The organism is Pseudomonas sp. CCOS 191, assembly GCF_001007005.1.
GTDB lineage: Bacteria > Pseudomonadota > Gammaproteobacteria > Pseudomonadales > Pseudomonadaceae > Aquipseudomonas > Aquipseudomonas soli.
In genome coordinates, this window is record NZ_LN847264.1 from 1,254,317 (window position 1) to 1,367,439 (window position 113,123).

At 64.0% G+C, this 113,123-nt stretch carries 99 protein-coding genes (2 of these 99 running past the window's edge); 54 read left to right on the plus strand and 45 right to left on the minus strand.

Annotated elements, in window-relative coordinates:
• The 8 genes from dnaE to ispD form a co-directional block, all read left to right on the plus strand.
• On the plus strand, positions 1–3,231 hold the 3' portion of the coding sequence (dnaE, locus tag CCOS191_RS05725; protein ID WP_046854402.1) for a DNA polymerase III subunit alpha. It extends 294 nt beyond the left edge of the window; only the last 3,231 of its 3,525 coding nucleotides appear in the window; the start codon falls outside the window, past its left edge; the stop codon is at positions 3,229–3,231.
• A 105-nt stretch (positions 3,232–3,336) separates the two neighbouring features.
• Positions 3,337–4,284 (plus strand): acetyl-CoA carboxylase carboxyltransferase subunit alpha, encoded by a 948-nt coding sequence (locus CCOS191_RS05730; protein WP_023628729.1) that lies wholly within the window; start codon positions 3,337–3,339, stop codon positions 4,282–4,284.
• 138 nt (positions 4,285–4,422) lie between these two features.
• Positions 4,423–5,718, plus strand: coding sequence for a tRNA lysidine(34) synthetase TilS (gene tilS, locus CCOS191_RS05735; protein ID WP_046854403.1), 1,296 nt, complete (start codon positions 4,423–4,425; stop codon positions 5,716–5,718).
• Positions 5,719–5,988: 270 nt separating this feature from the next.
• Positions 5,989–7,617 carry a CTP synthase gene (locus CCOS191_RS05740; protein ID WP_046854404.1) on the plus strand — a complete coding sequence of 543 codons (1,629 nt, stop codon included), beginning with the start codon at positions 5,989–5,991 and terminating at the stop codon, positions 7,615–7,617.
• Positions 7,618–7,620: 3 nt separating this feature from the next.
• Positions 7,621–8,466, plus strand: coding sequence for a 3-deoxy-8-phosphooctulonate synthase (gene kdsA, locus CCOS191_RS05745; protein WP_046854405.1), 846 nt, complete (start codon positions 7,621–7,623; stop codon positions 8,464–8,466).
• A 153-nt stretch (positions 8,467–8,619) separates the two neighbouring features.
• Positions 8,620–9,909: a phosphopyruvate hydratase gene (gene eno / locus CCOS191_RS05750; RefSeq protein WP_008099635.1), complete on the plus strand. Its 1,290-nt coding sequence runs from the start codon at positions 8,620–8,622 to the stop codon at positions 9,907–9,909.
• 157 nt (positions 9,910–10,066) lie between these two features.
• Entirely contained in the window at positions 10,067–10,348 is a 282-nt protein-coding gene (gene ftsB / locus CCOS191_RS05755) for a cell division protein FtsB (RefSeq protein ID WP_011535259.1), read from the plus strand.
• A complete protein-coding gene (gene ispD / locus CCOS191_RS05760) occupies positions 10,345–11,052 on the plus strand; it encodes a 2-C-methyl-D-erythritol 4-phosphate cytidylyltransferase (RefSeq protein ID WP_046854406.1) in 708 nt (235 codons plus the stop codon). Before ftsB ends, ispD begins: the two co-directional genes overlap by 4 nt.
• Before the next feature lie 87 nt (positions 11,053–11,139).
• On the opposite strand, the gene CCOS191_RS05765 is transcribed toward ispD, so the two are convergent.
• Complete coding sequence (locus CCOS191_RS05765) at positions 11,140–12,054, minus strand: LysR substrate-binding domain-containing protein (RefSeq protein WP_046854407.1); 915 nt, start codon at positions 12,052–12,054, stop codon at positions 11,140–11,142.
• Positions 12,055–12,162: 108 nt separating this feature from the next.
• On the opposite strand from CCOS191_RS05765, the gene CCOS191_RS05770 reads away from it, so the two are divergent.
• From CCOS191_RS05770 to rpoS, 8 genes are all read left to right on the plus strand, one after another.
• Positions 12,163–13,275 carry an S-(hydroxymethyl)glutathione dehydrogenase/class III alcohol dehydrogenase gene (locus CCOS191_RS05770; protein WP_031315222.1) on the plus strand — a complete coding sequence of 371 codons (1,113 nt, stop codon included), beginning with the start codon at positions 12,163–12,165 and terminating at the stop codon, positions 13,273–13,275.
• 10 nt (positions 13,276–13,285) lie between these two features.
• Positions 13,286–14,134, plus strand: coding sequence for an S-formylglutathione hydrolase (gene fghA / locus CCOS191_RS05775; RefSeq protein ID WP_046854408.1), 849 nt, complete (start codon positions 13,286–13,288; stop codon positions 14,132–14,134).
• 77 nt (positions 14,135–14,211) lie between these two features.
• A complete protein-coding gene (gene ispF / locus CCOS191_RS05780) occupies positions 14,212–14,685 on the plus strand; it encodes a 2-C-methyl-D-erythritol 2,4-cyclodiphosphate synthase (protein ID WP_028690655.1) in 474 nt (157 codons plus the stop codon).
• Positions 14,682–15,740, plus strand: coding sequence for a tRNA pseudouridine(13) synthase TruD (gene truD, locus CCOS191_RS05785; RefSeq protein WP_046854409.1), 1,059 nt, complete (start codon positions 14,682–14,684; stop codon positions 15,738–15,740). Before ispF ends, truD begins: the two co-directional genes overlap by 4 nt.
• The gene (gene surE / locus CCOS191_RS05790) at positions 15,728–16,477 is read left to right on the plus strand and encodes a 5'/3'-nucleotidase SurE (protein WP_046854410.1); all 750 of its coding nucleotides are present in this window, start codon (positions 15,728–15,730) and stop codon (positions 16,475–16,477) included. The genes truD and surE overlap by 13 nt, the downstream gene beginning before the upstream one ends.
• 38 nt (positions 16,478–16,515) lie before the next feature.
• A complete protein-coding gene (locus CCOS191_RS05795) occupies positions 16,516–17,154 on the plus strand; it encodes a protein-L-isoaspartate(D-aspartate) O-methyltransferase (RefSeq protein WP_162175259.1) in 639 nt (212 codons plus the stop codon).
• A gap of 183 nt (positions 17,155–17,337) precedes the next feature.
• Positions 17,338–18,192: a peptidoglycan DD-metalloendopeptidase family protein gene (locus CCOS191_RS05800; RefSeq protein ID WP_046854411.1), complete on the plus strand. Its 855-nt coding sequence runs from the start codon at positions 17,338–17,340 to the stop codon at positions 18,190–18,192.
• 105 nt (positions 18,193–18,297) lie between these two features.
• Positions 18,298–19,305 carry an RNA polymerase sigma factor RpoS gene (gene rpoS, locus CCOS191_RS05805; RefSeq protein ID WP_011535249.1) on the plus strand — a complete coding sequence of 336 codons (1,008 nt, stop codon included), beginning with the start codon at positions 18,298–18,300 and terminating at the stop codon, positions 19,303–19,305.
• A 132-nt stretch (positions 19,306–19,437) separates the two neighbouring features.
• Here the strand turns inward: rpoS and CCOS191_RS05810 are convergent, their stop codons facing one another.
• The 3 genes from CCOS191_RS05810 to CCOS191_RS05820 all read right to left on the minus strand — a co-directional run bounded on the left by CCOS191_RS05810 (position 19,438) and on the right by CCOS191_RS05820 (position 21,289).
• Positions 19,438–20,226: an OmpA family protein gene (locus CCOS191_RS05810; protein ID WP_046854412.1), complete on the minus strand. Its 789-nt coding sequence runs from the start codon at positions 20,224–20,226 to the stop codon at positions 19,438–19,440.
• Between the two features lie 49 nt (positions 20,227–20,275).
• A complete protein-coding gene (locus CCOS191_RS05815) occupies positions 20,276–20,689 on the minus strand; it encodes a DUF4398 domain-containing protein (protein ID WP_046854413.1) in 414 nt (137 codons plus the stop codon).
• Positions 20,690–20,944: 255 nt separating this feature from the next.
• Positions 20,945–21,289, minus strand: a complete 345-nt coding sequence (locus CCOS191_RS05820; RefSeq protein WP_046854414.1) for a hypothetical protein — start codon at positions 21,287–21,289, stop codon at positions 20,945–20,947.
• Between the two features lie 143 nt (positions 21,290–21,432).
• On the opposite strand from CCOS191_RS05820, the gene ppc reads away from it, so the two are divergent.
• The 7 genes from ppc to CCOS191_RS05855 all read left to right on the plus strand — a co-directional run bounded on the left by ppc (position 21,433) and on the right by CCOS191_RS05855 (position 28,578).
• Positions 21,433–24,060, plus strand: a complete 2,628-nt coding sequence (ppc, locus tag CCOS191_RS05825) for a phosphoenolpyruvate carboxylase (RefSeq protein ID WP_046854415.1) — start codon at positions 21,433–21,435, stop codon at positions 24,058–24,060.
• A gap of 258 nt (positions 24,061–24,318) precedes the next feature.
• Entirely contained in the window at positions 24,319–24,969 is a 651-nt protein-coding gene (adk, locus tag CCOS191_RS05830) for an adenylate kinase (protein WP_023632584.1), read from the plus strand.
• Between the two features lie 88 nt (positions 24,970–25,057).
• The gene (gene tsaB, locus CCOS191_RS05835) at positions 25,058–25,732 is read left to right on the plus strand and encodes a tRNA (adenosine(37)-N6)-threonylcarbamoyltransferase complex dimerization subunit type 1 TsaB (protein ID WP_046854416.1); all 675 of its coding nucleotides are present in this window, start codon (positions 25,058–25,060) and stop codon (positions 25,730–25,732) included.
• 132 nt (positions 25,733–25,864) lie between these two features.
• Complete coding sequence (locus tag CCOS191_RS05840) at positions 25,865–26,155, plus strand: hypothetical protein (RefSeq protein ID WP_046857698.1); 291 nt, start codon at positions 25,865–25,867, stop codon at positions 26,153–26,155.
• A gap of 3 nt (positions 26,156–26,158) precedes the next feature.
• Positions 26,159–27,028 (plus strand): DUF72 domain-containing protein, encoded by an 870-nt coding sequence (locus CCOS191_RS05845; protein WP_046854417.1) that lies wholly within the window; start codon positions 26,159–26,161, stop codon positions 27,026–27,028.
• Positions 27,029–27,051: 23 nt separating this feature from the next.
• Positions 27,052–27,882 (plus strand): isocitrate lyase/PEP mutase family protein, encoded by an 831-nt coding sequence (locus tag CCOS191_RS05850; protein WP_046854418.1) that lies wholly within the window; start codon positions 27,052–27,054, stop codon positions 27,880–27,882.
• 6 nt (positions 27,883–27,888) lie between these two features.
• Complete coding sequence (locus CCOS191_RS05855; protein WP_046854419.1) at positions 27,889–28,578, plus strand: extensin-like domain-containing protein; 690 nt, start codon at positions 27,889–27,891, stop codon at positions 28,576–28,578.
• 3 nt (positions 28,579–28,581) lie between these two features.
• Here the strand turns inward: CCOS191_RS05855 and CCOS191_RS05860 are convergent, their stop codons facing one another.
• Positions 28,582–29,202 carry a hypothetical protein gene (locus tag CCOS191_RS05860; protein ID WP_046854420.1) on the minus strand — a complete coding sequence of 207 codons (621 nt, stop codon included), beginning with the start codon at positions 29,200–29,202 and terminating at the stop codon, positions 28,582–28,584.
• A 96-nt stretch (positions 29,203–29,298) separates the two neighbouring features.
• Between CCOS191_RS05860 and CCOS191_RS05865 the strand changes: the two genes are divergently transcribed.
• The 8 genes from CCOS191_RS05865 (at position 29,299) to CCOS191_RS05900 (ending at position 37,011) form a co-directional block, all read left to right on the plus strand.
• The gene (locus CCOS191_RS05865) at positions 29,299–30,081 is read left to right on the plus strand and encodes a class I SAM-dependent methyltransferase (RefSeq protein ID WP_046854421.1); all 783 of its coding nucleotides are present in this window, start codon (positions 29,299–29,301) and stop codon (positions 30,079–30,081) included.
• 137 nt (positions 30,082–30,218) lie between these two features.
• A protein-coding gene (prfB, locus tag CCOS191_RS27825) for a peptide chain release factor 2 (protein WP_156177510.1) occupies positions 30,219–31,314 on the plus strand; the annotation gives its coding sequence in 2 pieces (ribosomal slippage) (positions 30,219–30,290 and positions 30,292–31,314; 1,095 coding nt in all).
• A 92-nt stretch (positions 31,315–31,406) separates the two neighbouring features.
• Positions 31,407–32,909: a lysine--tRNA ligase gene (lysS, locus tag CCOS191_RS05875; RefSeq protein WP_023630948.1), complete on the plus strand. Its 1,503-nt coding sequence runs from the start codon at positions 31,407–31,409 to the stop codon at positions 32,907–32,909.
• A gap of 175 nt (positions 32,910–33,084) precedes the next feature.
• Positions 33,085–33,789, plus strand: a complete 705-nt coding sequence (locus CCOS191_RS05880; RefSeq protein WP_046854423.1) for a TetR/AcrR family transcriptional regulator — start codon at positions 33,085–33,087, stop codon at positions 33,787–33,789.
• 29 nt (positions 33,790–33,818) lie between these two features.
• A complete protein-coding gene (locus CCOS191_RS05885) occupies positions 33,819–34,367 on the plus strand; it encodes a lipoprotein (RefSeq protein ID WP_046854424.1) in 549 nt (182 codons plus the stop codon).
• 145 nt (positions 34,368–34,512) lie between these two features.
• Positions 34,513–35,790 carry a flavohemoglobin expression-modulating QEGLA motif protein gene (locus tag CCOS191_RS05890; protein WP_046854425.1) on the plus strand — a complete coding sequence of 426 codons (1,278 nt, stop codon included), beginning with the start codon at positions 34,513–34,515 and terminating at the stop codon, positions 35,788–35,790.
• Positions 35,762–36,685 carry an alpha/beta hydrolase gene (locus CCOS191_RS05895; RefSeq protein ID WP_046854426.1) on the plus strand — a complete coding sequence of 308 codons (924 nt, stop codon included), beginning with the start codon at positions 35,762–35,764 and terminating at the stop codon, positions 36,683–36,685. Before CCOS191_RS05890 ends, CCOS191_RS05895 begins: the two co-directional genes overlap by 29 nt.
• A complete protein-coding gene (locus CCOS191_RS05900) occupies positions 36,682–37,011 on the plus strand; it encodes a hypothetical protein (protein WP_023632434.1) in 330 nt (109 codons plus the stop codon). Before CCOS191_RS05895 ends, CCOS191_RS05900 begins: the two co-directional genes overlap by 4 nt.
• Positions 37,012–37,059: 48 nt before the next feature.
• Here the strand turns inward: CCOS191_RS05900 and CCOS191_RS05905 are convergent, their stop codons facing one another.
• From CCOS191_RS05905 to CCOS191_RS05915, 3 genes are all read right to left on the minus strand, one after another.
• On the minus strand, positions 37,060–37,821 hold the full coding sequence (locus CCOS191_RS05905; RefSeq protein WP_046854427.1) for a siderophore-interacting protein: 762 nt from the start codon (positions 37,819–37,821) through the stop codon (positions 37,060–37,062).
• Positions 37,818–38,351: a PadR family transcriptional regulator gene (locus tag CCOS191_RS05910; protein WP_046854428.1), complete on the minus strand. Its 534-nt coding sequence runs from the start codon at positions 38,349–38,351 to the stop codon at positions 37,818–37,820. The genes CCOS191_RS05905 and CCOS191_RS05910 overlap by 4 nt, the downstream gene beginning before the upstream one ends.
• A 103-nt stretch (positions 38,352–38,454) precedes the next feature.
• Positions 38,455–41,574 carry a biosynthetic peptidoglycan transglycosylase gene (locus CCOS191_RS05915; protein WP_046854429.1) on the minus strand — a complete coding sequence of 1,040 codons (3,120 nt, stop codon included), beginning with the start codon at positions 41,572–41,574 and terminating at the stop codon, positions 38,455–38,457.
• A 425-nt stretch (positions 41,575–41,999) separates the two neighbouring features.
• On the opposite strand from CCOS191_RS05915, the gene CCOS191_RS05920 reads away from it, so the two are divergent.
• Entirely contained in the window at positions 42,000–43,418 is a 1,419-nt protein-coding gene (locus CCOS191_RS05920; protein WP_046854430.1) for an amino acid permease, read from the plus strand.
• Positions 43,419–43,512: 94 nt separating this feature from the next.
• On the opposite strand, the gene CCOS191_RS05925 is transcribed toward CCOS191_RS05920, so the two are convergent.
• Positions 43,513–45,132, minus strand: a complete 1,620-nt coding sequence (locus CCOS191_RS05925; RefSeq protein ID WP_046854431.1) for an FMN-binding glutamate synthase family protein — start codon at positions 45,130–45,132, stop codon at positions 43,513–43,515.
• Between the two features lie 181 nt (positions 45,133–45,313).
• Between CCOS191_RS05925 and CCOS191_RS05930 the strand changes: the two genes are divergently transcribed.
• A complete protein-coding gene (locus CCOS191_RS05930; RefSeq protein ID WP_046854432.1) occupies positions 45,314–45,571 on the plus strand; it encodes a type B 50S ribosomal protein L31 in 258 nt (85 codons plus the stop codon).
• A gap of 31 nt (positions 45,572–45,602) precedes the next feature.
• On the opposite strand, the gene CCOS191_RS05935 is transcribed toward CCOS191_RS05930, so the two are convergent.
• A complete protein-coding gene (locus CCOS191_RS05935) occupies positions 45,603–49,886 on the minus strand; it encodes a DEAD/DEAH box helicase (protein ID WP_046854433.1) in 4,284 nt (1,427 codons plus the stop codon).
• A gap of 163 nt (positions 49,887–50,049) precedes the next feature.
• On the opposite strand from CCOS191_RS05935, the gene CCOS191_RS05940 reads away from it, so the two are divergent.
• Entirely contained in the window at positions 50,050–50,463 is a 414-nt protein-coding gene (locus CCOS191_RS05940) for an NUDIX hydrolase (RefSeq protein ID WP_046854434.1), read from the plus strand.
• Here the strand turns inward: CCOS191_RS05940 and metR are convergent.
• Positions 50,447–51,364 carry a transcriptional regulator MetR gene (gene metR / locus CCOS191_RS05945; protein ID WP_046854435.1) on the minus strand — a complete coding sequence of 306 codons (918 nt, stop codon included), beginning with the start codon at positions 51,362–51,364 and terminating at the stop codon, positions 50,447–50,449. The two genes, CCOS191_RS05940 and metR, sit on opposite strands and share 17 nt — an antisense overlap.
• Before the next feature lie 117 nt (positions 51,365–51,481).
• Entirely contained in the window at positions 51,482–56,872 is a 5,391-nt protein-coding gene (locus tag CCOS191_RS05950; RefSeq protein ID WP_156177511.1) for a hypothetical protein, read from the minus strand.
• 197 nt (positions 56,873–57,069) lie between these two features.
• Here CCOS191_RS05950 and CCOS191_RS05960 point away from each other — a divergent pair, with 197 nt between their 5' ends.
• Positions 57,070–58,065, plus strand: coding sequence for an alpha/beta fold hydrolase (locus tag CCOS191_RS05960; protein ID WP_046854438.1), 996 nt, complete (start codon positions 57,070–57,072; stop codon positions 58,063–58,065).
• A 19-nt stretch (positions 58,066–58,084) separates the two neighbouring features.
• Here the strand turns inward: CCOS191_RS05960 and CCOS191_RS05965 are convergent, their stop codons facing one another.
• From CCOS191_RS05965 to CCOS191_RS05995, 7 genes are all read right to left on the minus strand, one after another.
• Positions 58,085–58,420, minus strand: coding sequence for a GlpM family protein (locus CCOS191_RS05965; protein ID WP_046854439.1), 336 nt, complete (start codon positions 58,418–58,420; stop codon positions 58,085–58,087).
• A 27-nt stretch (positions 58,421–58,447) separates the two neighbouring features.
• Positions 58,448–59,776, minus strand: a complete 1,329-nt coding sequence (locus CCOS191_RS05970; protein ID WP_046854440.1) for a sigma-54-dependent transcriptional regulator — start codon at positions 59,774–59,776, stop codon at positions 58,448–58,450.
• Complete coding sequence (locus tag CCOS191_RS05975; protein ID WP_046854441.1) at positions 59,773–61,677, minus strand: sensor histidine kinase; 1,905 nt, start codon at positions 61,675–61,677, stop codon at positions 59,773–59,775. Before CCOS191_RS05975 ends, CCOS191_RS05970 begins: the two co-directional genes overlap by 4 nt.
• A gap of 68 nt (positions 61,678–61,745) precedes the next feature.
• A complete protein-coding gene (locus CCOS191_RS05980) occupies positions 61,746–62,480 on the minus strand; it encodes an amino acid ABC transporter ATP-binding protein (protein ID WP_038706667.1) in 735 nt (244 codons plus the stop codon).
• Complete coding sequence (locus CCOS191_RS05985; protein ID WP_023629013.1) at positions 62,477–63,148, minus strand: amino acid ABC transporter permease; 672 nt, start codon at positions 63,146–63,148, stop codon at positions 62,477–62,479. The genes CCOS191_RS05980 and CCOS191_RS05985 overlap by 4 nt, the downstream gene beginning before the upstream one ends.
• Complete coding sequence (locus CCOS191_RS05990) at positions 63,149–63,895, minus strand: amino acid ABC transporter permease (protein WP_023629014.1); 747 nt, start codon at positions 63,893–63,895, stop codon at positions 63,149–63,151. It lies immediately after the preceding gene.
• A 147-nt stretch (positions 63,896–64,042) separates the two neighbouring features.
• Positions 64,043–64,960: a glutamate/aspartate ABC transporter substrate-binding protein gene (locus CCOS191_RS05995; RefSeq protein ID WP_046854442.1), complete on the minus strand. Its 918-nt coding sequence runs from the start codon at positions 64,958–64,960 to the stop codon at positions 64,043–64,045.
• A gap of 352 nt (positions 64,961–65,312) precedes the next feature.
• On the opposite strand from CCOS191_RS05995, the gene CCOS191_RS06000 reads away from it, so the two are divergent.
• Positions 65,313–69,620, plus strand: a complete 4,308-nt coding sequence (locus CCOS191_RS06000; protein ID WP_046854443.1) for an NEL-type E3 ubiquitin ligase domain-containing protein — start codon at positions 65,313–65,315, stop codon at positions 69,618–69,620.
• Positions 69,621–69,671: 51 nt separating this feature from the next.
• Here CCOS191_RS06000 and glpD read toward each other — a convergent pair whose 3' ends face one another.
• From glpD to CCOS191_RS06020, 4 genes are all read right to left on the minus strand, one after another.
• The gene (gene glpD / locus CCOS191_RS06005) at positions 69,672–71,201 is read right to left on the minus strand and encodes a glycerol-3-phosphate dehydrogenase (protein ID WP_046854444.1); all 1,530 of its coding nucleotides are present in this window, start codon (positions 71,199–71,201) and stop codon (positions 69,672–69,674) included.
• Positions 71,202–71,435: 234 nt separating this feature from the next.
• A complete protein-coding gene (gene glpR, locus CCOS191_RS06010) occupies positions 71,436–72,191 on the minus strand; it encodes a DNA-binding transcriptional repressor GlpR (protein WP_023629017.1) in 756 nt (251 codons plus the stop codon).
• Positions 72,192–72,323: 132 nt separating this feature from the next.
• Entirely contained in the window at positions 72,324–73,823 is a 1,500-nt protein-coding gene (gene glpK / locus CCOS191_RS06015; protein WP_046854445.1) for a glycerol kinase GlpK, read from the minus strand.
• A gap of 77 nt (positions 73,824–73,900) precedes the next feature.
• Complete coding sequence (locus CCOS191_RS06020; protein WP_046854446.1) at positions 73,901–74,752, minus strand: MIP/aquaporin family protein; 852 nt, start codon at positions 74,750–74,752, stop codon at positions 73,901–73,903.
• A 305-nt stretch (positions 74,753–75,057) separates the two neighbouring features.
• On the opposite strand from CCOS191_RS06020, the gene ybaK reads away from it, so the two are divergent.
• Positions 75,058–75,528: a Cys-tRNA(Pro) deacylase gene (ybaK, locus tag CCOS191_RS06025; RefSeq protein ID WP_023629020.1), complete on the plus strand. Its 471-nt coding sequence runs from the start codon at positions 75,058–75,060 to the stop codon at positions 75,526–75,528.
• 99 nt (positions 75,529–75,627) lie between these two features.
• Positions 75,628–76,407, plus strand: a complete 780-nt coding sequence (locus CCOS191_RS06030; protein WP_046854447.1) for a PhzF family phenazine biosynthesis protein — start codon at positions 75,628–75,630, stop codon at positions 76,405–76,407.
• A gap of 79 nt (positions 76,408–76,486) precedes the next feature.
• On the opposite strand, the gene CCOS191_RS06035 is transcribed toward CCOS191_RS06030, so the two are convergent.
• Both CCOS191_RS06035 and argF read right to left on the minus strand, forming a co-directional pair.
• Positions 76,487–77,596: an ABC transporter ATP-binding protein gene (locus tag CCOS191_RS06035; protein WP_046854448.1), complete on the minus strand. Its 1,110-nt coding sequence runs from the start codon at positions 77,594–77,596 to the stop codon at positions 76,487–76,489.
• Positions 77,593–78,513, minus strand: coding sequence for an ornithine carbamoyltransferase (gene argF / locus CCOS191_RS06040; protein ID WP_046854449.1), 921 nt, complete (start codon positions 78,511–78,513; stop codon positions 77,593–77,595). Before argF ends, CCOS191_RS06035 begins: the two co-directional genes overlap by 4 nt.
• A gap of 364 nt (positions 78,514–78,877) precedes the next feature.
• Here argF and CCOS191_RS06045 point away from each other — a divergent pair, with 364 nt between their 5' ends.
• The gene (locus CCOS191_RS06045) at positions 78,878–80,986 is read left to right on the plus strand and encodes a molybdopterin oxidoreductase family protein (RefSeq protein ID WP_046854450.1); all 2,109 of its coding nucleotides are present in this window, start codon (positions 78,878–78,880) and stop codon (positions 80,984–80,986) included.
• 91 nt (positions 80,987–81,077) lie between these two features.
• Positions 81,078–81,413: a Grx4 family monothiol glutaredoxin gene (grxD, locus tag CCOS191_RS06050; RefSeq protein ID WP_031314504.1), complete on the plus strand. Its 336-nt coding sequence runs from the start codon at positions 81,078–81,080 to the stop codon at positions 81,411–81,413.
• A gap of 126 nt (positions 81,414–81,539) precedes the next feature.
• Here the strand turns inward: grxD and bfr are convergent, their stop codons facing one another.
• Together bfr and CCOS191_RS06060 are read right to left on the minus strand one after the other, a co-directional pair.
• Complete coding sequence (gene bfr, locus CCOS191_RS06055) at positions 81,540–82,013, minus strand: bacterioferritin (RefSeq protein ID WP_046854451.1); 474 nt, start codon at positions 82,011–82,013, stop codon at positions 81,540–81,542.
• Positions 82,014–82,214: 201 nt separating this feature from the next.
• Entirely contained in the window at positions 82,215–82,436 is a 222-nt protein-coding gene (locus CCOS191_RS06060) for a bacterioferritin-associated ferredoxin (protein WP_046854452.1), read from the minus strand.
• 213 nt (positions 82,437–82,649) lie between these two features.
• Here CCOS191_RS06060 and CCOS191_RS06065 point away from each other — a divergent pair, with 213 nt between their 5' ends.
• Positions 82,650–83,252, plus strand: coding sequence for a peroxiredoxin (locus CCOS191_RS06065; RefSeq protein WP_023629028.1), 603 nt, complete (start codon positions 82,650–82,652; stop codon positions 83,250–83,252).
• A gap of 131 nt (positions 83,253–83,383) precedes the next feature.
• Here CCOS191_RS06065 and rnt read toward each other — a convergent pair whose 3' ends face one another.
• Together rnt and pyrC are read right to left on the minus strand one after the other, a co-directional pair.
• The gene (gene rnt, locus CCOS191_RS06070) at positions 83,384–83,995 is read right to left on the minus strand and encodes a ribonuclease T (protein ID WP_236661015.1); all 612 of its coding nucleotides are present in this window, start codon (positions 83,993–83,995) and stop codon (positions 83,384–83,386) included.
• Positions 83,996–84,054: 59 nt separating this feature from the next.
• A complete protein-coding gene (gene pyrC, locus CCOS191_RS06075) occupies positions 84,055–85,101 on the minus strand; it encodes a dihydroorotase (RefSeq protein ID WP_046854454.1) in 1,047 nt (348 codons plus the stop codon).
• A gap of 130 nt (positions 85,102–85,231) precedes the next feature.
• Here pyrC and CCOS191_RS06080 point away from each other — a divergent pair, with 130 nt between their 5' ends.
• The gene (locus CCOS191_RS06080) at positions 85,232–86,212 is read left to right on the plus strand and encodes a flagellar protein MotY (RefSeq protein WP_046854455.1); all 981 of its coding nucleotides are present in this window, start codon (positions 85,232–85,234) and stop codon (positions 86,210–86,212) included.
• A gap of 128 nt (positions 86,213–86,340) precedes the next feature.
• Positions 86,341–87,558, plus strand: coding sequence for an argininosuccinate synthase (locus tag CCOS191_RS06085; RefSeq protein WP_046854456.1), 1,218 nt, complete (start codon positions 86,341–86,343; stop codon positions 87,556–87,558).
• 44 nt (positions 87,559–87,602) lie between these two features.
• Here the strand turns inward: CCOS191_RS06085 and CCOS191_RS06090 are convergent, their stop codons facing one another.
• Positions 87,603–88,064 carry a hypothetical protein gene (locus CCOS191_RS06090; protein WP_046854457.1) on the minus strand — a complete coding sequence of 154 codons (462 nt, stop codon included), beginning with the start codon at positions 88,062–88,064 and terminating at the stop codon, positions 87,603–87,605.
• A gap of 372 nt (positions 88,065–88,436) precedes the next feature.
• Here CCOS191_RS06090 and CCOS191_RS06095 point away from each other — a divergent pair, with 372 nt between their 5' ends.
• A complete protein-coding gene (locus CCOS191_RS06095; RefSeq protein ID WP_046854458.1) occupies positions 88,437–89,063 on the plus strand; it encodes a response regulator transcription factor in 627 nt (208 codons plus the stop codon).
• A 46-nt stretch (positions 89,064–89,109) separates the two neighbouring features.
• On the opposite strand, the gene CCOS191_RS28100 is transcribed toward CCOS191_RS06095, so the two are convergent.
• The 7 genes from CCOS191_RS28100 to metG form a co-directional block, all read right to left on the minus strand.
• Entirely contained in the window at positions 89,110–89,286 is a 177-nt protein-coding gene (locus tag CCOS191_RS28100) for a PA3496 family putative envelope integrity protein (RefSeq protein ID WP_046854459.1), read from the minus strand.
• A 104-nt stretch (positions 89,287–89,390) separates the two neighbouring features.
• A complete protein-coding gene (gene nth, locus CCOS191_RS06105; protein ID WP_046854460.1) occupies positions 89,391–90,029 on the minus strand; it encodes an endonuclease III in 639 nt (212 codons plus the stop codon).
• 4 nt (positions 90,030–90,033) lie between these two features.
• Positions 90,034–90,558, minus strand: coding sequence for an Rnf-Nqr domain containing protein (locus CCOS191_RS06110; protein ID WP_046854461.1), 525 nt, complete (start codon positions 90,556–90,558; stop codon positions 90,034–90,036).
• The gene (locus CCOS191_RS06115; RefSeq protein WP_046854462.1) at positions 90,555–91,166 is read right to left on the minus strand and encodes an RnfABCDGE type electron transport complex subunit G; all 612 of its coding nucleotides are present in this window, start codon (positions 91,164–91,166) and stop codon (positions 90,555–90,557) included. Before CCOS191_RS06115 ends, CCOS191_RS06110 begins: the two co-directional genes overlap by 4 nt.
• On the minus strand, positions 91,163–92,134 hold the full coding sequence (locus CCOS191_RS06120) for an RnfABCDGE type electron transport complex subunit D (RefSeq protein WP_046854463.1): 972 nt from the start codon (positions 92,132–92,134) through the stop codon (positions 91,163–91,165). The genes CCOS191_RS06115 and CCOS191_RS06120 overlap by 4 nt, the downstream gene beginning before the upstream one ends.
• A 78-nt stretch (positions 92,135–92,212) precedes the next feature.
• The gene (locus CCOS191_RS06125) at positions 92,213–92,761 is read right to left on the minus strand and encodes an Rnf-Nqr domain containing protein (protein WP_046854464.1); all 549 of its coding nucleotides are present in this window, start codon (positions 92,759–92,761) and stop codon (positions 92,213–92,215) included.
• A gap of 101 nt (positions 92,762–92,862) precedes the next feature.
• On the minus strand, positions 92,863–94,905 hold the full coding sequence (gene metG, locus CCOS191_RS06130; RefSeq protein WP_046854465.1) for a methionine--tRNA ligase: 2,043 nt from the start codon (positions 94,903–94,905) through the stop codon (positions 92,863–92,865).
• Between the two features lie 158 nt (positions 94,906–95,063).
• Between metG and apbC the strand changes: the two genes are divergently transcribed.
• A complete protein-coding gene (apbC, locus tag CCOS191_RS06135) occupies positions 95,064–96,158 on the plus strand; it encodes an iron-sulfur cluster carrier protein ApbC (RefSeq protein ID WP_023630763.1) in 1,095 nt (364 codons plus the stop codon).
• Positions 96,159–96,280: 122 nt separating this feature from the next.
• Here apbC and CCOS191_RS06140 read toward each other — a convergent pair whose 3' ends face one another.
• Complete coding sequence (locus CCOS191_RS06140; RefSeq protein WP_012273869.1) at positions 96,281–96,490, minus strand: cold-shock protein; 210 nt, start codon at positions 96,488–96,490, stop codon at positions 96,281–96,283.
• A 327-nt stretch (positions 96,491–96,817) separates the two neighbouring features.
• Here CCOS191_RS06140 and dcd point away from each other — a divergent pair, with 327 nt between their 5' ends.
• Together dcd and CCOS191_RS06150 are read left to right on the plus strand one after the other, a co-directional pair.
• Positions 96,818–97,384, plus strand: coding sequence for a dCTP deaminase (dcd, locus tag CCOS191_RS06145; RefSeq protein WP_023630764.1), 567 nt, complete (start codon positions 96,818–96,820; stop codon positions 97,382–97,384).
• A 97-nt stretch (positions 97,385–97,481) separates the two neighbouring features.
• Positions 97,482–97,724: a hypothetical protein gene (locus tag CCOS191_RS06150; protein WP_046854466.1), complete on the plus strand. Its 243-nt coding sequence runs from the start codon at positions 97,482–97,484 to the stop codon at positions 97,722–97,724.
• 6 nt (positions 97,725–97,730) lie between these two features.
• Here the strand turns inward: CCOS191_RS06150 and CCOS191_RS06155 are convergent, their stop codons facing one another.
• The 6 genes from CCOS191_RS06155 to CCOS191_RS06180 form a co-directional block, all read right to left on the minus strand.
• Complete coding sequence (locus tag CCOS191_RS06155) at positions 97,731–98,846, minus strand: succinylglutamate desuccinylase/aspartoacylase family protein (protein ID WP_046854467.1); 1,116 nt, start codon at positions 98,844–98,846, stop codon at positions 97,731–97,733.
• Positions 98,847–99,016: 170 nt separating this feature from the next.
• Positions 99,017–101,452 carry a penicillin acylase family protein gene (locus CCOS191_RS06160; RefSeq protein WP_046854468.1) on the minus strand — a complete coding sequence of 812 codons (2,436 nt, stop codon included), beginning with the start codon at positions 101,450–101,452 and terminating at the stop codon, positions 99,017–99,019.
• Positions 101,453–101,644: 192 nt separating this feature from the next.
• Complete coding sequence (locus CCOS191_RS06165; protein ID WP_023632501.1) at positions 101,645–101,848, minus strand: SEC-C metal-binding domain-containing protein; 204 nt, start codon at positions 101,846–101,848, stop codon at positions 101,645–101,647.
• A gap of 7 nt (positions 101,849–101,855) precedes the next feature.
• The gene (locus tag CCOS191_RS06170; protein WP_046854469.1) at positions 101,856–102,332 is read right to left on the minus strand and encodes an LEA type 2 family protein; all 477 of its coding nucleotides are present in this window, start codon (positions 102,330–102,332) and stop codon (positions 101,856–101,858) included.
• Between the two features lie 2 nt (positions 102,333–102,334).
• Positions 102,335–102,811 (minus strand): YchJ family protein, encoded by a 477-nt coding sequence (locus tag CCOS191_RS06175; protein ID WP_046854470.1) that lies wholly within the window; start codon positions 102,809–102,811, stop codon positions 102,335–102,337.
• A gap of 4 nt (positions 102,812–102,815) precedes the next feature.
• Positions 102,816–103,310: a DUF6231 family protein gene (locus CCOS191_RS06180; RefSeq protein WP_046854471.1), complete on the minus strand. Its 495-nt coding sequence runs from the start codon at positions 103,308–103,310 to the stop codon at positions 102,816–102,818.
• Positions 103,311–103,470: 160 nt separating this feature from the next.
• Here CCOS191_RS06180 and CCOS191_RS06185 point away from each other — a divergent pair, with 160 nt between their 5' ends.
• The 4 genes from CCOS191_RS06185 (at position 103,471) to CCOS191_RS06200 (ending at position 106,096) form a co-directional block, all read left to right on the plus strand.
• Positions 103,471–104,163, plus strand: a complete 693-nt coding sequence (locus CCOS191_RS06185; protein WP_046854472.1) for an OmpA family protein — start codon at positions 103,471–103,473, stop codon at positions 104,161–104,163.
• 89 nt (positions 104,164–104,252) lie between these two features.
• The gene (locus CCOS191_RS06190) at positions 104,253–104,972 is read left to right on the plus strand and encodes an OmpA family protein (protein WP_046854473.1); all 720 of its coding nucleotides are present in this window, start codon (positions 104,253–104,255) and stop codon (positions 104,970–104,972) included.
• 97 nt (positions 104,973–105,069) lie between these two features.
• Positions 105,070–105,345 carry a DUF1145 domain-containing protein gene (locus CCOS191_RS06195; protein ID WP_046854474.1) on the plus strand — a complete coding sequence of 92 codons (276 nt, stop codon included), beginning with the start codon at positions 105,070–105,072 and terminating at the stop codon, positions 105,343–105,345.
• Positions 105,338–106,096: a hypothetical protein gene (locus CCOS191_RS06200; RefSeq protein ID WP_046854475.1), complete on the plus strand. Its 759-nt coding sequence runs from the start codon at positions 105,338–105,340 to the stop codon at positions 106,094–106,096. The genes CCOS191_RS06195 and CCOS191_RS06200 overlap by 8 nt, the downstream gene beginning before the upstream one ends.
• 881 nt (positions 106,097–106,977) lie before the next feature.
• Here the strand turns inward: CCOS191_RS06200 and CCOS191_RS06205 are convergent.
• On the minus strand, positions 106,978–107,442 hold the full coding sequence (locus CCOS191_RS06205) for a CopD family protein (protein ID WP_046854476.1): 465 nt from the start codon (positions 107,440–107,442) through the stop codon (positions 106,978–106,980).
• Positions 107,443–107,540: 98 nt separating this feature from the next.
• Between CCOS191_RS06205 and dinG the strand changes: the two genes are divergently transcribed.
• The 3 genes from dinG to CCOS191_RS06220 all read left to right on the plus strand — a co-directional run.
• A complete protein-coding gene (gene dinG, locus CCOS191_RS06210; RefSeq protein ID WP_046854477.1) occupies positions 107,541–109,685 on the plus strand; it encodes an ATP-dependent DNA helicase DinG in 2,145 nt (714 codons plus the stop codon).
• Between the two features lie 81 nt (positions 109,686–109,766).
• Entirely contained in the window at positions 109,767–111,983 is a 2,217-nt protein-coding gene (locus CCOS191_RS06215) for a beta-galactosidase (RefSeq protein ID WP_046854478.1), read from the plus strand.
• A gap of 97 nt (positions 111,984–112,080) precedes the next feature.
• Positions 112,081–113,123, plus strand: the 5' portion of a protein-coding gene (locus tag CCOS191_RS06220) for a serine hydrolase domain-containing protein (protein ID WP_046854479.1). It continues 103 nt past the right edge of the window; the window shows 1,043 of its 1,146 coding nt (coding positions 1–1,043); the start codon lies at positions 112,081–112,083; the stop codon falls past the right edge of the window.

Here is a 113,123-nt window from a genome sequence, read left to right on the forward strand (position 1 = left end):
CTGATCTCGCGTGGTTGGACCGATGGCCAGCGCAATGGCCTGGTGATCATCCAGCGCGACTGGATCGCCCCGGCCAGCGAAGGGCTGATTGCCCTCTCCGCCGGCAAGGAAGGCGACATCGGCATGGCGTTGATGGCCAATCGTCAGGACGAAGCCCAGGTCCTGCTCGCCGACTGGATGAGCATGTTCCCCGAGCGCTTCTATGTCGAGGTACAGCGTACCAACCGCGCCGGTGACGAGGAGTACGTGCACGCTGCCGTGGCCTTGGCCGACAAGCTCGGTGCGCCGCTGGTGGCAACCAACGACGTGCGTTTCGTCAAGCAGTCGGACTTCGATGCCCACGAGACCCGCGTGTGCATCGGCGAGGGCTGGACCCTGGACGACCCGCGCCGCCCGCGTGGCTACAGCGACCAGCAGTACCTCAAGTCCGCCGAAGAGATGGCCGAGCTGTTCAGCGACTTGCCGGACGCCATTGCCAACACCGTGGAGATCGCCAAGCGCTGCAATATCACCGTGCAGTTGGGCAAGTACTTCCTCCCCGACTTCCCGACGCCCAACGGCATGGGCATCGACGACTACCTGCGGCATGTCTCCCACGAAGGCCTGGAGGAGCGCCTGGCGGTGCTGTGGCCGAAGGAGACCACGCCCAATTACGAAGAGAAGCGCCAGGTCTACCTGGACCGCCTGAAGTTCGAGCTGGACATCATCATCCAGATGGGCTTCCCCGGTTACTTCCTGATCGTTATGGACTTCATCAAGTGGGCGAAGAACAACGACGTGCCGGTCGGCCCGGGCCGGGGTTCGGGTGCCGGTTCGTTGGTGGCCTACGTGCTGAAGATCACCGACCTCGACCCGTTGGCCTACGACCTGCTGTTCGAGCGCTTCCTCAACCCTGAACGTATTTCCATGCCCGACTTCGACGTCGACTTCTGCATGGATGGCCGCGACCGGGTGATCGACTACGTGGCCGAGGCCTACGGGCGCAACGCGGTGAGCCAGATCATCACCTTCGGCACCATGGCCGCCAAGGCGGTGGTGCGTGACGTGGCGCGGGTGCAGGGCAAGTCCTATGGCCTGGCCGACCGCCTGTCGAAGATGATCCCGTTCGAAGTGGGCATGACCCTGGAGAAGGCCTACGAGCAGGAAGAGATCCTGCGCGACTTCCTCAAGAGCGACGAGGATGGCCGCGAGATCTGGGACATGGCCCTCAAGCTCGAAGGTGTGACCCGCGGTACCGGCAAGCACGCCGGTGGCGTGGTGATCGCGCCGACCAAGCTCACCGACTTCTCGCCAATCGCCTGTGATGAAGAAGGCGGCGGCCTGGTGACCCAGTTCGACAAGGACGACGTCGAGGCCGCGGGCCTGGTGAAGTTCGACTTCCTCGGCCTGCGTACCCTGACCATCATCAAGTGGGCGATGGAGATCATCAACCGCGAGCAGGCCAAGAAGAACCTGCCCGACGTCAACATCGACTTCATCCCGCTGGACGACCGCAAGACCTACGAGCTGCTGCAAAAAGCCGAGACCACGGCGGTGTTCCAGCTCGAATCCCGTGGCATGAAGGAGCTGATCAAGAAGCTCAAGCCCGACTGCCTGGAAGACCTGATCGCACTGGTGGCGCTGTTCCGCCCCGGCCCGCTGCAGTCGGGCATGGTGGACGACTTCATCAACCGCAAGCACGGCCGCGCCGAGTTGGCCTACCCGCATGCGGACTACCAGTACGAAGGCCTCAAGCCCGTGCTTGCACCGACCTACGGCATCATCCTGTACCAGGAACAGGTGATGCAGATCGCCCAGGTGATGGCCGGCTATACCCTCGGCGGCGCGGACATGCTGCGCCGGGCCATGGGTAAGAAAAAGCCCGAGGAAATGGCCAAGCAGCGTGGCGGTTTCATCGAAGGCTGCGTGGCCAACAACATCGATGCGGACCTGGCCGGTAACATCTTCGACCTGGTAGAGAAATTCGCCGGCTACGGCTTCAACAAATCCCACTCCGCCGCCTACGGCCTGGTGTCTTACCAGACCGCCTGGCTGAAGACCCACTACCCGGCGCCGTTCATGGCCGCGGTGCTGTCGGCGGATATGCACAACACCGACAAGGTGGTGGTGCTGGTCGAGGAAGTACGCAGCATGAAGCTGCGCCTCGACGCGCCGGACGTGAACTTCTCCGACTTCAAGTTCACCGTCAACAACGATGGCCGCATCGTCTATGGCCTGGGGGCGATCAAGGGCGTGGGCGAAGGCCCGGTGGAGGCGATCGTCGAGGCGCGCGCGCAGGGTGGTCCGTTCAAGGACCTGTTCGACTTCTGTGAGCGCATCGACCTCAAGCGTGTCAACAAGCGTACCCTCGATGCGTTGATCCGCAGTGGCGCGCTGGATCGTCTCGGCCCGCACTTCCATGACGAGATCAAGGCCTACCAGGCCAACATCGACATCAACCGCGCGACCCTGCTGTCGGCGCTGGGTGAGGCCGTCAAGGCTGCCGAGCAGGCGGCCCATACCGCCGACAGTGGCCATGTCGACCTGTTCGGCGGCATGTTCGACGAGGCAGATGTCGACGTCTATGCCAATCATCGCAAGGTGCGCGAACTGACGCTCAAGGAGCGGCTGAAAGGCGAAAAGGACACCCTCGGCCTGTACCTCACCGGGCATCCGATCGATGAGTACGAGACCGAGATCCGCCGTTTCGCCCGCCAGCGCATTGTCGACCTGAAGCCCGCGCGGGATACCCAGACCATCGCCGGGATGATCATTGCCCTGCGCGTGATGAAGAACAAGAAGGGTGACAAGATGGGCTTCGTCACCCTCGACGACCGTTCCGGGCGCATCGAGGCCTCGTTGTTCGCCGATGCCTTCATGGGCGCCCAGGCCCTGCTGCAGACCGACGCCATGGTGGTGGTGGAAGGGGAGGTCAGCAACGACGACTTCTCCGGTGGCCTGCGCCTGCGGGTCAAGACGGTGATGACCATGGAGGATGCCCGTACCAAGCTGGCCGAAAGCCTGCGCCTGAAGGTCGCCCACGACGCGCTCAAGGGTGACCGCCTGAACTGGCTGGGCGAGCTGATCACCCGTCACCGTGGTGGCTGCCCGATCACCCTGGAGTACACCGGCAGCGACGCCAAGGCCATGCTGCAATTCGGCGACCAGTGGTCCATCGACCCGGCTGACGGCCTGATTCAGGCACTGCGTGACCAGTTCGGACGTGAGAACGTCTTCCTGCAATACCGTTGAAACGACGAATTTTAATCTCGACCTATATGCGCCTGATCCCTTAAGGTAGGGCGCCAAACGGATCAACCGGCCGGCCGCCTGGCCGTAGACCCAAGACGGAAGCCTATGAACCCGAATTTCCTCGATTTCGAACAGCCGATTGCCGACCTGCAAGCCAAGATCGAAGAGCTGCGCCTGGTGGGTAACGACAACTCGCTGAACATCAGCGATGAAATTGCCCGTCTGCAGGACAAGAGCAGCACCCTGACCGAGAGCATCTTCGGCAACCTGACCAGCTGGCAGATCGCCCGCCTGGCCCGTCACCCGCGCCGCCCGTACACCCTCGACTACATCGATCACCTCTTCACCGAGTTCGAAGAGCTGCACGGCGACCGTCACTTCTCCGACGACGCCGCCATCGTCGGTGGCACCGCGCGCCTGGACGACAAGCCGGTGATGGTCATCGGCCACCAGAAGGGCCGTGAAGTGCGCGAGAAGGTGCGCCGCAACTTCGGCATGCCGCGCCCTGAAGGCTACCGCAAGGCCTGCCGCCTGATGGAAATGGCCGAGCGCTTCAAGATGCCGATCCTGACCTTCATCGACACCCCGGGCGCCTATCCGGGCATCGACGCCGAAGAGCGCAACCAGAGCGAGGCCATTGCCTGGAACCTGCGCGTGATGGCGCGCCTGAAGACGCCGATCATCGCCACCGTGATCGGTGAGGGTGGTTCCGGCGGCGCACTGGCCATTGGCGTGTGCGACCAGCTGAACATGCTGCAGTACTCCACCTACTCGGTGATCTCGCCGGAAGGCTGCGCCTCGATCCTGTGGAAGACCGCCGACAAGGCCGCCGACGCCGCCGAGGCCATGGGCATCACTGCCGAGCGCCTGAAGAGCCTGAACATCGTCGACAAGGTCATCCAGGAGCCGCTGGGCGGCGCCCACCGTGATCCGGCCAAGATGTCCGCGAGCATCCGCGCCGACCTGATCGAACAGCTGGACATGCTCGGCAAGCTCGACAACGACGCGCTGCTCAAGCGCCGTTACGATCGCCTGATGAGCTACGGTCTCTGATGGATTCCAGGGGCCGCTTTGCGGCCCTTTCGCCGGCAAGCCGGCTCCCACAGGGGAATGCATACTTCTGTGGGAGCCGGCTTGCCGGCGAAAGGGGCGTAAAACGCCCCCCGCGATCGCCATCACGGTGAGGCTCAGATGATCAACCTCACCCGCCAGTTTGCCCTTTGGCTCGATGCCCCCGCCTGGTACGTCGCCTTCTCCGGCGGCCTCGACTCTACCGTCCTCCTGCACCTGCTGGCCGATTACGCCCGCAATCACCCCGCGCCCCCCTTGCGTGCCGTCCATGTGCATCATGGTCTGCAAGCCGCCGCTGATGCATGGCCCGCTCACTGCAAGACTGTCTGTGATGCCCTGGGCATCGAACTCGACGTTGTTCACGTTCAGGTAGCCCCGGGTGCCAGTCTTGAGCAGGCTGCCCGCGATGCCCGTTACACCGCGTTCGAAAAGCAGCTTGCCCCAGGCGCTGTGCTGTTCACCGGCCAACACCGTGACGATCAGGCCGAAACCTTGCTGTTCCGTCTGCTGCGCGGCGCCGGCTTGCGTGGTCTGTCGGCCATGCCCGAGGTGCGCTCGTTGGGGCAGGGCAGGCTCGTGCGCCCGCTGCTGAAGGTTTCTCGCGAGCGTTTGCACGCCTATGCCCAGAGCAGGGGGCTGGTGTGGGTTGACGATCCCTCCAATACCGACACCACCTTCGCCCGCAACTTCCTGCGTTCAGAGGTCTTCCCATTGTTGCGCGGTCGTTGGCCCCAGGCCGAAGCCAACCTGGCGCGTAGTGCCGAACACCTGGGCGAGGCCCTGGGCCTGCTTGACGAGTTGGCCGTCACCGACCTGGCCCCGGCCTGCGACAATGCGCCGCTGCCCTGGCTCGGCCTTGCCTCCCTCGACCTCGCCGTACTCCAGGCGCTGTCACCGGCGCGCCAGCGCAATGCCCTGCAATACTGGCTCGGCCGCCGCACGCGCCTGCCGGACAGTCGCCACTGGGCCGGCTGGGACGACTTGCGTGACGCGGCAGGCGATGCCTGCCCGATCTGGCGCCTGACCGACGGTCAGTTGCAGCGTAGCCACGGGCGCATCTGGTGGCTGGACGGGCAATGGCTCCAGGCTCCGGCGGGGGAATGGGCGTGGCCGAACCCGTCCAGGCCTTTGGCGCTGCCGGGCAACGGCCAGGTGTGGCTGGAGGGCTGCGTGGACGACGCAGGCCTGCGCATCGCCTACCGTCAAGGCGGCGAAGTGCTGGAGGTCAGCGGCCGTGGCCGGCGCGACCTCAAGCGTCTGCTCAACGAGCTGCAGGTCCCGCACTTCGTGCGTCCGCGCCTGCCGTTGCTGTACCGCGGCGAGCAATTGCTGGCGGTGGCCAATCTGCCTGGACTCGCTCAGGCCGAAGGCCAACTGCACTGGCAACCGCCGACGAACGTGCAAGGTTTGAGCTGAAGGGTACATTCCGGTAGACTACCCTCCCTTCTTGATACAACTTCTGTGGGTTCCGCGAAAACACAGAGGTTGCCGATTACCAAGCAGTTTTTTGCTGGGCTGATTTCTTAAAATGACGAGCGAGCTCCATGCCGGGGACACCCCTGGTCTGTACAGACGCGGCAGTTTTTCGAGATGCACTGTGATTGACGCAGGTGATCGGGGGCTTCGGCCTTCCTTCGCTTTCTCCGGCGGCGCTGGCCGCCTTAACGCAGACTTCTAGGGTTTTTCATGACGCGCTACATATTCGTCACGGGCGGTGTTGTTTCTTCATTGGGGAAAGGCATTGCCTCGGCTTCCCTGGCGGCCATCCTGGAAGCGCGGGGGCTTAAAGTCACCATGCTCAAGCTGGACCCGTACATCAACGTCGACCCGGGCACCATGAGCCCGTTCCAGCACGGTGAAGTGTTCGTCACCCACGACGGCGCCGAGACCGACCTCGACCTGGGCCACTACGAGCGGTTCATCCGCACCACGATGACCCAGAACAACAACTTCACCACCGGCCGTATCTACGAGCACGTGCTGCGCAAGGAGCGCCGTGGTGATTATCTGGGCGCGACCATCCAGGTCATCCCGCACATCACCGACGAAATCAAGCGCCGCATCATTAAGGGCGCCGGCGATGCCGACGTCGCGCTGGTCGAGATCGGCGGCACCGTGGGCGACATCGAGTCGCAGCCATTCCTCGAGGCCATCCGCCAGCTGCGCGTCGAAGTGGGCTCCAAGCGCGCCATGCTGATGCACCTGACCCTGGTTCCGTACATCGCCACCGCCGGCGAGACCAAGACCAAGCCGACCCAGCACTCGGTCAAGGAACTGCGCTCCATCGGCCTGCAGCCAGACGTGCTGATCTGCCGTTCCGACCACCCGGTCGACGCCTCGTCGCGCCGCAAGATCGCGCTGTTCACCAACGTCGAAGAGCGTGCGGTGATTTCGCTGGAAGACGTCGACACCATCTACAAGATCCCAGGCGTTCTGCATGCCCAGGGCCTGGACGACTTCGTCGTCGAGCGCTTCGGCCTGCAGTGCAACAGCGCCGACCTGTCCGAGTGGGACAAGGTCGTCGATGCCAAGCTCAACCCTGAGCAGGAAGTGACCATCGCCATGGTCGGCAAGTACATGGAGCTGCTGGACGCGTACAAGTCGCTGATCGAAGCGATGAGCCACGCCGGCATCACCAACCGCACCAAGGTCAACCTGCGCTACATCGACTCCGAAGACATCGAGAACCAGGGCACCAGCCTGCTCGAAGGCGCCGATGCCATCCTGGTCCCGGGCGGTTTCGGCCTGCGCGGCGTCGAAGGCAAGATCACCGCGGTGCAGTACGCCCGTGAGAACAAGGTCCCGTACCTGGGCATCTGCCTCGGCATGCAGGTGGCCGTGATCGAATTCGCCCGTAACGTGATGGGCTGGAAAGACGCCAACTCCACCGAGTTCGATCGCAACAGCGGCCACCCGGTCGTTGGTCTGATCACCGAGTGGGCCGATGCCACCGGCGCGGTCGAAACCCGTACCGAAGCCTCCGACCTGGGCGGCACCATGCGCCTGGGCGCTCAGGACTGCCAGCTGGCAGCCGGCTCCAAGGTGCACGACTGCTACGGCAAGGACATCATCACCGAGCGTCACCGCCACCGCTACGAAGTCAACAACAACCTGCTGCCGCAGCTGGTCGAAGCTGGCCTGCAGGTGTCCGGTCGCTCCGAAGACGGCGCGCTGGTTGAAGTGGTCGAGTCCAAGGACCACCCATGGTTCGTCGCCTGCCAGTTCCACCCGGAGTTCACCTCGACGCCACGTGACGGTCACCCGCTGTTCAGCGGTTTCGTCAAGGCTGCCCTGGCACAGAAGAACAAGGCCTGATCCATGACTCAGAAGATCATTCGCGTCGGTAACATCGAGATCGCCAACGACAAGCCGTTCGTCCTGTTCGGCGGCATGAACGTCCTGGAGTCCCGTGACCTGGCCCTGAAGGTCTGCGAGGAGTACGTGCGGGTTACCGAGAAGCTCGGTATCCCTTACGTGTTCAAGGCCAGCTTCGACAAGGCCAACCGTTCGTCGGTCAGCTCGTACCGCGGCCCGGGCATGGAAGAGGGCCTGAAGATCTTCGAGGAGATCAAGCAGACCTTCAACGTGCCGGTGATCACCGACGTGCACGAACCCTACCAGTGCGAACCGGTGGCCAAGGTGTGCGACATCATCCAGCTGCCGGCCTTCCTGTCGCGCCAGACCGACCTGGTCGTGGCGATGGCCAAGACGGGCGCTGTGATCAACATCAAGAAGGCGCAGTTCCTGGCGCCCCACGAGATGAAGCACATCCTCGCCAAGTGCGTCGAGGCCGGCAACGACCAACTGATCCTCTGCGAGCGCGGTTCGAGCTTCGGCTACAACAACCTCGTCGTGGACATGCTTGGCTTCGGCATCATGAAGGAGTTCGAGTACCCGGTGTTCTTCGACGTGACCCACTCGTTGCAGACCCCGGGCGGTCGCGCCGACTCCGCCGGTGGCCGCCGCGCCCAGGTCACCGACCTGGCCAAGGCCGGCATGAGCCAGGGCCTGGCCGGCCTGTTCCTCGAGGCACATCCGGACCCGGACAACGCCAAGTGCGATGGCCCGTGCGCCCTGCGCCTGGACAAGCTGGAACCGTTCCTCAGCCAGCTCAAGCAGCTGGACGACCTGGTGAAAAGTTTTCCGACGGTAGAAACCGCGTAAAGCTCATTTCTCGGGTAAAGTACCGCCCGTTCCACCCCTGACCTTTCGGTCAGGGGCTCCCTTCGCCAGGCCTGCCCGTGCCATGTCGCCTGGTGAACGGCAAGAATTCCCAAAAGCTGCGTTGTTTTCGTCAATTCTGGAGTGCTTACAACAATGGCAAAGATCGTCGACATCAAAGGTCGTGAAGTTCTCGATTCCCGTGGCAACCCCACCGTGGAAGCCGATGTACTGCTCGACAACGGCATCATCGGCAGCGCCTGCGCGCCGTCGGGTGCTTCCACTGGCTCGCGCGAAGCGCTGGAGCTGCGTGATGGCGACAAGAGCCGTTACCTGGGCAAGGGCGTGCTGAAGGCCGTCGCCAACATCAACGGCCCGATCCGCGACCTGCTGCTGGGCAAGGACCCATCGGACCAGAAAGCCCTGGACCGCGCGATGATCGAGCTGGACGGCACCGAGAACAAGGCCAAGCTGGGCGCCAACGCCATCCTCGCCGTGTCCCTGGCTGCCGCCAAGGCCGCCGCCCAGGACCAGGACCTGCCGCTGTACGCGCACATCGCCAACCTCAACGGCACCCCGGGCCAGTACTCCATGCCGGTGCCGATGATGAACATCATCAACGGCGGCGAGCACGCCGACAACAACGTCGACATCCAGGAGTTCATGGTCCAGCCGGTTGGCGCCAAGACCTTCTCCGACGGCCTGCGCATGGGCACCGAGATCTTCCACCACCTCAAGGCCGTACTGAAGGCCCGTGGCCTGAACACCGCCGTCGGTGACGAAGGTGGCTTCGCGCCGAACCTGGCTTCCAACGAAGACGCCCTGGCCGCCATCGCCGAAGCTGTCGAGAAAGCCGGCTACAAGCTGGGCACCGACGTGACCCTGGCCCTGGACTGCGCCGCTTCCGAGTTCTATGAAGACGGCAAGTACAACCTGTCCGGCGAAGGCAAGTCGTTCGACGCCGAAGGTTTCGCCGAGTACCTGAAGGGCCTGACCGAGCGTTTCCCGATCATCTCGATCGAAGACGGCCTGGACGAGTCCGACTGGGCTGGCTGGAAGATCCTCACCGACAAGATCGGCGAGAAAGTCCAGCTGGTCGGCGACGACCTGTTCGTCACCAACACCAAGATCCTCAAGGAAGGCATCGAGAAGGGCATCGGCAACTCGATCCTGATCAAGTTCAACCAGATCGGCTCGCTGACCGAAACCCTCGAAGCCATCCAGATGGCCAAGGCCGCTGGCTACACCGCGGTGATTTCGCACCGTTCCGGTGAAACCGAGGACTCGACCATTGCCGACCTGGCCGTGGGTACTGCCGCTGGCCAGATCAAGACCGGCTCGCTGTGCCGCTCCGACCGCGTCAGCAAGTACAACCAACTGCTGCGCATCGAAGAGCAACTGGGCGCCAAAGCCGTGTATCGCGGTCGTGCCGAGTTTCGCGGCTGAGCAAGAGATGGTAAAAAGGCAGCAGCCGGGGCCCGCTGAACGTTCGTACTGATCGTTTGGCTGTCTCCACGGGTTTCTGTCGACGAAGCCTGGCCTCGGCCAGGCTTCGTGCTATCGGAAGCTCGCTGCGGCGGCCTTTTTTACCCTGGATATCTTCATGCGCAGTCCCTATTGGTTGTTCCTCGTCCTGCTCCTGCTGCTCGGCGGCCTGCAATATCGCCTTTGGGTAGGTAATGGCAGCCTTGCGCAAGTGACCGAACTCAAGCAGCAGATCGCCGACCAGCATGCGGAAAACGAGCGCCTGCTAGAGCGCAATCGTGTGCTCGATGCCGAGGTCCTGGAGTTGAAGAAAGGTATGGAGACCGTGGAAGAACGGGCTCGTCATGAACTGGGGATGGTCAAGGAGGGCGAAACCCTCTACCAGCTGCCACAGAAATGACAAACGAACTGCCGGCCTTCTGGGCCGTGATTCCCGCCGCGGGCATTGGTGCCCGCATGGCTGCCGACCGGCCCAAGCAGTACCTGCAACTGGGCGGGCAGACCATTCTCGAGCATAGCCTCGACTGTTTCCTCGACCATCCCATGCTCAAGGGCGTGGTGGTCAGCATTGCCGAGCACGACCCTTACTGGCCCGGCCTGCGCTGCGCCAGCGATCCGCGTATCCAGCGTGCCCCGGGTGGTGACGAGCGCGCTGACTCGGTGCTCAATGCGCTATTGCTGCTGCACGCCCAGGGCGCGTCGGATGACGACTGGGTGCTGGTGCACGACGCCGCGCGGCCGAATCTGGCGCGTGGCGATCTGGACAAGTTGCTGTCAGCCCTGGCTGAAGATCCCGTCGGTGGATTGCTCGCCGTACCCGCTCGGGACACGCTCAAGCGTGCCGACGGCGAGGGCAGGGTGGCGGCGACGGTCGACCGCAGCACCGTCTGGCAAGCCTACACCCCGCAGATGTTCCGCCTCGGCATGCTGCACCGGGCGCTGGCCGAGTGCCTGGTGTCCGATGTAGCAGTCACCGATGAGTCGTCCGCCATCGAGTGGGCCGGTTATGCGCCGCGCCTGGTCGAAGGGCGCAGCGACAATATCAAGGTGACCCGGCCAGAGGACTTGGAGTGGCTGCGCCAGCGGTGGGCTGGGCGTCGCTGAGCGACGGTCTGACGCCGTACCTGTAGGAGCGGCTTTAGCCGCGATCACCCGCGCAGCGGGTTCCTGATGGCGTTGCCTGCATCGCGGCTAAAGCCGCTCCTGCAAAGGCGTGGTGCGATACTCCGGCAACTGCGCCAACCCTTCCTTGAGATAGTCCACCAACCGCCGCACCTTCGGCGACAGATGCCGCTGCTGAGGATACAGCGCCCACACCGCCGTGTTCGGTGGCTGGTGTCCCTCCAGCAACGACACCAAGGCTCCACTGTGCAGGTGCTCGAGCACGTAGTAGTCCGGCAACTGGCACAAGCCCATCCCCTGCAGCGCCGCATCCAGCACCGCCTGGCCGCTGTTGCAGCGCCAGTTGCCCTGTACCCGCTGGCTGATCTCGCGACCCTCCTGTTGCAGCGCCCACAGGTCGGAGCTGCCGACCAGGCAATTGTGCCGCGCCAACTCCGACACGCTGTGCGGCCGCCCATAGCGCTCCAGGTACGCCGGTGATGCGCACAGGAACATGCGCCGCGGCGCCAGGCGCGTGGCCACCAGCCGGGAATCCTGCAGGCGGCCCAGGCGGATTGCCAGGTCCATGCCTTCGTGCAACAGGTCTAAGGTGCGGTTGCTCAGTTCCACTTCCACCCGTAGCTGCGGATACAGCGCCATGAACCGCGTCACCAGCGGCACGATGAAACGCTCGCCATAGGCCACCGCGCAGGTCATGCGTAGCAGGCCCTTGGGTTCGCTGGCCAGGTCGCCCATGGCGCGCAGCGCTTCCTCGCGGCCATCCTGCAGGCGCTGGCAGTGCTGGAGGAATGTCTGGCCGGCTTCGCTGAGGGTCACTCGCCGCGTGCTGCGGTACAACAGGCGAGTCTGTAGGCGCTCCTCCAGGCGGGCGATCTGCCGGCTGATGTGCGAAGACGACACTCCGAGGCGTTCGGCGGCGGCGGTGAACTGGCCCATTTCTGCCACCGCGACGAATTCGTCGATGCCTTCCCAGCGACTGCTCATGGATTATCCCTGCATGGCAATAATGTTTTGTGAATGCCTGGATTATTCACAAAAAGTCAGTGAATTACACTAACAGCCTGCAATCGACATCTTCTCTGGAGACCCTTGATGATCAAGTCCCGTGCCGCCGTCGCCTTCGAGGCCAAGAAACCCCTGGAAATCGTCGAAGTCGACGTAGCCATGCCCAAGGCCGGTGAAGTGCTGCTGCGCGTCGTCGCCTCCGGTGTCTGCCACACTGACGCCTACACGCTGTCCGGCGCCGACCCGGAAGGCATCTTCCCTTCGATCCTCGGCCATGAGGGCGGGGCGATCGTCGAGGCGATTGGCGAGGGCGTGACCTCGGTGGCGGTGGGCGATCATGTCATCCCGCTGTATACCCCGGAATGTGGCCAGTGCAAGTTCTGCCGCTCGGGCAAGACCAACCTGTGCCAGGCCATCCGCGCCACCCAGGGCAAGGGCCTGATGCCCGACGGCACCACCCGTTTCAGCTACAAGGGCCAGCAGCTGTTCCACTACATGGGCACCTCGACTTTCTCCGAGTACACCGTGCTACCGGAAATTTCCGTGGCCAAGATCCAGAAAGAGGCACCGCTGGAGAAGGTCTGCCTGCTCGGCTGCGGCGTGACCACCGGTATCGGCGCGGTGCTCAATACCGCCAAGGTCAAGCCGGGTGACACCGTTGCCATCTTCGGCCTCGGCGGCATCGGTCTGTCGGCAGTGATCGGCGCGGTCAAGGCCAAGGCTTCGCGCATCATCGCCATCGATATCAACCCGGCCAAGTTCGAGATTGCCCGTCAGCTGGGCGCCACCGACTGCATCAACCCGAAAGACTACGACCGCCCGATCCAGGAAGTGATCGTCGACCTCACCGACGGTGGCGTGGACTTCTCCTTCGAGTGCATCGGCAATGTGCAATTGATGCGCGCGGCGCTGGAGTGCTGCCACAAGGGCTGGGGCGAGTCGGTGATCATCGGCGTGGCCGGTGCCGGCCAGGAAATCGCCACCCGTCCGTTCCAGCTGGTCACCGGTCGCGTCTGGCGCGGTTCGGCCTTCGGCGGTGTGCGTGGTCGCAGCGAGCTGCCGAGCTACGTGGAAATGTCCGAGAAAGGCGAGATCCCGCTGGACACCTTCATTACCCATACCATGGGCCTGGAGGACATCAACAAAGCCTTCGACCTGATGCACGAAGGCAAGAGCATCCGCAGCGTGATCCACTTCTGAGGCCCTCGCCATGACGCTGGAAAACATCTCCTGCCAGAAAAGCTTCGGCGGCTGGCACAAGCGTTACCGGCACAGCTCCAAGGTGCTTGGCTGCGACATGGTGTTCGCGGTGTACCTGCCGCCCCAGGCCGAGCAGGGCGAAAAGCTGCCGGTGCTGTACTGGCTCAGCGGCCTGACCTGCACCGACGAGAACTTCATGCAGAAGGCCGGCGCCCAGCGCCTGGCCGCGGAGCTCGGGCTGATCATCGTCGCCCCGGACACCAGCCCGCGTGGCGAGCAGGTGCCGGGCGATCCGGACGGTGCCTGGGACTTCGGCCTGGGCGCGGGGTTCTACCTCAATGCCATCCAGCAGCCCTGGGCCAAGCATTATCGGATGCACGACTACGTGGTGGAGGAGTTGCCGGCCTTGATCGAGGCGTCATTCCCGGCGTCCGACAGGCGCAGTATCAGTGGCCACTCGATGGGCGGGCATGGCGCGCTGGTCTGCGCCCTGCGCAACCCGGGGCGCTACCGCTCGGTGTCGGCGTTCTCACCGATCAGCAATCCAATGGATTGCCCGTGGGGCGAGAAGGCCTTCAGCCGCTACCTGGGCGAAGACCGGGCGCAGTGGCGCGAGTGGGATGCCAGTGTGCTGCTGGCCGAGGCGGATGAATGCCCGCCGCTGCTGGTGGACCAGGGGGATCGCGATGACTTCCTTGAAAAGCAGCTCAAGCCAGAGGCGCTGGAGCAGGCGGCGCGCAAGGGCGGCCATGGGCTGACCCTGCGCCTGCAGCCAGGCTACGACCATAGCTACTACTTCATCGCCAGCTTCATCGATGAACACCTGCGCCATCATGCGGTGGCACTGGGCAGGGTCTGAGCCGCAGGGCCGTGAAGCAGCCCCATTGCCGCAAAAGCAGGTAGAATCACGCCCTGACTCAATCAGGGCGTTCTTCTATGCGTATTGGCCACGGCTACGATGTCCATCGTTTCTGCGACGGTGATTTCATTACCTTGGGCGGGGTGCGTATCCCCCACAAGTTCGGCCTGCTGGCCCACTCCGACGGCGACGTGCTGCTGCACGCCCTGAGCGATGCCTTGCTGGGCGCCGCGGCGCTGGGCGACATCGGCAAGCATTTCCCCGACACCGACCCGCAGTTCAAGGGCGCCGACAGCCGCGTGCTGCTGCGACACGTGGTCGCTGTCGTGCGTGACAAGGGCTGGAAGGTCGGCAACGTCGACGCCACCATTGTCGCCCAGGCACCGAAGATGGCCCCGCACATCGAGACCATGCGCCAGCAGATCGCCGCAGACCTGCAGGTCGAGCTCGACCAGGTCAACGTCAAGGCCACCACTGAAGAAAAGCTGGGCTTCACCGGCCGCGAGGAGGGCATCGCCGTGCATGCGGTCGCCCTGCTGTTGCCAGCATGACCGAACTGGAACTGCTGGGCCCTCGGGCCTCGGGCGATGTCTTGGGCACCGCGGTGCTCAAGGCGGTGGCTGAAGACTTCCAGGTCGATGAAGTCCTCGATATCCCGTTGTCCGGCCAGGGCGAGCACCTGTGGCTGTGGGTCGAGAAGCGTGACCTCAACACCGAGGAGGCGGCTCGTCGCCTGGCCCGCGCCGCTGGTGTGCCGGTGCGCGCCATCAGCTATGCCGGCCTCAAGGACCGCCAGGCCCTGACCCGCCAGTGGTTCAGCCTGCACCTGCCGGGCAAGGCCGACCCAGACCTGTCCCGTGCCGAGGACGACACCCTGCGCGTGCTCAAGCAGGTGCGTCACCAGCGCAAGCTGCAGCGTGGCGCGCATTCGGCCAATGGCTTCACCTTGCGCCTGACCGCGCTGCAGGCCGACCACCAGGCCCTCGATGCCCGCCTGGAGCAACTCAAGCAGCAGGGCGTGCCCAACTACTTCGGCAGCCAGCGCTTCGGCCATGCCGGTGGCAACGTGCACGACGCCCAGGACTGGGCCGCTCGCCAGGCGCTGCCCGAGCAGCGCAACCTGCGTTCGCGGCTGCTGTCGGCCGGGCGCAGCTATCTGTTCAACCAGGTGCTGGCCGCCCGTGTCGCCGACGGCAGCTGGCAGCGCGCCCAGGTCGGCGACCTGCTGGCCTTCACCGACAAGCGCAGTTTCTTCGTGGCGGGCGAGGCCGAGTGCAGCGACCCGCGCCTGGCCATTCTCGACCTGCATCCGACCGGCCCGCTGTGGGGCGCCGGTGCGGCACCGAGCCAGGGCGCGACCCTGGACCTCGAGTCCACGGTCGCCGGACGTCATCCGGCGCTGTGCGATTGGCTGGCGCGAGCGGGCATGGATCACGAACGGCGTATCCTGCGGCTCCCTATTGGGCGGCTGACGTGGCATTATCCCGAGCCTGATATCCTGCAACTGGAATTCGTCCTTCCGGCCGGATGCTTCGCCACCGTGGTGGTGCGCGAACTCGTCGATCTGGTGCCGGCAGGGCAGACGGACAGCCCATGCGTATTCTGATTTCGAATGACGACGGTGTTACCGCACCCGGCCTCGCCGCGCTGCATGAAGCGTTGGTGGACTATGCCGAGTGCGTGGTGATTGCCCCGGATCAAGACAAGAGCGGTGCCGGCAGTTCGCTGACACTGGACCGGCCGCTGCACCCGCAGACCTTGGCCAACGGCTTCATCAGCCTCAACGGCACGCCTACCGACTGCGTGCACCTGGGGCTCAACGGCCTGCTGCCGGAAACCCCCGACATGGTGGTGTCCGGCATCAACCTGGGCGCCAACCTGGGGGATGACGTGCTCTATTCGGGCACGGTGGCTGCGGCGTTGGAGGGGCGCTTCCTCGGCGGCACCTCGCTGGCCTTCTCGCTGCTGTCGCGCCTGCCCGACAACCTGCCGACCGCCGCCTACATCGCCCGGCGCCTGGTCGAGGCGCAGTCGCGCCTGGAGTTGCCGCCGCGCACCGTGCTCAACGTCAACATCCCCAACCTGCCGCTGGAGCATATCCGTGGCATCCAGCTCACCCGCCTGGGGCACCGCGCGCGGGCCGCGGCGCCGACCAAGGTGGTCAATCCACGGGGCAAGGAAGGCTACTGGATCGCCGTGGCCGGCGATGCCGAAGACGGCGGCCCGGGCACCGACTTCCATGCCGTGATGCAGGGTTACGTGTCGATTACCCCGTTGCAGCTGGACCGCACCTTCAACGATGCCTTCGAGCGCCTCGACGGTTGGCTGGAGGGCCTGCTCTGATGCGCGAACAGGACGATCTGCAGCGCCGCGGCATCGGCATGACCTCCCAGCGTACCCGGGAGCGGCTGATCCAGCGGCTCTATGAGGAAGGCGTGTCGAACGCCAAGGTGCTCGAAGCCATTCGTCGCACCCCGCGTCACCTGTTCGTCGATGAAGCCCTGGCCCATCGTGCCTATGAAGACACGGCGCTGCCGATCGGCCACAACCAGACGATTTCCCAACCGTTCATGGTCGCGCACATGAGCGAGCTGTTGCTCGAGGCAGGCCCCTTGGACAAGGTGCTGGAAATCGGCACCGGTTCGGGCTACCAGACCGCGATCCTCGCCCAACTGGTCGAGCGGGTGTTCTCGGTGGAGCGCATCAAGGTGCTGCAGGACCGGGCCAAGGAGCGCCTGGTCGAGCTCAACCTGCGCAACGTGGTATTCCGCTGGGGCGACGGCTGCGAAGGGTGGCCGGCGCTGGCGCCTTACAACGGCATTATCGTCACCGCGGTCGCGCCTGAAGTGCCACAGGCATTGCTCGATCAGTTGGCGCCGGGCGGGCGCATGGTGATCCCGGTCGGGCCGGCGGGGGAGACCCAGCAACTGATGCTGATCGTGCGCGAAGAGCATGGCTTCTCGCGCCGGGTACTTGGGGCCGTGCGCTTCGTGCCGCTGCTCAATGGCCCACTGGCCTGAACGGCGCCACGGAATATTTGCGCCGACGACGAATTCTTGCGTCTGGGCCCTGTCTATCTGGCGTGGCGCTTTTCGTACACCGAGCAGGCCAACAGCGAGTCACCTCAAGCAGGGTGGCTCGGTTATAATTGAAACAATATTGCATTTTGTATCGTCATTTTTGACAGCATGAGGGGAGCGCGGGTGGGTCACACAGGCATGCGGCAGCGCAAGGATCGGTCGGTATTGAAGCTTCTGGTGATCGCGCTGGCCATGGGGACCCTGCTGGCTGGCTGTTCCAGCACCAGCTCGAACGGCGCCCGCGTGGTCGACCGCAACAACGCCGCGCCCAAGCGCCCGACCGTCACCTCCGGGCAGTACATCGTCAAACCGGGCGACACGCTGTTCTCCATCGCCTTCCGCTACGGTTGGGACTACAAGGAGCTGGCGGCGCGCAACAATATTCCCGCCCCCTACACCATCCGCCCGGGCCAGCCGATCCGTTTCAGCAGCGGCGCGGGGGGCAGCACAACGGTCGTCGGCAGCACTTCGTCGTCGAGCCGGACCACCGTGATCCGCCGGCCGGTCGCCACCACGGCACCGGTGACCAGCAATGGCAAAAGTGCCACAACTGCCCCTTCCACCACCTCGCAAACGGTTGCCCAGGTGCCCGCCGCAGAGCGCGCCGTCGGCGGTTGGACGTGGCCGGCGAACGGCGTGCTGATTGGAAAATTCGCTTCAAACGGTAGTTTGAATAAAGGCATTGATATCGCCGGTGATTTGGGACAGCCTGTTTTTGCTGCGTCTGATGGAGCGGTGGTCTACGCCGGCAGTGGCTTGAGGGGCTATGGCGAGCTCATCATCATCAAACACAGCGATACCTACGTCAGTGCCTACGGTCACAACCGCAGGCTTTTGGTTCGGGAGGGGCAGCAGGTCAAGGCAGGGCAGACGATCGCAGAAATGGGGTCCACGGGCACTGATCGGGTGAAGCTGCATTTCGAGATTCGCCGCCAGGGCAAACCCGTCGATCCTCTCCAGTTCCTGCCACGCCGTTGATCATTGTCCCGGCCTGTTCCTTGGATGTAGAGGGGACAGGCTCCAGCGCTGCCATGGAAGGGTGACGCTCGAGTCTGAGTTCGAACTCAGCAAAGGACTATAACAATGGCTCTCAGTAAAGAAGTGCCGGAGTTTGACATCGACGATGACCTGCTTCTGATGGAGACGGGCATCGTTTTGGAAACGGATGTGGTGTCAGACGAACCTGCTGTACCTTCGGTTCGGACCAAGTCGAAACAGGGCGCATCGCTCAAGCAGCACAAGTACATCGACTACAGTCGGGCACTTGATGCGACCCAACTGTATCTCAACGAAATCGGCTTCTCGCCCCTGCTTTCGCCAGAGGAAGAAGTGCATTTCGCGCGCCTGTCGCAAAAAGGCGACCCCGCAGGGCGCAAGCGGATGATCGAAAGCAACCTGCGCCTGGTGGTCAAGATCGCCCGCCGTTACGTCAATCGTGGCCTGTCGCTGCTCGACCTGATCGAGGAAGGCAACCTGGGCCTGATCCGTGCGGTGGAGAAGTTCGACCCCGAACGCGGTTTCCGCTTCTCGACCTACGCGACCTGGTGGATCCGCCAGACCATCGAACGGGCGATCATGAACCAGACCCGCACCATCCGCCTGCCCATTCATGTGGTCAAGGAGCTCAACGTCTACTTGCGCGCCGCACGTGAACTGACGCAGAAGCTCGACCACGAGCCGTCGCCCGAAGAGATCGCCAGCCTGCTGGAGAAACCGGTGGCCGAGGTCAAGCGCATGCTCGGCCTGAACGAGCGGGTGTCCTCTGTGGATGTCTCGCTGGGGCCGGACTCCGACAAGACGCTGCTCGACACCCTCACCGACGATCGTCCCACCGACCCATGCGAACTGCTGCAGGATGACGACCTGTCGCAGAGCATCGACCAGTGGCTGGGCGAGTTGACCGACAAGCAGCGTGAGGTGGTGGTACGGCGATTCGGCCTGCGTGGGCATGAAAGCAGTACCCTGGAGGATGTCGGGCTGGAGATCGGCCTGACCCGTGAGCGGGTGCGGCAGATTCAGGTCGAAGGGCTGAAGCGCCTGCGCGAGATCCTCGAGAAGAATGGCCTGTCCAGCGAGTCGCTGTTCCAGTAGTCAGTGACGTGCGCCAGGCAGACGCCCCGACTTTGTTCGGGGCGTTTGCGTAAGTGGCTTGGCGAACACTTTGATCGATACCAACGAAAAACCCCGCCATCAAGGCGGGGTTTTCGTTTAGCCAGCAACGGTTTACTGGATCTGGCTGACCGATCGTGGTGCAACCGGTTGGTTGTCGTTGGAGATGGTCACTTCCACACGACGGTTCTGCGCACGGCCGGAGTTGCTGCCGTTGTCCGCTACCGGATACTCCTTGCCATAGCCTTGGGCGACGATGCGCGCAGGGTCCACGCCGGCACGCACCAGTGCCATGCGCACTGCGGCGGCGCGACGTTCGGAGAGGGTCTGGTTGTAGTTGGCCGAACCGACGCTGTCGGTGTAGCCCTCGACGATCACCTTGCGCTCAGGGTTTTCCTGGAGGAACTGCGCCAGCTTGGTGACGTTCGGGTAGGCGCTGCTCTTGAGCTCGGCCTTGTTGAAGTCGAACAGCACATCGCCGAAGGTCACCAGGGTGCCACGGTCGGTCTGCTTGGCGTTGAGGCTGTCCTGCAGTTTCCTGATCTGCGCGTCGCGGGCGTCGAGCTTGGCCTGGGCGCGTTGCGCCGCGGCATTTTTCAGCTCGCCTTCGGCGGTGCGCAGGGCGATGGTCTGCTTGGCCACTTCGACGCGTTGATTGGTGAGGTAGGCGAGCTGGTCGACCTTCTTCTCATCCTCGCGATCCATGTAGGCCTTGTCGGCCTTGTTCAGCCAATCCTGGGCGTCCTTGGTCTCGAGCGCGGCCACCTTGCTCGACTGCGGATCGCTCTGCAGGGCGGAGAAGTTGGTGCGGGCCGACTCGAGGTTGGCGTTCGGGTCGTGGGAGCAGGCGGCAAGGCCGACGCTCAGGGCCAGCAGGGCGGGAATCATGACGTAGTTGCGCATAGTGTTCATCCTTTGATCTTTAAACGAAGGCTATAGAGGCAGGGCAGGCTTACTCAGCGCTGCGCAGGCCTTCCTCACGTACGTCCTGGACGCCCTGGCGGGCATCCTGCACGGCCTTCTGGGCCTTGGCAGCCTGGGCTTTGCGCTCGGCAAGGCGGGCGTCCCATTCGGCCTGCTCGGCCAGCAGCTTGGCATCGTCATACTTCTTGTCGTGCATGGCGATTTCGGCCTTCTTGAACTTGTCCTGGGCAGCCTTCATTTCCACTGCTGCGAACTCGGTGCCACCGGCGCTGACTGCCGAGTTGACCGCCGATTGGGTCACGGCGTACTGCTCGGTAGGTGGCTTGCCCGCGCAGCCGGCCAGCACCAGGCTGCTGCCCAGGGCCAGCGCGGCCAGCTTGAGCCCGCGCAGATGAGTAGAGGAAGGTTGTGCGATGCGGGTCTTCATGGTGGTCAACTCCATTGGGTCACTCCTGTTAAACGACGATGCCACGCAGTGACAATCGCTGTTCCCCTGTTGCCAGCGTCGGGCGCAAAGGCCCGTGTTTACAGGGTTTTGCCGTGATGGCTATTGGCTGTGACCGAAGCGTTTTTTGAATAGTTCAGAAAAATTTGCACGCTAAAGGTATTTTTTTCTGACTAATCAGTCAGCGGATTTCGCCTGGAACTTCCGCTGTAGATGACGGTATGCCGGGCAGTGCCCGGCACCCGAAGTGGCTCAGTGCGAGGGGTCTTTCTGTACCCGGCCAAGGGCCTGCAGGTGGCGCCGGGACAGGGCCAGAAAGCGCGGCGTAGGGCCGATGTCCTCGTACAACGGGTCGCCTTCCTCATCGGTGGCGATCACCTGTTGGCCCTTGACGTAGGGGAAGCTGGCCTCGAGTTCTTCCAGTGCCGCCGCCACCAGCTCGCCCAGGAGTTCCTCGGGGCTGCGCTTGGGGTACATGTCGATCAGCGCGGCCAGGCGCGCTTCTGCTTCCATGTCCAGGTGCAGGACATGGCCGGTCGGGCTCAGGCGGCCGGCGGCGTTCTGTTCCCAGTGCTGGGCGAGTTGGCGAATTTTCATGATGACCTCTGTCAAAGCCTGGAGTGGCATTGCTTCGGATGACCTGTGTTTACTTTAGTTGCTTTGGCGGCTTGCGGCTTGCCAGGGGCGGGCGCGAGTGGGCACTCTTGGGCGCATGCGGTTTCCTGGAGTGGAGAAGGCTGATGAGTGATATCGATCTGCGCTTGCGCGAGGATGTGCACCTTTTGGGAGAACTGCTTGGCGAGACCATCCGCCAGCAGCATGGCGAGGCGTTCCTGCAGAAGATCGAGGACATCCGCCACAGCGCCAAGGCCGACCGGCGCGGGGCGGGCGAGCAACTGAGCTCGACCCTGGGCGACCTGGCCGAGGAGGACCTGCTACCGGTGGCGCGGGCGTTCAACCAGTTCCTCAACCTGGCCAACATCGCCGAGCAGTACCAACTGATCCGCCGCCGTGACGCCGGCCAGCCCGAGCCGTTCGAGACCCAGGTGCTCCCCGAGCTGCTGGCGCGCCTGAAAGCAGCTGGCCACGGTAATGATGAACTTGCCCGGCAACTGGGCAAGTTGCACATCGAGCTGGTGCTCACCGCCCACCCCACCGAAGTGGCCAGGCGCACCCTGATCCAGAAGTACGACGCCATCGCCGCGCAGCTGGCCGCGCAGGATCACCGCGACCTGATCCCGGCCGAGCGCCAGCAGGTGCGTGAGCGCCTGCGCCGGTTGATCGCCGAGTCCTGGCACACCGAGGAAATCCGCAGGACCCGGCCGACGCCGGTGGACGAGGCGAAGTGGGGCTTCGCGGTGATCGAACACTCATTGTGGCAGGCAGTGCCCAGCCACCTGCGCAAGGTCGATACGGCACTGTTCGAGGCGACCGGGCTGCACCTGCCGCTGGAGGCGGCGCCGGTTCGCTTTGCCTCCTGGATGGGTGGTGATCGTGACGGCAACCCCAATGTTACGGCGGCGGTAACCCGCGAAGTGCTGTTGCTGGCGCGCTGGATGGCCGCCGACCTGTTCCTGCGCGATATCGACTACCTGGCCGCCGAGCTGTCCATGCAGCAGGCCAGCGCCGCGCTCAAGGAAAAGGTCGGGGACAGCGCCGAACCTTACCGGGCGCTGCTCAAGCAGTTGCGCGACCGCCTGCGTGCCACCCGCGCCTGGGCCCACGCCTCGTTGGCCGCGACGCAGCCGGCCAGCGCGGCGGTGCTGGCGGACAATCGCGACCTTATCGCGCCGCTGGAGCTGTGCTACCAGTCGCTGCATGAGTGCGGCATGGGCGTGATCGCCGACGGCCCGTTGCTCGACTGCCTGCGCCGGGCGGTGACCTTTGGCCTGTTCCTGGTGCGCCTGGACGTGCGTCAGGACGCTGCCCGTCATCGCGATGCGCTGTCGGAAATCACCGACTACCTCGGCCTTGGCCGCTACGCCGAGTGGGACGAAGAGCGACGCATCACCTTCCTCCAGACCGAACTGAAGAACCGCCGCCCCCTGCTGCCGGCGCATTTCCAGCCCCAGGCCGATACCGCCGAGGTACTCGCCACCTGCCGTGAAATCGCTGTGGCCCCGGCGGCGTCGCTGGGGTCGTACGTGATTTCCATGGCCGGCGCGGCTTCCGACGTGCTGGCGGTGCAGTTGTTGCTGAAAGAGGCTGGGCTGACCCGGCCGATGCGCGTGGTACCCCTGTTCGAGACCCTGGCCGACCTGGACAACGCAGGCCCGGTCATGGAGCGCCTGCTCGGGCTACCCGGCTATCGCGCCGGCCTGCACGGCCCGCAAGAGGTAATGATCGGCTATTCCGACTCGGCCAAGGATGCCGGTACCACGGCGGCGGCCTGGGCGCAGTACCGCGCCCAGGAAAACCTGGTACGTATCTGCCGTGAGCACCAGGTCGAGCTGCTGCTGTTCCATGGTCGCGGTGGCACCGTCGGACGTGGCGGCGGCCCTGCCCACGCGGCAATCCTGTCGCAGCCGCCGGGTTCGGTGGGCGGCCGTTTCCGCACCACCGAACAGGGCGAGATGATCCGCTTCAAGTTCGGTCTGCCGGGCATCGCCGAACAGAACCTCAATCTCTACCTGGCCGCGGTGCTGGAGGCGACCCTGTTGCCGCCACCGCCGCCAGAGCCGGCCTGGCGCGCACTGATGGACCAGCTGGCCGCCGACGGGGTCAAGGCCTACCGCGCCGTGGTGCGCGAGAATCCTGACTTCGTCGAGTACTTCCGCCAGTCCACCCCAGAGCAGGAGCTTGGCCGCCTGCCGCTGGGCAGTCGCCCGGCCAAGCGCCGCGCCGGCGGCATCGAAAGCCTGAGGGCGATCCCTTGGATCTTCGGCTGGACCCAGACACGGCTGATGCTGCCGGCCTGGCTCGGCTGGGAGACCGCGCTGAGCAATGCCCTGGCACGCGGGCAGGGGGCGCTGCTGGCGCAGATGCGCGAACAATGGCCGTTCTTCCGTACCCGCATCGACATGCTGGAAATGGTCCTGGCCAAGGCCGATGCGCAGATCGCCGAGGCCTACGACGAACGTCTGGTGCAACCCGAACTGCTGCCGTTGGGCGCGCACCTGCGCGACCTATTGTCGCAGTCGTGCCAGGTGGTACTGGGTCTGACCGGGCAGTCGGTGCTACTGGCGCACAGCCCGGAAACCCTGGAATTCATCCGCCTGCGCAACACCTACCTGGACCCGCTGCACCGCCTGCAGGCCGAGTTGCTGGCACGCTCGCGCAGTCGCGAAGCCGCTCTGGACAGCCCGTTGGAACAGGCCTTGCTGGTGACGGTGGCCGGGATCGCGGCCGGGTTGCGCAACACCGGTTGAGTTCACCCCACGGCGGTCGCGGCGCGAGGCGGAGCTGGCCGTGGCCGCGCCCTCCACGGCCGGTTGCGCCCGGCGCAACCTGTCCCCCGGCAAGCCGCAAGTGGCGCATTCCTGCCACTTTGGGACGCTTGTCGGGGGGGCGGGCGCTGTGTATCTTGAGCAGCCTTTTGACCGATTTTGCGGTCTCGACCGATTTTTCCGGAGTTGGCCTTGTGCGCCGAATCCGTTGATTTGCATAAAAAATATGAGGAGCACAAGATGCGCGTAATTCTGCTGGGAGCTCCCGGGGCCGGTAAAGGTACTCAGGCAAAGTTCATCACCGAGAAGTTCGGTATTCCCCAGATCTCCACCGGAGACATGCTGCGTGCCGCCGTCAAGGCCGGTACCCCACTGGGCCTGGAGCTGAAAAAGGTCATGGATGCCGGCCAGCTGGTCTCCGACGAGCTGATCATCAGCCTGGTCAAGGAGCGCATCGCGCAGGCTGACTGCGCCAACGGCTGCCTGTTCGACGGCTTCCCGCGCACCATCCCGCAGGCTGAAGCCATGGTCGCTGCTGGCGTCGACATCGATGCCGTGGTCGAAATCGCCGTGGACGACGAAGAAATCGTCGGCCGCATGGCTGGCCGCCGCGTGCACCTGGCATCCGGCCGCACCTACCACATCCAGTACAACCCACCGAAGGTGGAAGGCAAGGACGACGTCACCGGCGAAGACCTGATCCAGCGCGATGACGATAAGGAAGAAACCGTGCGTCACCGCCTGTCGGTCTACCACAGCCAGACCAAGCCGCTGGTGGACTTCTACCAGAAGCTGTCGGCCGCCAACGCCGGCAAGCCGAAGTACAGCCACATCGAAGGCGTTGGTTCGGTCGAATCGATCACCGCCAAGGTGCTGGCAGCCCTGAGCTGATCCATCACCGTGCGTCACGACGGCCCGCTTGCGGGCCGTTGTCGTTTATACTGCCGCTCTTTTCCCTGTTGCCTGGATACCTTGCTCGATGACCACCTTGCTGGCCCTGGATACCGCTACCGAAGCCTGTTCCGTCGCCCTGCTGCATGACGGCAAGGTGACCAGCCATTACGAGGTGATCCCGCGCATGCACGCGCAGAAGCTGCTGCCGATGATCAAGCAGTTGCTGGCCGAATCGGGCGTGGCGCTGAGCGCGCTGGATGCCATCGCCTTCGGCCGTGGCCCGGGCGCCTTCACCGGCGTGCGTATCGCCATCGGCGTGGTCCAGGGCCTGGCTTTCGCCCTCGAGCGTCCGGTGCTGCCGACCTCCAACCTGGCGGCCTTGGCCCAGGGCGCCTTGCGTGAGCGTGGCGTGCAGCAGGTGGCCGCGGCCATCGACGCGCGCATGGACGAGGTGTACTGGGGTTGCTACCGCGCCGAACAGGGCGAGATGCGCCTGATCGGCCAGGAGGCGGTACTGCCGCCGGAGCGCGTGGCCCTGCCGCAAGGCCCGGGCGAGGCATGGTTCGGCGCCGGTACCGGCTGGGGCTACGCCGAGCGTTTGGCCGTGCAGGTTTCTGCCTGCGATGCGGGCGCGTTGCCCAGCGCCCTGGATATCCTCACCCTGGCCGGCTTCGCCTGGGCGCGGGGCGAGGCGGTGGTCGCCGAACAGGCGCAACCGGTCTACTTGCGCGATAATGTGGCTACGCCCAAGGCGCGTTGAAGGCATTTCGTCGGCTATCGCCGTTCACGATAAAACCTTTTGCGCGAACTGTGGTCCAGTTATCAGTTCGGGCATTAGCGAAGGATTCCTGATGCTGCTAAATTGCCATCATTGATCCTGAGTGCCTTTGTCATGCGTATCGACGGCTTCTCCTCACAGAGCTACCCCATCAAGCGTGCGCCACGCAAGGCGCCGGCGCGTGACGAAGCCATCGATGAAGCCGATGCCGAAATCATCGAGGACATCGACGCGCAGATCAGCCGCGCCAGCCGTCGCGGCGAGAACCTGCCGGCCCGCCAGCAGGACCTGATCTTCCTCCGCGCCCGCAACCGCCGTACCTCCACCGCCCTGGCCAGCTACCTGACCACCGCCGGCTTCACCGACTGGGAGATGGAAGTGCTGGGGCTGGACCTGTACATTTGATGGATGACGCCATCACCCCTCCCTTATTTCCTCGGTTGCCCGTCCTGGGCTGAAAACGCCTGGCGCGAGTACCTCTATCCCGCCGACGCCCGTAGCGGCGAGTTCCTCGGCCTCTACAGCCAGGTATTCAACGCCGTTGAAGGCAATACCACCTTCTATGCCCGTCCCGCGCCGGCGACCGTCGAGCGTTGGGCGCAGATCATGCCGTCGGGGTTTCGCTTCACAGCCAAGTTTCCGGGCGATGTAAGCCATGCCGGTGACCTGCGTGAACAACTCGATGCGGCCGTCGACTTCACTCGGCTGATGGCGCCCCTGGGCGAGCGCGTGGCGCCGTACTGGCTGCAGTTGCCGGCAATGTTCGGCCCGTCGCGGCTGGGCGAGCTGGCGCATTTCCTTGATGAGATCGGCGTGCCCCTGGCTGTGGAGGTGCGCAACGATGCCTTCTTCGCCCGAGGCGACGAGGAGCGCCAGCTCAATCGCCTGCTGCATGAACGTGGCGTCGAGCGTATCTGCCTGGACCCGCGTGCGTTGTTCAGTTGCACCTCGCGCGAGCCCGCGGTGCTCCATGCCCAGGCCAAGAAGCCCAAGGTGCCGCCGCGGCCAGCAGCCTTCAGCCAGTCTCCGCAGGTGCGTTTCATCGGCCACCCGCAGCTCGAGGCCAACGAGACCTTCCTCACCCCATGGATCGACAAGGTCGCTGCATGGATCGAAGAGGGCCGCAGCCCCTACGTGTTCCTGCATACTTCCGACAATCGCCTGGCGGCGGCGCTGGCCCAGCGTTTTCACCAGCGGCTGATGGCTCGCCTCCCGGGCCTCGCACCGCTGCCTGAATTGCCCCGCGCCCCTGAGGTCGAACAACTGGGGTTACTTTGATCTGAATGCCGGGAGGTTGAACCATGGATGTGCAAACCCTGCGAGCCGAAGCCTTCAAGGCGCTGCATGAGCGTGATGGCGCGTTCGTCATCCCCAACCCGTGGGATGCCGGCTCCGCCCGGCTGCTGGCCAGCCTGGGATATGAAGCGCTGGCCACGACCAGTGCGGGGCTGGCGTTCAGCCTGGGGCGGCCGGATGCCGAGGGCGCGCTGACGCTCGAGGAAACCCTGGGCAACGCCCAGGCGATCGTCGATGCCACGCCATTGCCGGTGGCGGCGGACCTGGAAAACGGCTTTGGCGATTTGCCCGAGGACTGCGCACAGACCATTCTGCGCGCCGCCGAGGCGGGGTTGGTGGGCGGTTCGATCGAAGACGCCAGTGGTCGCGCCGAAACGCCGATCTACGACTTCGACCTGTCCGTGGCGCGTGTACGCGCCGCCGTGCAGGCTGCCCGCGGCCTGCCGTTCCCCTTCACCCTTTGCGCGCGCGCCGAGAACCTGCTGCACGGGCGCCTCGACCTGGATGACACCATTCGCAGGCTGCAAGCCTATGCCGAGGCCGGCGCCGATGTGCTGTATGCCCCGGGGCTGCGCAGCGTCGATGAGATCCGTGCGGTGGTGCAGGCCGTGGCGCCAAGGCCGGTGAACGTGCTGATGGGCATGGCGGGCGTGCCCTTGAGCGTGAATCAGTTGCAAGACCTGGGCGTCAAGCGCATCAGTGTCGGCTCATCGCTGGCGCGTGCCGCCCTGGCCGCTTTGCAGCGGGCCGCGCTGGAGATCCATGAACAGGGCACATTCAGTTATGGCGAGCAGGCGTTGCCATTCGCTCAGCTCAATGACCTCTTCCGCCGCTGAGGCCGCATGGGCAAAACGTTGACCGTACTGGCCAGCCTGCTGCTGGCCGTGCTTGTTGCCTGGTGGCTCGGTTGGCGCCCGGCGGATGCCTGGAACCCATGGGCGGTGCTGGATGTGCGGCAGCCGCCGAACCTGCTGACACCCTACAAGCTGTCGCGCCTGCGCGCCGACCCCGAGCTGTGCCGCCAGGCCTTGCAGACTTCGTCATTGCGCTATCGGCAGCAAAGCGACAGCCCGGCGGCGGCCAACTACCCGTTGCGCAACGTCTGGCGTGTCGAACGCGGGCAGGCGCGGCTCAGCAGCAGCTTCCTCGCCAGTTGCCCGCTGGCCGTGGCCTATGCGCTGTTCGAAGTGCATGGGTTGCAGCCAGCGGCGCAGCGGGTGTTCGGCCAGCCAGTGACCCAGGTCGATCACTTGGGCAGCTTTGCCTGCCGCAACGTCTACCATCGCAAGCAAGGGCGGCTCAGCCAGCATGCCAGCGCCAATGCGCTGGACATCAGTGGTTTTCGCCTGCAGGACGGCCAGCGCATCGTGTTGGCGCGGGACTGGCAGGGAGATGGGCGCAAGGCGGACTTCCTGCGCCAGGTGCAGGCGGCGGCGTGCGCAAGTTTCAGCACGGTGCTGGGGCCGGACTACAACGCCGCCCATCACAATCACTTCCATGCGGACATGGGCTTCTGGCAGATCTGCCGCTGAGGTTCAGGCGTGCAGGCGCACGTTGTTCAACACTACCGGGCGCGCCCAGTGGATATCGAACTCCAGGTCGTTCTGCTGCTTGGCCAGCGTGCTGTCGTCGAAGGGCTCGGGCGCAGGGTCGAGCAAGCCGGTCTCGAACTCGGCGATGGGCAGGAACAGCGGGCGTGGCGTTGGGCCAGGGCCGGGCTCGGCGATGGGGTGGCCCTGGCTCATGACCACTGGACGCACCCAGCTGTTGTCGATGTCGAGCTGGCGTTGCTGCTCGATCAACTCGACGGTGTCGAAGGGCTCGGGGGCAGGGGGCAGCAGTTTGGCCTCGAGTTCCGCCTTGGGCAGGAACAGCGGCTCGGGTGGTGCCACCTCGGTGTCGTGAACCGGCAGGGCGCGCTGGGCATCGATCAGGGCCAGGGCACGGGCACCGCCGATCGGTTCGCCGCTCTCCTGGTCGCACTGCATCAGCGCCTGGCTGAAACCGTCGACTTCGCCTTCCTGTTGCTCTGCCATGGCGCGGGCAAAGAAATCCTGCCACAGGTGGCTGACGCCACCCAGTGCCTGGGTATTCTGTCGACCGTAGTTGCCGACGGGCGACAAGTAGGTCAAGCCAATGGGAAGAGTGTCTGACATGGCAGTCGCGGGCGTTGTGCTCTGGCAGAATAGCGGGATATTGCCTGTATCGGCTCTGGCCGGGGTTACATTAATTTTTTTCGAGTGCGCGAATCGATGTTAGAGCAACAACAGGCGGCGGGTATCAGGGTCGAGGCGTTGGCCGCGCAATTCCAGGCGCAGGCCGAGGCATGGGCGCAGCGACTGGGCTTGCCGCTGGTTGACGAAGCGGCGGAGTTTGCCGTGCAGCTGGGCGCCGAGGGCCTGCAGATCCAGCAACTGGGGCCGCAGGCGCCCGGGCCTGTGCGGGTGGATTTCGTCGAGGGGCAGGCGGCGCATCGACGGCTGTACGGCGGTGGCAACGGGCAGATGATCGCCAAGGCGGTCGGCATCGCCCAAGGCGTGCGGCCGCGGGTGCTCGATGCCACGGCGGGGCTGGGCAAGGACGCGTTCGTGCTGGCCAGCCTGGGCTGCGAGATGACCCTGATCGAGCGCCAGCCGTTGATTGCCGCACTGCTGGAGGACGGTTTGGCGCGGGCGCGGGGGGATGCCGAAATCGGCCCGATCGTCGCGCGCATGCAACTGCTGACGGGCAATGCCATCGAGCGCATGCGTGCGTGGGAGGGGGAGGCGCCGCAGGTGATCTACCTCGATCCGATGTTCCCGCATCGCGACAAGAGCGCGCTGGTGAAGAAGGAGATGCGGGTGTTCAGGCCGCTGGTCGGCGATGACCTCGATGCGCCTGCCCTGCTCGAGGCCGCCCTGGCGCTGGCCACCCACCGGGTGGTGGTCAAGCGGCCGCGCAAGGCGCCGATCATTGAGGGGGCTAAGCCTTCCCACAGCCTCGAGGGCAAATCCAGCCGGTACGATATCTATCCCAAGAAGGCGCTGAAGGGGTGAATGTCGGTCGTTGATTCAATCTGTGGGCAGTGGCGGCCCCTGCGCCCGGCGATACCGCCCGGCGGGTCTGCCGCCGTGGCGCAGACTCGGTTATACTCGCGGGCTTTTCACCGAATTCGCACGAGAGCTGCCCGCCCATGGAAATCCAACCGATCCTGAACACCATCAAGGACCTCACCGAGCGTTCCCAGTCTATTCGGGGGTATCTTTGACTACGATCACAAACATGATCGTCTGGTCGAAGTAAACCGCGAGCTGGAAGACGCCGCCGTCTGGAACAAGCCCGAGTACGCCCAGGCCCTGGGCCGCGAGCGCGCCATGCTGGCGCAGGTCGTCGAAACGCTCGACAAACTGTCCAACGGCCTGGGTGACTGCAAGGACTTGCTCGACATGGCGGTCGAGGAAAACGACGAAGGCGCCGTCAGCGATGTCGTGACCGAGCTGCAAGGGCTGGAGGAGTCCCTCGCCCTGCTCGAGTTCCGTCGCATGTTCAGCGGCGAGATGGACCCGAACAACGCCTACCTGGACATCCAGGCCGGCTCCGGCGGAACCGAGGCCCAGGACTGGGCCAACATCCTGCTGCGCATGTACCTGCGCTGGGCCGACAAGCGCGGCTTCGACGCGACCATCATCGAACTGTCCGAAGGTGAAGTCGCCGGCATCAAGGGTGCCACCGTGCACATCAAGGGCGAGTACGCCTTCGGCTGGCTGCGTACCGAGATCGGCGTGCACCGCCTGGTGCGCAAGAGCCCGTTCGACTCCGGCGCCCGCCGCCACACCTCGTTCTCGGCGGTATTCGTCTCGCCCGAGATCGACGACAAGGTCGAGATCGAGATCAACCCGTCCGACCTGCGCATCGACACCTACCGCTCCTCCGGCGCCGGTGGCCAGCACGTCAACACCACCGACTCGGCGGTGCGTATCACCCACGTGCCGACCAACACCGTGGTGGCCTGCCAGAACGAACGTTCCCAGCACGCCAACAAAGACACCGCCATGAAAATGCTGCGGGCCAAGTTGTACGAGCTGGAAATGCAGAAGCGCAACGCCGCCTCGCAAGCCCTGGAAGACAGCAAGTCGGACATCGGCTGGGGTCACCAGATCCGCTCCTATGTACTCGATGACTCGCGCATCAAGGACCTGCGTACCGGTGTCGAGCGCAGCGACTGCCAGAAGGTGCTCGACGGCGACCTCGACGAGTACCTGGAAGCGAGCCTCAAGCAGGGGCTGTAAGCATCACCGCCGTGGCGGGCCCGTGGGAGCGGGCTTGCCCCGCGATCCCTCACCCGCGAGGGCAACGAATACCTGATGGAAAGAATGACGACATGAGCGACCTCAAGACCGAAGCGCAAGACCTGCAACAGGAAGAAAACACCCTGATCGCGCTGCGCAAGGAAAAACTTGCCGCCGAGCGCGCCAAGGGCAACGCCTTCCCCAACGACTTCCGTCGCGACAGCTACTGCAACGACCTGCAGAAACAGTACGCGGACAAGACCAAGGAAGAGCTGGAAGCAGCCGCCATTCCGGTCAAGGTTGCTGGTCGCATCATGCTCAACCGTGGCTCGTTCATGGTCATCCAGGACATGACCGGCCGCATCCAGGTCTACGTCAACCGCAAGACCCTGCCGGAAGAGACCCTGGCGGCGGTCAAGACCTGGGACCTGGGCGACATCATCAGCGCCGAAGGCACCCTGGCCCGTTCCGGCAAGGGCGACCTGTACGTCGAGATGACCAACGTGCGCCTGCTGACCAAGTCGCTGCGCCCGCTGCCGGACAAGCACCACGGCCTGACCGACACCGAGCAGCGCTACCGCCAGCGCTACGTCGACCTGATGGTCAACGAGGAAACCCGCCACACCTTCCGTGTGCGTTCGCAGGTGATCTCGCACATCCGCAAGTTCCTCATCGAGCGCGACTTCCTCGAAGTGGAAACCCCGATGCTGCAGACCATCCCCGGCGGCGCCGCGGCCAAGCCGTTCGAAACCCACCACAACGCGCTGGACATGGCCATGTTCCTGCGTATCGCCCCGGAGCTGTACCTCAAGCGCCTGGTGGTCGGTGGTTTCGAGAAAGTGTTCGAGATCAACCGCAACTTCCGTAACGAAGGCGTCTCGACTCGTCACAACCCAGAATTCACCATGCTCGAGTTCTACCAGGCCTACGCCGACTACCGCGACAACATGGACCTCACCGAGGAACTGTTCCGCGAGCTGGCGCAGCTGGTGCTGGGCAGCACCGACGTGCCGTACGGCGACAAGGTGTTCCACTTCGGCGAGCCGTTCGTGCGCCTGTCGGTGTTCGACTCGATCCTCAAGTACAACCCGGAGCTCACCGCTGCCGACCTGCAGGACGTCGACCGCGCCCGCGAGATCGCCAAGAAGGCCGGCGCCAAGGTGCTGGGCCATGAAGGCCTGGGCAAGTTGCAGGTGATGATTTTCGAAGAGCTGGTCGAGCACAAGCTGGAGCAGCCGCACTTCATCACCGAGTACCCGTTCGAAGTCTCGCCGCTGGCCCGTCGCAACGACGACAACCCGGCCGTGACCGACCGCTTCGAACTGTTCATCGGTGGCCGCGAGATCGCCAACGCCTACTCCGAGCTCAACGATGCCGAAGACCAGGCCGAGCGCTTCCTGGCCCAGGTGGCCGAGAAGGACGCCGGTGACGACGAAGCCATGCACTACGACGCCGATTTCGTCCGTGCCCTGGAGTACGGCATGCCGCCGACCGCCGGTGAAGGCATCGGCATCGACCGCCTGGTGATGCTGCTGACCAACTCGCCGTCGATCCGCGACGTGATCCTGTTCCCGCACATGCGTCCACAGGCCTGAGTGATCTGAACAAGCCGCCTTTCGAGGCGGCTTTTTCTTGCCTGAAGCTTTATGTTGTCAGTACCGGCCCTATCGCGGCTGAAGCCGCTCCTACAGGTATCCGCTGTCCTGTAGGAGCGGCCGGCACAGGCAGCAGATGACTCGAACTATGAGGTACCGCCCCGTGACCCCCGCCATGCCCCACCAGGGCGCCGCCGGCATCGCCACCGCCGTCGCCGAAAGCGTGCAGTACCAAGGTCGCAAGACCGCCCGACAGGGCAGCGAGCAACGCCGCCAGCAGATCCTCGACGCCGCCATGCGCATCGTCGTGCGCGATGGCGTGCGCGGCGTGCGCCACCGCGCCGTGGCCGCCGAGGCCGGCGTGCCGCTGTCGGCCACCACCTACTACTTCAAGGATATCCAAGACCTGCTGGCCGACACCTTCGCCCAGTACGTCGAGCGCAGCGCGGCCTACATGGCCAAGCTCTGGACCAACACCGAAGGCGTGCTGCGCCAGTTGCTGGCCCAAGGCGACGGCAGCCACGAGGCGCGGGCGCACCTGGCCGATGAAGTGGCGCGCATGCTGGCCGACTACGTGCTGCGCCAACTGAACAACCGCCGCGACTTCCTCATGGCCGAACAGGCCTTCCGCCAGGAGGCGCTGCTGTGCCCGCGCCTGGCCGAGCTGGTGCAGGCCCACGAGCAGATCCTGCTGCATGGCGCGCGCCAGATACTGCAGGTGGTCGGCTCGCGCCAGCCGGAACAGGATGCCCAGATGTTGACGGCGATTATCGAGCAGATGGAATATCAGGGCCTGCTCAAGGATGCGAATGCGCAGGCCGATGAGCAGATGCTCGCTATCCTTGTCCGATACCTGCAGATGGTGCTGGCCTCGGCCTGAGTGGCGAACGATTTTTCAAGGAGAACTTGATGAAAGCCTGGCGTGTGGTGTTGTTGACCTTGTCATTCCTCCTGCTGGGCGGTTGTCTGGTGACCTTCGACGAACCGCTGCCGGCCAACCAGCCAGCGCCTAAGGCCCTACTCGGGCAGTGGAGCAGCAAGGACGCCTGGGGCCAGCCGCTCAAGCTGAGTATCAGCCGCGCCGGTGGCAACACCTACAAGGCAGTGGCCCGTGCCCAGGGCAAGGCGCCCGAGGAATACGTCTTCACCGTGGCTCGGCACGGCAACCGCTGGTACCTGTCGGCGGGCGTGCCCAAGCGGCTGGGTGGCAACTTCCTGATTGGCGGCTTCGAGGTAATCGACGGCAAGCAACTGGTGGTCTACAACCTCGATGTCGAGCAGGTCCAGCAGGCCGTGGACGAGAAGGAGCTGAGCGGACGCGGCACCCAGGTGCCCGAGGACAATGGCCCCGGCGTGCTGATCGATAGCCCGACGGAGCGTGTGCTGGCCTACCTGGACGACCCGGCCAACTCCGACCTGTTCGTCGAAGTGGCACGCTTCCAGCGTTCCGGTAAGTAGCGTGGACTGCGTTGGCTTCATCGCCGGCAAGCCGGCTCCCACATGTTGAGCAGCGTTTTCTGTGGGAGCCGGCTTGCCGGCGAAAGGGCCGCAAGGCGGCCCCGGCTACGTTAGTTGCAAGGCATTTCGATTCAAGGAGTCCCCGGTGGACGAATACCAGCAAACCATCCGCAGCCTGTCCGATCGCATTGTCGCCACGCAGACTCCGATCCGCGTACTTGACGCAGTGAAATGGGACGACGGCATCCGCCAGGGCTTCCTCAAGGCCAAGGGCAAGGAGCCGCCTGCGGTGGATCGCGCCTATTACCAGAACCGGCCGTTGTCGTTCGATTCCAACGCGGTGAAGGCCGAGTTCCAGAGCATCGAGCGCGACATCACCCGGCAGTTGGGCCAGTTCAACCCGGTCGGCCAGATCATGCGGCGCATGTGCAAGGAGTACCGCATGGTGGTGCGCATGCTCGAGGCGCGCGGCACCGAGGATTTCGGCCTGATCTCCCAGGAGCTCTATGGCGCCGCCTCCGATGCCTTCCACGCCGGTGACCCGACCCTGGCCGACCTGGGCCTGATGCTCTCGGACTACCTGAACAACATCGACGGCCGCGGCGACCTGAAGGACGAGCCAAAGAACCTCACCGCCAAGGAAGCGGTGGAGATTCTCCAGCGGCGCCTGAACAAGGTGTTCGGCGAAGCCGAGGAAACCATCCGCGTGTTCGAGTCCGACGGTATCGTCGCCGACGCGGCGGCCGGCGCCGACTACATCAAGGTACGCGCCGACGCCATGTTCAACAGCCGCGACGTGCGGGCGCTGGAGGTGCACGAAGGGCTGGTGCATGTCGGCACCACCCTCAATGGCCTGAACCAGCCGATCTGCACCTTCCTGGCCAAGGGCCCGCCCTCGTCGACGGTGACCCAGGAGGGCCTGGCGATCCTCATGGAGGTGATTGCCTTCGCCTCCTACCCGAGTCGCCTGCGCAAGCTCACCAACCGTACCCGGGCCATCCACATGGTCGAGGAGGGCGCGGACTTCCTGCAGGTCTTCGAGTTCTTCCGCGGCCAGGGCTTCGAGATGGGCCAGAGCTACAGCAACGCCAGCCGGGTGTTCCGTGGCTCGGTGCCCAACGGCCTGCCGTTTACCAAGGACTTGTCCTACCTCAAGGGCTTCATCATGGTTTACAACTACATTCAGTTGGCCGTGAAGAAGGGCAAGCTCGAACAGATCCCGTTGTTGTTCTGCGGCAAGACCACCCTGGAAGACATGCGCACGCTGCGCCAGCTGGTCGAAGAGGGGTTGGTGGAGCCGCCCAAGTACCTGCCGGAACAGTTCCGCGACCTCAACGCGCTGTCGGCGTGGATGTGCTTCTCCAACTTCCTCAACCACCTGAGCCTGGACCGTATTGAAGCCGACTACGCGAACATTCTCTGACGCCTGCCGTCACCTCGCCTTCGGCCTCGGCTTGCTGCTGCTGGGGGGCTGCAGCAGCCTGCTGTTCTATCCCGAGCCGGGCCAGCCGTTCACCCCGGCACAGGCACATTTGCAGTATCAGGACGTGAGCCTCACCGCCGCCGACGGCACGCGCCTGCACGGCTGGTGGATCCCGGTGCCGCAGGGTGTCGAGGTCAAGGGCACCGTGCTGCACCTGCATGGCAACGGCGGCAACCTGGCCTGGCATCTGGGCGGCAGCTACTGGCTGCCGAAAGAGGGCTACCAGGTGCTGATGCTCGACTATCGCGGGTATGGGCTGTCCCAGGGCAAACCGACGCTGCCCGAGGTGTATGGCGACATTGGCGCGGCCCTGGACTGGCTGCGCGTCGCTCCCCAGGTGCAAGACAAGCCGCTGGTGCTGCTGGGCCAGAGCCTCGGTGGGGCGATGGCCATTCACTATCTGGCACAGCATCCCGAGCAGCGTCGGCGTTTCAGCGCCCTGGTATTCGACGGTGTGCCGGCCAGCTACCGGGCCGTGGGGCGTTATGCCCTGAGTACCTCGTGGATGACCTGGCCGCTGCAGGTGCCGCTGTCGTGGCTGGTGCCCGATGGCGACAGCGCGATCCACTCGATCGAGCGCCTGGACAGCCCGCCGAAGCTGTTCTTCCACAGCATCGACGACAACCTGGTGCCGCTGGACAACGGCCTGCGCCTGTACCGGCATGCACCGCCGCCGCGGGTGCTGCAACTGACCCGTGGCGATCATGTGCAGACCTTCGCCGACCCGACCTGGCGCCAGGTGATGCTGCGCTTCCTGGACGATCCCACGCACTTCAACGGCCTGCGTCGTCTGGCCGAAGTACCCAACTATCCTGACGAGAAGAACAAGCAATGAGTGAAGAACGCAACGCCATCCCGCTGATCCTGACCGGTGTCGGCAGCATCATCGTGACGGTGGGAGCCCTCTGGTACTACGGCTACCTGCATTTCGCCAAGCCTGAGGACGCCCTGTTGCTGCAGGACTTCACCATGCTCAAGACCATTCCCGGCGAGGACTACAAGCTCTCGCTGACCCCGGCGCCGCAGGTGGCGCAATGCATCGACGGCGTGCTGGTGCTGTTCGATACCCAGCAGAAAGGGCTGACCGGCGTGCTGGTGGACAACCGCAAGCGCGCGGTGCGCTGCGCCGGGCAGGAGACGCCGCAGCAGGAGCTGCAGTAACAGGCCCCCTGGCAACGGGCTTGCCCGCTGCCACAGGCCCGGCCGGCGTCATTCGTCGTCGGCAGTGCCGTCGGCCCGCCAGTAGGCGGCAGCCTTGAGGGCGTCTTCCTGCACGCCCTTCTCCAGCAGCAGCGCCTTGGCCTGTCGGGTCAGTGCCTTCTCCAGCGCCACCCAGCCATACAGACGGCCCTGGGGCAGCGCCAGGTGCTTGACCCGCTCCAGCAGGTCTTCTGCATGCCGGCGCACCCAGATCACCTCCACTTGCGCCTTGCTGGCCAGTGCCTGGCGCTCTTGCTCGTCCTCGATCTGGATCACCGCCAGTACCTGGCGCCCCGCCGGCAATTCTTCAAGGCGCCGGGCGATGGCCGGGATTGCGGTTTCGTCACCGATCAGCAGGTAGCTGTCGAAGATGTCCGGCACCACCATCGACGCGCGTGGGCCGGCAATGTCCAGGGTCTGCCCTGGCGCTGCCTGCGCGGCCCAAGTGGAGGCGGGGCCGTCGCCATGCAGGACGAAGTCGATATCCAGTTCAAGGTTCGCCAGGTCGATGCGCCGTGGCGTGTACTCGCGCATGGTTGGTCGGGCGCCGCCGTCGCGGCCGAGGTTGCGGGCGTCGATGGCCTGCTGTTCTTCGGGCGTGCAGGCGAACAGCAGCTTGATGTGGTCGTCGCTGCCGACGCTGGCGAAGCCCGCCAGCTCCGCGCCGCCCAGGGTGATGCGGCGCATGCGCGGGGTCAGGTCGGTGACCCGCAGCACGTCGAGGCGGCGTTGGCGGATCTCGTGGTTGACGCGGTGGATGGTGTCGCTCATGGGGTGTTCTCCGTAACAGGGATGGCCGGCCCGGAGGCGATGGCCTTGGCGGTGTCGTTGAGCAGGTTGCGCACCCGCTCGATCTCTTCGGCGCTCCAGCGGCCGCTGTGCATGTGCAGGGCATGGCGCAGGTTGCCGACGGCTTCGTGGATTTCCGCGGGGCGGTCGTGGCCGCGCAAGGCACGCTTGCTTACCTCGATGCGCATGCGCACGCCGTCGAGGGCGACGGCCTGTTCTGCCAGGGCGCTGCGACCGGCATCCGTGATGGCGTAAAGGCGCTTGCTGCCCTGGATGGCGCCGGTGACCAGCTCGGCTTCCTCGAGGTAGCTGAGGGTCGGGTAGATCACCCCGGGGCTGGGGCTGTAGCTGCCGTCGAAGAGGCTCTCGATCTGGCGGATCAGGTCGTAGCCGTGGCCCGGTTGCTCGGCCAGCATCGACAGCATCAGCAGTTTCAGGTCGCCCGGGGCGAATACCCGTGGGCCACGTTCGCCGCGGCCGGGGCGGCGTTCGAAGGGATCATGGTCACGCATGGAGAGGGCACCGTCTGTTTAGATATATCGCAAGATATTACTCAAGATATATCTAAAGACAAGCCTTCAAATGCAGATGATTATCATCTGGTTTTTTGATGATTCACGACTGGCCCGCCACCTGCGGCGCCTTGCAGGCGGTCGGGTTGCCTGGTTCCAGGTACGGCATGAGGATCGGCGCCATGCCCTTGAGCACCTGCACCGGCAGTGCCGAGGTGAAGGTGAAGGCCTCGGCCGTGCGCCCCGGAACGAACGCGGTGAGGGTGCCGAAGTGGTTGTCGCCGAGGAAGAACACGAAGGTGGCGGTGCGGTTCAGCGAGCGCGAACCGATCAGCCGGCCGCCGGCGCCGAAGCTTTCGATACGGTTGTCGCCGGTACCGGTCTTGCCGCCCATCACCAGCGGCGTGCCGTCGTGCAGTTTGAAGCTGCCGGAGATGCGCCGCGCGGTACCGGCATCGACCACCTGCGACATGGCGCCCTTGAGCGCCCGGGCGACCTCGACGGGCAAGATCCGCTGACCGCGGTCCGGGTCGCTGATCAGTTGCGTCTCGTACGGGGTGTTCTGGGCGAAGTGCAAGGTGTCGATGCGCAGGGTCGGCAGGCGCACGCCATCGTTCTGGATGATCCCGACCAGTTCGGAGAGGGCGGCCGGCCGGTCGCCGGAGCTGCCGATGGCGGTGGCCAGCGACGGTACCAGGTGGTCGAACGGATAACCCACGCGCTTCCAGCGCTGGTGAATGTCGGTGAACGCCTCGATCTCGACCATGGTGCGGATGCGGCTGTCGCGAGCGCCCTGGTGGCGGCTCTTGAACAGCCAGCTGTAGACCTCCTGGCGTTCGAAGCGGCTGGCGTTGAGGGCGTCCTTGAGCGAGGCGCCAGGGTTTTTCAGCAGGTAGCCGAGCAGCCACAGGTCCAAGGGGTGGACCTTGGCGATGTAGCCCTGGTCGGGCAGGTCGTACTTGCCCGGGCCATAGGCCTCGTACATCTCCACCAGGCGGCCGTCGGTGAGCTTGGCCATGGCCTTCTTGTCGTCCTTGCTGTGGGCGCGGACGAAGGCGTTGAAGGTTTCCTGGCCGGCCTCGGGGAACAGGTAGCGGTGCACCGCGGCCAGGCGCTGCGGGGTCACGCGCATGCTGTCGAGGAAGGTGTCCAGGCGCTGCTGCGAGGTCTTGCGCTGGTATTTCTTCCAGAAGCGCATGGTGTAGTTGGAGCCTTCGCGGTCGGCGAAACGCGCCAGGTATTCCTGGCGGCGTGGGTCGCTGTCGTCCCTGAGCAGCGGTTCGCGGTTGAACGGCTGCTGGTAGGTGACGTAGCGCACGATGTCGCGCATCAGGCGGATGAACGGCAGGTTGATCGACTCGCGCAGGGCATCCTTGAGGGTCGGGTTGCGGTTGTTGTCTTCCTTGCGGAAGTTGTTGAACACGTGCATGCCGCCACCGGTGAAGAAGGCCTCGCCGGTGTTGGCCGAGTACTTGCGCTCAAGGGCTGCGTCGAGCATGGCGTCCAGGCTCTGGTTCTTGCCGTTCAGCATCAGCCATTCCAGTGACCACTGGCTGATGCGGTCGAGCTCGGCCACCGGGACTTTCTTTAGTTCGGCGGCAGGTTTGCCGGCGTATTTGTCGTGCAGCTCGGCAACGATTTCCAGGTAGGTGGTAAGCACCCGCAGCTTGGCGGTGGAGCCCAGTTCAAGCTTGCTGCCTTCGTTGATGTCGAAGGGCTGGTTGGTGCTGTCGGTCTGCACCCGCACCCGCGAGCCGTCGGCGGTGCGTTCGAACAGGGTGAAGCTGTAGCTGACCTGGTCGGTGGTCTTGCTGGTCAGCAGGCGTTCGCCGATCAGGCCGAGCTGTGCGGCGAACGCCGGGTCGGCGAGGTTCTTCAGGTACTGGCTGACCTGCACCTGCAGGTCGGCCTGCAGGGTGCTGGTGGCGGACAGGTCGAGGCGGTCGAGGTCGTACAGCGGCCGGTTGAGCATCGCCGCCAGGCGGTTGCGGGCCAGGCTGATGCCCTTGTTGGTGATGATCGGCACGATGGTCGGTTGGGCCACCCAGTCGCGGTACACCGCCTTGCTGGCCAGGGCGGCGTCGGCCAGTGGACGGTCGATGACTGCGTTGGCGGCGAGTACCCGGATGTGCGAATCGGTCAGTTCCGCCAGTTCGATGCGGCCCTTGGACAGGTAATGCGAAGGCCGGCGTTGGGCAATCATCAGTGACAGCACCTGGCGCAGGGCCAGGCCGCGCTCGGCCATGCTCTTGTCGTCGGTGGCCGTGGCGGTGAGGGCCTGGTTGACCTGGTCGAAGTCGGCGCCGTACCACACCCGCAAGCCTTCGGCCATGCCGTGCACCTCACCGTGGCCAGGGACCGCCGACAGCGGCACGCTGTTGAGGTAGTCACGCACGATGCGTTCGCGGGCCTCGGTGGTGTCGGGGCCGCCCTGGTAGGCACGCACGCTGGCGGAGATCATCTGGCGGATCTTCTCGGCGCCGGAGACGGTCAGCCCGTCCGGCGAGTGGCGATACTTCTCAAGTTGGGTGGCCAGGGTGCTGCCACCGGCCGACTGGCCGGGCAGGGCCAGGTACTTGGCAACCTGGCTGTAGGCCGCCTTGGCAAAGCGCGGCCAATCCACCGCCGGGTTGTTCTGCGGGTCCTTCGGGTCGAGCAGGTCGCGGTTCTCGATGAACAGCAGGCTGTTGACCATCACCGGCGGGATCGCGGCGAAATTCGGGTACAGGTGCTGCGGGTAGTTGTACTGGTAGAGCATGTCGCCGCGGCAGTCGGTGATCGACAGGCCGGCCTGGATCTTTTCCACGTAGGGCACGAATAGGCCGTGATCGACGTAGTTCATCAGCGCCGGGGAGAAGCGCACCTGCTGGTTGATCAGGTAGTCGCGCTTGAGCAGCCGTGGCAGGAATTCGCCCAGGGCGCTGTAGCCCAGGCGTTTGTCGAACGGGCCGTCGCCCGGGTAGACGATGGCATCGCTCGGGCCGGGCTCCAGGGCATAGGTCAGGGTGCCGGCCAGGCGGCTGAACTCACGGGACTGCAGGCGCGAGGTCTGGAATTCGTCGTAGGCGGCCAGACCTACCGCCACCAGTGCCACCAGCAGGATAAGCAGGATCAGGCGCCACCACAGGCGGCGCTGACGTGGAGTCTTGGACAAGGGGGCTTCAGCCTGAGCTTCTTTGGGTGCTTCCGTTCTGGTTGGTTCCGATTGCCACAGTGCGCCCATAGTCTTGAGTCCGGCCAGGTGTTTTCGCGTTGCTTGTCTGAAGCTTAGACGGTGGCCGAGTTTGGTGAAAAATTTGTAAGAAGCTTCGGGGAATCACGTATGAACATGCGCCTTTGGTGCGACTTCCATTCTTCGGCAATGTTGCTAAGGTAGCTGCCCCATTCCTGTGCATGGGCGGAGCGAGGCCAGGATGCCCCTCCGGTGAAGGGGATTTGGCCGAGAATTCTCGCCAAATTTCCCGCTGTATATAGTGAAAAGCCCTGCAAGTGGCTTCCTATACTGCTCGCCCCCTTCGAACCGCCGGTGCTGTGTGCCCGGTGGACAGGCCCGCCCACAAGGCGGCCTGGCGAGACGACGCCCCGCCTATCGGCGCGGCCGGTGCTGCACGAAGGTCAAATCCAATAACAAAATGAGGTTGTATTGCTATGCCAGTCGGCAACCACCCTGCCCAGGGCGAGTCCGCCCAGGGCGGCCCGCTCAAGCGCGAGCTGGGCGAACGGCACATCCGTCTGATGGCCCTCGGCGCCTGTATCGGCGTCGGCCTGTTCCTCGGTTCGGCCAAGGCCATCGAAATGGCCGGCCCCGCCATCATGCTCTCCTATATCATCGGTGGCCTGGCCATCCTGGTGATCATGCGCGCCCTTGGTGAAATGGCCGTGCACAACCCGGTCGCCGGGTCGTTCAGCCGCTACGCCCAAGACTACCTCGGCCCGCTGGCGGGCTTTCTGACCGGCTGGAACTACTGGTTCCTGTGGCTGGTGACCTGCGTCGCCGAGATCACCGCGGTGGCCATCTACATGGGCATCTGGTTCCCCGACGTGCCGCGCTGGATCTGGGCATTGATGGCCCTGGGCAGCATGGGCGCGATCAACCTGATCGCGGTCAAGGCGTTCGGTGAGTTCGAGTTCTGGTTCGCCCTGATCAAGATCGTCACCATCATCGCCATGGTGCTCGGTGGCATCGGCATCATCGCCTTCGGCTTCGGCAATGACGGCGTGGCCATGGGCGTCTCCAACCTGTGGAGCAACGGCGGTTTCATGCCCAACGGCGTGACCGGCGTGCTGATGTCGCTGCAGATGGTGATGTTCGCCTACCTGGGCGTGGAGATGATCGGCCTGACCGCCGGCGAAGCGCGCAACCCGCAGAAAACCATCCCCCAGGCCATCGGCTCGGTGTTCTGGCGCATCCTGCTGTTCTACGTGGGCGCGCTGTTCGTGATCCTGTCGATCTACCCGTGGAACGAGATCGGCAGTCAGGGCAGCCCGTTCGTGATGACCTTCGAGCGCCTCGGCATCAAGACTGCCGCTGGCATCATCAACTTCGTGGTGATCACCGCCGCGCTGTCGTCGTGCAACGGCGGCATCTTCAGCACCGGGCGCATGCTCTACAGCCTGGCGCAGAACGGCCAGGCCCCGGCCACCTTCGCCCGCACTTCGAAGAGCGGCGTGCCGCGCAATGCCTTGCTGCTGTCGATCGGCGCGCTGCTGCTGGGCGTGCTGGCCAACTACCTGGTGCCGGAGAAAGTGTTCGTCTGGGTAACCTCGATCGCCACCTTCGGCGCGATCTGGACCTGGGTGATGATCCTGCTGGCGCAACTGAAGTTCCGCGCCGGGCTCACCACCGCCGAGCGCAACGCGCTGAAATACCGCATGTGGCTGTGGCCGCTGAGCTCGTACCTGGCGCTGGCGTTCCTGGTGCTGGTGGTGGGCCTGATGGCGTACTTCCCGGACACCCGCGTGGCCCTGTACATCGGCCCGGCGTTCCTGGTGCTGTTGACGGCGCTGTACTACACCTTCCGCCTGGCGCCCAAAGAGGCGCAGGGTACGGTGAGTACCGCCTCCTGATGAACGAAGCCCCGGCCAGTGCCGGGGCTTTGTTTTCATGTGGTGACCATCGTGGCCTGGCGTGGGAGCGGGCTTGACCAGCGATGAAGTCTGATCAGGCCGCTACCTCGCTGTGCGGCTCGAAACTGTCCGCCCGCGCCAACTGCCACATCCGCGAATAGAACTGCCCGTTCACTTCGCCGGTGAGTAACTCACCCGGCTTGAGGAACACATGCATCTGCGAGAACAGCTTGATCTCGGTAGCCGAGATACGCCGCACCAGGTGCTTGGCCTCCAGTTGCGCTGGGTGCTCCAGCCCTGCGGCGGCGAGCATTTCGGCCAGGGCGCGCAGGGTGTTGTGATGGAAGTTGAACACCCGCTGGGCCTTGTCTGGCACCACCAGCGCGCGCTGGCGCAGGGCGTCCTGGGTGGCCACGCCGGTCGGGCATTTGTTGGTATGACAGCTCTGCGACTGGATGCAGCCGATGGCGAACATGAAGCCGCGCGCGGAGTTGGCCCAATCGGCGCCGATGGCCAGCACGCTGGCGATGTCGAAGGCGCTGACGATCTTGCCGCTGGCGCCGAGCTTGATCTTGTCGCGCAGGTTCAGGCCCACCAGGGTGTTGTGCACGAACAGCAGGCCTTCGCGCAGCGGCACGCCGATATGGTCGGTGAACTCCACCGGGGCGGCGCCGGTGCCGCCTTCCTTGCCGTCGACGACGATGAAGTCGGGGAGGATGCCGGTTTCCAGCATGGCCTTGGCAATGCCCATGAACTCCCAGGGGTGGCCGAGGCAGAACTTGAAGCCCACCGGCTTGCCGCCGGACAGCTCACGCAACTGGGCGATGAACTGCATCATTTCGATCGGCGTGGAGAAGGCGCTGTGACGCGACGGCGAGATGCAGTCCTCGCCCATCAGGATGCCGCGGGTCTCGGCGATCTCCTTGGTCACCTTGTGCTTGGGCAGGATGCCGCCGTGGCCGGGTTTGGCGCCCTGGCTCATCTTGATCTCGATCATCCGCACCTGCGGGCTCTGCGCCTGGGCGGCGAAGCGCTCGGGGTCGAAGCGGCCATCCGCGGTGCGGCAGCCGAAGTAGCCACTGCCCAGCTCCCACACCAGATCGCCGCCGTGCTCGCGGTGGTAAGGGCTGATGCTGCCTTCGCCGGTGTCGTGGTGGAAGTTGCCCAGCTTGGCGCCCTGATTGAGAGCGCGGATGGCGTTGGCGCTGAGCGAGCCGAAGCTCATGGCCGAGATGTTGAAGATCGACGCGGAATACGGCTGCGTACATTGCGGGCCGCCGACCACGACACGAAAGGCGGCCGGGTCGGCCAGCGGCGCGGGGCGCATGGAATGGCCGATGAATTCGAAGCCCGACTCGTACACATCGATCAGGGTGCCGAAGGGTTTGTCCGAGGCTTCGTTCTTGGCCCGGGCATACACCAGCGAGCGCTGGGCGCGGGAAAAGGGCAGCGCATCGCTGTCGGACTCCAGCAGGTACTGGCGGATCTCCGGGCGGATGCCCTCGACCAGGTAGCGGATATTGCCGAGGATCGGATAGTTGCGGCGTACCGCGTGGCGTTGCTGCAACAGGTCGAACACGCCGATCAGGCTCAGTACGCCAGTGGTCAGGGCGAACGGCCACAGCCAGTCGTGGGCGAGGAATGGCAGGCTGGCGAGGGTGAACAGCACGCAGGCGGCGAAGAAGGCGTAACGGCTGAGAAGTGACAGGCTCATACGGGGTCCTTGCGGATGGCTCGGTCAGGCTCAGGGGCCTGGGCAAAGGCCGACCATAGCCCGGTTGGGCGGCGTTTTGCCAGCGCACCGGGCGGCAGAAAAATGAAAACTCGTGTATCGAAAATCATTCGCATTGTGATATGTTATAAGGTATCACTAGTGCTTCCCAGGAGATTGCGTCATGAAAGCTGGTATTCACCCCGACTATCGCCCGGTGCTGTTCCACGATACCGCTGCCGATGTGTACTTCCTGATCGGCTCCACGGTGGATACCGACCGCACCCAGGTGCACAGCGATGGCCAGACCTACCCCTACGTCGCGCTGGATGTCTCCAGCGCCTCGCATCCGGTGTACACCGGGCAGCAGCGCAAGACCACGGTGGAAGGGCGGGTGGCCGGGTTCAACAAGCGCTTCGCCGGGTTCCAGGCCAAGGGCTGAACCTGCGGTAGCGGCGGTACACCGCCGCTCTCTAGGTTGCTGTATCGCGCAACAGAAGCTGGCGCCAGTGCTCCTGTTCGCTGGCCGCTGCCTCGACCGCAAACAGGTACTTGCCTGCCACGCGACTGGCGACCGGCACCCCGTCGCGGTACAGCAGCCGATTGCCCGCCACTGCCGGCACTTTCGTTCCCGGCAGCAGTGTGCCGACCAGGTTCAGGGGGTCGCAGCCGCTGACCATCACCAGTTCCCCGCCTGGCGCTCGGTTGCGCACCTGGCGCAGCAACCCTACCGCTTCGGGCAGGGCGAACTGCTCGCCCGCCAGCCCGGCAATGAAGCGCCCCCCGCGGATCTCGCCTCGCGCCTCGAGACGCTGATAGCAGCGCAGCAGTGCGCGCCAAGCGGGCAGCACATCGCTCTCGCGCTCCAGCAAGCGCCAGCACACCACGCCATAGCGGCGCAGCAGGCTGCGGGCCACGTGTTCCAGGCGCTGGTCGCTGTCGACCGTGGTGGCCGAGCGGCGCAGCAAGGCCCAGCGCCCGGCATGGACCATGCTGCTCGACAGCGCTGGGTGCCCGCGCCGGCTGGTGCGCGGCCTGCGCTTGGCCGCCGGGCTGATGAGGCTGCGCAGGCCGCTGAAACCGTCGGCGCTGGCCAGGCCCGAGCCCACCAGTTCCTGCAGCGCCGATTCCAGTTCGCTGGGCAGCAGGTGGGCTTCATGGGCCAGTTCGTCGAAGAACAGCGCGCCTTGCTCCTGCAAGGTCTGCAGGACCCGCTGTGCGCGGGCACCCAGCTGTTCGAGGTCGGGCGCGGGGGGGAGGCTGCGCCACAGCCCCAGGTGTTCGCGCGGCAGCAGCACCAGGGGCGTGCTGGCCAGGGTGCTGGCCGCCAGCGTCGCCGCCAGCCGACTCCAGGACCACTGGCCGCTGCGGCAGGCCTCATCGAGCCAGTGGGGGCTGTAGTCCTTGATTCGCGCTGGCAGCAGGTCGCCCTCCCAGGCCCCGGCGGCGGCAGGAAATCCTTGCAACTGGGCGAGCACCTCGGGCAGCGCCTGCGACCCACGCAGACGGGTTTCGCCGCTCACGTGCTGCCAGTCGAACAGGAAGCGCAGGTAGTCCTGCAGGCTGACCGGTTCGATCTCCTGGCGCAGGCGTTTGACCGTGTAGCGATGAATGCGCGCCAGCAGGTGCCGTTCGCACCATTGCAGGCGCGTCTGGCCGGGGCTGAAATGGCCACGCATTACGAGGCCCTGGCCCTCCAGGCGGGCCAGGGCCTGTTCGCAGTCGTTGGCCTTCAGCGCCAGAGGTGTCGCGATCTGCTCCAGCGTCATCGGGCCAAAGCCATCGAGGCGGCAGCGCAGCAGTTCGGTGAGGGCGGTATCGCTGTCGACGGGGACGTCATAGCCCGGCAATAGCGGCATGTCCGGTTCCAGGCAAGCATCCGGGTATAGCGTCAACAGCGCCTGCTGGCGCTCGCGGGCCAGCCACAGACGGTGTTCGCCCGTACCCAGGCGACAGGCCCGGCCCGCCTTGGCCAGTTGCTGCAACAGGTCGCGCCAGGTGCCATTGGCATCTACTTCGTGCTCGGTCATGGCCCCCAGGGTCATCAGCGCCTCATGCATTTCGTCGGGGTTGCGAGCCTGGGGCCAGGCTTCGACCTGCACCGCGGCAATGGCGTCGGCGTCCAGCGCGCCCAGGTCGTCGGCGCTGTGCACGTCGCTCCAGCGTCGGTTGAGCACGGCCTGGGTGCGTCGCTCTTCCAGCGGCGCGTCGTCGAGGAAGGTGTAGGGGCGGGCATTGAGAATCGCCGAGGCCAGCGGCGAGGGGGCCGGCAGGTCGCGACTGAGCAGGTCTACTTCACCGTGCTCCATGCGCCGTAGCAGCGCCAGCCAGCCTTCGCTGTCCATGGCCTCGTGCAGGCAGTCGTCGAGGGTCTGTTCGACCAATGGATGATCGGGGATCTGCCGCTCGCCGACGATGTTCTCCAGGCAGGCGAGCTGGTCGGGAAACACCGAGGCGACCAGGTCCTCGCTCTTCATGCGCTGGATCTGCGGCGCCACCTTGCGACCGCCCACGTAACGCGGCAGGGCCATGGCCACCGCGGCATTCCAGCGCCAGCGCACGCCGAACAGCGGGGCGTCGAGCAAAGCCTGGATCAGGATCGCTTCGGCACTGCGGCTGTTCAGGTAGCGCCACACCTCGTCCAGGTCGAAACTGTGGCAGGTGGACAGTGACAGCACGATGGCGTCCTCGCTGGCCGCCGCCTGCAGTTCGAAGTTGAAGGTGCGGCAGAAGCGCTTGCGCAGGGCCAGGCCCCAGGCGCGGTTGATGCGGCTGCCAAAGGGCGAGTGGATGATCAGCTGGGTGCCGCCGGACTCGTCGAAAAAGCGCTCCATCACCAGCGTCTGCTGCGAGGGCAGGGCACCGAGTACCTGCCAGGTACGGCCAAGGTAGTCCAGCAGTTGGCTAGCGCAGGCTTCGTCCAGTTCATAAGTCGCCTGGAGCCAGGCCTGCACCTGTTGAGCGTCGCCGTCCTGCAATTGCTGGTCGAGACGCTGCTGCAGCCGGGCTACCGCAGCAGACAGCTCGTCACTGCGCCCAGGCGCCTCGCCGAGCCAGAACGGAATGGTCGGTGGCAAGCCGTGCGCGTCCTCGACCCGCACCCGCCCAGGCTCGACGCGCAGGATGCGGTACGACGCGTTGCCCAGCTGGAAGATATCGCCGGCAATGCTCTCGACGGCGAAATCCTCGTTGACGCTGCCGATGTTCAGCGCCTGGGGCTCGAGCAGCACCGCATAGTCTGCCGTCTCGGGAATGGTGCCGCCGCTGGTAAGCGCGGTCAGCTGGCTGCCGCGACGCCCGCGCAGGATGCCGTTCACCGCATCGCGGTGCAGGTAGGCGCCGCGTACCCCCTGGCGGCCGTTGTAGCCCTCGGCGAGCATGCGCAGCAAGGCCTGGTAATGGCTCTCGTCCAGCTCGGCATAAGGCGTTGCCTGGCGCAGCAGGTCGAACAGCGCGCGCTCGGCCCACGGCTGGTTGCTGACCTCGGCGACGATCTGCTGGGCCAGCACGTCAAGCGGTGCGTGAGGGATGTGCAGGGCATCCAACTCGCCCTGGCGCACGCAGTCGAGCAACGCCACGCATTCGATCAGGTCATCCCGCGAGGTGGGGAACAGGCGGCCCTTGGGGATGCCCTCGACCTGGTGGCCGGAACGTCCGACCCGTTGCAGGAACGCTGCAATCGAACCGGGCGAGGCGATCTGGCAGACTAGGTCGACATCGCCGATATCGATGCCCAGCTCCAGCGACGCGGTGGCCACCAGCACCTGCAGTTCGCCGGCCTTGAGCCGCTGCTCGGCGGCCAGGCGATGCTCCTTGGCCAGGCTGCCGTGATGGGCGGCGACCGCGTCGTTGCCCAGGCGCTCGCCCAGGTGGCGCGTCAGGCGCTCGGCCAGGCGTCGAGTGTTGACGAACACCAGCGTGGTGCGATGCTCGCGGGCGAGCACCGCGAGGCGGTCGTAGACCAGGCTCCAGGCATCGGTGGCCATCACCGCGCCCAGTGGTACAGGCGGCACTTCCAGAGCCAGGTCGCGTTGGCGGACATGACCGATATCGACGATGGCGCAGGGCCGTCCGTGGCCCACCAGAAACTGCGCCACGCGCTCCACCGGTCGCTGGGTCGCAGACAGGCCGATACGTCTCAAAGGTCGGCCAGCGAGGGCCTGCAGGCGTTCCAGGGTCAGCGCCAGGTGGCAGCCACGCTTGTTGCCGGCCAGGGCGTGGATCTCGTCGACGATCACCGTGTGCACACTGGCCAGCCCCTGGCGACCGGAGGCCGAGCCCATCAGCACATACAGTGATTCCGGCGTGGTCACGAGGATGTGCGGCGCCAGCTTGCGCATGGCGGCGCGCTCCTTCTGGGGCGTGTCGCCGGTGCGCACGGCAGTGGTGATGCGCGGGGCCTCGAGACCGAGCTGTGCGAACTGCTGGCCAATTCCCGCGAGTGGGGCATCGAGGTTGAGGCGAATGTCATTGGACAGCGCCTTGAGCGGCGACACATAGACCACTTGGGTGCGCGCGGGTAGCTCGCCGCCCTGTTGCAACCCTTGGCGGAACAACTCGTCGAGCACCGCGAGGAAGGCGCTGAGGGTCTTGCCCGAGCCGGTCGGCGCGGCCAACAGCATCGACTGGCCAGCATGGATCAGCGGCCAGGCGCCGGCCTGGGCTTCGGTGACGGTGGCGAAGCCTTGGCGGAACCAGGTGGCGACGGCGGGGTGGAACTGGTCGAGCACCGGGTGCAGGGGGGCGGGCAGGTTCATGGGTTGGTTATGGCGGGTAAGCAGGGGATTGGCAAGGGGCCGTTCGTCTGCCTGTTCTGGCCCTGTCGAGTACTCGTGGGAGCGGCGGTTCGCCGCTGCGACTTGCCCCGCGACAGGGCCCTGTCAGGTATCCTGCGCAACCTCAGTAAACCGAGTGTCCAGCATGCCCAAGACCATCCGAATCGCCGCCGCCCTGCTCATCGACTCCCAGGGGCGGACCCTGCTGGTACGCAAGCGCGGCACCCTGGCCTTCATGCAGCCGGGTGGCAAGATCGACCCGGGCGAGTCGCCGGCGCAGGCGCTGGTGCGTGAGCTGCACGAGGAACTGGGGCTGCGCGTCGATCCCGCCCAGGCCATCCATCTGGGCCGCTTCAGCGCCCCGGCCGCCAACGAGCCGGGTTTCGAAGTCCAGGCCGAACTGTTCCGTGTCGAGTGCCACGAGGCTGTGGTCCCTGCTGCGGAAATCGAAGAGGTGACCTGGCTGGCCGTCGACCAGGCGAACACGCTGAACCTGGCGCCGCTGACCCGCGACCTGATCCTGCCGCTGTGGCGCGAAGGCTTCAACGTACCGCGCTGACCCCGTCGAGGGTGGCGAACGAGGTGTCCTTGGCAGTCAGCAGGAAGTCGCGCATGTACGGCGCATCGAGCATGTCGGTGCGCACCGCAGCATAAAGGGTGGCAAACAACCCTTTGTCGCCCAGTCGCTTGCCCTTCACATAACCCCGCGAGCTGTATTCGTGCAGGGCCCAGTGCGGCATGCCGCACACGCCACGACCGCTGGCCACCAGTTGCATCATCATCACCGTCAGCTCCGAGGTGCGCACCGCGGCCGGCTCGATGTCGGCCGGCTCCAGGAAGCGGGTGAAGATGTCCAGGCGGTCGCGTTCCACCGGGTAGGTGATCAGGGTCTGGTCGAGCAGGTCCTCGGGCACGATGTAGGGCTTGGCGGCCAACGGGTGCTGGTTGGCCACGGCGAGCATGGCCTCGTAGGTGAACAACGGCACGTAGGTGATGCCGGCCAAGTCTACCGGGTCAGACGTCACCACCAGGTCGAGGTCGCCACGGGCCAGGGCCGGCAGCGGGGCGAAAGCAAAGCCCGAGGCCAGGTCCAGCTCCACTTCCGGCCAGGCGTCGCGGAACTGGTCGATGGTCGGCATCAGCCACTGGAAGCAGCTGTGGCACTCGATGGCCATGTGCAAGCGCCCGGCGGTGCCGCCGGCCAGGCGGGCGATGTCACGCTCGGCGCCACGTAGCAGGGGCAGGGTGGCGTCGGCCAGTTGCAGCAGGCGCAGGCCGGCGCTGGTGAAGCGGATCGGCTTGGTCTTGCGCGCGAACAGTGGCAGGCCCAGGCGCTCCTCCAGTTCCTTGAACTGGTGGGAGAGCGCCGATTGCGTGAGGTGCAACCGCTCGGCGGCCTCCACCAGGCTGTCGGCCTCACGCAAGGCGTGAAGGGTTTTCAAGTGGCGTATTTCCAGCACGGTGAAACTCCAGCGATATTCGGGTGCAGGCTGATCAGAAATGTTGAGTTTCCCTCATGTTGGTGGTGTCTGTCGATGTATGCTGCAAGGGGCCTGGGCCGGGCCCCTCGCGGTCGATCAGAACAATGCCGTGAAGTACTTGCGAGCGATGGCACGCGTCAGTTCACCACGCCAGATCTGCTCGATGTGGCTGTCCTGCCATTCCCGCCCTAGGCGCCGTTGAGGGACGGTCTTCAAGTGCGCCTTGACGAAGTCGTCGAAGGAGGGGTTGGCCTTGTTGAAATGGAAGTGGGCATACCACAGTGGACGTGGCGAGGTTTCACGGGTATCGAGTACCACGAATTCCTGCAGGAAGTCCCTGCGGCCATCGTCGGTTCTTCGCAGCTCCACCAATCCGCCCTCCTTCTCGATCCGGACCAGGCCTGCTTCGTGCAGATAATCGAGTTGTGCGCTATTGGGCTGGCGCGTACCGATGATGTAGTCGACGTGCAGTGCCTGGCCATGCCGCGTCGATTCCTGTGCCATGTCGAGCAACTGCCGCACCAGGCGGTCGTCGTTTGCCTGCTCGGCAATTCGCGCGGCGAGGTTTTCCAGATCGGTAGCCTTGAACTGCATGAGATCCTCAAGGCTCGCACCGTCCATGCCTTGATTGGCGTACTGCTGCACCTTGCCTCGATACGCTTGCAGTTCGTCCAGCTGACGCCTGGCCTCGGCACGCAGCTCCTTCAGGGATACGGTACGACCAACGCTGGGAGCGGTGTCCGGGTTGGTCAGGGTAAATTTTCCCGACCGGTCCTGATGATAGATTTCGGTCCGCCCGTTGACACCGGTGATGCGGTACACGTTAGGGCTATGCTGGTCTGGCTCACCGACCAGCAGGCGGTTGTCGATGGTCTCGAATACGCGGGGCTGGCGGGCGCCTTGCTTGCTGGCCGGCGCTGCAGGCTTGGTCCTTTTAAGCAGCAGCCTCCTGAAATGCGCTTCATAAGCCGTCAGTGACGACTCCAGACGCTGCACGGCAGCGGGGTCGATGTACGTGGCGTAGCTGCCGAGCCAGTATTTCAACTGATGACGAAAACGTTCGGAATGCTTAATCGAGGTGGTCATGATGGTGACACGTTGCGTGGGCGAGGCTCTTGTTTCACCCAGCTGATGCAAGGCATACAGTGCGCGGTCCAGTGTTGTTCGCGGTTCTTTCATCAGGAACTGCAGGCGGATGCCGGCGCCGCTCATCGCCTGGCCCGGTTTGAGCAGCAGCGCAGTCAGCTGGCCGATAGCCATGTAGTTCAAGACGGGATCGCTGAAAGTGTTCAAGGTGCTGTCGATGGTTTCAAACAAGTCCTTATTTTCGCCAATCTGCTGTACTTGCTTGCGCCAGGACCGCAGGTGGGCGACTTGCTCGCGAATATGATCCACAGCCGCCAGTGCATTTTTCCGGGCTTGGTCCATGCTGGCCCTTAGCTTGGACAACTGCTCGACGATAACCTTGAGCTGTCTGTCGTCCAGGTCCGGCGACAGCTCCATGGATTTTTGCTGAAGACGTTGTTTGAGACTCTCTATTTCATCCATCGCCAGGGTGAGTTGGGTATGGGCTTCGCCGCTGAGGCGTTGACGACCATTGCAAATGAGTATGGCCAGGTCGTTCGCCTGGTCCTGCGCCCTTTTGCGAATTCGCCCGGCGGCAACTTGCTGGAATGCCTCGCAATCACGGTGAATGCGCTCTGCGTCGGCGATGGTGCTTTTCAGCGAAGCCTTCAGTGATGCGTCAAGCTTTCCCTGTTGTTCCAAGGCGCGCTTCATCTGTTGATTGAGTGCGTTGGCACGAGGTTGCAGTAATTGCATGTCGTGGGTAATGCTGTCGCGCAAGCGGTTGTGCTGGCGATAGGCATGGTCTCGCCACCAGCGTGGCAAGCGTTCGCGTATCGCCGCAGGCCAGAGTGGTTCGAGTGTCTCGGCAACGTGGCCAAGGGCTTGACCGCCACCGACGCCCGCCCCTTGGCGGTGCACGCCATAGAGCGCGAAGTGCGTGTCCCACTGGCCGTACTCGTCTTGCGCGATGGCGCGTTTCCACCTGTGGCGAGTGTTGCCATCCAGCTGCCAGGTGCGGGCGGTCGCGTCCCAGCTCACTTTGTAGGTTTGCTTGCCGACCAGGACGAAGTCCCCTTCTGCGTGCCGGTAGATGCCGCGGTACTTGCCATGCTTGGCCGGTTGCAGTCCCTCCAGCGATATCGTGTGCTCATGCTCCAGCCCGGTGAAGCGGTCGAGGCTGCGCTGGGGCGATGAGTCCTGGCGCAGGCGGATGGTCCCTTCGCCCAGGCCATGGGCTCGACGCACCCTGGCGGCTCGACGCAAGGGCGCGACATCGATGCCGATGCCGCCACCGAGTACGTCCATCGCGACATCGACCAGCGAGACAATCAAGTCGTTGATGGCTTGCAGGACGTCACCGGGCGAGCTAGTGGAAAAAGCCTCCACCACTTCAGTGGCACTGACGAATGCGTCGTAGATGCTGATCGGCAACCCGAGGAACGGGATCGCTCCCAGGGCGATCTTCAGCCCTACCAGCACACCGGCGCTCTGCCCGGCCAAATGTTCGAAGTACAGGTCCAGGTTGGAGCGCGATGTCGCACGATGCGCCGCCACCAGGCGCCCTCGGTGGGCCTCGAGCATGTGGGCGGCCAGCGAGGTAGTGGCGGGCCAGGCGGTACCTACACCTATCATGCGGTCAAAATGACGAAGCCGAGCTTCGCGCAGCCGTGAGCGATGGGCGTCAGGGCTTCCGTTGAGTGCCCGGCCGACGAGGTAGTCGTCGCGCTCATCGAACAACGCCCGCCGCGCCTGCTCGAGGTTGTCGTACTGGCGCAGTCCGTGGGTCGGATGATCGGGACGATAGAGCAAGGTGACTTTGCTGGCACGGTCCTCGATGAACGTCACCCCCGAAAGTGTCGTGGTTTGCCCGTCGGTATCCTCGCCGCCAGCCGTCAACAAGGCTGACAGCAATTGAATGTCATGGCCGTCGGCCTGGAAGGCCGATCGGCTGTCTGCATCGATTGCCACGGACAGGATCGAGTGGCCGACGCTATCCAGATACCCTCCCTGGTGGTACAGCAGGTTTTGCAACTTCAACATCAAGCGGTGAGGGGTGGTCAGGCACTCCTTGCGATAAGCATGGGCATATTCAGACTCGTTGGGATCGCTGAAGGCGGCATGGAGCGCCGCTTCGTAGCGTTCGGCGAGGTCCAGGCGGCGTGCCAGGCCGTGCAGATAGACGCGATTGAGGCCTTTCTCGATAGACGGCTCCAGCGGCCGCCCGTCGGCGCGTCTGGGCTTGGCGAAACTCAGGCGCTCCAGTGTCGTGCTGTCGACGTTGTGCAGTAGCAGGCTTTCAAGCGTGATCTCCTCGGTCTCCAGGCTTGCGGTCAGCACTGGCCGGGTTGGTGTTCCCGGCGCACCACTGCCCGCCACGGGATGATTGCGCCAGCTTGTCGAAAGCGGGAGTTGCAGAAGAATCAGGCCACCATCGAAATCATCGAAATCCTGTATCAGGGTTTTTGCCACCCATCGCTGGCAGAACGCCGTGCGCTCCGGCAGGTCACGCTTCATCAGCGCCTGGCTGTCGCGCAAGGCGGTGAGATAGTCGGTGGCCGTGGCATTGAAAGAACTGCGTGCTTCAGCGTTCATCCTGGCGAAGGCGCTCGTCGAGCTGCCTGATCTGCGCGCGAGCTGTTGTTCTTCTTGCAGATGGGAGAGCGCCGCTTCCTGCACGCCTTTACACGACACCTGCAGGTGTTGGCCGAGGGTCTGTCTTGCCTGCGGCAGGCTGGGCGCCGCGGCGTCCAGCCCCTTCTCGTTTTGCAGTGTCTGCCAGGCTTGGCGCGCATGCGCCAGTTGCGCGTCGAGTGCGTAGGCAAGGCTGTCGCCGACGATAGGCTCGAAGCGAAGCGACAGCTCTGTGCCATGTTGGAACAGATAACGGGCGAGTACGGCCTGATCGTCGCACTGCAACAGCCCCCCGTGACCACCGACCCAGTAAATGGCGAAGGGTTGGCGGGTATCGGGAGTGTCCAGGAGCGTGCGACTGGCGATGACAACCACTTCGTGCAGCACCTGTTCGCAAGGGCTGCCTGCCGGGTCACTTGGGGCGGAGCGCAATACGGGGGACGCCGTCAGCGCGCTGTCGTCATGCGAATTGAATAGCGATTCAGTCAATGCGAGCACGTCAGGCGCCAGTTCGCCCAGCAACCGTTTCATTCGGGCATGGGCCAGCAGGGCTTGGCCGTGAGCCGTCAACAAAGCGGCCGGGGCTGTGACCGGGCGGGCGTCGGAGTGCCATTTCGCCGAGGCCAGGATGGTTTCTATCTGGGTCTGTGCGGCCTCACGCGCCTTGAGCAGAACACCTTGTTGTCGCTGATATTCCTCTAGGTCTTGCTGGGAAAGCTGTGCCAACTTTTCCAGTTGTTGAGCGACCAACTGCATGCGCCTCGACCAGGGAGCCTCCATGCCAAAGGGGGCCAGCTCGAACAGTGAGTGGCCGGAGTGAGCGTCGTCCTCAGCGGATTCAAGGGCAAACGGCATGGCGAAAACCGTTGGATGGCGCCAGTCGCTATACAGTTGATCAGCCAGCGCCAATGCAGTGGCTGCGTTGCCAAGGCTTTCACCGGGGTCGTGGTCGAGCGTTGCCAGCACGCTGCTCTCCAGATTATCGAAGAGGGTGTCGAAACCTTTGTCGATCGAGTCCAGTGAGTTGTAGGTGGTTTGCCCGAGCTTGGACTCCAGGGCCTGGCGTGACACGTGATAACTGAGGGTTTCGCTGCTACCGGGGGAGTACAGGGTTAGCGCCGTTTCGCCTTCGATGCTGAAAATCAGCGTTCCTGGCTCGCAGGCGGGTGTTTCGATAAACAGTTGGCGATGATCGATCCGCAGCCACTCCGGATTGTCCATGACACCTAGCACCGGACGTAGCGCCGCCGCTGAGGGGTCAATGGCGAACGCGATATCGACGGTGGCCTCGAAGTGGCGTCGGTACTGTGCGCGTGCGTGTTCCTTTCGACTCATCGGCGTTCCCGCAGCCCGTTCCCCCCAATAACGGCTCCAGCACTGCCTAACGAGGCTGGGGAGATTCAGCGTTGCCAGTTGTGCCAGTAATTTGCTGGGGGGCTGGGGCAGCGTTCCAAGGTCACCGGTGATGCGTGCGCAAAGGTCGATCGAGGGATGTGTGGCGTGATGTTGGGCCCAGGCAGTCAACGCAACGAGATTGATATTTTGTGGCTGCTGCGCCCTTTCAAGCACCAGGTCGACTTGCCCGGGGGCGATGGAGAGTGTTTCTTTCAACCAGGTGCTGATGACCTGGCGAACGCCGGGCGCCTGGCGCAACAGTGTATCGAATGTCCGTCGCTGGTCTTCGCACGCTTTACGTGCTCGCTGAACAACCGGGACGTCCGGCGGTACGGCATCCAGTGGGAGGGGCGTAAGGGCAAAGGGAGGGAGGGGGCGTGTCAGCTCGTTCATCGGTCGATCCTTCTTGAGAGTTGCCGGATACGGCAACGCCATTGAAGGAAAGGGGGGCGCTTGCGGGGTCTTAGTTAATTATGGTGTCCGGCTATTTGGCAGAATTCATCAAACTGTCACTGTTTTGTGGCAGCGCGCTGGCACGGGATTCATCAGACTCGCGCTCTACTGGGGATCTGCATTCTGGTGTTTCTTTCATGCGGGCGTTCTTAATTTTCTTCTTTCTACTGGTCAGCGTGCCGGCGAGCTTCGCTGAGAGCCGCTGTAACGTCCATGTGCCTGTGCAACGGGCCGAGCTGGGCGAGCTGAGCCTGGTCTACCAGAGCGTTGGCGCGCCTCGCGACCCTGCGCTGCTGTTGGTGATGGGCCTGGGCGGGCAATTGATCCACTGGCCGGACGATGTGGTCGAGGCCTTGTGTCGCCAGGGTTTTCGGGTAATCCGCTACGACAATCGCGATGTCGGCCTGTCGCGCTGGAACCAAATGCCGGCTTCGGCGAGCCTGACCATCGAACTACTGCGCTACAAGCTGGGGTTGCCGGTTTCTGCACCCTACAGCCTGACGGACATGGCCAATGACGGCGTGCGCCTCATGGATGCGCTCGAGGTTCGTCAGTTTCACGTGCTGGGGGTAAGCATGGGCGGCATGATCGCCCAGCACATCGCCGCCATGGCGCCGCAGCGGGTGCGCAGCCTGACCCTGGTGATGTCCAGTTCAGGCGCCGTCGGCCTGCCGACGCCGGCCCCGGCGCTGGTGCAACTGCTGGCGCGGCGCAGCGCGCCGAGTCGGGAAGTGGCCATCGAGCAGCAGGCCGACTTGTTGGCGGCGTTGGGCAGCCCTGAGGTGCACGATGAGCGTGCCGTACTGATCGAGCAGGCAACCGTGGCCTATGACCGGGCGTTCAACCCGGAGGGTGTCAAACGCCAGATCATGGCGATCCTCGCCGAGCCCAGCAGGGTCGCATTGCTCAACCAGCTGCGGGTGCCGACGCTGGTGGTGCACGGGACCGCCGATCCGTTGCTGCCGGTGATGCATGGGGTGCATCTGGCGGCGCATATCCAGGGCAGCCAGTTGCGCCTGATCCCGGGGTTGGCGCATCGCTTCCAGGAACCGTTCAAGGCGCCGTTGCTGGGGGCGGTACTGCCCTACCTGCAATCGCACCGGCAGGATACAACGCATATCGCTGGGCTCTAGGGCGTGTCACCGCGATGGTTCAATGCATTCGCACCCACAGGGTCACCAGCACGGTCGCCGCCACCAGCCAGGCCACCGTGGCCAGGGCCAGCGAGGCCTCCAGGCGCATGCGCTCGACCAGCAGGTACAGCGTGGCCAGGTACACGAAGTAGGGAATGATCGACCACATCCCGAACAGGATGGTGGTCTTCAGGTCCGCCAGTGATCGACCCTTGCCGACGATATAGTGGGCAATCAAGGCGAAGGTGGGAAACAGCGGCACCAGCCCGGCGATGTAGTAGTTGCGGGTCTTCGACAGAATCGCCAGGAGCACCACCACGCCGGCGCCCAGGGCCGCTTTGAATACCAGGTCCACGTTGTCTTTCCAGGTTCGGGTTGCAGGTCAGCCGAGGCCGTATTTCTTCACTTTGTCGAACAGCGTGGTCTTGGCCATGCCCAGCTCCTGGCTGGCCTGGCTGAGGTTGCCGCCTGTGCGTTGCAGTGCATCGCTGAGCAGGTTGCGCTCGAATGCCTCCACCGCTTCGGCGAAGCCAAGCCCCTGGCTGGCGCCGGCACTGGTGCCCTTCTTGAACGCGGGCAGGCCCAGGGCATGGCGCTCGGCGACGTTGCGCAACTCGCGCACGTTGCCTGGCCAGTCATGGGCCATGAGCTGCGACAGGGTCTGGCTGTCGAGGGTCGGTGCTTCGCGGTCGAAGCGCAAGGCCGACTGCTGCAGGAAGTGTTCGAACAGCTGCAGGATGTCCTCGCGACGTTCGCGCAGTGGCGGCAGCTCGAGGGTGACCACGTTAAGACGGTAGTACAGGTCGCTGCGGAACTGGCCGCTCTGGCCCAGGGTGGCGAGGTCGGCCTTGGTCGCGGCGATCACCCGGCAGTCCACCGGGATGCTCTGGTTCGAGCCCAGGCGCTCCAGGGTACGCTCCTGCAGCACGCGCAGCAGCTTGATCTGCAGGTTGATCGGCATGCTCTCGACTTCGTCGAGGAACAGCGTGCCGCCGTTGGCATGCTCGATCTTGCCGATGCGGCGCTTGCCCGCGCCGGTGAAGGCATTGGCCTCGTGGCCGAAGATCTCGCTTTCGAACAGGTTCTCCGGCAGGCCGCCGCAGTTCAACGCCACGAATGGTTGGCCCTGGCGCCGGCTGAAGTCGTGCAGGCAGCGGGCGACCAGTTCCTTGCCGGTGCCGGTTTCACCTTCGATCAGCACGTTGGCCGAGGTATCGCCGACGTTGGCGATCAGCTCGCGCAGATGTTCCATGGCCGGCGAGCGGCCGATGATGCGGCCTTCCAGGCTGCTCTGCTCGGCCAGCTGGCGGCGCAGCGCGAGCACCTCGCGGGACAGTCCGCGTTGCTCCAGGGCGCGGCGCACCACATCGACCAGGCGCTCCGGCGAGAAGGGCTTTTCCATGAAATCGTAGGCGCCGTTGCGCATGGCGCCGACGGCCATGTCGATATCGCCGTGGCCTGTGATCAGCACCACCGGCAGGCTGCGGTCGCGGGCCTTGAGGCGGTTGAGCAGCTCCAGGCCATCGATGCCCGGCAGGCGGATATCGCTGACAACGATGCCGGCGAAGTCGTCGCCGATGCGCTCGAGGGCCTGCTCGGCGCTGCCGACGCCTTCACAGGCGATATCTTCCAGGGCCAGCGCCTGCTGGCAGCCGAGCAGCACGTGCGGATCGTCTTCGACGATCAGGACGGTGAGAGGTGCTTGATTCATAGAGGCTCAGCCAATTCGCTAGGGGGCGTGACCAGGGGCAGGGCAAGGACGAAAGCAGTGCCGCCACCGCTGGGGTGTTCGACGCTCAGTGTACCCTTGGCCGCGGTGGCAAGGCTTGCCGACAAGGTCAGGCCCAGGCCCAGGCCATGCTCGCCCGGTTTGGTGGTGAAGAAGGGTTCGAACAGGTGCTTGCGCGCCTCGGCGTCGATGCCGTGGCCATTGTCGAGCACCCGCAGGCGGTACTTGTCGCCCTGGATTTCGCCTTCGAGCCACAGTTGCGGCAAGGGCTGGGTGGCCATGGCGTCGAGGGCGTTGCCGATCAGGTTGACCAGGATCTGTTCCAGGCGGGTCTGGTCGATGGCCAGCAGCGGGTCGTCGAACTGCCGGTGCAGTTGCAGGTGGCAGGCACTGATGCGGTTGGCCAGCACTTGCAGCGTGGCTTCCACGGCCTTTTCCAGCGAGGCCTGGCCGCTGTCGTCGCCGCGTCGGGCGAATGAGCGCAGGCTGGCGGTGATGCGGCCCATGCGATCGATCAGGTCGTTCATGGTGCGCAGGTTGGCGCTGGCGGTTTCCAGCGCGCCGCGTTCGAGGAAGCGTACCGTGTTGCCGGACAGGGTGCGCAACGCCGCCAGCGGCTGGTTGAGTTCGTGGGCGATGCTGGTGGACATCTGGCCGATGGCCGCCAGCTTGCCGGCCTGGACCAGTTCGTCCTGGGCGTGGCGCAAGGTCTGTTCGGCGTGGCGGCGTTCGCGGATCTGGCCCTTGAGGCGTTCGTTGCTGGCGCGCAGGTCGGCAGTGCGCTCGGTGATCTTGCGCTCCAGCTGGCTGTTGGCCTCTTCCAGTGCCTCGCGGGCCGCCAGGCGGGTGGCGATCACTTTGCGTCGCTCATTCCAGGCGATGGCCAGGATCGCCAGCAGGGCGAAGGCCACCCCGACCAGGATGCCCTGCACCATCGACTCGCGGCGCAGGTCCTGCAAAGGGGTAAGCAGGGTGAAGTGCCAGGGCGTGTCGGCCAGGCGCCGGGTCTGGGCCAGGTAGGAGACGTCGCGCTGCTTGCCGTGCTCGGTTTCGCTGTTGGCCGGGAAGGTCAGCTTCTCCACGCCATCGGCGAGGGTTTCCCGTGCCAGCGGTTGCAGCTCGTTGAGCGGCCACCAGTAGTACTGCAGGCTGCGCGCCAGGCGTTCCTTGATCTGCGGGTTAAGGGGGCGCACCGATTTCAGGCGCCGGGACGGGTCGCTGGAGAGGATGATGATGCCGTTCTCGTCGCTGACGAAGGCCTCCAGGCGGGCACGCTGCCAGCGCTCCTCGAGGGTATCGAGGCGCACCTTGATCACGGCCACGCCGATGATCTTGCCGTGTTCCTCCAGGCCGTGGGCCAGGTAGTAGCCGGCTTCGCCGGTAGTGCTGCCGATACCGTAGAACCGCCCGGGTTCGCCGCGCACGGCGACCTGGAAGTAGGCGCGGAATGCCAGGTCCTCGCCGAGGAAGGAGTCGGCGTCGCGCCAGTTGCTGGTGGCCTGGACCCGGCCATTGGTATCGAGGACGAAGATTGCCCGGCTGCGGCTGCGCCGGTTCAGGCCTTCGAGGTATTCGTTGACGGCCTGGCGGTCACCGGCGTCAGGGTCGGTGAGCAGGCGCGAGACGCTGTCTTCCAGCTCGAGCAGGCTGGGCAGGTAGGTGTACTTGCTGATTTCGCTTTCGACGGTGCGCGCATGCAGCTCCAGCTGACGCTCGCCGTTTTCGCTGAGGGTGCGGATGCCGTTGCTTTCGCTGATCAGGAAGCCAGACATCCCTAGACCGACCATCAACAAGATGACCAGGGGCGGGACGAGCAATTGGCGAATCAGGCGGGTTTTCACGGTGGGCTGGGCGGGGCGAAGGAGCGAAGGGTCGCATTTCATCACAGTGGCCTTGTCACGACCAGCTTCCGCTGCCCGGCAAGTGGCCGGGCAGCGTCACTGTGGCCGACTTAGTGTTGCAGGATCTTGCTGAGGAAGTGCTGGGTACGCTCGTGGCGGCCTTCGGGGTTGCCGAAGAAGTCTTCCTTCTGGCAGTCCTCGATGATGTTGCCCTTGTCCATGAAGATCACCCGGTTGGCGACCTTGCGGGCGAAGCCCATCTCGTGGGTCACGCACATCATGGTCATGCCTTCGTGGGCCAGTTCGACCATTACGTCCAGTACTTCGTTGACCATCTCCGGGTCCAGCGCCGAGGTCGGTTCGTCGAACAGCATGACGATCGGGTCCATCGACAGGGCGCGGGCGATCGCCACGCGCTGCTGCTGGCCGCCCGACAGCTGGCCGGGGTGCTTCTTGGCATGGGCGCCAAGGCCGACGCGGTCGAGCAGGGCCAGACCCTTCTTGGTGGCTTCGGCCTCGCTGCGGCCGAGCACCTTGCGCTGGGCGATGGTCAGGTTCTCGGTGATCGACAGGTGCGGGAACAGCTCGAAGTGCTGGAACACCATGCCCACCCGCGAGCGCAGCTTGGGCAGGTTGGTCTTCGGGTCGGCGATGGAGGTGCCATCGACCACGATGTCGCCTTTCTGGAACGGCTCCAGGGCGTTGACGCACTTGATCAGCGTCGACTTGCCCGAGCCGGACGGGCCGCAGACCACCACCACTTCACCTTTCTTGACCTCGGTGCTGCAGTCGGTCAGTACCTGGAAGTCCCCGTACCACTTGTTGACGTTCTTGATGGAAATCATACGGCGATCCTTTTTTGCAGGCGCTTGACCAGCCAGGAAGCGGAGAAGCTGATGAGGAAGTAGACGACACCGGCGAAGATCAGGAACTCGTGGGAGCGCCCGATGATGTCGCCGTTGGCGCGGGCCGAGTTGAGGAAGTCGATCAGGCCGACGGTGTAGACCAGCGAGGTGTCCTGGAACAGGATGATGCTCTGTTGCAGCAGCAGCGGGGTCATCTTGCGAAACGCCTGGGGCAGGATGATCAGGCGCATGCACTGGCCGTAGCTCATGCCCAGCGCTTGCGCGGCGCCCATCTGGCCCTTGGAGATCGACTGCACGCCGGCACGCACGATTTCGCAGAAGTACGCCGCCTCGAACATCATGAACGCCACCACGCAGGAGGTGAACGCGCCCACGGGGGTGTCTTCACCGGTAATCCAGCGCAGCACGAAGGGCACCGCCAGGTAGAACCAGGTGATCACCAGCAGCAGCGGGATGGAGCGGAAGTAGTTGACGTAGGCGCCGGCGACGTTGGCCAGCAGCTTGCTCGACGACAGCCGCATCAGGGCCAGGACGGTGCCCAGGGCGATACCGCCAACCACACCCATGACCATCAGTTGCAGGGTCAGCAGCATGCCGTCCCACAGGGCGGGCAGCGCGGGGATGATTTCGCTGAAATCCATTTCCATTTACTTGCCCCCCACGGAAATCAGGCCAGGCACGGCGACTTTCTTCTCGACCATGCGCATGAGCAGCATCAGGCCCATGTTCAGGGTGAAGTAGATCAGCGTGGCTAGGGTGAACGCCTCGAACAGGTTGGCGGAAAACTCGGCGGTCTGCTTGGTCTGCGCCAGCAGCTCCATCAGGCCGATCAGCGAGGCCACCGAGGAGTTCTTGAACACGTTCAGGAATTCCGAAGTGAGCGGCGGAATGATGATCCGGTAGGCCTGGGGCAGCAGCACGTTCATGTAGATCTGCGGCAGGCTGAAGCCCATCGCGCGCCCGGCCGACTCCTGGCCGCGGGGCAGCGCCTGGATGCCGGTGCGCACCTGCTCGCAGACACGGGCGGCGGTGAACAGGCCCAGGCAGATGACTACGCTGATCAGCGCCGAGGTGGTCGGGTTGAGGTCCTGCTTGAACCACTCCTGCAGGCCTTCGGGCAGCAGGTCCGGCACCAGGAAGTACCAGATGAACAGCTGCACCAGCAGCGGCACGTTGCGGAACAGCTCGACGTAGGCGGTGGCGATCCCTGACACCAGACGATTGGGTACGGTACGCATCACGCCGAGCAGCGAGCCCAGCAGCAAGGCGATGATCCAGGCGGAGATGGCGATGGCGATGGTCCAGCCCAGGCCGGTGACGTACCAGTCCAGATAGGTTTCGCTGCCCACGCCGGTGGACTTGAAGAACACGCCCCAGTCCCAGTTGTAATTCATCGGGATTTCCCCTCAGACGGTTGTTTCACGGGCACCTCGATACATCCGGGGGCGTTCGACGCCCTCGGATGTAAAGGTTAGACACTAACTAGGTGGCCTGTTGGATGGATTCGCGCGGATGCGCTTCAGGCCACTATTTGCCGGAGGTCAGGACTTCTTCTCGTCCGCGGCCTTGTCGGTCGGCTCGGCGATCAGCTTCTTCAGCTCGTCGCTCATCGGGAACTGCAGGTTCAGGCCCTTTGGCGGAATTGGCTGCTGGAACCACTTGTCGTAGCTCTTGTTGACTTCACCCGACTTGAAGTAGGCGACGATGGCTTCGTCGACCGCTTTCTTGAACGCAGCATCTTCCTTGCGCACCATGCAGCCGTAGATTTCGTACGACTGTGGCGTGCCGGTGATGACCCAGTCGGCAGGCTTCTTGGCCTTGGCCATTTCACCGGCCAGCAGGGCGTCGTCCATCATGAAGGCCACGGCGCGGCCGCCTTCGAGCATGTTGAAGGCTTCGCCGTGGTCCTTGGCGGAGATCACGTTCATCTTCATCTGCTTGTCGGCGTTCATCGCCTTGAGGATGCGCTCGGAGGTGGTACCGGCGGTGGTCACCACGTTCTTGCCGGCCAGGTCCGGGAAGTCTTTATAGGATGGCTGGCCATCCTTGACCTTGGTCAACAGGCGGGTGCCGACTTCGAAGATGCCCACCGAGAAGCCGACCTGCTGCTGGCGCTCGACGTTGTTGGTGGTGGAGCCGCACTCAAGGTCGACGGTGCCATTCTGCACCAGCGGGATGCGGGTCTGCGAGGTGACCAGGTTGTACTTGACCTTGATGTCGGTGCCCAGTTGCTTCTTCAGGGCTTCGACGACGGCCAGCTGGATGTCGTGGGAGTAACCGACCGGTGTGGTGCTGCCGGCCAGGTAGGAGAACGGAATGGAAGAGTCGCGGTGGCCCAGGGTGATGGTGCCCGAGTCCTTGATCTTCTTCAGAGTACCGGTCAGCTCTTCAGCCATGACCGGCGATGCGATGACAGCGGCCGCGATGGCGGCGCCCAGCAATTGACGAACGATGCGCATCAAATTTTCCTCGACGTGTTTGTTTTTTTTATGGAGCCGTTGGCGGACTCTTTCGTTCAACGAATACAGCATGAAGCGTGGTGCATTCGGCTACCAAGTGTAGAGCATGAGTCGTGCCAAGCTCTGATGTCGATCATAACGCCGCGAAAATGCTGAGTATTAATCTTTTTTGACGTGGTGAAGCGTAACTCGTTCAAGGCGGGTTTCCGAACGAATCTTTTTTTGGCGTTCGGTATTCCGAACGAATTGTTGTCGGTTTGCGATGTGACCGATGGAAAGTGGCAACTATGTACTGCGTCTTTATCTAGAGCGAGTGATGTACTGATGTTCTCATCTCGCCAAGGGCCATGACATGACAGTTGCGCAGTTGTTCCCGGATTCGATCGATGGGCTGATAGCACGGCAACTACCCGTGTGGATGACTCGGCACGGCGTGGATCGCTTGCTGTCGCTGCGCCTCGCGCTACGTCGACAGGAGGCGGCGACGAACGCGCTGAAGCAGGTATTGAACGGTATTCCTTCGCTGGATAAGTTTGGTGAGCAATTGCTGGAGCATGCGCTTCGCGCTCGTGGCGTTGCCACCCCCGATGTCCGGCACAGCACAGTCCGCATCGTCGAGCAGCTCAGTTTACCGACGGTAGTCCCCAGCCTTTATCGACCAAACTATGAACGTTCCTCCATCCGCACGCTTTTGGTTGCCGCCCTGCAAAATTTCCATGTCACCGAGACCCGGCCTGCGCTAAGGCGCAAGGGGCAATTGCATGCTGCCTCCGGCCGTGTACTGCCGCTGGGATTCGAGGCTTTCGCAGGGCTGTGTCGTGAAGTAGATATAGGGGGGCGCTACCAGGCGCTTCTCAACCAGCACCTGGTGCCATCCGATCAGCCAGATGACCTTCCTGGACAGGCTGCGCAGCGGCTGCATCGACATTTCGAGGAGAGCCTGCGAGGTCACTTTGAGGTGGCTGTGCGCATTGCCGCACTCAAGGGGGAGCTTGATGAGCAAAGCTATCTGCACCTGTTGCCAGTAACTGCGCCCAAACCGATCGTGCCTGCGTTGCCAGGCGTGATCATGCCGCGCCAACTGTACCTGCTCGGTAAATGCGTGAGAGGTGTGGTGGCACTGGAGTTGCGGCAGGGGCTTGATGAGCCTTTGCTAGGCGTGATTGCCTGGATTCCTGGCGATCCGCTATTACCCGTTGCGCGTTATGACTCATGGCAGGCGCTGTATGACGCGCTGGCCAAACGGCTGCGGGACAAGACCTTTCGCGGATTCTTTTCACGCTTCATAAGCGAGCGGGACCGGGGGGCATTCTTCACCGTGCTCGAGGACCGTCTGCAGGCCACGGCAGCGCAAGGGGGATTACTCGATGGGCGCCACCTGGTCATTGATGCCCCCTTGTTCGAACACCTGCGGGCGCTATGGATCAGCAAAATGCTCGACGACGCCAGGGTACTTGCCGTCCCTACAGGCGACGAGGATCAAGAGGCGCGAGATCGTCGTCTAGCCGGCTACGCATCGTTTGGGCTGGACCTGTTGAACCTGGCGGGCCTTTTCATTCCCGTGGTGGGCGAAGTGATGTTGGCGGTGGCAGCGGTGCAGATTGCCAGTGAAGTCTACGAGGGTTACCAGGATTGGCGCATTGGTGATCGCCAAGGGGCTCTGGACCATCTTTTCGGCGTGGCTGAGAACGTTGTTCTAGGGGCGCTGATGGCCAAAGGGGCAGCGGTAGCCGTGAAGGCACTTGACCGCTCGATGTTCGTAGACGGCCTGGCGCCGATATGCACCTCGACAGGTGACCTGAAGTTGATGGCCGACGATCTGGCCGCCTATCACGAACCGCGCAATGTCGCTGCTGGCGACCAGGAATGGGCATGGCAACACAATGGCTTGGCGCTGCGTATAGTCGATGATCCGCTTACCGGTACCTCGCGCGTGCAACACCCACGCGATGCTGGAGCTTATCGCCCGCAGATCGAGAGCAACGATGCTGGCGGTTGGGTTCATGAGCTGGAACAGCCGCATTACTGGCAGGGTGCGGGCAACCTGGTGCGGCGCTTCAACGAAAGGTGGTGTGAGTTACCTGATACGACAGCTGACTATCTGCTTCAGGTCACCGGCATTGATGAGGCATGTATCAGGTTGCTTCACCTGCAGGGTGCGGCAGCACCGGCCAGGATTGTGGATGCGTTGGAGCTGCATCAGGTGAACGAGCATTTTCCAACTCTCTCTGGCCCTGCGCTGGCACAGCGACTCAGGGAGCGCCAGATGTCGCCGAGCCCTGAAGAGTCCGTGCTGTTGAGGCAGTTCCCCACCTTGACCGCGCGTACGGCGCGTGAACTGTTCACGACCGCCACGGGTGCCGAGATCGAGCGTCTCGCAGCCGGTCGCGTGCCTTTGGCACTGGCTGAGCGTGCGCGTTGGCTCGCACGACAGCACCGTATAGATCGCGCCTGTGCCGGTTTGCGCCTGCCCAGGTTGGCTAACGCCGATACCGAGCGGCTGGCATTGGGGCTGCTCGATGGGCTGGCGCCGTGGGGGAGCGGAGTACGGATAGAGCTGCGACAGGGTTCTGTGAATGGTCCGCTGCTGGCTGCCCATGGGGCGTTGGAAAGCGACGCTATCCGGGTGATCACCAGGCATGGCGACGGCTACAGATGGCCTTCGGGGCCGGTTGAGTCGACAGACCTGATGCATGCGCTGTATGGCTCTCTGGAAGAAGAGCAAGCGGCATTGCCCGATGGCAGCAGTTCAAGCGCGACGGCCTTGGGCGAAAGGCTGGCGGCCAATGCCGCAGCCGATAGGGAACAGGCGGCTCGATTGATGGGCATGGTATCGCAGAGTGCTTTCCACCCGCCGACCGGCTTTGCAGACGGGCGTCTGGGGTATGCCTTGAGCGGGCGGGCGGGGGGGAGCCGACAAGCCATCAGACGCGGTATTCATCGAATTTTCCCGACGCTCAGCGACGATGAAATTCACATCTACCTGATGAATCTGATGAACCGGCGCATAGGTTTCTGGGAGCATTACGCCCAGTTGCAGGAGCAATTGGCCAGTCTGAAAAGCCATTTGCGGTTGTGGCGCCGCGAGGCCGTCAACGCGCTGGACGCGCGCAGGCGGCGAAATGTAGCGAATGCGCTGCGGCGTAGCTGGCGGCGCAAACTCACCAACCTGGCTGACGAGTACGTACTGGAAATCGAAGGTGAGCGCGTCGGTAGCCTGCCCGTATTGCCCGAGGGAGTGGATTACCACCACATCCGGCGATTGACGCTCCGCGACATGGCGCTTGCTCAGCTGGATGAGGGCTTTTTGCGGCGCTTCCCCAACCTGGTCGAGTTGAACTTGTCTGGCAACCGTTTGACTGAAATTCCAGCCGGCATCGAGACATTGGAGCATCTGCGGCAGTTGCATCTGCAAGGCAACCGGATCGAGCTCAATCAGGCAGGCCAGCGTCGGCTTGCCACGCTTCATTCATTACAGGTGCTGGACCTCAGCCACAATCCACTGCGCCGGGCCCCGGTATTGACTCATCTACGCAGCCTGCGCACCGTGAGTTTGCGGGCTGTGGGGCTGGAGGCGCTGCCTGATCGCGTTTCCTGGCGGGCCGCCGTCGACCTTCGCGACAACCGCATCCGTCAACTGCGCCAGGACCTCTTGGAGTTGCGCCAGCAGGTCGAGCAGCTCGCCCTGCATGACAATCCCCTGGATGAAAGAAGCGAGGAGCTGCTGGACGAAGCCAGCGGCGGTGCGGTGGGCGCGGCAAGAGGTGCTGCAGGATTTCGTCATCAGCCAGTTGATGAGCAATTGCGTGAAACCTGGCTGGGTTCGGCCAGTGGGCGTGAGCGTGAACGTTGGCGGGCAGTGTGGCAGGCGCTGAGCGAGGAACCTGGATCAGCGGGGTTGTTTCGATTCCTGGCCGATTTTTCCGACTCGGTGGACTTCGGTGAGCATGCAGGCCATTACCGAACCCGAGTGTGGCGTATCCTGGACTACTGTGAACAGCATGAGGCGGTACGCCAGCGGTTGTTTCTGGAGGCGTCCGGCCAGCGCACCTGCGAAGACGGCCTGTTGTTGATTCTCAGCCAGTTGGAGCTCGGCGTACTGGTCGAGCGAGCAATCAGTGGTGTGCCTGCTGTTGATGTCGAGGCTCGGCTGATGCGCCTTGGGCGATCATTGTTCCGCCTGGATGAGGTGGACCGGATCGCGGCCCGGCACGTTCAGCGAATGCGTGAGGCCAGCCTGCCGGCAGATGAGATAGAGGTAAGGTTTTTCTATCGTTACAAGCTGCTAAACCCACTCGGCTTGCCGCTGGAGTCGGACTCGATGCATTACCAAAGTCATGCCCGGGTGACTACCAGTGACGTGCTTCGCGCGCGAGACCAGGTACTGGGCGCTGAAACGGCGGATGCGTTGATCGAGTCGACTGCACAGCGCCCGTTCTGGGCCGCGCATGTGCGCGAGCGCTACGCTTCTCGATTCGCTGCATTGGCTGAACCCCTCCGGCTGCGCATGGAGGCGCTTGAGGCAGATGTCGAGCAAAGCCGGATTGATGATTGGACCTTCACGCTACGCAGCAATGCACTGATGTACGAGTTCGAGATTGCCGAGCGCCGTTTGCTCAGGACGCTGGCCCATGAGGTCTACCAGCGTCTGTATTCCTGATTACCTGCGCAATCGGTCCTATGCGCCCATTGCGGGGCGCATGGGATGCTTTCAAGCGGCGCAAGCCTGTTCGGAGCGAGCCCGCAGGTAGGTGGCAAGTGCCTGTTGCTCCGTGATGCTTGTGAACAAGCCCAGCTTGGTGCGGCGCCAGAGAATATCTTCGGCGTCCAGCGCCCATTCCTGCTGGCAAAGATAATCCACTTCACGGCTGAACAGTCCGCCACCGATGGATTGACCCAGGTCCTCTGGTCCGTTCATGCCGTCAAGCAAGTGCCAGGCTCGGCTGCCGTAGGTTACTGCCCAGCGCTTGGTGATATCTGGTGCCAACCAGCTGTAACGGGCTTGGATGTCTTCGGCGAGTGCCTGAGCAGTGCTCATGTCTTCACCGCCCGGCAATGGCGCATCGGCAGTCCAGCTGCCGCGCATCTGGGTGAAGAACGGCTTGAGTTCGGCCATGGCCGATTCGGCCAGCTTGCGGTAGGTGGTCAGCTTGCCGCCGAACACCGACAGCAGCGGCGCCTGCCCTTCACTTGCGGACAACGCCAGTGTGTAGTCGCGGGTCACCGCCGACGGGTTGTCCGATTCGTCGTTGCACAGCGGACGCACGCCGGAGTAAGTGTGCAGGATGTCGCTGCGGCTCAGTTGGTGGTTGAAGTGGGCGTTCACCACATTCAGCAGGTAATCGGTTTCCTGCTCGGTGATCACCACCTTGGCCGGGTCGCCGCTGTATTCGCGGTCGGTGGTGCCGATCAGGGTGAAACGGTCCAGGTACGGGATGCAGAACACGATGCGCTGGTCTTCGTTCTGCAGGATGTAGGCATGTTCGCCTTCGTACAGACGCGGCACGATAAGGTGGCTGCCCTGGATCAGGCGGATACCGTAGGGCGCGTCGAGCTTCAGGTCGTCCTTGATGAAGCTGGCCACCCAGGGGCCGGCAGCATTGACCAAGGCGCGGGCATGGATGGTCTGCAGGCTGCCATCGGCGTGCTGCAGTTCCACCTGCCACAGGCCATCGATGCGTTCGGCGCGCAGGCAGCGGGTGCGGGTATGGATGTGCGCGCCGTGTTCACGGGCGGCCATGGCATTGAGCACCACCAGGCGGGCGTCATCCACCGCGCAGTCGGCATATTCGAAACCGCGGGTGATGGCCGGCTTGAGCGGGTAGCCCGGGCCGAAGCGCAGGCTGCACGAAGCACCCAGGCGCTTGCGCTTGCCGAGGTGATCGTAGAGGAACAGGCCGGCGCGGATCATCCAGGCCGGGCGCAGGTGCGGGCGGTGCGGCAGCACGAAACGCATGGGCTTGACGATGTGCGGCGCCTTGGCCAGCAGCACTTCGCGCTCGGCCAGGGCTTCGCGTACCAGGCGGAATTCATAGTGCTCCAGGTAGCGCAGGCCACCATGGATCAGCTTGCTGCTGGCCGAGGAGGTATGCTGTGCCAGGTCATCCTTTTCACAAAGGAACACCTTGAGGCCGCGCCCGGCGGCATCGGCAGCGATGCCCACGCCATTGATGCCACCGCCGATAACGGCGAGGTCGTAGCAGTCTTGGAGGGGTGGCTGGGACGAAACGGGCTGGGACACGGGCAAGGCCTCCTGGGGCTGTTCACATCGAAAGTGAACATCAATGTTCGTTTCCGAAAATAGTAGCGTAATGAACAGGCGCCTGCCAGTCAGTCTTCATAGAAAAAACTGATCGGATGACAGGGAAATGAACATTTGCGAAAAGGCAGGGTGATCGATTTGCAAGGCAGGAAGATCAAGCGCCGCCAGGACGGTGCTCGACCCAACGGCTTGCAATAGGCGAGGCGCGCGGTCTCAAACCACGTCGAGGCGAATCTTGTACTGGTTGAGCAACTGGGTCAGGGCCGGGGAAGGTGCCTGGTCGGTCACCAGGCAGTCGACCAGGCTGATCGAGCCCAGGCGAACCATGGCATTGCGGCCGAACTTGCTCGAGTCCGCGGCCAACAGCACCTGGCGGGCATTGGCGATGATGGCTTGGGATACCCGTACTTCCTGGTAGTCGAAGTCCAGCAGGCTACCGTCCTCGTCAATGCCGCTGATGCCGACCACGGCGAAATCGACCTTGAACTGGTTGATGAAGTCGACGCTCGCCTGGCCCACCACGCCACCGTCGCGGCGGACCGTGCCGCCGGCCACCAGCACTTCGAAGTCGTCCTTGGCCGCCAGGATTGCCGCCACGTGCAGGTTGTTGGTGATGACTTTCAGGTGATTGTGGTTGAGCAGGGCGCGGGCGATGGATTCGGTGGTGGTGCCGATGTTGATGAACAGCGAGGCATGGTCGGGAATCTGCCGGGCCACGGCGTCGGCGATGCGTTGCTTCTCGTCGCGCATCTGGTCTGCGCGCATGGCGTAAGCGGTGTTTTCGATGCTCGAGTCGTAGGCGGCACCACCGTGGTAGCGGCGCAACAGGTTGGCTTCGGCGAGCTGGTTGATATCGCGGCGGATGGTCTGCGGGGTGACGACGAACAGCTGCGCCATTTCCTCGATGCTGACATAGCCGCGTTCGCGGACAAGCTCGAGGATTTGTTGTTGGCGTGGAGGCAGATTCATGGGCGGTCCTTTGGGGCAGCCGGACAAATTCTGCAATGATGCCGTAGGTCGTGGTGTAGGACCAGTCTGGTTGATGCGCAAAGGATCGTCGCGGGGCGTGGCAAGGGGGCTCGCCCCGCGATGCTTTCGCTATCAGGCGTCGTGATCTTCCCAGTCGCGGGTGCGATCAACAGCCTTGCGCCAGCCCTTGTACAGCTTCTCCTTGGCCGCTTCGTCCAGCTGCGGACTGAACTCGCGCTCGATGATCGCCTTGTCGCGCAGCTCGTCCAGGCCGCTCCAGAAACCGCAGGCCAGGCCCGCCAGGTAGGCGGCGCCCAGCGCTGTGGTTTCGCGCATTTTCGGGCGTTCGACGCAGGTGCCGAGAATGTCGGCCTGGAACTGCATGAGGAAGTTGTTGGCCACCGCGCCACCGTCCACGCGCAGTTCGGACAGGCGCTGGCCGCAGTCCTGCTGCATGGCGTCGAGTACGTCACGGGTCTGGTAGGCGATCGACTCGAGGGCGGCACGGATGATGTGGTCGACCTTGACGCCACGGGTCAGGCCGAACAGCGCGCCGCGGGCGTACGGGTCCCAGTAGGGCGCACCCAGACCGGTGAAGGCCGGCACCAGGTAGACGCCGTTGCTGTCCTTGACCTTGCTGGCAAAGTACTCGGTGTCGTAGGCATCGTTGACGATCTTCAGTTCGTCACGCAGCCACTGCACGGTGGAACCACCGTTGAAGACCGCGCCCTCAAGGGCGTAGGCCACTTCGCCACGCGGGCCGCAGGCGATGGTGGTGAGCAGGCCGTGGGACGATTGCACCGCCTTGTCACCGGTGTTCATCAGCAGGAAGCAGCCGGTGCCGTAGGTGTTCTTGGCCTGGCCGGGCTCCACGCACATCTGGCCGAACAGCGCCGATTGCTGGTCACCGGCGATACCGGCGATGGCAATGCCGCTCTTGGTATGGCCATAGACTTCGGACGACGGGCGAACCTCGGGCAGCATCTGGCTTGGGATGCCGAGGATATCGAGGAGCTTTTCGTCCCATTGCAGGCTGTGGATGTTGAACATCAGCGTGCGCGAGGCGTTGGTGTAGTCGGTGACATGCACCTTGCCACCGGAGAACTTCCAGATCAGCCAGGTATCGATGGTGCCGAACAGCAGCTCGCCACGCTCGGCGCGCTCGCGCACGCCCTCGACGTTATCGAGGATCCACTTGAGCTTGGTGCCGGAGAAGTACGGGTCGGTGACCAGGCCGGTTGCCTCGCGGATGTACTGCTCATGGCCGTCGCGCTTGAGCTGGGCGCAGATCTCGGTGCTGCGCCGGCATTGCCAGACGATGGCGTTGTACACCGGGCGCCCGGTTTCCTTGTCCCAGACAACGGTGGTCTCGCGCTGGTTGGTGATGCCGATGGCGGCGACCTGGGCGTGGCTGATGCCGGCCTGGGCCAGGGCCTCGACCATGGTCGCGCTCTGGGTGGCGAAGATTTCCATCGGGTCGTGCTCGACCCAGCCCGCCTGTGGGTAGTGCTGGGCGAATTCACGCTGCGAGGTGCCCACCACGTTGGCGTCGCGATCGAAGATGATGGCGCGCGAACTGGTGGTGCCCTGGTCCAGGGCGATGATGTAGTTCTTGTCCAGGGTATCGGTCATGTCGGTGGCCTTGCACGAATAGGGGGTAGTTCAGGGCGTGGCGGGCGCCGGGTGTCAGCCCGGGCTCGGCGTTGGCATCAGGAAACCTGGGTGTCGCCCTGAGGATTATCGTCTGTCTGTTGGGGCGCGGCTTGTGTCGTCGGCAAATTGCGGGCGATCAGCCCGCGGTACAGGGCCGCGCCCAGGCTGGCACCGAGGATCGGCGCGAACACCGGCACCAGGAAATACGGAATATCGCGCCCGCCGGTGAAGGCAATTTCGCCCCAGCCGGCCAGGAAGGTCATCAGTTTAGGCCCGAAATCGCGCGCCGGGTTCATCGCAAAGCCGGTCAGCGGGCCCATCGCGCTGCCGATCACGGCGATCAGCAGGCCGATCAGCAGGGGCGCGGTGGCGCCACGGGGCAGGCCGTTGTTGTCGTCGGTCAGGGCCATGATCACGGCCATCAGAATGGCGGTGATGATCACTTCGACCAGGAACGCCTGGCCGGTGGACAGCGCCGGGTGCGGATAGGTGGAGAACACCGAGGCCAGTTCGAGGCTGGCCTGGCTGCCGCGCAGCATGGCGTGGCTTTGTTCGAAATCGAAGAACAGGTTGCTGTACAGGAAGTACACCAACGCGGCGCCGCAGAATGCGCCGCACACCTGAGCGAGCATGTAGAACGGCAGCTTGCGCTTGTCGAAGCCGGCGAAAACGGCCAGCGCGATGCTGACCGCCGGGTTCAGATGCGCGCCGGACACACCGGCGGTGAGGTAGATCGCCATGCTCACGCCGACCCCCCAGATGATGCTTATTTCCCACAGGCCGAAGCTGGCACCGGCGACCTTGAGCGCGGCGACACAGCCGGTACCGAAGAATATGAGCAGGGCAGTGCCGAGGAATTCGGCCAGGCACTGGGCGGATAGCGTGGGTTGTCGTAGAGCAGTCGTCATGTATGACCTCGGTTCTTGTTGTTGTGAGGCGCTGGGCGCTCGACAGCAAAAAGCCCGGAGTCGATCCCCATTGACGCCGGGCGGGTACAGGAAGCGCACCTTATAGGTGCACCATTTATTCATAAACGAAAAAATATAGACAAGAAACGCTGATGTCAAAGGTCGAAAATGAACGCTCAGCCACATTCTGACTGGCGTGCCCCGCGGTGAATCCACGGCCACTGCTCTAGCCTGGGTGCTGCGCTGGCTGCCCCGGCGGATTTACCCTAAAGTACCGGGCGACTTGTGATCGCCTGGAGCCATTGATGACCCCCGCCCTGGACCTGCTGAAAAAGGCGCGTGCCGAGCACCGCGTGCACAGCTACGAACATGATCCGAAATCTGCATCGTACGGCCTGGAGGCGGCGGAAAAGCTCGGCCTTGACCCATTGCGCGTGTTCAAGACGCTGCTCGCCAGCAGCGAAAAAGGTGAGTTGCTGGTGGCGGTGGTGCCGGTGGGCGGGACGCTCGATCTGAAGGCGCTGGCCCATGCGGCCGGCGTGAAGAAATGCGAAATGGCCGACCCGCAGGCTGCCCAGCGCGCCACGGGCTACCTGGTTGGCGGGATCAGCCCGCTGGGACAAAAGAAGCGCCTGCGCACTTTCATCGACCAATCGGCGCAACAACATGAAACGATTCATGTGAGCGCTGGCCGCCGCGGACTGGAAGTGGAACTCGCCGCAGCAGTGCTCGCTGCCCATACCCAGGCACAATTCGCCGAGATCGGCCGCGGCTGATCATCTGTACTGATTCAAATTCCACGACTCTGTCACTGTTCGGTCCAGGCGCCTTGCTCCATGCTCGTGGCCTTTTCCGCCCTACACAGGAGTCGTGGCATGCAGCTGCATTTTCACCAGGTCGATGCGTTCAGTGACCGGCCCTTCGCCGGCAATCCGGCCATGGTCTACCACCTGGAGCAGTGGCTCGACGATGTGCTGATGCAGCAGATCGCCGCCGAGCACAACCTCGCCGAAACTGCGTTCGTGGTCGCTGAAGGAGAGGGCTACCGGATTCGCTGGTTCACCCCCGCAACTGAAGTGCCGCTGTGCGGTCATGCCACCCTCGCCAGTGCCCATGTGCTGTTCGAGGTCTATGGTGAGCAGAAGCCTCGTCTGGACTTTCAAAGCCTGTCCGGTCCATTGAGCGTGACGCGTGAAGGGGGCCGCCTGTGGCTCGATTTCCCGCGCATCGATGCGCAGCCTTTGGCTGAGCCGGTGGCCGTGGCCGAGGCGCTGGGGTGCGAGGTACAGGAGGTATACCAGACCAAGGAGCTGCTGGTTGTACTGGCTTCTGAGCAAACCGTGCGTGCCTGCGCGCCAGACATGGTGGCGTTGGCGAGACTGCCGGGTTTGGGCGTGATCGTAACGGCGCCGGGTGAAGAGCACGACTTCGTGTCGCGCTATTTTGCACCGAGTATCGGGATCCCGGAGGATCCAGTCACGGGTTCCATTCACTGCTCGCTTATTCCTTACTGGGCGGCACGCCTTGGCAAGTCACAGTTGCACGCTTACCAGCGGTCCGTACGCGGTGGCGAGCTGTTCTGTCGGCTGGAGGGGGAGCGGGTGAAGATCGGTGGACAGGCCCGTTTGGTGGCCTCTGGTACTTTGATGGTCTGATTCAAAGTAATCGGGCGAGCCCGCCCCACGCCTGTTTACAGGACGTGGAAACGGGTTTGCCACGCGCTGCTGTCGAACCTCAGAGCGCCGAGCTGATTCGACGCACGCCATTCTCCTGGCGCGGTAGCTGCGCGGCAACGCTACCAGGTACCGGGAACAGCACGAGATGATCGGCGGCGACGGCGATGCCGACGTCCTGGCCGAGCAAGTGGTCGTTGTGGCTGGGGAAGATCGCTTCGAGCTGACTGCCGGTGGGAAGCTGCAGGCGATACAAGGTCGAAGCGCCGAGGAAGCTTTTGCCGATGACCTGTGCCCGTAGCGTGCTGTCGGGGGCATGGATGATGTCGTCGGGGCGCAACAGCACATCCACCGAGCTTCCGGGTGCCATGGTATAGGCCCGGTTGCCGCGCAGTTCGCCGAGTTCGGTGGTCACTGCTTCGTGGCTGCTCATCTGGCCGCGAATGAAGTAGCCCTGGCCGATGAAGCTGGCGACGAACGGGGTCTGCGGCTCGTGGTAGAGGTTGTAGGGCGTGTCCCACTGCTCCAGGCGGCCCTCCTTGAATACCCCCACATGATCGCTGACGGCAAAGGCTTCTTCCTGGTCGTGGGTGACCAGGATGGCGCTGGTGCCGCGGCTCTTGAGGATGTCGCGGACCTCATGGCTCAAGCGTCGGCGCAGCTCCACGTCGAGGTTGGAGAACGGCTCGTCAAGCAACAGCAGCTGTGGCTCCGGTGCAAGCGCCCGGGCCAGGGCCACGCGTTGCTGCTGGCCGCCCGACAACTCGTGTGGGTAACGCCCGCCGAGGCCGGCCAGCTTGACCAGCTCGAGCATCTCCTCGACCACCGCCGCCTGGCGTGGGTGCTTGCCGATGCCGAAGGCGATGTTCTGCGCGACGGTCAGGTGGGGGAACAGCGCGTAGTCCTGGAACACCATGCCGATGCGGCGTTTCTCCGGTGCCAGGGTGAACCCGGCGCGGGAGATGACCTCGCCGCCCAGCTGGATCTCGCCTTCGTGCACCGGCTCGAACCCGGCGATGGCGCGCAGCGTGGTGGTCTTGCCGCAACCCGAGGACCCCAGCAGGCAACCGATGTCGCCTGCGTTGAGATGCAGGTTGAGGTTCTGGACGATGCGCTGGTCGCCATAGCCACAGGCCAGGTTGCGCAGGTTGAGCAGTAGCTGTTGACTCATGCGTGGTGGTAAGCCGGTTCTACAAGGAATTCCAGAAGGGCCTTCTGCGCATGCAGGCGGTTCTCAGCTTCGTCCCAGGCGACCGAACGGGGGTCGTCGAGCAGGTCCTGGCTGATTTCCTCGCCACGGTGGGCGGGCAGGCAATGCATGAACAGGGCGTCGGGTGCCGCCAGGTCGAGCAGTTCGCGGGTGACCTGGTAAGGCGCGAAATGCGCCAGGCGCCGTGCAGTTTCCTCTTCCTGGCCCATGGAAGTCCAGACATCCGTGGTTACCAGGTGGGCGCCGCGCACGGCTTCCTTCGGATCACGGATGATCTGCACGCGGTCGCCACCCAGTTGCAGGAAGCGCGGATCGGGCTCGTAGCCTTCTGGGCAAGTGATGCGCAGTTGGAAATCGAACTGCACGGCAGCTTCGATATAGGAGTTGCACATGTTGAAGCCGTCGCCGACCCAGGCCACGGTCTTGCCCTGGATCGCGCCACGGTGCTCGAAGAAGGTCTGCATGTCGGCCAGCAGCTGGCAGGGGTGCGATTCGTCGGACAGGCCGTTGATGACCGGCACCTTCGAGTTGGCGGCGAATTCGGTGAGGGTGCTGTGGGCGTGGGTACGGATCATCACCGCGTCGACCATGCTCGACAGCACGATGGCGCTGTCGGCGATCGGCTCGCCGCGGCCCAGCTGGGTGTCGCGCGGCGACAGGAAGATCGCCTGGCCGCCAAGCTGGATCATGCCCGCTTCGAAGGAGACTCGGGTACGGGTCGAGGATTTCTCGAAGATCATCCCCAGCACACGGTTCTTCAACGGCTCGAACAGCACGCCTCGTTTACGCAGGTCCTTCAGCTCGATGCCGCGACGGATCACGCCGAGCAATTCGTCAGCGGTGAAATCCAGCAGGGAGAGAAAGTGCCTAGCGCTCATGATTGACTACCTTATCTGCAACGTTTTGCAGGTCGACCGTATGGGTTTTGTTGACAACGGGAGTGACCTGCGGCGTAAGCCGCACGGGGCGGACGGAATAGGGAAAGGCGCAATACTATAATTAAATGTCGCCTGAAACCAAGAGGGGAAACAGCGCCTCTGTGTCAAAGGGTGTCGTAAGCCTTTGGCGAGCAGCTGTTTTTTATTTACTACAGAGGTTGTACACGGCTTACCTCGATTTTGGCAAACCCGTCGTCGCGAATCGTCGGCCTGATGTCGCCCGATTCACGCCGCGAAGCGCGCTGGCATGCCCGGTGGGTGCGGCGCATAGTCGAACCTCCAGAACAACAAGGCAGAGGCGGCCATGACCAAGACCCTGCATCACCGAGCCTGTCACCTGTGCGAAGCCATTTGCGGCCTGAACATCGAAGTTACCCATGAGGCAGAGGGGCCTCTGCGGATCAGCTCGATCAAGGGCGATCCGCAGGATCCGTTCAGCCGCGGCCATATCTGCCCCAAGGCGGTCGCCCTGCAGGATATCCAGGAAGACCCTGACCGCTTGCGCCAGCCTCATCGGCGCATCGGTGACCAGTGGCAGGCGATCGGCTGGGACGAGGCCTTCGCCTTCGCCGCAGAGCGGCTGTGGGCGGTGCAGCAGGCCCATGGGCGCAATGCTGTGGCGGTCTACCAGGGCAACCCCAGCGTGCACAACTATGGCTTGATGACCCACAGCAACTACTTCCTCGGCCTGCTCAAGACCCGCAACCGCTTCTCGGCCACCTCGGTGGACCAGCTGCCGCAGCACCTGACCAGCCACCTGATGTACGGCCATGGCCTGTTGCTGCCCATCCCGGACATCGACCACACGCAGTTCATGCTGATTCTTGGCGGCAATCCCCTGGCGTCCAATGGCAGCATCATGACCGTCCCCGACGTGGAAAAACGCCTGAAGGCACTCAAGGCCAGGGGCGGGCAGCTGGTGGTGGTGGATCCGCGGCGCAGCGAGACGGCGCTACTGGCCGATCGACACCTGTTCATCCGTCCCGGTGGCGACGCAGCGCTGCTGTGTGGCCTGTTGCATACCCTGTTCGCCGAGGGCCTGGCACGTGGCTCGCACCTGCCGATCAATGGCCTGGAGCAGGTGCGCGAGGCGATCCTGCCGTTCGATGCCGTCAGCATGAGCGCGTTGTGCGGCATCCCGGCCGAGGACATCCGCCAATTGGCGCGGGACTTTGCCGCTGCCGACAAGGCAGTGTGCTATGGCCGGATGGGAGTATCGACCCAGGCCTTCGGCTCGTTGTGCCACTGGCTGGTGCAATTGATCAACCTGGTCACCGGCAACCTTGATCGGATAGGCGGTGCATTGTGCACCGAGCCGGCGGTCGATCTGGTCGCCAGCACCTCGGGTGGCCACTTCGACCAGTGGCGCAGCCGCGTCTCGGGGTTGCCCGAATATGCTGGCGAGCTACCGGTCTCGGCCTTGGCCGAGGAGATCCTCGAGCCCGGTGACGGGCAGGTACGGGCGTTGGTGACCGTGGCCGGCAACCCGGTGCTGTCCACGCCCAACGGGCGGCGCCTGGACGAGGCCTTGGCCGGCCTGGAGTTCATGCTCAGCATCGACCTCTACATCAACGAGACCACGCGTCATGCCGACCTGATCCTGCCTTCCACCTCGGCGCTGGAGAATGACCACTACGATTCCACCTTCAACCTGCTGGCGGTACGCAATGTCACCCGCTTCAACCGGGCGATCCTGCCCAAACCGGAGGGGGCGCTGCATGACTGGGAGATTTTCGTAGGCCTGGCCGAGGCCTTTGCCCAGCGTGCGCAGGTCGAGCTCAAGGCGACCCTGCCACCGGCACGGATGATCGACTTTGCCTTGCGCAAGGGCCCTTATGGTGACGAGTCGTCCTGGAAGCTTTCCCTGCAGATGCTCGATGAATACCCCCACGGCCTGGATCTAGGGCCGCTGGGTGCCAACCTCGCGGTACGCTTGCGCACGGCTGGCGGCAAAGTCGAAGCCGCACCGGCGGTACTGCTCGGTGACCTGCAGCGCCTGGCCCGGCAGGCAGCGCCGACGGCAGGCCAGTTGTTGCTGATCGGCCGTCGCCATGTGCGCAGCAACAATTCCTGGATGCATAACTATCATCGGCTGGTCAAAGGCAAGCCGCGGCATCATCTGCTGATGCATCCGGATGATCTGCGCCACCGCCAGTTGCAAGACGGGCAGATGGTGCGGATCCGCTCACGCACGGGCGTGATCGAAGTGCCTGTCCAAGCCAGCGAGGAGATGATGCCAGGGGTGGTCAGCCTGCCCCACGGCTACGGTCACGGGCGCCAGGGCGCACGTTTGCAGGTGGCCGGTGCACAGCCAGGCGTGAGTGCCAATGACCTGACCGACGAGCACTTGCGTGATGGTGTATCCGGCAACGCCGCCCTCAATGGCGTACCTGTGCAAGTGGAGGCCGCCTGAGCATCGGCAAGGCCGAGCACGCCGCTCGGCTTTCCGATACAATGCGTCACCGTGCCGACGACCCAGTCGGAAAGTTCAGCCGAGGTGCTTCATGGATATCATCGATACAATCAAAGAGCAGATCGCCAACAACACCATTCTGCTTTACATGAAAGGTTCGCCGAATGCCCCGCAGTGCGGTTTCTCGGCCAAGGCTTCGCAAGCCGTGATGGGGTGTGGCGAGAAGTTCGCTTATGTCGACATCCTGCAGAACCCGGAAATCCGCGCCAACCTGCCCAAGTACGCCAACTGGCCTACCTTCCCGCAACTGTGGGTGGCGGGTGAACTGGTCGGCGGCAGCGACATCATGATCGAGATGTTCGAAAATGGTGAACTGCAGACCCTGATCAAGGATGCGGCCGCCAAGGCCAAGGCTTCCGAAGCCTGATTCCGGCGTTCCTCGCCAGGATGCAAAAGCCCCGCAATCGCGGGGCTTTTTGTTGACGTCGATGGAGCAGTAAGACGCCCACAAAAAAGCCCTGCATTGGCAGGGCTCCATGTCCGGGCGTTGCAGTTACTCTTCGCCCATCTGCGACTGCAGGTAGTTCTCGATAGTGATCTTGTCGATCAGGCCCAATTGAGTCTCCAGCCAGTCGATGTGCTCTTCCTGGTCCTCGAGGATGTCCTCGAGCACGTCGCGCGAACCGAAGTCGCCAGCGGTTTCGCAATGGGCGATGGCGGCTTTCAGGTCGGCGTGGGCCTTTTTCTCAAGCTTCAGATCGCAGTCGAGCATCTCCTTGGTGTGCTCGCCGATCATGAGCTTGCCCAGGTCCTGGACGTTGGGGATGCCTTCGAGGAAGAGGATGCGCTTGATCAGCTTGTCAGCATCCTTCATCGCCTGGATGGACTCTTTGTACTCGAGTTTGCCGATCTTGTTCAGACCCCAATCTTCGTACATGCGTGCATGCAGGAAGTACTGGTTGATTGCGACCAGCTCGTTTCCGAGGACCTTGTTGAGATGCTGGATGACGCTTACGTCGCCTTTCATGATGGGGTCTGCCCTGTAGAAGTTGAGCCAATGCAAACAAGTTTGAGCCCCGCAACTATCTATGTCAAACCTAAGTTATTGAATAATAAGTAAAAATTAATCGGAATAAGAATGTTTGTGAACCGCGTTCGGGCGCTAACTTATTGAATTGCAGGCATAAAAAAACCGGACACTGGGTCCGGTTCTTCGAATTTGGGGAAATTACGCCGCGTTGAATTCAACGGGGTAGGGCAGGGCGGCCTGCTGGCTCAGTTGCAGCTCGGTGAGGGTTTCGCGTACCACCTGCTTGGCGAGGCAGGCGCATTTGCCGCACTGGCTGGCCACATTGGTGGCGGCTCGCACTTCCTTGTAGCTGCAGCATCCTTCGTAGATCGCATCGCGGATCTGTCCGTCGGTGACACCGACACAAAGACACACATACATAAAGGCTGACCATCGCGGGTTGAGTCGATGCGTTGGAGAGTAATGGTAATGAGAATGCTTGTCAAAACACTTTGTGTAAGGTGCGTTCCAGAGCGACCGGCGGTTGAGATTCGGCCTGTCACGCAAAGCTGTGTATGATGGTCGGCCTTTGCTGGATCCGGGGGACGCGTTCCGCCCGGGCAAGGTTTTTCACCCCTCATCAGGAGAGATCGAATGAGCGTACTCGTTGGCAAACAAGCCCCGGACTTCACCGTTCCAGCCGTGCTGGGCAACGGCGAGATCGTCGACAGCTTCAACCTGGCCTCGGCCATCAAGGGCAAGTACGGCCTGGTGTTCTTCTACCCGCTGGACTTCACCTTCGTCTGCCCGTCCGAGCTGATCGCCCTGGACAACCGCATCCCTGACTTCCAGGCGCGCAACGTTGAAGTGATCGGCGTGTCGATCGACTCGCACTTCACCCACAACGCCTGGCGCAACACCCCGGTCAACAATGGCGGCATCGGCCAGGTCAAGTACACCCTGGCAGCCGACATGACCCACGAAATCTGCAAGGCCTACGACGTCGAGTCCGAAGGCGGCGTGGCCTTCCGTGGCGCCTTCCTGATCGACACCAACGGTGTTGTCCGCTCGCAGATCGTCAACGACCTGCCGCTGGGCCGCAACATGGACGAGCTGCTGCGCCTGGTCGACGCCCTGCAATTCCACGAAGAGCACGGCGAAGTCTGCCCGGCCAACTGGAAGAAAGGCGACAAGGGCATGAACGCTTCGCCGGAAGGTGTCGCGGCTTACCTGAGCGAGAACGCTGGCAAGCTGTAATTTGCCAAGCGCATAAAAAAACCGGCCCTGGTGGCCGGTTTTTTTATGCATGCGGTATCGGTTCGACTGCGGGGCAAGCCCGCTCCCCCATTAGCGTGGGAGCGGGCTTGCCCCGCGAATGCGCACTCATCTCAATCGTCGAAATCGCGCCAGCCGCCCATCTCTTTCCAGCGATTGACGATGCCGCAGAATAGCTCGGCAGTCTTCTCGGTGTCGTAACGCGCCGAATGCGCCTCACGGCCGTCGAAGTCGATGTCCGCGCTCTGGCAGGCTCGGGCCAGCACGGTCTGGCCGTAGGCGAGGCCAGCGAGGGTGGCGGTGTCGAAGCTGGAGAACGGGTGGAACGGGTTGCGCTTGATATCGTTGCGCGCCACGGCAGCGTTGAGGAAACCCAGGTCGAAGCTGCTGTTATGCCCCACCAGGATCGCCCGCTTGCAGCCATTGGCCTTCAGCGCCTTGCGCACGCCGCGGAAAATATCGGTCAGCGCGCTTTCCTCGCTCACCGCCATGCGCAGCGGGTGATCGAGCTTGATGCCGGTGAACTCCAGCGCGGCGGCTTCGATATTGGCCCCTTCGAACGGTTCGACCCGATGGAAGTAGGTGTGCTCGGGGAACAGGAAGCCCTTTTCATCCATGCCGATGGTGACGGCGGCAATCTCCAGCAGCGCGTCGGTGGCGCTGTTGAAACCACCGGTCTCGACATCCACCACCACAGGCAGGTAGCCGCGGAAACGCTCGGCCATCGGATGGCGCGAGCCGCTGCTGACCTGGCTGTCCTGATCGTCTTCGTACAGATCTTCGCTCACGCGTGGTCCTCCTGCAGGCGCCAGCGCAGTGTTTCACCAGCGCGCAGGGGAATGACGGTGGTGTCACCGAAGGGCAGGCTGTCCGGCGCTGTCCATTGCTCACGCACCAGGGTGATGGTGTCGGTATTGCGCGCCAGGCCGTAGAAATCAGGGCCATGCTTGCTGGCGAAGCCTTCGAGCTTGTCCAGTGCGTTGCGCTGCTCGAATGCCTCGGCATACAACTCGATGGCGGCGTAGGCGGTATAGCAGCCGGCGCAGCCGCAGGCGGCTTCCTTGGCATGCTTGGCGTGAGGCGCCGAGTCGGTACCGAGGAAGAACTTCGGGTTGCCGCTGGTCGCGGCATCCAGCAACGCCACCTGGTGGGTGTTGCGCTTGAGGATCGGCAGGCAATAGAAATGCGGGCGGATACCGCCAACCAGCATGTGGTTGCGGTTGTACAGCAGGTGCTGGGCAGTGATGGTGGCACCGACGTTGGCCGGCGCCTCGGTGACGAACTGCGCGGCGTCACTGGTGGTGATGTGCTCGAACACCACTTTCAGGGTCGGGAAACGCTCGACCAGGCGGCGCATGTGCTCGTCGATGAAACGCTTCTCGCGGTCGAACACGTCGATTTCACTGCGCGTGACCTCACCGTGCACCAGCAGGGGCATGCCGGTTTCGGCCAGTGCCTCGATTGCCGGGAAGATGTTGTCGATGCTGGTCACGCCCGAATCGGAGTTGGTGGTGGCGCCGGCCGGGTACAGCTTGGCGGCGTACACGATCCCGCTGGCCTTGGCGGCGCGGATGTCTTCCGGGCTGGTGCGGTCGGTAAGATACAGCACCATCAATGGCTCGAAGCGGCTGCCGGCGGGGCGTGCGGCAAGGATGCGCTGGCGGTAGGCATCGGCCTCGACGGCATTGCGTACCGGCGGAACCAGGTTGGGCATGATGATGGCGCGGGCGAAGGTACGCGCCACGTCACCGACAGTGTGAGGCAGGACGGCACCATCGCGCAGATGGATGTGCCAGTCGTCGGGGCGCAGGAGGGTCAGGCGATCGGACATTGGAGATTCCAGGCGGGTCGAACTCAGAAGCCAATGCTACCGGAAAACCCCTGTTCGAGCACGGCTATCAAGTTTTCTGACAGACGCCCGATAGCATTCAGGTAAGCCGTCAGAATCAGTGGAGCCGACCGTGCGCCAGCGTTACCTAGCCCTGTTCACCCTTGTCGCCAGCCTGCCGGCCGGGGCCATGACTTTCCAGACCCGCGTGGAGAACGTCGCCTGGAAAGTCGAGGGAGATCAGTTCGAATGTCGCCTGATCCAGCCGATCGACGGTTTCGGCAGCGGCGAGTTCGTGCGCCGTGCCGGCGAACAACCGACGTTCCTGCTGCGTTCTGACAGCAATGTCCTTGGCGCGGGGGGCGCTACCTTGCTGGCCGCAGCGGCCCCCTGGCAGCCAGGGCGGGGCGATATCAACCTCGGTGCGGTGCACTTGGCCCGCACGGGCGTGCTGTTCACCTCCAGCCAGGGGCAGGCCAGTCGCCTGATCAATGGCCTGCTCGATGGCCGCAGCACGGTGGTGCGCAACTACCGGGGCGAGGGTGGCCGGCCGATGCAAGTGCAGGTGATGCCCGTCAGCTTCGCCAAGGCCTACAGCGACTACCAACTGTGCGCCGCCAAGCTGCTGCCGATGAACTATGACCAGATCCGCCAGACCCAGGTTGGTTTCCCCGGTGGCGGGATCGAGCTGGACAGCTCGGCGCGTGCGCGCCTGGATGTGCTGCTCGATTATTTGAAGGCCGATCCGACGGTCAATCACGTCGAGCTCAACGGCCACTCCGACAACAGCGGCAACCGCCTGACCAACCGCGACACCTCGCGCCGACGGGCGTTGGCGGTGGCCGACTACCTCAAGGCCCATGGCGTACCGGAAGAGCAGATCACCGTGCGCTTCCACGGCGAACGCTATCCGCTGGCCAAGAACAACTCTGCCGCCAACCGCGCGCGCAACCGCCGGGTGAACATCCAGCTCGAGCGCGTGACACCGGTCGAGAAACCGCTGGAGAAACCGGCGCCACCGGTTACGCCGACGGCCCCGGCACCTGCGGCTACCACACCAGCACCTGCGACGCCTGCGGCCGCGGCCGCCCAGCCCGCTGCGGCGAAATCCTGAGTGCGACAGCGGGTCGCGCTCTCGACAATTCCTGTCGCTTTGTCGTCACAAGCTGTCGCCCCATTGTAAATTTTTCGGCAAGGCCGGTAGAATCATCGGCTTTCCGTACAACCCCGTGGAGTGATGGCATGGCGGACGTAAAAAAGGTCGTATTGGCGTATTCCGGCGGCCTTGATACTTCGGTGATTCTCAAGTGGCTGCAGGACACCTACAACTGTGAAGTGGTGACCTTCACCGCTGACCTCGGCCAGGGCGAGGAGGTCGAGCCGGCCCGCGCCAAGGCCCAGGCGATGGGCGTGAAAGAAATCTACATCGATGACCTGCGCGAAGAGTTCGTGCGTGATTTCGTCTTCCCGATGTTCCGCGCCAACACCGTCTACGAAGGCGAGTACCTGCTGGGTACTTCCATCGCCCGTCCGCTGATCGCCAAGCGTTTGATCGAAATCGCCAACGAAACCGGCGCCGATGCCATTTCCCACGGTGCCACCGGCAAGGGCAACGACCAAGTGCGTTTCGAGCTGGGCGCCTACGCGCTCAAGCCTGGCGTCAAGGTCATCGCGCCATGGCGTGAGTGGGACCTGCTGTCCCGCGAGAAGCTGATGGACTACGCCGAGAAGCACGGCATCCCGATCGAGCGCCACGGCAAGAAGAAGTCGCCGTACTCGATGGACGCCAACCTGCTGCACATCTCCTACGAAGGCGGTGTCCTGGAAGATACCTGGACCGAGCACGAGGAAGACATGTGGAAATGGAGCGTCTCTCCGGAGAGCGCCCCGGACCAGGCCACCTACATCGAACTGACCTACCGCAACGGTGACATCGTCGCCATCGACGGCGTCGAGAAGACCCCGGCCACCGTGCTGGCCGACCTCAACCGCATTGGCGGCGCCAATGGCATTGGTCGCCTGGACATCGTCGAGAACCGCTATGTCGGCATGAAGTCGCGCGGTTGCTACGAGACCCCGGGCGGCACCATCATGCTCAAGGCTCACCGCGCCATCGAGTCGATCACCCTGGACCGCGAAGTCGCTCACCTGAAGGATGAGCTGATGCCCAAGTACGCCAGCCTGATCTACACCGGCTACTGGTGGAGCCCGGAGCGTCTGATGCTGCAGCAGATGATCGATGCCTCGCAGCTCAACGTGAATGGCGTTGTCCGCCTGAAGCTGTACAAGGGCAATGTCACCGTCGTGGGCCGCAAGTCGGACGATTCGCTGTTCGATGCCAACATCGCGACCTTCGAGGAAGACGGCGGGGCTTACAACCAGGCCGATGCTGCGGGCTTCATCAAGCTCAATGCGTTGCGTATGCGTATCGCGGCCAACAAGGGCCGTTCGCTGCTGTAAGAAGCCTCGAGCGTAAGAAGAAACCCGGCCTAGGCCGGGTTTTTTCATGCCTGGGTTTCTGCCTCGGTGGCGGGCGGGCCCTCGTCATTCGGCATGGGCGCGGCAGAGAGATGGATGCAGGTGCGCGTATCCAGGTTGTACAGCACCCAGCGTCGTTGTCGCCCGTGGGGGCGGTCGATCATTCGCAGTACATGGTTTTCGATGATCTTCTGACTGTCGGCTCCGGAAATGGCGATGATCATCGCGCCTTTGCTCCCTGCGACAGATGTGTGTACAGGCTTGCGGGCGCTGTTGGCATCTCTGTCCGGTACAAACAGCGAGCGAGTGTTGAAGTTGAGGGTGAGAAAAAACAGTACGGTAAGGAAGAACGGGAAGCCCACGAGGAACCAGGTGTACAGGGTCTGGCTGTCTTCGCTGAGGAATGGGAGTGATGCCAGGGCAGACGCTTCGATCACGCCGGCAAAGACAGCGATAAGGGTCAATGGACTGATGGGGTCGCGGTTCATGATGAGGGCCTGGTGATGCTTTGCCCATCTGTAGCGTGTTTTCCCCAGCGTATTAAGCGTGCCTTGTTTCCCTCCCTGGCCAGGTCGCAGACCTCAACGCCTACCTTTATCCAGTGTACGCAGTCGAATTTTCCCGCGTGAAGTGTGACCCAATGACACTTGGATCCAATTCTGGCGACTGTTACTTTCTGAATCGTTGCGACGAACCAATATCTATTACATTTTGTGAAAGGGGTAGTTTGTAGGAAGAGTCTCCATTAATTGTAGGCCGCTTCTTTCGGTGAATTTACCAGGGAAACCGCTGCATAAATAATCGTTATGCTCGGGTGTGGTGGTCTATCGAACTAAAAATAACGTATCAATGGGAATCGCATGAATAAAGTGCTGATCGTGGATGATCACCCGGTCATTCGCCTGGCCGTACGCATGCTGATGGAACGGCATGGCTACGAAGTGGTGGCGGAGAGTGACAATGGCGTGGATGCCCTGCAACTGACGCGGGAATATCTGCCGGATATTGTCATTCTGGATATCGGGATCCCCAAACTGGATGGGCTTGAAGTGATTGCGCGGATGACGCTGGTGAGCCCGGCGAGCAAGGTACTTGTTCTGACCTCACAGGCCCCGGGGCACTTCTCGATGCGCTGCATGCAAGCGGGGGCGGCAGGTTATGTGTGCAAGCAACAGGAGTTGACCGAGCTGCTCAGTGCCATCAAGGCCGTGCTGTCCGGCTACAGCTATTTCCCCAATCAGGCATTGCACAAGGGGCGCTCGGGCACGGGAGGCGCCACGGAAATGGAGATGGTCGAGCGGCTTTCCGGCCGGGAGATGATGGTGCTGCAGCAACTGGCACGGGGCAAGAGCAACAAGGAAATCGCCGACAGCATGTTCCTCAGCAACAAGACGGTCAGTACCTACAAGACTCGCCTGCTCCTCAAGTTGAATGCCCGCTCGTTGGTGGACCTGATCGAACTCGCCCAGCGCCATGGGCTTGCCTGAATCCTATTGAAAAAGCCTCCGTTCAGGAGGCTTTTGCATGTCTGCGCTACAGATCGTAGTCGAAGTCGGCCAGTTGCTTCTGCAGGCGTCGCTCCTCGAGCATGTTGTCGATGGTGCGGCGCTTGCTCAGGTTGGTCTTGGCCGGTTCGGCCTGCGGCTCCACTTCGTCGTCTGTACTCTGGAAGTCGTCGTCGTTCGCCAGGTCTTCTTTATCGGTGCTCATGCGTCACTCCAAGCCAAAGGGCCATTGGCCGTCCTTATAACGGGAATCGCAGAGCGGGTAAAAAAGATTTTTTCAATCGCCTTGTGCTGTTGTCAGCTATTGCTTCAATCGTCCGAGGTCTTGAGCTTGTATTCGCACAGGTCCTCGATTCGGCAACTGCCACAGCGGGGTTTTCGGGCCTGGCAGACATAGCGGCCATGCAGGATCAGCCAGTGGTGGGCATCGAGCAGATAGTCCTTTGGCACGAACTTGAGCAATTTCTTTTCGACTTCCAGAACGGTCTTGCCCGGCGCGATTCCCGTGCGGTTGCTGACCCGGAATATATGCGTATCGACGGCCATGGCCAGTTGGCGAAAAGCGGTGTTGAGCACCACGTTGGCGGTCTTGCGGCCGACGCCGGGCAGGGCTTCCAGCGCTTCGCGGCTTTGCGGGACTTCACCACCGTGCAGTTCGACCAGCAGGCGACAGGTCTCGATGACATTCCTGGCCTTGCTGTTGTACAGCCCGATGGTCTTGATGTACTCGCTCAGGCCTTCGACACCCAGGGCGTGGATGGCCTGCGGCGTGTTGGCAACCGGGAACAGGCGCGCGGTGGCCTTGTTGACGCCGACGTCCGTCGCCTGGGCCGAGAGGATCACCGCGATCAACAGTTCGAAGGGGGTGGAGTAGGCCAGTTCGGTCTTGGGTTCGGGGTTGTCTTCATGCAGCCTGCGAAAGATCTCCAGGCGTTTGGCGGCATTCATGGGGTCAACGGCTTCCTTGACTGCGTGGTGAGGTGGTCGATGGGCGCAGGTGATTGTACAAGCCCAGCAGCAGGCCGAGCAGTATCAAGGCGCCGGGGGCGAGCGTGGCAATGTGCAGGCCGAGACCGTCGGCGAGCACTTGTCGACAGATACCCAGGGCAAGGCTGGCCACCAGGAGCCCACCCAGGCCGCGGCACAGTTGGCGGTAGCGGTGAGTCTGTGGCGGCAACTGTTCGCAGGCCAGGCAGGGCAGCGCCAGCAACAGGGGGTAGAGGGCAAGTTCCTCGGCCAGGGGCAGGGCCCACGCCCGCAGCCCCAAGTACAGGCAGGTTACCAAGGTGGCGGCCAGTAAAGCGCTCGCCCACGGGCTGGCGCCCTGGGCAAGGTGGCGACGCAGTGGTGCCATCAGCGCCTGATGCAGGCCTGTCAGCAGGCAAGCGCAAAGGCTGATGGCGATAGCCTGGACAATGGTCCGGGTCGCGCCGAGCAACGGTGCCAGGCTGATCATCACTAGCCAGAACCTGCTCATGGGCGCGCCTCGCCGAGCAGTGCCTGGCGGTGATCGTCGAAGTAGCGCAGCGCATCCTGGATCGCCTCAATGACTGCCCGAGAAGTTACCGTCGCCCCGGCCAGCTGATCGAACGCGCCCTGGTCACGCTTGATCGCCCAGGCCTGCTCGGGTGTACCTTGCTGTGCCCGGCCGATGAACTGGTCGAGCCAGTGACGCGCCGGGTCTGCCAGTTGGTCGCCCAGGCCTGGGCTTTCCTGTTGCTCGAGTACACGCATGCCTACCAGGCGGCCCCGGGTGTCGATGGCGATGACCATTTCGATGGCGCCGCCATAGCCCTGGAACCTGTTGTGCAGCAGGATGGCGGTGGGGCTGCCGGCCAGCGTGGCACGGTAACCGGCGAGCAGGCGGCTATGGCGCAGGCTGGTATCTGCCAGGGCCAAGGGTGTCTGCAAGGGCCGATTGTCGTAGCTGCCCGGCGGCAGCACCGCCAGCCACTGCCGTTCCTGCCACTGGCGCGAGGCCTGTGCAATCGGTTCGGCCGTGAAGCGTTGCCAGGCCAGTGTCGTGGCAACGGCCAACAATGCCAGCAGCAGAAGGTATGCGGCGCTGCGCCAGCGGGCATTCACGGGCAGGCCTGCTGGCGGCGTTCCGCCCAGCGATCCAGGGAGGGTGCGGCAAGGTTCATCAGCAGGATCGCGAATGCCGTGCCGTCGGCGAAGCTGCCCCATGTACGGATCAGGTAGATCAGCAGGCCGGCGCCGGCACCGAACAGCAGGCGAGCCAATGGCTGCCTGCAACCTGATACCGGCTCGGTGGCGATGAAGAACGCGGCCAGCATGGTCGAGCCCGACAGCAGGTGCAGCAATGGTGAGCCATTGGAGTCGGAGCCGGAGCCATTCCAACCCAGCAGGCTGAACAGGAACAAGGCGCCAAGCAGGCCGACGGGCGCATGCCAGCCGAAGACCTTGCGTTGCATCAGGAACAACCCGCCGAGCAGGAAGGCGAGGTTGACCCATTCGCTGGCGCGCCCTCCGAGGTGGCCGAAGGCCGAATGGCTGGCAAACAGTTCGTCGATGGTCAGGCTGCGGTTGTGGCGCAGTACGTCGAGCACCGTGGGGCTGGCCCAGGCATCGATGCGATCGCCGGTACCCAGGCTCAGGTTCAGGCTGTCCAGCAAGCCGGGTGCTTGGCCGGGCCAGTGGTTCATCTGCAGGGGGAAGCTCAGCAGTACGAACACGTAGCCCACCATGGCTGGGTTGAACAGGTTGCGTCCCACTCCACCGAAGGCCTGTTTGCCCAGGCCAATGGCGACACAGGCTGCCATCACCGGCAACCACCAGGGTGCCTGGATGGGCAGGGCGGCAGCCAGCAGGACGGCGGTGACCAGCGCACTGCCATCGCCCAGCGCCGGGGCCACCGGTAGCTTGCGCCAGCTCAGCAGCAAGGCCTCGGTGGCCAGCGCTGCGCAACTGCTCAGCAGCAGGTTGATCAGCACGCCCCAGCCATGCAGCCAGAACAGCGCCAGCAGCCCAGGGGTGCAAGCCAGCAGCACCAGTTGCATGGCGCTGCGCAGGCGCGGATCAGGTAGCGGCATGGGCCTGCAGTTCCTCGAGGTAGCCCTGGGCGGCGTTTTGCAGTGCCGGCAGCAAGACGCCGATGTGTAGAGTCAGGTTCATTGGGCGAACAGTCCGTTGAGTCCCGAAAACGCCATGGCCATCACCCCGGCACCGATCAGTTGGATAGGCAGGCCGCGTAGTGCCGTGGGTACCTCGGCTTGGCGGCTGCGCATGTCCAGCTCCGCATACAGCATCAGCGCGAGCCAGAAACCCAAAGCGGCAACAAGTGGCCACGCCAGCAGGCGCCAGCCGCGCATGTCGTCATCGGACAGCTGCACCAGCAAGCCTAGCACCACGGCATTTGCGCTCAGCAGACCCGGCAGGCCTTGTGTAGGCCAGTCTGGGCGCAGGCGCTGGAGCAGGTTCGGCAGCGCCCAGGCCAATGCCGTCAGCAACGGCAGGAAGACCAACAGCTGCAGGCCCTGCAACTGCAGAGGCACGAGCAGTTGCTGGTACAGCCAGGCGCCGACTGGCAATGCCACGAGTATCAGCAGTGCGCTGCACAGGCCCAGGGCATGCAGGCGCGCACGCTCGACCGGCTCTGCCTGCAGGAGCAGGTGATTGACCAGCGCGGTGCTGACCAGGACCAGAACGTAGTCACTCATGGAGATGCCGACGGCGGGAGGATGGCGCCATTATCCGGCAGCGGGCGGCAGATGCAAATGCCCCGGCCAGGTGGCCGGGGCATGGTAGTTACTTGAGGCGGTTACTTGATGCGCTGGCCTGGCTTGGCACCGCTGTCAGGGCTGAGCAGGTAGATTTCCTCGCCGCCCGGGCCGGCTGCCATGACCATGCCCTCGGAAACGCCGAAGCGCATCTTCCGTGGCTTGAGGTTGGCCACCATCATGGTCAGGCGGCCTTCCAGCTGGGACGGATCCGGGTAGGCCGACTTGATACCCGAGAACACATTGCGACGCTCGTCACCGATGTCCAGGGTCAATTGCAGCAGCTTGTCGGCACCCGGCACGGCTTCAGCCTTGACGATCAGCGCCACGCGCAGGTCGACTGCGGCGAAGGTGTCGAACTCGATTTCAGCCGACAGCGGATCCTTGGCCAGCTCGCCATTGCCCGCCGGGGCGGTCTTGGCCTCGGCGGCCAGCAGGTCTTCCTTGCTGGCGGCGATCATGGCTTCGACCTTGGCCGGTTCGATGCGGCTCATCAGCGCCTTGAACGGGTTGAGCTGGTGGTTTTCCAGGCGCGACTGGTGGTCGTTCCAGGTCAGCGGCGCGACATTGAGGAAGGCCTCGGCGTCGGCGGCCAGCACCGGCAGGACCGGCTTGAGGTAGATCACCAACTGGCGGAACAGATTGACGCCCTGGGCGCAGATGGCCTGGACCTCGTCCTGCTTGCCTTCCTGCTTGGCCAGCGACCACGGGGCCTTGTCGGCGATCCAGGCGTTGGCACGGTCGGCCAGGGCCATGATCTCACGCATGGCGCGCCCGAAATCGCGGGCTTCATAGGCCTCGGCAATCGACGGGGCGGCCGCGAGGAAAGCTTCGGTCAGCTCCGGTGCGGCGTCACCGGCGACCATCACGCCGTCATTGCCCTTGTGGATGAAGCCGGCGCAGCGGCTGGCGATGTTGACCACCTTGCCGACCAGGTCGGAGTTGACCTTCTGCACGAAGTCCTCGAGGTTCAGGTCGAGGTCGTCGACGCCGCGGCCCAGCTTGGCGGCGTAGTAGTAGCGCAGGTACTCCGGCTGCAGATGGTCGAGGTAGGTGCGCGCCTTGATGAAGGTGCCGCGCGACTTGGACATCTTCGCGCCGTTGACGGTCAGGTAGCCGTGCACGTTGACCGCGGTCGGCTTGCGCAGGCCCGCGCCTTCGAGCATGGCCGGCCAGAACAGGGCGTGGAAGTTGACGATGTCCTTGCCGATGAAGTGATACAGCTCGGCTGTGGAGTCTTCTTTCCAGAACGCGTCGAAGTCCAGTTCAGGTCGGCGCGCGCAGAGGTTCTTGAAGCTGGCCATGTAGCCGATCGGCGCGTCCAGCCAGACGTAGAAGTACTTGCCAGGCTCGCCCGGGATCTCGAAACCGAAGTACGGGGCGTCGCGGGAGATGTCCCATTCCTGAAGGCCAGAGTCCAGCCACTCGGCGAGCTTGTTGGCCACGGCGTCCTGCAGGGTGCCGCTGCGGGTCCACTGTTGCAGCATGGCCTGGAAGTCGGGCAGCTTGAAGAAGAAGTGCTGGGAGTCACGCAGCACCGGGGTGGCGCCGGAGATCGCCGACTTGGGGTTCTTCAGCTCGGTCGGGGCGTAGGTGGCGCCGCATTTTTCGCAGTTGTCGCCGTACTGGTCCTCGGCCGCGCACTTGGGGCAGGTGCCCTTGATGAAGCGGTCGGCGAGGAACATGCCCTTTTCAGGGTCGAAATACTGGGTGACCGAACGGGTGGCGATATGCCCGGCATCGCGCAGGCGCGTGTAGATCAGGCTCGACAGCTCGCGGTTCTCTTCGCTGTGCGTGGAGTGGTAGTTGTCGAAGTCGACCAGGAAGTCGGCGAAGTCGGCGCTGTGCTCGGCCTGGACGTTGGCGATCAGTTGCTCGGGCGTGATGCCTTCCTTTTCCGCGCGCAGCATGATGGCCGAACCGTGGGCGTCGTCGGCGCAGACATAGATGCACTGGTTACCGCGCAGTTTCTGGAAGCGCACCCACATGTCCGTCTGGATGTACTCCAGCATGTGGCCAAGGTGGATCGATCCATTGGCATAGGGCAGGGCGCTGGTGACGAGAATCTGACGTGGCTCGGACATGGTGGCTCGGCTACTTATCTGGCTACGGGGTAAAAATGAGGGTGATCGGCCACTATAAAGGGCTGGCGAATATATTTCACCCCAACAACGCATCCGCTGACGATTGACGGGTTAGCATAGGCGCCTGTTCCGTATTCAGTTTGCCAATGGGAGCCTCCATGAGTGCCGTTACCCGTGCCGCCGTCGAAGGCGTGCTTCGCCAGTACACCGACCCCTACCTGAACCAGGACCCGGTCAGCGCCGGTTGCGTGCGCGCCATCGAAATCCAGGGTGGGCAAGTCAATGTGCAGTTGCAGTTGGGCTATGCCGCCGGGCTGTTCAAGGGCGGCTGGGCGCAGGTGCTGCAGACCGCCATCGAGAACCTCGATGGCGTGACTTCGGCCTCGGTCGGCATCGACTGTGTGATCGCTACGCACAAGGCCCAGGCTCAGGTGCCGGCCATGGCCAACGTCAAGAACATCGTCGCCGTGGCCTCGGGCAAGGGCGGGGTCGGCAAGTCGACCACCGCCGCCAACCTGGCCCTGGCCCTGGCCCGCGAGGGTGCCCGGGTGGGGATACTCGACGCCGACATCTATGGCCCCAGCCAGGGTGTGATGTTCGGCATCCCCGAGGGCACCCGCCCGCAGGTGCGCGAGCAGAAGTGGTTCGTGCCGATCAAGGCCCATGGCGTCGAGGTCATGTCCATGGCCTTCCTCACCGATGACAACACGCCCATGGTCTGGCGCGGCCCGATGGTCTCGGGGGCGTTGCTGCAGTTGGTGACCCAGACCGCCTGGGACGACCTCGACTACCTGGTGATCGACATGCCGCCAGGCACCGGCGATATCCAGCTGACCCTGGCGCAGAAGGTGCCGGTGGCGGGCTCCGTCATCGTCACCACCCCGCAGGATCTGGCGCTGCTGGATGCCAAGAAGGGCGTGGAGATGTTCCGCAAGGTCAACATCCCGGTGCTGGGCGTGGTGGAGAACATGGCGGTGCACATCTGCTCCAACTGCGGCCATGCCGAGCACCTGTTCGGTGAAGGCGGCGGCGAGAAGCTGGCGGCCCAGTACGGTGTCGAGCTGCTGGCATCGTTGCCGTTGTCGATGCTTATCCGCGAGCAGGCCGACAGTGGCAAGCCGACCGCGATTGCCGAGCCGGAAAGCCAGATCGCCATGGTCTACCAGGAGCTGGCGCGGCAGGTGGGGGCGCGGATCGTGCTGCAGGAAGCGGCGGCGCCGGCGATGCCGAGCATCACCATCAGCGAGGATTGAGGTTCAGGCAGTCATGTGGGAGCGGGCAAGCTCGCTCCCCCGATCGCTTCTGATCATTCGCTCACGCACAAAAAAACCCGCCAATGGCGGGTTTTTTTTGAAAGCGAGGAAGCGAGATCGACTTAGGCGATCTGAACTTCTTCAGCCTGCATGCCTTTCTGGCCGCGGGTAGCGACGAAAGTAACAGCCTGGCCTTCTTTCAGGGTTTTGAAGCCGTCAGCTTGGATGGCTTTGAAGTGCACGAACAGGTCGTCACCCGACTGAGGGGTGATGAAGCCGTAGCCTTTCTCATCGTTGAACCACTTGACGGTACCGTTTTGACGGTTGGACATGTTTCTGTCTCCTTGGACAAAGTTGATTACGGTCAGGAAATACCCTGCCCGGGACTGAGTGCAAAGAGAGCAGAAAATTCAGCGATGGGCCGATGATAATCGTGCATCAAACTAGAGATTCTCGGTGTCACGTGCAGCACAGTGGCGCCACCTTAACCCACTTTCCACAACCTGCCAATGGTCAAGGAGCGCTTTGATGAATTTCGGATCGGCGGCCGGTGCAGGCCCCGTCTGGCGCGGGATGGGCAAGGAAACTTTAACCCGCGCGCCGGGACCGGTAAGATGCGCATCTCGTTTTTCACCTTGCACTCTTCAGGACACCCCGCCATGAGCATCAAATCGGACAAGTGGATTCGCCGCATGGCGCAGGAACACGGCATGATCGAACCGTTCGTCGAGCGCCAGGTGCGCGGCGAGCACGACAGCCGGGTCATCTCCTTCGGCGTCTCCAGCTACGGCTACGACGTACGCTGCGCCGACGAATTCAAGGTGTTCACCAACATCAACTCGGCCACCGTCGACCCGAAGAACTTCGACGCCGGCAGCTTCGTCGACATCAAGAGCGACGTGTGCATCATCCCGCCGAACTCCTTCGCCCTGGCCCGCACCGTCGAGTATTTCCGCATCCCGCGTGACGTGCTGACCATCTGCCTGGGCAAGAGCACCTACGCCCGCTGCGGCATCATCGTCAACGTCACCCCGCTCGAGCCCGAGTGGGAAGGCCATGTGACGCTGGAGTTCTCCAACACCACCACGTTGCCGGCGAAGATCTACGCCAACGAAGGCGTGGCGCAGATGCTGTTCCTGCAGTCCGACGAGGAGTGCGAAGTGTCGTACAAGGATCGTGGTGGCAAGTATCAGGGCCAGCGCGGCGTCACCTTGCCGCGCACCTGAGCCGACAAAGCGCGGGAATTGTTTCCGCGCCCGGCACTCCAACGAGTGAACAGTCCCGGCGCGCATGACGTGCGCCGGCTCTCGTCAGGAGCCTTCCATGAAAATTGACCCCGCAATCAGTGCCAAGCTGGCCGTCCTGCAGCCGAACCAGATCGGATTGCTGGCCTGGTCGCTGCTGGCCCATCCGCCGATACACACGCCACTGCCCATGCGCGCTGGCGGCGTGCCTCACCAGCCTGATCCCGACACTCCCCAGCCGCCGCAGCCTGGCGAGCAGCCACCGATGGAGCCGGGCGAACCGACCTTGCCCGATGAGCCGCCTCCCGCTCCCGTGGCCTGACGCCGCTCAGTTGCCCAGTAGGTAACCGCTGCGACAGACCTGCTCGCCTGCCACATGGGCTACCACCATGCCCGCGGTGGCCATGCGCCGGATGCTGCGGGCATAGAGCAGCCCCGCCTGGCTATTGCGCAAGGGGGTGATTCGGTCGTTGAGCGGGTCGATGACCTCGGCGATCAGTGTCCCGGCTTGCAGGTACTGGCCGGGGCTGGCATGGAACACCAGCAACCCGCCAAGCGGTGCCATGACCGGTTCCACCGCTGCCAGCGGCGTGGCCGGATGGCGCAGCGCCGGCAAAGGGGCAGGCTGCCCTTCGATGACGCCGGCGTGGGTCAGGAAGTCGAGGATCGCCTGGCAGTCCTGGGTGGCCAGGGCGTGGCTGACATCGGCCTGGCCGCGCAACTCGATGGTCACCGAAAAACTGCCCTGGGGGATCGGGAAGCGTTTGCCGAAGCGCTGCTGCAACTGCCACCACACCAGGCTGAAACACTCATCGAACGATTGCCCGCCCGAGTCGGTGGCCAGTAGGCTGGCCTGGACGCCTAGGTAGCGTGCCAGCGGTTCGACCTCGGGCCAGGCCTCGGGCGTGGTGTACAGGTGCTCGACGGCTTCGAAGTCGCAATGCAGGTCGAGCACCATGTCGGCGTCGCAGGCCAGGCGCTGCAGGGTCAGGCGCTGGGACTGCAGCGGCGTGTGCGCGGGGTGGGCATCCAGGCCCCGGCGCAGGTATTCACGGATCAACGCCAGGTTGTGGGCCGGGTCCTGGGAGAGGTGGCCTTCGATCTGGTCGCCGATGCTGTCCGACAGGTCGACGAACTTGCGGTTGAAGTTCTCGCCGCTTTGCAGCTCGAAACGCCCCAAGGGCGCGTCCAGCAATACCTGCTCGAGGCCGACCGGGTTGGCCACTGGCACCAGGATGACCTCCTTGCGCAACCGCCCCTGCTGCTCCATGTCCGCGAGCCGCTGCTTGAGGTGCCAGGCCACCAGCATGCCCGGCAGCTCGTCGGCATGCAGCGAGGCCTGGATGTACACCTTGCCGGCGCCACGTGGGCCGAAATGGAAGCTGTGCAACTGGCGGGCGATACCCGGGACTGGGGAGAGCAGGTCGTGGGTCGAGTGGTGCATGGTGGTCCTGATGTCAGCGTTTTAGGGCGAAGGCTGGGATCAAGGATAGAAGCATAACTTCGGGGGCGGCGCACTATTCAAATAGGAGAGCGCAAGAGGATGGGGTAGTGACCATGAGATCGAGCACCGCGCGCGCGGCGCTCGATTTTGCTGGCGCTGGTCTCTGAGACCTATTTGCCAGGCACCAGCGTCAACCGCTGGCTGCCGTAGGCCCGGGCAAAATTCTGCGGTTGCAGCGGCAGGCTGGTGAAGCGGCCCTTGAACCAGGCATCGAGCCCGTCGCTGTAATGGCGGCTGGCCGGATTGCCGGACTGGCCGTTGCTGGTCAGCACCTGCAGCGGTTCGGTCTGCCCAAAATCGACGATCATCCGCGCCGAGGCCGGCAGTTGGGTGTCGAAGCTGCTCCCCCAGGCATAAGGCGTCAGGGCCAGGGTGCTGAAGTCGCCACCCGCCGCCACGGGCGCGCGCTCGAGCTTGTCGCCCAGGCCGTGATAGGCCGGTGCCGGCCAGCGGTACTGATGCAGCTTGCCCCACTGCCAGGCACGGCGGTCGGCGCCGAGTTGTGTGGTGCCGGCATCCACCGCCGCAGCCAGGCTGCGGGCGAGGATGGTGGGCTTGTCTTCTTTTTGCGGCGTGCCGCGATCGTCCCAGAACGGGCTGTCCTCTCGTCCCAGCAGGTGGTCGGCCTGGGCGGAGTAGGAAAGCTTGGCATTGCCGATGAACGCTTGCCATGCCGGGCTGGATTCCGGGCCCAGTTCATCGAGGAAGGTCTGGCGAGTGACTGCCTGGAGGAACAGTTCGTACAAGGCGGCATCGGCCGACACCGGGCTTAGCCGGCCATCGAAGGCCTTTAGCCGCGCCAGGGCATCGCGAGCCTTGTCGCGCTGGGCGCCAGGCAGGGCGTCGATGGCCTGCTTGAGCGGCTGGGCCATGCCGGGGGCGTCGAACATCTGCTTCAGCTTGTCGGCCAGCAGTGTCACCTGATCGTTCTGCAGGGCCATCAGGCTGCGGCTGTCGTGACGACCGTTGCCGGCCAACTGGGCCAGGCGTTCGGCACGCTCTGGGTAGTACCAACTGCTCGACAGCTGCATGCCGTAGCCTTTGGGCAGGCTGCGCTGGTTGGCGTGGCCGATGAAGCCGGCGGGCGGGTCCTGATCGTAGGGGTGCAGCATCGCGTCGGCGTAGCCATCCCAGTCATAGCGCCCGTCCCAGCCCGGCGAGGGCAGCAGGCCCTGGCCTTCGCGGCGGTTGGGGTAGCGGCCGCTGACCTGCCAGCCGATGTGCTGGGGCTCGGCGAATACGAAGTTCAGTGCTGCCGCTGCGACCTCGCGGGTGCTGTCGAAAGCGCGCTCGATGTTTTGCGCGCGGGTCAGGTCGAACAGCGCATCGAGGCTGCGATCGTCCTTGAGCTGCGGTAGATGCAGGGCCAGGGCCAGGCTGCCATGCCCCGGCAACAGGGTGCCGTGGCGAGTGTCGTACATCACTTCGCGCTGGGGGCGCTGGCCGCGAACGAAGAAGGTCTCGTTGCGGGCACGCGCCGGTTGCCACTTGCCGTCGGCGAGGTAGGTCAGCTGGGGGCCCTGGCGGCGCACCTGCTCGAGGAACAGGTCCTGGTTGTCGGCCATCACCGCGCTGCTGCTCCAGGCCAGCTTGCCGTTGTAGCCGGCCAGCACGATCGGCAGCCCCGGCAGCGACAGGCCGGCGACCTGATACTTGCCGGTGTGGATCTGCACCGGGCTCAGTGCCCAGGCAGCGCGGCTGTCGCTGGCCAGCAGGCTCTTGCCGGCACGGCTGCGCTGGGGCGACAGGGCCAGGTTGCTCGAGCCGGGGGCGCCCAGCAGGCCTAGGTCAGCCAATTGCTGGCCAGTGGCGGCGAGCGCGCCCAGGCCCGGCAGCTGGCTGGCCAGGTTCAGGCCCTTGAGCTTGTCGACTTCGCTTTCGGCCAGGGGCTCGTCCGGAGCGCCGGGCAGCAGCCAGGCCAGCTTGTCGGCCCCGACCTTCTGCGCCAGGGTCAATGCCGACAGTTCCTCCTGCAGGTTCACCGACTGGCTGAAGGCGTAGAGGCTGAAGATCAGCGCGGAATCCTCGGGTTTCCAGTATTCCGGGCGATAACCGCTGCGAGCGAGTTCGCCCGGCAACTTGTCGCGATAGCGGAACAGGTAGGCGTTGACCCCGCGGGCATAGACTTCGAAGAAGCGCTTCAGGCGCGGCGAGGCATCGGCATACAGCTGGCCGGCACCCTGCTTGAGGTTGGCCGCGCGCATCAGCCGGTCGATCTCCAGGGCGTCGGCTCCCGCCAGCTCGGCCAGGCGCCCCTGGGCCAGCAGGCGCATGGCGACCATCTGCTCGATGCGATCCCCGGCATGCAGGTAGCCCAGGCTGAACAGCGCATCATGGAAGTTGCTGCTTTCGATCAGCGGCGCGCCCATGGCGTTACGCCGTACCGAGACGTTCTGCGCCAGGCCCTTGAGCGGTTGCACGCCGCTGTTGGGCAGGACGCTGTCCTGGTAGCCACCCATCTGGCAGCCGCCCAGCGCGAGCAGGCCAAGCAACGCGGCAGCACTGCCGAGGCGGAGAGGGAAAGGTGGAAGGACGGGGGCGGCCATGGCTGGATTCCTGCAGGGCGTGGCGGGGTTCTGAAAGGCGCTAAGGTAGTGAGCGCGCAGTCGCCGTGCAAGGTGCCAGGGAGCTTTATTTACCAGTGGTCATGCTGGAGCGGGTTGATCATGGGCCAAGCCCGTTCCCAAGAAGATTTGCCTGGGGGTGAGCTTGGCCATGAACACGTGCGCTGACGTTGATCAGGCGCCGTGGCACTTCTTGAATTTCTTCTCGCTGCCGCATGGGCAAGGGTCGTTGCGGCCGACGTCCTTCAGGGCGTTGCGCACCGGCTCCTGGTGGCCGTGGTTGCAGTGCGGGCCGTGTACATGGCCGTGGTCGTGGTGATGGTCGTGACCGTGATCGTGATCGCAGTCGGGGCCATGGACATGGGGTTGTTGGGTCATTGCAGCGTTACTCCGGTTTAAGATCGCCGGGGATTATCTCACCGCTTTGCCTCAAGTGCAGGTCCCGATGCACGATCAGCCCGGTGGCCAGCTCGCCGCGCAGTTGATACTGCACGGGTTGCCCGCTCTTGAGCAGCTTTGCCAGAGGCTTCAGGTGCTGCCAGAGATTGGTCCGCACGGTGACCTTGAAGGTGCGCCGGGCATGGCCGCCAACGCTGCGCCACAGGCTGGCCTCGTCTTCGGCCAGCAACAGGTCGCCGAGGCGTACAGAGTAAGCCAGGTGGCGGATGAACAGGCGGCTGTCGTTGGGGTTGTCGACCCGCAGGTGCAGAACGAACTCCTGCTGGTGCAGGCGCACCTTCACCGGTTCCACCTCGAGCAGGTGCAACTGTGGTTCGCGCCAGGAATCACTGCCCCAGCTGACGCAGCCCGCCAACCCGCCCAGCAGCAGGCTGAGCGAGAGCAGGCGGGCCAGGGTGCGCATGCTCAACTACCGAAGTAACTGGCGCAGCATTTCTTGAATTTCTGCCCGCTGGCGCAGGGGCAGGGGTCGTTGCGACCGGCCTTGAGGGGCGCGGTCGGGTCGATGAAATACCATCGTCCGGCATGCTGGACGAATGCCGAGCGCTCGCGGTGCTGGTGATCGCCCTCGAGGTCGTGCCAGCGCGCGGTGAACGTGACGAAGGCATGCTCGGGCTGCCCGCCGAGCACCTCGGCGTCCTCCACCTCCAGGCCCAGCCAAGTGCTCTGCGCGCTCCAGGCCGCCATGGCGGCGCGGTCCAGGCCTGGTTGCTGGGCCGGCAGGGTGGTAGCCACCAGGTAATCCACCAGGCCCAGTACATAGGCGCTGTAGCGTGAACGCATCAGCGTCTGGGCATCCGGCGCTGGTGTTCCACTGTGATAGTGCCCGCAGCAGGTATCGAGCAGGTTGCCACTGCCGCAGGGGCAGATCGAGACACTCATTCGGTCACCACCAGTACTTGCCGAAGTTTTCGGGGTTGGCCCAGAACTTGGCATTGAGCCAGTCCGGGACTTGTTTGTAGTCATGCAGATCATAGGTGAACAGGCTCAATACCTGTTCATCGCGCTGGAACTGCTCGCTGGCCGAGAGCGCCAGCGAATAGAAATCGGTGGCCTGCCAGCCGCAGGCGGTCAGGTCGGCCAGGACCGCGACGCGGCTGGCGTTGAGGTTGCGGATGCCGCCCAGCAGCTCCAGGCCGGTGCGCTTGGGCAGGTGCTCCAGGCAATCGACCAGTACCGCCAGGTCGAAGCGCCGGGCTGCCTGTTCGGCGGGCAGCGGGCCGGGTGCGGTGACTTCGATGCGGGTATCGGGATGGGCGGCGGCGAAGGCTTCCAAAGCCGGGAAGCGGCTGCCCACCAGCAGCAAGTGGCGCGGGGTGAAGCGCTCCAGCAGGGCGGCCAGTGCCTGCTGGGGCGTGCGTTGGGAGAAAGCGTCGGTCATTGCCATTCCTCGTTCAGGTCGCTCAAGACTAACGGTCCCAGGCCAGCGGGCAAAGGGGCGCGCCGCTGCGGCGTGGCTTATTGCTGGCAGAGCGGGAAGCGCCGGTCTTTACTCCCAGAGCATCGGTTTTCTACCGATTCCCCCTAGGAGAAGCAACAAGATGAGCATAGTACGCACAGCGATACCCCTGGTTCTGCTCACCAGTGTGTTGACTGGTTGTGCAGGTTTGCAGAAAACCGACTGGCCGAAGTGTGCTGCCGTCGGGGGCGTGGGCGGCGCGGCCCTGGGCGCGATCGAGAGCTCCAGCTGGGCTGGCTGGGGCGCCTTGCTCGGTGGCGGCCTGGCGGCGGGTTACTGCTGGGCCCATGGTGACGGTGACGAAGACGGCGATGGCGTCCCGGACAGCCGCGACAAGTGCCCGGGCACCCCGCGCGGCGTGCAGGTCGACGCCAATGGCTGCCCGCCGGAGCCGGCGCCGGTGGTCGAGGAGGTCGTGGTACAGAAGGAAGAAGTCATCGTCATCCGTGACGTGCATTTCGAGTTTGACTCGGCACGCCTGACGGCCACCGACAAAGAGCGCCTGAACACCATCGCCACCCGCCTCAAGCAGGAAGCCCCGAGCGCGCGCCTGAGCGTTTCTGGCCACACCGACAGCGTCGGCTCCGACAGCTACAACCAGAAGCTCTCCGAGCGCCGCGCCCAGTCGGTGACCAACTACCTGGTCGAAAGCGGTGTACCGCGCGCCAGCTTCGTCTCGGTGGTGGGGGTGGGTGAAACGCAGCCGGTCGCCGACAACGCCACCGCCGACGGGCGTGCCATGAACCGTCGAACCGAGATCAAGATCCAGCGTTGACGGTGATGTGCCCGCGCCTTGAGAAGTGGCGTGGGCACGTCTTTACTCCTGTGTGACCGGTAGCGGCCGGTGACACAGGAGCATTCACCATGCGTGTTTTGTCGAAAGCGGCACTGCCGTTGGTGGTGGCCACGAGCCTGCTGGCAGGCTGCGCCACCCACAGCGATGGCAGCGCGCCCCTCAATCAAAGGACCTGGCCCATCTGCAGCCTGCTTGGCGGCCTGGTCGGTGGCGGCCTGGGCGCCATCGAAAGTTCCAGCTGGGCGGCTGGTGCCGGCGTTGCCGGTGCGATCGCCGGTGGCCTGATCTGTTATGCCCAGGATGGCGACGAGGATGGCGATGGCGTTTTCGACCGCCGCGACCGTTGCCCGGACACCCCGGCCGGTACCCAGGTCAACCATATGGGCTGCCCGTTGCCGCAATATCCAGCCACCGCACCGCAGCCAGAACCTGCGGCGACCCCAGAGGTGATCACGCTGGATGATCAGGGCCAGGTGCTGTTCGCCTTCGACTCCGCCGAACTCACCCAAGGTGCCCAGCAGCGCCTGCAGGGCTTGCTGCCCAAGCTCAACGACCCCAGTGTGGCCAGTGTCAAGGTGATCGGTTTCACTGACAGCGTGGGCTCCGACAGTTACAACCAGCGCCTGTCCGAGCGCCGTGCCAGTGGTGTTGCCGAGTACCTGATCAGCCAGGGCCTGGCACCGAACAAGGTGACCAGCCAGGGCCGTGGCGAGAGTGAGCCGGTGGCTGACAACGACACCGACGAAGGTCGCTCGCGCAACCGACGGGTGGAACTGCACCTGAACTGACCCCTCTGGCGCATGCCCCGGCAGTAGGGTTACTGTTGCCGGCGCGGTCCGCTCGAACGGGCCGCGCCGGCATAACAATAAATCATGGGGGCGGGGTATGAAGTTCATCCTGGGCCTGGGCAAGGCTCTGACGGTGGCGTTCTGGGGTGTGGTGCTGTTCAACCAGTTCATGCCGCAGCCATTGCCGCTCAATCTGCTGATCAATGCCGCGGGTATCGTCCTGTTGTCGCTGCATGTGCTCGAGGTGCTGTTCTTCAACGGCAGCCTGCGCGGGCGCAGCCACCGCTGGTTCGACCGCCTGCAGATTCTGTTGACCGGCATCTTCCATGTCATGTCCATTCCCCGGTCGCAGGAGGCGCCGAGCCATGCGTAAACTGATTTTGCTGGCCGTAATGGTCACACCCTTGGCCCAGGCCGAAAGCCTGGAGGTTGCTGCCCATTCGATGTTGCGCCTGCCGAACAAGGCGGCGAGCGTGCACCTGGAGCACCTGCGGGTGGCCGACTCTGCGACCTTGTTGCTACCGGCCAGCCTTACCGAGCTGAAGATCGACCGGCTCGAACTGGGGCGCGATGCGCGCATCGCCATCGCGCCGGCCGAGCGCGACCTGAGTATCGAGGCGTTGACGGCTCGGCTGGGCGAGGGCAGCGAATTCAGTGCGCCAGGGGCGCCCGGAAGCTACGAGCGGCCCGCGCGGCCGGGGCGTAACCTGGATCTGCGGCTGCAGGCGCTGGAGGCGGAGCGGCTATCGATCGACGCCCGGGGCGGGGCTGGGGCGCCGGGGTATGTCGGGCTCGACGGCGCCAATGGCAAGCCCGGGGGCTGCACCTGGGGGCAGGCCAGTCGTGGGGCCAATGGTGATGATGGTGGCAACGGGCATGATGGGGCGCCCGGTGGGCGAGTTCGTCTGGCGGTGCCTGAAGGGTTTGCGCAGGAGCGGATTGTGGTGCGGCTTGATGGTGGTGCGCCTGGTAAGGCGGGGGCTGCCGGGAAGGCCGGGGCGGGTGGGGTCAGTAAGGGGTGTCTGGTGTATCGGACCGATGCGGGGGGGGATGGGCGGCCTGGGCAGGCCGGGCAGCCTGGGTTGGCTGGGGCCTCGGGGGAATTGATTCTTCAGCGGCTTTGAGTTTTTTTGGGGTAGCGTTGTTTGGTTGTTTGGTTGTTTGGTTGTTTGGTTGTTTGGTTGTTTGGTTAGTTGGTGTTGAAAGTTGTATGCGCATTCATTTGCGATGTCGACGCTTATTCACCTTTCCGCCCTTACGGCGGCTTACTTTGGTCGTGGCCAAAGTAAGCAAAGCCGTGGCGCTCCATTCATCCGGCCCTCCGCTTCGCTCCGGGTTCCCTCACTCCGGCCTTGCTCCCGGGAGGACCGCGCTGAACGCCCCATCCTGGGGCGCAGCGCTTGACGGGCATCCATGCCCGTCACCTCCCTCCGCAAGACCTCCGTTCGGCCTCCTGAAGTCGCGAAGTTACGGGCGGCGCCTGCACTAACGCAGCTAGTCGCTAGTTGCCATCGTGGGAACTCTAGATTAACATCGCGGGGCAATGAAGAACAACATTACAGCCACTAACAAAACCAACATATCTGCTCTTGATCTGCTCTTGATCTGCTCTTGATCTGCTCTTGATCTGCTCTTGATCTGCTCTTGATCTGCTCTTGATCTTGCTTCTAAGTGCGCGATAGTTCAGGCGCCACCAATTGCGACTTCAGGAGGCCGAGTGGAGTTCTTGCGTAGTGGGGCGACGGCCATGGATGGCCGTCGAGCGCTGCGCCCCAGGATGGGGCGTACAGCGCGGTACCCACGGGAGCAAGAACGGAGCGAGGGAACCCCGTAGCGAAGCGTAGGGGCCGTATGAACGGAGCCGAACGGTTTTGCCTACTTTTGTCAAGACAAAAGTAGGTCGCCGTAAAGGCGAAATGGTGACTAAATGTCGATATCGTCTACGAATGTGCTTACAAATACCAAAACAATCTCTCAAGCCAAACCCAAACCCAAACCAAACCCCTCAAACCAAAACCCGCGAACTTGCCACCCCCACCACTAACACCCCAATCAACAAATTAACCCCAACCAACCGCCGAATCCGCCCCAGCACCCCAGCCCCCGAAGCCCAATCCCCAGCCTCCACCGCCGCACGCAGCTCAGGCAACAACAACCCCTGAACCCGCATGAACAACGCAAACATGACAATCCCCCCGCCAATCATCACCTGCACATAACGAGGCGCGGTCTCGAACCCGGCAAACCGCAGGTGGATCATGCCGACCCCGCTGACAGCCAGCACCGCCACCGCCAGCCAGACCCATCTGAAGAACCGCTGGAAAACCTCCACCCACAAACGCAGCCGCGCAGGCCCCTCCAGCGCTGCAACCGTGGCCGGCCGCAGCACCAGCCAGGCGAAGAACATCCCGCCGACCCAGACGAGGGCAGCCAGGACATGCAAGGTGTAGGGCAGGGCAAAGGCAAGCATCCGGATCTCCATGCGGCACAAAGGGCAATAGCGGGGTATGATAGCCGGTCCATGCGAAACACTGAAAATATATCCAGCCCTCCGGGCGCCTGCAGACCATGATCAGCAACGAACTCAAAGCCACCATCCAGGGCGCCTACTCGCGTTTCCTCGAAGCCAAAAGCCTCAAGCCGCGTTACGGCCAGCGCCTGATGATCGCCGAAGTGGCCAAGGTGCTCGGCGACATCGCCAGCGACGATGAAGGCCGCCGTGCCGGCGAGCCCGCGGTGGTTGCCGTCGAGGCCGGTACCGGTACCGGCAAGACCGTCGCCTACAGCCTGGCCGCGATCCCCGCCGCCAAGGCCGCCGGCAAGCGCCTGGTGATCGCCACCGCGACCGTGGCGCTGCAGGAGCAGATCGTCTTCAAGGACCTGCCCGACCTGATGCGCAACAGCGGGCTGAACTTCAGTTTCGCCCTGGCCAAGGGCCGTGGCCGTTACCTGTGCCTGTCCAAACTCGACGTCCTGCTGCAGGAAGGCCACGCCCAGTCGGCCACCGCCCAGCTGTTCGAGGAGGAGGGCTTTCGCATCGAGGTCGACGAGCGCAGCCAGAAGCTGTTCAACAGCATGATCGAGAAGCTCGCCGGCAACCGCTGGGACGGCGATCGCGACAGCTGGTCGGAGGCCATCGAGGACCAGGACTGGGCGCGCCTGACCACCGACCACAGCCAGTGCACCGGCCGCCATTGCCCGAACTTCCAGCAGTGCGTGTTCTACAAGGCCCGTGAAGGCATGGGCAAGGTCGACGTGATCGTCACCAACCACGACATGGTCCTGGCCGACCTGGCACTTGGCGGTGGCGCAGTGCTGCCTGACCCGCGCGACACCATGTACGTGTTCGACGAAGGCCACCACCTGCCGGACAAGGCCATCGGCCATTTCGCCCATTACTCGCGGCTGCGTTCCACCGCCGACTGGCTGGAGCAGACCGCCAAGAACCTGACCAAACTGCTGGCCCAGCATCCATTGCCGGGCGACCTCGGCAAGTACATCGAGCAGGTGCCGGAGCTGGCCCGCGAGGTGCGTACCCAGCAGCAGTTCATGTTCACCCTGTGCGAGCAGGTGGCGGACTTCCGCGCCGGCGAGGACATGGAAGGTCGCGACCGCCCGCGCTATCGCTTCGAGGGCGGCGTGGTACCGGAGCAGATCCGCGAAGTGGGCATCGAGCTCAAGAAAGGCTTCGCCCGCCTCAACGACCTGTTCACCCGCCTGGCCGACCTGCTCAAGGAAGGCATGGACGGCGAGAACAACATCGGTATCGCCAGCCACCAGGCCGAGGAGTGGTACCCGCTGTTCGGCAGCCTGGTGACCCGTGCTCAGGGCAACTGGGAGCTGTGGACTGCCTTTACCGCGGAAGACCCCGAAGACAACCCGCCCATGGCCCGTTGGCTGACCCTGGCCGAAAGCGGCGCGCTGTTCGATATCGAGGTCAACGCCAGCCCCATCCTGGCTGCCGAGATGCTGCGCAAGAGCCTGTGGAACGTCGCCTATGGCGCCCTGGTGACCTCGGCGACGCTCACTGCACTGGGCAAGTTCGACCGCTTCCGCATGCGTTCGGGCCTGCCACGCGACGCAGTGCAATGCGTGGTGCCCAGCCCGTTCGTGCATGGTGACGCGGGGCTGCTGCGGGTGCCCGACCTGGGTGCCGATCCGCGCGACGCCACGGCGCACACCGCGGCGATCATTCGCGAGCTGCCAGCCATCGTCGAGGACGCCCGCGGCGCGCTGGTGCTGTTCTCCTCGCGCAAACAGATGCAGGACGTGTTCGACGGCCTGGACCGCGACTGGCGCAAGCTGGTGCTGATCCAGGGCAACCTGTCCAAGCAGGAAACCCTGAACAAGCACAAGGCGCGGGTCGACGATGGCCAGCACAGCGTGCTGTTCGGCCTCGCCAGCTTCGCCGAGGGGGTCGACCTGCCGGGCGCCTATTGCGAGCATGTGGTGATCGCCAAGATCCCCTTCGCGGTGCCGGACGATCCGGTCGAGGCCGCGCTGGCCGAATGGATCGAAGCCCGTGGCGGCAACCCGTTCATGGAGATCGCCGTGCCCGACGCCTCGCTGCGCCTCATCCAGGCCTGTGGCCGGCTGCTGCGTACCGAGCAGGACCGTGGTGTGATTACCTTGCTTGACCGCCGCCTGGTCACGCAACGCTATGGCAAGGCTATTCTCAACGCGCTGCCACCTTTCCGACGGGAAATCGGCTGACTGCCGGAGCAACACGCACAACCCGTTGTCCATTACTCGATTGCGAGCCCATGACGGGCTCCGAAGGAGAGCCACCGCCCCATGATCCGCCGCGCCTTGCCTGTCGTGTTCTCCGTGTTGTTCAGTGCGCCCTTGCTAGCCGGGCAGCAGACCCTGTTCAGCTTCGTGCGCCCGGCCTCGGTGGTGAATGTCATCACCCAGGACGCCAGCATGCCGCAGTACAACGCGGAACAGACAGCCGAAGGCGAGGTGTTGCGGCGTGTGGTGTTCAACCCGGTGGCGCAGCCGACACTGCGCCTCGCGCCGCAGAGCGGGGCGTGGGACTGGTCTGCCGGCCAGGCGCTGACCCTGCGCCTGCAGAGCGGCATGGATTGGGCGCTGACCGTTGATGTGGTGGTGCAAAGCAGCGACGGACGCACGCTCACCAGCCGCATCGACCTGCCGGCCGGGCCTGCGCAGACCGTGATGATTCCGCTCAAGGCCCGTTCACCACTGAGCCAGGGCATGCGCGCCGGGCCGCCGATGCCCTGGACCTACGAAGGTCAGCGCCTGTTGCTGACCAGCAGCGAAGGAGCAGCCGACCTGGCCCAAATCACCTCGGTCAGCTTGAGCATCCCTGGCCCCAAGGTGGCGCAGAGCCTGTTGATCGAGAAGGTCGGCCTGCAGGATGACGACCAGGCGTTCAAGGCCGCCTACGCCGAGCTGATCGATGGCTATGGGCAATCGACCCGTGGCCGCTGGCCGGAAAAAATCGTCAACGACGAGCAACTCAAGGCTGCCGACAGCCGTGAACAGGCACAGCTCAAGGGCTGGCTGGCTGAGCGCGACAAGCTAAAACTGGACACCTATGGCGGCCTGCTGGAGGGACCTGCGTTCGAAGCCAAGGGTTTTTTCCGTACCGAGAAACGCGACGGACGCTGGTACCTGGTGACGCCGGAAGGGCATCCGTTCTTTTCGCTCGGCGTCAATGCCGTCGCCGCCGATGGCGGGCGCACCTATGTCGCCGGCCGTGAGGGCATGTTCAAAGCCTTGCCGGGAGAAGGCGACACCCTGAGTGCCTTCTATGGCGAAGGCAACAACGATGACGGCAATGCGTCGTCCCAAGGCCGTGGTTTCAAGCAGGGGCGCTGGTTTGACTTCTACGCGGCCAATCTTCAGCGCACCTACGGCAAGCCTTGCCCGCAGGGAGAGGTGGCGTGCCCGATGGCGGTGCTGGACACCCAGCGCTGGCAGGGCCATACCCTGGATCGCCTGCAGGCCTGGGGCTTCAACACCCTAGGTAACTGGAGCGATGCGTCGCTCGGGCAAGCCAAGCGCCTGCCGTACACCTTGCCGCTGTCGATCGTCGGTGACTACGCCAGCATCAGCACCGGCATGGACTGGTGGGGACGCATGCCCGACCCGTTCGATCCGCGTTTCGCCATGGCCACCGAGCGTGCCGTGGCCATTGCTGCCCGGGATCACCGTGACGATCCTTGGCTGATCGGTTACTTCGCCGACAACGAACTGGCCTGGGCCGCGCCGGGGGACGACCCCAAGGCACGTTATGGCCTGGCCTACGGCACCTTGCGCCTGACCACGGATGTGCCGGCCAAGCGCGCTTTCCTCAAGCAACTGCGCGACAAGTACCGCAACCAGCAGGGGCTGTCGAAGGCCTGGGGTATTGAGCTGACCGCTTGGGAGCTGATGGAAGACCCGGGGTTCGAGGCGCCATTGCCCAACCCGGAGCATCCGGAAATCGAGCGTGACTACCAGTACTTCCAGCAGGTGTTTGCCGAAACCTACTTCAAGACCATTTCCGATGCGCTGAAATGGCATGCGCCCAACCATCTGCTGCTCGGTGGCCGCTACGCGGTCAGCACCCCCGAGGCGGTGAAGGCCTGCGCCGAGTTCTGCGATGTGCTGAGCTTCAACTTCTATACCTTGAAGCCTGACGACGGCTACGACTTCGCCCGCCTGGCCGAGCTCGACAAGCCGGTGCTGGTCTCGGAGTTCCAGTTCGGCTCGCGCGACCGTGGTCCGTTCTGGCCAGGCCCGCTGGAAGTGGCCCGAGAGGAAGACCGCGGTCCGGCGTATGCCAACTTCCTCAAGGCGGCCATGGCCCAGCCGATGATCGTCGGTGCGCACTGGTTCCAGTACCTCGATCAACCCGCTAGCGGGCGTCTGCTCGATGGCGAGAACGGTCATCTTGGCCTGGTCGCTGTCACCGATGTGCCCTATGCGGGGTTCATCGAGGCGGTACGCCGCAGCAACCTTCAAGCCCTTGGGCATTTGCGCACAGCGTTGGACAAACCGTAGTTCCGGATAACCACCCAGCCATCTTCAGTAGGCAAATCGCCCAACTACTGAAACAATGCACCCCTTTGCAAGCCAGGCAGTAAAGAGAGGTAGTCGGGTGCAGATCCAGGGTCACTATGAGCTGAAGTTCGAGGCGGTGCGCGATGCTTTCGCCGCGTTGTTCGAGGATCCCCAGGAACGTGGTGCCGCGTTGTGCATCCAGGTCGGCGGAGAAACCGTGGTCGACCTGTGGGCCGGCAGTGCCGACAAGGATGGCCGCGAGGCCTGGCACAGCGACACCATCGCCAACCTGTTCTCCTGCACCAAGACCTTTACCGCCGTCACCGCCCTGCAACTGGTGGGCGAGGGCAAGCTCGCCCTCGACGCGCCGGTGGCGCGCTACTGGCCGGAGTTCGCCCAGGCCGGCAAGGACCAGGTCACCCTGCGCCAACTGCTCAGCCACCGCGCCGGCCTGCCGGCCATCCGTGAGCTGCTGCCGGCCGAAGCCCTGTATGACTGGCAGGCCATGGTCGATGCCCTCGCCGCTGAAACGCCCTGGTGGACGCCCGGCAGTGAGCACGGGTACGCGGCGATCACCTACGGCTGGCTGATTGGCGAATTGATCCGCCGTGCCGATGGCCGTGGTCCGGGCGACTCCATCGTCGCCCGCACCGCCAAGCCGCTGGGCCTGGACTTCCACGTCGGCTTGGCGGATGAAGAATTCCACCGCGTGGCGCACATCGCCCGCGGCAAGGGCAACCCTGGCGATGCCGCCGCCCAGCGCCTGCTGCAGGTGACGATGCGCGAGCCCGAGGCCTTGTCCACCCGGGCCTTCACCAACCCGCCGGCGATCCTCACCAGCACCAACAAGCCCGAATGGCGGCGCATGCAGCAGCCGGCGGCCAATGGCCATGGCAATGCCCGCAGCCTGGCGGGCTTCTATGCCGGCCTGCTCGACGGCAGCCTGCTCGAATCCGAACTGCTCGGCGAGCTGACCCGCGAGCACAGCCTCGGCCAGGACCGCACCCTGCTCACCCAGACCCGTTTCGGCCTGGGTTGCATGCTCGACCAGCCGGAGGTGGCCAACGCCACCTTCGGCCTTGGCGCACGTGCCTTCGGTCACCCCGGCGCCGGTGGCTCGGTCGGTTTCGCCGACCCCGA

What these genes read in the sequence shown, in the direction of transcription:
- CCOS191_RS05925 (WP_046854431.1), bottom strand. Translation starts at nt 45,132, where the DNA reads ATGAGCCTGTCACTTCTCAGCCGTTACGCCTTCTTCGCCGCCTGCGTG.
- nth (WP_046854460.1), bottom strand. Translation starts at nt 90,029, where the DNA reads ATGAATGCCGCCAAACGCCTGGAGATCTTTCGCAGGCTGCATGAAGAC.
- CCOS191_RS06140 (WP_012273869.1), bottom strand. Translation starts at nt 96,490, where the DNA reads ATGTCCAACCGTCAAAACGGTACCGTCAAGTGGTTCAACGATGAGAAA.
- rnt (WP_236661015.1), bottom strand. Translation starts at nt 83,995, where the DNA reads ATGGCCGAGCGTTTCCGCGGCTACCTGCCTGTGGTGGTGGATGTCGAG.
- ftsB (WP_011535259.1), top strand. Translation starts at nt 10,067, where the DNA reads ATGCGCAGTCCCTATTGGTTGTTCCTCGTCCTGCTCCTGCTGCTCGGC.
- CCOS191_RS05975 (WP_046854441.1), bottom strand. Translation starts at nt 61,677, where the DNA reads ATGAAATGCGACCCTTCGCTCCTTCGCCCCGCCCAGCCCACCGTGAAA.
- dinG (WP_046854477.1), top strand. Translation starts at nt 107,541, where the DNA reads ATGATCAGCAACGAACTCAAAGCCACCATCCAGGGCGCCTACTCGCGT.
- CCOS191_RS05995 (WP_046854442.1), bottom strand. Translation starts at nt 64,960, where the DNA reads ATGCGCATCGTTCGTCAATTGCTGGGCGCCGCCATCGCGGCCGCTGTC.
- CCOS191_RS05860 (WP_046854420.1), bottom strand. Translation starts at nt 29,202, where the DNA reads ATGTCAGACACTCTTCCCATTGGCTTGACCTACTTGTCGCCCGTCGGC.
- CCOS191_RS05820 (WP_046854414.1), bottom strand. Translation starts at nt 21,289, where the DNA reads ATGAAAATTCGCCAACTCGCCCAGCACTGGGAACAGAACGCCGCCGGC.
- surE (WP_046854410.1), top strand. Translation starts at nt 15,728, where the DNA reads ATGCGTATTCTGATTTCGAATGACGACGGTGTTACCGCACCCGGCCTC.
- ispF (WP_028690655.1), top strand. Translation starts at nt 14,212, where the DNA reads ATGCGTATTGGCCACGGCTACGATGTCCATCGTTTCTGCGACGGTGAT.
- argF (WP_046854449.1), bottom strand. Translation starts at nt 78,513, where the DNA reads ATGAGCGCTAGGCACTTTCTCTCCCTGCTGGATTTCACCGCTGACGAA.
- CCOS191_RS05985 (WP_023629013.1), bottom strand. Translation starts at nt 63,148, where the DNA reads ATGGAAATGGATTTCAGCGAAATCATCCCCGCGCTGCCCGCCCTGTGG.
- CCOS191_RS06155 (WP_046854467.1), bottom strand. Translation starts at nt 98,846, where the DNA reads ATGCACCACTCGACCCACGACCTGCTCTCCCCAGTCCCGGGTATCGCC.
- CCOS191_RS05885 (WP_046854424.1), top strand. Translation starts at nt 33,819, where the DNA reads ATGAAAGCCTGGCGTGTGGTGTTGTTGACCTTGTCATTCCTCCTGCTG.
- CCOS191_RS06170 (WP_046854469.1), bottom strand. Translation starts at nt 102,332, where the DNA reads ATGCGCACCCTGGCCCGCCTGCTCTCGCTCAGCCTGCTGCTGGGCGGG.
- CCOS191_RS06195 (WP_046854474.1), top strand. Translation starts at nt 105,070, where the DNA reads ATGAAGTTCATCCTGGGCCTGGGCAAGGCTCTGACGGTGGCGTTCTGG.
- CCOS191_RS06090 (WP_046854457.1), bottom strand. Translation starts at nt 88,064, where the DNA reads ATGAACCGCGACCCCATCAGTCCATTGACCCTTATCGCTGTCTTTGCC.
- CCOS191_RS06000 (WP_046854443.1), top strand. Translation starts at nt 65,313, where the DNA reads ATGACAGTTGCGCAGTTGTTCCCGGATTCGATCGATGGGCTGATAGCA.
- CCOS191_RS05960 (WP_046854438.1), top strand. Translation starts at nt 57,070, where the DNA reads ATGCGGGCGTTCTTAATTTTCTTCTTTCTACTGGTCAGCGTGCCGGCG.
- CCOS191_RS06085 (WP_046854456.1), top strand. Translation starts at nt 86,341, where the DNA reads ATGGCGGACGTAAAAAAGGTCGTATTGGCGTATTCCGGCGGCCTTGAT.
- CCOS191_RS06120 (WP_046854463.1), bottom strand. Translation starts at nt 92,134, where the DNA reads ATGCCGCTACCTGATCCGCGCCTGCGCAGCGCCATGCAACTGGTGCTG.
- adk (WP_023632584.1), top strand. Translation starts at nt 24,319, where the DNA reads ATGCGCGTAATTCTGCTGGGAGCTCCCGGGGCCGGTAAAGGTACTCAG.
- CCOS191_RS05940 (WP_046854434.1), top strand. Translation starts at nt 50,050, where the DNA reads ATGCCCAAGACCATCCGAATCGCCGCCGCCCTGCTCATCGACTCCCAG.
- CCOS191_RS05730 (WP_023628729.1), top strand. Translation starts at nt 3,337, where the DNA reads ATGAACCCGAATTTCCTCGATTTCGAACAGCCGATTGCCGACCTGCAA.
- CCOS191_RS05865 (WP_046854421.1), top strand. Translation starts at nt 29,299, where the DNA reads ATGTTAGAGCAACAACAGGCGGCGGGTATCAGGGTCGAGGCGTTGGCC.
- CCOS191_RS06095 (WP_046854458.1), top strand. Translation starts at nt 88,437, where the DNA reads ATGAATAAAGTGCTGATCGTGGATGATCACCCGGTCATTCGCCTGGCC.
- lysS (WP_023630948.1), top strand. Translation starts at nt 31,407, where the DNA reads ATGAGCGACCTCAAGACCGAAGCGCAAGACCTGCAACAGGAAGAAAAC.
- glpR (WP_023629017.1), bottom strand. Translation starts at nt 72,191, where the DNA reads ATGAATCTGCCTCCACGCCAACAACAAATCCTCGAGCTTGTCCGCGAA.
- rpoS (WP_011535249.1), top strand. Translation starts at nt 18,298, where the DNA reads ATGGCTCTCAGTAAAGAAGTGCCGGAGTTTGACATCGACGATGACCTG.
- CCOS191_RS06215 (WP_046854478.1), top strand. Translation starts at nt 109,767, where the DNA reads ATGATCCGCCGCGCCTTGCCTGTCGTGTTCTCCGTGTTGTTCAGTGCG.
- CCOS191_RS05900 (WP_023632434.1), top strand. Translation starts at nt 36,682, where the DNA reads ATGAGTGAAGAACGCAACGCCATCCCGCTGATCCTGACCGGTGTCGGC.
- CCOS191_RS06180 (WP_046854471.1), bottom strand. Translation starts at nt 103,310, where the DNA reads ATGACCGACGCTTTCTCCCAACGCACGCCCCAGCAGGCACTGGCCGCC.
- pyrC (WP_046854454.1), bottom strand. Translation starts at nt 85,101, where the DNA reads ATGTCCGATCGCCTGACCCTCCTGCGCCCCGACGACTGGCACATCCAT.
- CCOS191_RS05970 (WP_046854440.1), bottom strand. Translation starts at nt 59,776, where the DNA reads ATGAATCAAGCACCTCTCACCGTCCTGATCGTCGAAGACGATCCGCAC.
- CCOS191_RS05880 (WP_046854423.1), top strand. Translation starts at nt 33,085, where the DNA reads ATGCCCCACCAGGGCGCCGCCGGCATCGCCACCGCCGTCGCCGAAAGC.
- CCOS191_RS06200 (WP_046854475.1), top strand. Translation starts at nt 105,338, where the DNA reads ATGCGTAAACTGATTTTGCTGGCCGTAATGGTCACACCCTTGGCCCAG.
- CCOS191_RS05920 (WP_046854430.1), top strand. Translation starts at nt 42,000, where the DNA reads ATGCCAGTCGGCAACCACCCTGCCCAGGGCGAGTCCGCCCAGGGCGGC.
- CCOS191_RS05930 (WP_046854432.1), top strand. Translation starts at nt 45,314, where the DNA reads ATGAAAGCTGGTATTCACCCCGACTATCGCCCGGTGCTGTTCCACGAT.
- CCOS191_RS06045 (WP_046854450.1), top strand. Translation starts at nt 78,878, where the DNA reads ATGACCAAGACCCTGCATCACCGAGCCTGTCACCTGTGCGAAGCCATT.
- CCOS191_RS05950 (WP_156177511.1), bottom strand. Translation starts at nt 56,872, where the DNA reads ATGAACGAGCTGACACGCCCCCTCCCTCCCTTTGCCCTTACGCCCCTC.
- eno (WP_008099635.1), top strand. Translation starts at nt 8,620, where the DNA reads ATGGCAAAGATCGTCGACATCAAAGGTCGTGAAGTTCTCGATTCCCGT.
- CCOS191_RS05815 (WP_046854413.1), bottom strand. Translation starts at nt 20,689, where the DNA reads ATGGAGTTGACCACCATGAAGACCCGCATCGCACAACCTTCCTCTACT.
- CCOS191_RS06190 (WP_046854473.1), top strand. Translation starts at nt 104,253, where the DNA reads ATGCGTGTTTTGTCGAAAGCGGCACTGCCGTTGGTGGTGGCCACGAGC.
- CCOS191_RS06165 (WP_023632501.1), bottom strand. Translation starts at nt 101,848, where the DNA reads ATGACCCAACAACCCCATGTCCATGGCCCCGACTGCGATCACGATCAC.
- CCOS191_RS06160 (WP_046854468.1), bottom strand. Translation starts at nt 101,452, where the DNA reads ATGGCCGCCCCCGTCCTTCCACCTTTCCCTCTCCGCCTCGGCAGTGCT.
- CCOS191_RS05795 (WP_162175259.1), top strand. Translation starts at nt 16,516, where the DNA reads ATGACCTCCCAGCGTACCCGGGAGCGGCTGATCCAGCGGCTCTATGAG.
- CCOS191_RS05915 (WP_046854429.1), bottom strand. Translation starts at nt 41,574, where the DNA reads ATGGGCGCACTGTGGCAATCGGAACCAACCAGAACGGAAGCACCCAAA.
- CCOS191_RS06060 (WP_046854452.1), bottom strand. Translation starts at nt 82,436, where the DNA reads ATGTATGTGTGTCTTTGTGTCGGTGTCACCGACGGACAGATCCGCGAT.
- metG (WP_046854465.1), bottom strand. Translation starts at nt 94,905, where the DNA reads ATGTCCGAGCCACGTCAGATTCTCGTCACCAGCGCCCTGCCCTATGCC.
- ybaK (WP_023629020.1), top strand. Translation starts at nt 75,058, where the DNA reads ATGACCCCCGCCCTGGACCTGCTGAAAAAGGCGCGTGCCGAGCACCGC.
- ppc (WP_046854415.1), top strand. Translation starts at nt 21,433, where the DNA reads ATGAGTGATATCGATCTGCGCTTGCGCGAGGATGTGCACCTTTTGGGA.
- CCOS191_RS05990 (WP_023629014.1), bottom strand. Translation starts at nt 63,895, where the DNA reads ATGAATTACAACTGGGACTGGGGCGTGTTCTTCAAGTCCACCGGCGTG.
- CCOS191_RS06035 (WP_046854448.1), bottom strand. Translation starts at nt 77,596, where the DNA reads ATGAGTCAACAGCTACTGCTCAACCTGCGCAACCTGGCCTGTGGCTAT.
- CCOS191_RS05980 (WP_038706667.1), bottom strand. Translation starts at nt 62,480, where the DNA reads ATGATTTCCATCAAGAACGTCAACAAGTGGTACGGGGACTTCCAGGTA.
- tilS (WP_046854403.1), top strand. Translation starts at nt 4,423, where the DNA reads ATGATCAACCTCACCCGCCAGTTTGCCCTTTGGCTCGATGCCCCCGCC.
- CCOS191_RS05810 (WP_046854412.1), bottom strand. Translation starts at nt 20,226, where the DNA reads ATGCGCAACTACGTCATGATTCCCGCCCTGCTGGCCCTGAGCGTCGGC.
- CCOS191_RS05845 (WP_046854417.1), top strand. Translation starts at nt 26,159, where the DNA reads ATGACGCCATCACCCCTCCCTTATTTCCTCGGTTGCCCGTCCTGGGCT.
- CCOS191_RS05770 (WP_031315222.1), top strand. Translation starts at nt 12,163, where the DNA reads ATGATCAAGTCCCGTGCCGCCGTCGCCTTCGAGGCCAAGAAACCCCTG.
- CCOS191_RS06020 (WP_046854446.1), bottom strand. Translation starts at nt 74,752, where the DNA reads ATGACGACTGCTCTACGACAACCCACGCTATCCGCCCAGTGCCTGGCC.
- CCOS191_RS05905 (WP_046854427.1), bottom strand. Translation starts at nt 37,821, where the DNA reads ATGAGCGACACCATCCACCGCGTCAACCACGAGATCCGCCAACGCCGC.
- CCOS191_RS06065 (WP_023629028.1), top strand. Translation starts at nt 82,650, where the DNA reads ATGAGCGTACTCGTTGGCAAACAAGCCCCGGACTTCACCGTTCCAGCC.
- CCOS191_RS05910 (WP_046854428.1), bottom strand. Translation starts at nt 38,351, where the DNA reads ATGCGTGACCATGATCCCTTCGAACGCCGCCCCGGCCGCGGCGAACGT.
- CCOS191_RS06125 (WP_046854464.1), bottom strand. Translation starts at nt 92,761, where the DNA reads ATGAGTGACTACGTTCTGGTCCTGGTCAGCACCGCGCTGGTCAATCAC.
- tsaB (WP_046854416.1), top strand. Translation starts at nt 25,058, where the DNA reads ATGACCACCTTGCTGGCCCTGGATACCGCTACCGAAGCCTGTTCCGTC.
- truD (WP_046854409.1), top strand. Translation starts at nt 14,682, where the DNA reads ATGACCGAACTGGAACTGCTGGGCCCTCGGGCCTCGGGCGATGTCTTG.
- CCOS191_RS06150 (WP_046854466.1), top strand. Translation starts at nt 97,482, where the DNA reads ATGAAAATTGACCCCGCAATCAGTGCCAAGCTGGCCGTCCTGCAGCCG.
- bfr (WP_046854451.1), bottom strand. Translation starts at nt 82,013, where the DNA reads ATGAAAGGCGACGTAAGCGTCATCCAGCATCTCAACAAGGTCCTCGGA.
- CCOS191_RS05850 (WP_046854418.1), top strand. Translation starts at nt 27,052, where the DNA reads ATGGATGTGCAAACCCTGCGAGCCGAAGCCTTCAAGGCGCTGCATGAG.
- glpK (WP_046854445.1), bottom strand. Translation starts at nt 73,823, where the DNA reads ATGACCGATACCCTGGACAAGAACTACATCATCGCCCTGGACCAGGGC.
- CCOS191_RS06030 (WP_046854447.1), top strand. Translation starts at nt 75,628, where the DNA reads ATGCAGCTGCATTTTCACCAGGTCGATGCGTTCAGTGACCGGCCCTTC.
- CCOS191_RS06205 (WP_046854476.1), bottom strand. Translation starts at nt 107,442, where the DNA reads ATGCTTGCCTTTGCCCTGCCCTACACCTTGCATGTCCTGGCTGCCCTC.
- CCOS191_RS05765 (WP_046854407.1), bottom strand. Translation starts at nt 12,054, where the DNA reads ATGAGCAGTCGCTGGGAAGGCATCGACGAATTCGTCGCGGTGGCAGAA.
- CCOS191_RS05840 (WP_046857698.1), top strand. Translation starts at nt 25,865, where the DNA reads ATGCGTATCGACGGCTTCTCCTCACAGAGCTACCCCATCAAGCGTGCG.
- grxD (WP_031314504.1), top strand. Translation starts at nt 81,078, where the DNA reads ATGGATATCATCGATACAATCAAAGAGCAGATCGCCAACAACACCATT.
- CCOS191_RS28100 (WP_046854459.1), bottom strand. Translation starts at nt 89,286, where the DNA reads ATGAGCACCGATAAAGAAGACCTGGCGAACGACGACGACTTCCAGAGT.
- apbC (WP_023630763.1), top strand. Translation starts at nt 95,064, where the DNA reads ATGAGTGCCGTTACCCGTGCCGCCGTCGAAGGCGTGCTTCGCCAGTAC.
- dcd (WP_023630764.1), top strand. Translation starts at nt 96,818, where the DNA reads ATGAGCATCAAATCGGACAAGTGGATTCGCCGCATGGCGCAGGAACAC.
- CCOS191_RS05740 (WP_046854404.1), top strand. Translation starts at nt 5,989, where the DNA reads ATGACGCGCTACATATTCGTCACGGGCGGTGTTGTTTCTTCATTGGGG.
- ispD (WP_046854406.1), top strand. Translation starts at nt 10,345, where the DNA reads ATGACAAACGAACTGCCGGCCTTCTGGGCCGTGATTCCCGCCGCGGGC.
- CCOS191_RS06110 (WP_046854461.1), bottom strand. Translation starts at nt 90,558, where the DNA reads ATGAGCAGGTTCTGGCTAGTGATGATCAGCCTGGCACCGTTGCTCGGC.
- fghA (WP_046854408.1), top strand. Translation starts at nt 13,286, where the DNA reads ATGACGCTGGAAAACATCTCCTGCCAGAAAAGCTTCGGCGGCTGGCAC.
- CCOS191_RS05935 (WP_046854433.1), bottom strand. Translation starts at nt 49,886, where the DNA reads ATGAACCTGCCCGCCCCCCTGCACCCGGTGCTCGACCAGTTCCACCCC.
- CCOS191_RS05855 (WP_046854419.1), top strand. Translation starts at nt 27,889, where the DNA reads ATGGGCAAAACGTTGACCGTACTGGCCAGCCTGCTGCTGGCCGTGCTT.
- CCOS191_RS06185 (WP_046854472.1), top strand. Translation starts at nt 103,471, where the DNA reads ATGAGCATAGTACGCACAGCGATACCCCTGGTTCTGCTCACCAGTGTG.
- kdsA (WP_046854405.1), top strand. Translation starts at nt 7,621, where the DNA reads ATGACTCAGAAGATCATTCGCGTCGGTAACATCGAGATCGCCAACGAC.
- CCOS191_RS06175 (WP_046854470.1), bottom strand. Translation starts at nt 102,811, where the DNA reads ATGAGTGTCTCGATCTGCCCCTGCGGCAGTGGCAACCTGCTCGATACC.